At 64.8% G+C, this 115,343-nt stretch carries 111 protein-coding genes and 2 pseudogenes (1 of these 113 running past the window's edge); 61 read left to right on the forward strand and 52 right to left on the reverse strand.

The window, feature by feature from the left end; genetic code table 11:
• Positions 1-440 precede the first annotated feature (440 nt).
• The 3 genes from AWC17_RS08610 to AWC17_RS08620 all read right to left on the reverse strand — a co-directional run bounded on the left by AWC17_RS08610 (position 441) and on the right by AWC17_RS08620 (position 5,126).
• Positions 441-2,090, reverse strand: a complete 1,650-nt coding sequence (locus AWC17_RS08610) for an FAD-dependent oxidoreductase (RefSeq protein ID WP_046181694.1) — start codon at positions 2,088-2,090, stop codon at positions 441-443.
• 116 nt (positions 2,091-2,206) lie between these two features.
• Positions 2,207-3,658, reverse strand: a complete 1,452-nt coding sequence (locus AWC17_RS08615; RefSeq protein ID WP_141224556.1) for an aldehyde dehydrogenase family protein — start codon at positions 3,656-3,658, stop codon at positions 2,207-2,209.
• A gap of 28 nt (positions 3,659-3,686) precedes the next feature.
• Positions 3,687-5,126 carry an aldehyde dehydrogenase family protein gene (locus tag AWC17_RS08620; RefSeq protein ID WP_046181695.1) on the reverse strand — a complete coding sequence of 480 codons (1,440 nt, stop codon included), beginning with the start codon at positions 5,124-5,126 and terminating at the stop codon, positions 3,687-3,689.
• A gap of 531 nt (positions 5,127-5,657) precedes the next feature.
• On the opposite strand from AWC17_RS08620, the gene AWC17_RS08625 reads away from it, so the two are divergent.
• From AWC17_RS08625 to AWC17_RS08685, 13 genes are read left to right on the forward strand one after another with little or no spacing between them, the layout of a single operon-like run.
• Positions 5,658-6,395, forward strand: a complete 738-nt coding sequence (locus AWC17_RS08625; RefSeq protein ID WP_167385558.1) for an alpha/beta fold hydrolase — start codon at positions 5,658-5,660, stop codon at positions 6,393-6,395.
• 1 nt (position 6,396) lies between these two features.
• Positions 6,397-7,575 carry an LLM class flavin-dependent oxidoreductase gene (locus AWC17_RS08630; RefSeq protein WP_046181696.1) on the forward strand — a complete coding sequence of 393 codons (1,179 nt, stop codon included), beginning with the start codon at positions 6,397-6,399 and terminating at the stop codon, positions 7,573-7,575.
• Positions 7,576-7,579: 4 nt separating this feature from the next.
• Positions 7,580-8,386, forward strand: a complete 807-nt coding sequence (locus tag AWC17_RS08635; RefSeq protein ID WP_052742675.1) for an MBL fold metallo-hydrolase — start codon at positions 7,580-7,582, stop codon at positions 8,384-8,386.
• On the forward strand, positions 8,383-10,077 hold the full coding sequence (locus tag AWC17_RS08640) for an AMP-binding protein (protein ID WP_082122794.1): 1,695 nt from the start codon (positions 8,383-8,385) through the stop codon (positions 10,075-10,077). Before AWC17_RS08635 ends, AWC17_RS08640 begins: the two co-directional genes overlap by 4 nt.
• A 1-nt stretch (position 10,078) precedes the next feature.
• Complete coding sequence (locus AWC17_RS08645) at positions 10,079-10,663, forward strand: VOC family protein (protein ID WP_052742676.1); 585 nt, start codon at positions 10,079-10,081, stop codon at positions 10,661-10,663.
• Complete coding sequence (locus AWC17_RS08650; RefSeq protein WP_046181698.1) at positions 10,656-10,910, forward strand: hypothetical protein; 255 nt, start codon at positions 10,656-10,658, stop codon at positions 10,908-10,910. Before AWC17_RS08645 ends, AWC17_RS08650 begins: the two co-directional genes overlap by 8 nt.
• The gene (locus AWC17_RS08655) at positions 10,907-12,148 is read left to right on the forward strand and encodes a hypothetical protein (RefSeq protein WP_046181699.1); all 1,242 of its coding nucleotides are present in this window, start codon (positions 10,907-10,909) and stop codon (positions 12,146-12,148) included. The genes AWC17_RS08650 and AWC17_RS08655 overlap by 4 nt, the downstream gene beginning before the upstream one ends.
• 8 nt (positions 12,149-12,156) lie before the next feature.
• Complete coding sequence (locus tag AWC17_RS08660; protein ID WP_052742677.1) at positions 12,157-13,401, forward strand: acetyl-CoA hydrolase/transferase family protein; 1,245 nt, start codon at positions 12,157-12,159, stop codon at positions 13,399-13,401.
• An 18-nt stretch (positions 13,402-13,419) separates the two neighbouring features.
• The gene (locus AWC17_RS08665; protein ID WP_052742678.1) at positions 13,420-14,328 is read left to right on the forward strand and encodes a VOC family protein; all 909 of its coding nucleotides are present in this window, start codon (positions 13,420-13,422) and stop codon (positions 14,326-14,328) included.
• Positions 14,325-15,710, forward strand: coding sequence for an OB-fold domain-containing protein (locus tag AWC17_RS08670; RefSeq protein ID WP_046181700.1), 1,386 nt, complete (start codon positions 14,325-14,327; stop codon positions 15,708-15,710). Before AWC17_RS08665 ends, AWC17_RS08670 begins: the two co-directional genes overlap by 4 nt.
• A complete protein-coding gene (locus tag AWC17_RS08675) occupies positions 15,707-16,885 on the forward strand; it encodes a thiolase domain-containing protein (protein WP_046181701.1) in 1,179 nt (392 codons plus the stop codon). Before AWC17_RS08670 ends, AWC17_RS08675 begins: the two co-directional genes overlap by 4 nt.
• Before the next feature lie 28 nt (positions 16,886-16,913).
• On the forward strand, positions 16,914-17,261 hold the full coding sequence (locus AWC17_RS08680) for a limonene-1,2-epoxide hydrolase family protein (protein WP_046181702.1): 348 nt from the start codon (positions 16,914-16,916) through the stop codon (positions 17,259-17,261).
• A 45-nt stretch (positions 17,262-17,306) separates the two neighbouring features.
• Positions 17,307-18,446 (forward strand): thiolase family protein, encoded by a 1,140-nt coding sequence (locus AWC17_RS08685; RefSeq protein ID WP_046181703.1) that lies wholly within the window; start codon positions 17,307-17,309, stop codon positions 18,444-18,446.
• A 35-nt stretch (positions 18,447-18,481) separates the two neighbouring features.
• Here the strand turns inward: AWC17_RS08685 and AWC17_RS08690 are convergent, their stop codons facing one another.
• A complete protein-coding gene (locus tag AWC17_RS08690; RefSeq protein WP_046181704.1) occupies positions 18,482-19,162 on the reverse strand; it encodes a TetR/AcrR family transcriptional regulator in 681 nt (226 codons plus the stop codon).
• Positions 19,163-19,344: 182 nt separating this feature from the next.
• Between AWC17_RS08690 and AWC17_RS08695 the strand changes: the two genes are divergently transcribed.
• From AWC17_RS08695 to AWC17_RS08725, 7 genes are read left to right on the forward strand one after another with little or no spacing between them, the layout of a single operon-like run.
• Positions 19,345-20,502 (forward strand): FAD-dependent monooxygenase, encoded by a 1,158-nt coding sequence (locus AWC17_RS08695; RefSeq protein WP_052742680.1) that lies wholly within the window; start codon positions 19,345-19,347, stop codon positions 20,500-20,502.
• 30 nt (positions 20,503-20,532) lie between these two features.
• Positions 20,533-21,510, forward strand: a complete 978-nt coding sequence (locus tag AWC17_RS08700; RefSeq protein ID WP_046181707.1) for a dihydrodipicolinate synthase family protein — start codon at positions 20,533-20,535, stop codon at positions 21,508-21,510.
• Positions 21,507-21,962, forward strand: a complete 456-nt coding sequence (locus AWC17_RS08705) for a cupin domain-containing protein (protein ID WP_046181708.1) — start codon at positions 21,507-21,509, stop codon at positions 21,960-21,962. The genes AWC17_RS08700 and AWC17_RS08705 overlap by 4 nt, the downstream gene beginning before the upstream one ends.
• Entirely contained in the window at positions 21,959-23,092 is a 1,134-nt protein-coding gene (locus AWC17_RS08710; protein WP_046181709.1) for an FAS1-like dehydratase domain-containing protein, read from the forward strand. Before AWC17_RS08705 ends, AWC17_RS08710 begins: the two co-directional genes overlap by 4 nt.
• An 11-nt stretch (positions 23,093-23,103) precedes the next feature.
• Positions 23,104-24,738, forward strand: a complete 1,635-nt coding sequence (locus tag AWC17_RS08715) for a class I adenylate-forming enzyme family protein (protein ID WP_082122798.1) — start codon at positions 23,104-23,106, stop codon at positions 24,736-24,738.
• Between the two features lie 16 nt (positions 24,739-24,754).
• On the forward strand, positions 24,755-25,861 hold the full coding sequence (locus AWC17_RS08720; protein WP_046181710.1) for an acyl-CoA dehydrogenase family protein: 1,107 nt from the start codon (positions 24,755-24,757) through the stop codon (positions 25,859-25,861).
• A gap of 11 nt (positions 25,862-25,872) precedes the next feature.
• Positions 25,873-27,120 carry an acyl-CoA dehydrogenase family protein gene (locus tag AWC17_RS08725; protein ID WP_046181711.1) on the forward strand — a complete coding sequence of 416 codons (1,248 nt, stop codon included), beginning with the start codon at positions 25,873-25,875 and terminating at the stop codon, positions 27,118-27,120.
• Between the two features lie 53 nt (positions 27,121-27,173).
• Here the strand turns inward: AWC17_RS08725 and AWC17_RS08730 are convergent, their stop codons facing one another.
• Positions 27,174-27,962, reverse strand: a complete 789-nt coding sequence (locus tag AWC17_RS08730; RefSeq protein WP_052742682.1) for an enoyl-CoA hydratase/isomerase family protein — start codon at positions 27,960-27,962, stop codon at positions 27,174-27,176.
• A gap of 188 nt (positions 27,963-28,150) precedes the next feature.
• On the opposite strand from AWC17_RS08730, the gene AWC17_RS08735 reads away from it, so the two are divergent.
• From AWC17_RS08735 to AWC17_RS08750, 4 genes are read left to right on the forward strand one after another with little or no spacing between them, the layout of a single operon-like run.
• A complete protein-coding gene (locus AWC17_RS08735) occupies positions 28,151-29,341 on the forward strand; it encodes a thiolase family protein (RefSeq protein WP_046181712.1) in 1,191 nt (396 codons plus the stop codon).
• A 4-nt stretch (positions 29,342-29,345) separates the two neighbouring features.
• The gene (locus AWC17_RS08740) at positions 29,346-29,795 is read left to right on the forward strand and encodes a Zn-ribbon domain-containing OB-fold protein (protein WP_046181713.1); all 450 of its coding nucleotides are present in this window, start codon (positions 29,346-29,348) and stop codon (positions 29,793-29,795) included.
• 58 nt (positions 29,796-29,853) lie between these two features.
• Positions 29,854-31,251 carry an NAD-dependent succinate-semialdehyde dehydrogenase gene (locus AWC17_RS08745; RefSeq protein WP_231588291.1) on the forward strand — a complete coding sequence of 466 codons (1,398 nt, stop codon included), beginning with the start codon at positions 29,854-29,856 and terminating at the stop codon, positions 31,249-31,251.
• On the forward strand, positions 31,251-33,347 hold the full coding sequence (locus AWC17_RS08750; protein WP_046181715.1) for an acetate--CoA ligase family protein: 2,097 nt from the start codon (positions 31,251-31,253) through the stop codon (positions 33,345-33,347). Before AWC17_RS08745 ends, AWC17_RS08750 begins: the two co-directional genes overlap by 1 nt.
• Before the next feature lie 47 nt (positions 33,348-33,394).
• On the opposite strand, the gene AWC17_RS08755 is transcribed toward AWC17_RS08750, so the two are convergent.
• The gene (locus AWC17_RS08755; RefSeq protein ID WP_046181716.1) at positions 33,395-35,056 is read right to left on the reverse strand and encodes a GMC family oxidoreductase; all 1,662 of its coding nucleotides are present in this window, start codon (positions 35,054-35,056) and stop codon (positions 33,395-33,397) included.
• Between the two features lie 145 nt (positions 35,057-35,201).
• Between AWC17_RS08755 and AWC17_RS08760 the strand changes: the two genes are divergently transcribed.
• The 3 genes from AWC17_RS08760 (at position 35,202) to AWC17_RS08770 (ending at position 37,531) form a co-directional block, all read left to right on the forward strand.
• Positions 35,202-35,960 (forward strand): maleate cis-trans isomerase family protein, encoded by a 759-nt coding sequence (locus tag AWC17_RS08760; RefSeq protein WP_046181717.1) that lies wholly within the window; start codon positions 35,202-35,204, stop codon positions 35,958-35,960.
• A 102-nt stretch (positions 35,961-36,062) separates the two neighbouring features.
• Positions 36,063-37,343, forward strand: coding sequence for a cytochrome P450 (locus tag AWC17_RS08765; RefSeq protein ID WP_046181718.1), 1,281 nt, complete (start codon positions 36,063-36,065; stop codon positions 37,341-37,343).
• Positions 37,340-37,531, forward strand: coding sequence for a ferredoxin (locus tag AWC17_RS08770; RefSeq protein ID WP_046181719.1), 192 nt, complete (start codon positions 37,340-37,342; stop codon positions 37,529-37,531). The genes AWC17_RS08765 and AWC17_RS08770 overlap by 4 nt, the downstream gene beginning before the upstream one ends.
• 3 nt (positions 37,532-37,534) lie before the next feature.
• Here AWC17_RS08770 and AWC17_RS08775 read toward each other — a convergent pair whose 3' ends face one another.
• Entirely contained in the window at positions 37,535-38,170 is a 636-nt protein-coding gene (locus tag AWC17_RS08775) for a TetR/AcrR family transcriptional regulator (RefSeq protein WP_046181720.1), read from the reverse strand.
• A gap of 222 nt (positions 38,171-38,392) precedes the next feature.
• On the opposite strand from AWC17_RS08775, the gene AWC17_RS08780 reads away from it, so the two are divergent.
• The 7 genes and pseudogenes from AWC17_RS08780 to AWC17_RS08810 all read left to right on the forward strand — a co-directional run bounded on the left by AWC17_RS08780 (position 38,393) and on the right by AWC17_RS08810 (position 43,315).
• Positions 38,393-38,851 (forward strand): hypothetical protein, encoded by a 459-nt coding sequence (locus tag AWC17_RS08780; protein ID WP_052742683.1) that lies wholly within the window; start codon positions 38,393-38,395, stop codon positions 38,849-38,851.
• Between the two features lie 69 nt (positions 38,852-38,920).
• A complete protein-coding gene (locus AWC17_RS08785; protein ID WP_046181721.1) occupies positions 38,921-40,288 on the forward strand; it encodes an aromatic ring-hydroxylating oxygenase subunit alpha in 1,368 nt (455 codons plus the stop codon).
• A gap of 2 nt (positions 40,289-40,290) precedes the next feature.
• Positions 40,291-40,815 carry a hypothetical protein gene (locus AWC17_RS08790; protein ID WP_046181788.1) on the forward strand — a complete coding sequence of 175 codons (525 nt, stop codon included), beginning with the start codon at positions 40,291-40,293 and terminating at the stop codon, positions 40,813-40,815.
• A 16-nt stretch (positions 40,816-40,831) separates the two neighbouring features.
• A complete protein-coding gene (locus AWC17_RS08795) occupies positions 40,832-41,299 on the forward strand; it encodes a hypothetical protein (protein ID WP_372517394.1) in 468 nt (155 codons plus the stop codon).
• Complete coding sequence (locus AWC17_RS08800) at positions 41,296-42,567, forward strand: cytochrome P450 (RefSeq protein ID WP_046181722.1); 1,272 nt, start codon at positions 41,296-41,298, stop codon at positions 42,565-42,567. Before AWC17_RS08795 ends, AWC17_RS08800 begins: the two co-directional genes overlap by 4 nt.
• Positions 42,568-42,596: 29 nt before the next feature.
• Positions 42,597-42,728: pseudogene (locus AWC17_RS08805) on the forward strand (SDR family oxidoreductase); the annotation flags it as partial.
• A complete protein-coding gene (locus tag AWC17_RS08810; protein WP_046181723.1) occupies positions 42,725-43,315 on the forward strand; it encodes a carboxymuconolactone decarboxylase family protein in 591 nt (196 codons plus the stop codon). The pseudogene AWC17_RS08805 and the gene AWC17_RS08810, both read left to right, overlap by 4 nt.
• Here AWC17_RS08810 and AWC17_RS08815 read toward each other — a convergent pair.
• Entirely contained in the window at positions 43,305-44,363 is a 1,059-nt protein-coding gene (locus tag AWC17_RS08815) for an LLM class flavin-dependent oxidoreductase (protein WP_046181724.1), read from the reverse strand. The two genes, AWC17_RS08810 and AWC17_RS08815, sit on opposite strands and share 11 nt — an antisense overlap.
• A gap of 200 nt (positions 44,364-44,563) precedes the next feature.
• Here AWC17_RS08815 and AWC17_RS08820 point away from each other — a divergent pair, with 200 nt between their 5' ends.
• A complete protein-coding gene (locus AWC17_RS08820) occupies positions 44,564-45,445 on the forward strand; it encodes an SDR family NAD(P)-dependent oxidoreductase (protein ID WP_046181725.1) in 882 nt (293 codons plus the stop codon).
• A 115-nt stretch (positions 45,446-45,560) separates the two neighbouring features.
• Positions 45,561-46,757 (forward strand): cytochrome P450, encoded by a 1,197-nt coding sequence (locus AWC17_RS08825; protein WP_046181726.1) that lies wholly within the window; start codon positions 45,561-45,563, stop codon positions 46,755-46,757.
• An 11-nt stretch (positions 46,758-46,768) separates the two neighbouring features.
• Here the strand turns inward: AWC17_RS08825 and AWC17_RS08830 are convergent, their stop codons facing one another.
• The 3 genes from AWC17_RS08830 to AWC17_RS08840 are packed head-to-tail and all read right to left on the reverse strand — an operon-like array spanning position 46,769 to position 49,657.
• Positions 46,769-47,809 carry an LLM class flavin-dependent oxidoreductase gene (locus tag AWC17_RS08830; protein WP_052742684.1) on the reverse strand — a complete coding sequence of 347 codons (1,041 nt, stop codon included), beginning with the start codon at positions 47,807-47,809 and terminating at the stop codon, positions 46,769-46,771.
• On the reverse strand, positions 47,806-48,417 hold the full coding sequence (locus AWC17_RS08835; RefSeq protein ID WP_046181791.1) for a TetR/AcrR family transcriptional regulator: 612 nt from the start codon (positions 48,415-48,417) through the stop codon (positions 47,806-47,808). Before AWC17_RS08835 ends, AWC17_RS08830 begins: the two co-directional genes overlap by 4 nt.
• 40 nt (positions 48,418-48,457) lie before the next feature.
• Positions 48,458-49,657 carry an acyl-CoA dehydrogenase family protein gene (locus AWC17_RS08840; RefSeq protein ID WP_046181727.1) on the reverse strand — a complete coding sequence of 400 codons (1,200 nt, stop codon included), beginning with the start codon at positions 49,655-49,657 and terminating at the stop codon, positions 48,458-48,460.
• Between the two features lie 242 nt (positions 49,658-49,899).
• Between AWC17_RS08840 and AWC17_RS08845 the strand changes: the two genes are divergently transcribed.
• Both AWC17_RS08845 and AWC17_RS08850 read left to right on the forward strand, forming a co-directional pair.
• Positions 49,900-50,670: an SDR family NAD(P)-dependent oxidoreductase gene (locus tag AWC17_RS08845; protein ID WP_046181728.1), complete on the forward strand. Its 771-nt coding sequence runs from the start codon at positions 49,900-49,902 to the stop codon at positions 50,668-50,670.
• 43 nt (positions 50,671-50,713) lie between these two features.
• Positions 50,714-51,607: a mycofactocin-coupled SDR family oxidoreductase gene (locus AWC17_RS08850; RefSeq protein ID WP_046181729.1), complete on the forward strand. Its 894-nt coding sequence runs from the start codon at positions 50,714-50,716 to the stop codon at positions 51,605-51,607.
• Between the two features lie 125 nt (positions 51,608-51,732).
• Here the strand turns inward: AWC17_RS08850 and AWC17_RS08855 are convergent, their stop codons facing one another.
• The 12 genes from AWC17_RS08855 to AWC17_RS08910 are packed head-to-tail and all read right to left on the reverse strand — an operon-like array spanning position 51,733 to position 63,950.
• On the reverse strand, positions 51,733-53,016 hold the full coding sequence (locus AWC17_RS08855; RefSeq protein ID WP_046181730.1) for an amidohydrolase family protein: 1,284 nt from the start codon (positions 53,014-53,016) through the stop codon (positions 51,733-51,735).
• A 24-nt stretch (positions 53,017-53,040) separates the two neighbouring features.
• Entirely contained in the window at positions 53,041-53,823 is a 783-nt protein-coding gene (locus tag AWC17_RS08860) for an enoyl-CoA hydratase (RefSeq protein ID WP_046181731.1), read from the reverse strand.
• A gap of 37 nt (positions 53,824-53,860) precedes the next feature.
• The gene (locus AWC17_RS08865; RefSeq protein WP_046181732.1) at positions 53,861-54,700 is read right to left on the reverse strand and encodes a mycofactocin-coupled SDR family oxidoreductase; all 840 of its coding nucleotides are present in this window, start codon (positions 54,698-54,700) and stop codon (positions 53,861-53,863) included.
• The gene (locus tag AWC17_RS08870) at positions 54,700-56,001 is read right to left on the reverse strand and encodes an acyl-CoA dehydrogenase family protein (protein ID WP_046181733.1); all 1,302 of its coding nucleotides are present in this window, start codon (positions 55,999-56,001) and stop codon (positions 54,700-54,702) included. Before AWC17_RS08870 ends, AWC17_RS08865 begins: the two co-directional genes overlap by 1 nt.
• A gap of 37 nt (positions 56,002-56,038) precedes the next feature.
• Positions 56,039-57,070: a phosphotransferase family protein gene (locus AWC17_RS08875; protein ID WP_141224557.1), complete on the reverse strand. Its 1,032-nt coding sequence runs from the start codon at positions 57,068-57,070 to the stop codon at positions 56,039-56,041.
• The gene (locus AWC17_RS08880; RefSeq protein ID WP_046181735.1) at positions 57,067-57,420 is read right to left on the reverse strand and encodes a malto-oligosyltrehalose synthase; all 354 of its coding nucleotides are present in this window, start codon (positions 57,418-57,420) and stop codon (positions 57,067-57,069) included. Before AWC17_RS08880 ends, AWC17_RS08875 begins: the two co-directional genes overlap by 4 nt.
• A 29-nt stretch (positions 57,421-57,449) precedes the next feature.
• The gene (locus AWC17_RS08885; RefSeq protein WP_082122800.1) at positions 57,450-58,658 is read right to left on the reverse strand and encodes a cytochrome P450; all 1,209 of its coding nucleotides are present in this window, start codon (positions 58,656-58,658) and stop codon (positions 57,450-57,452) included.
• Positions 58,659-58,716: 58 nt separating this feature from the next.
• Positions 58,717-59,481: an SDR family NAD(P)-dependent oxidoreductase gene (locus AWC17_RS08890; RefSeq protein WP_046181736.1), complete on the reverse strand. Its 765-nt coding sequence runs from the start codon at positions 59,479-59,481 to the stop codon at positions 58,717-58,719.
• Positions 59,481-60,737: an amidohydrolase family protein gene (locus AWC17_RS08895; protein ID WP_046181737.1), complete on the reverse strand. Its 1,257-nt coding sequence runs from the start codon at positions 60,735-60,737 to the stop codon at positions 59,481-59,483. The genes AWC17_RS08890 and AWC17_RS08895 overlap by 1 nt, the downstream gene beginning before the upstream one ends.
• 47 nt (positions 60,738-60,784) lie before the next feature.
• Positions 60,785-62,353: a FadR/GntR family transcriptional regulator gene (locus AWC17_RS08900; RefSeq protein ID WP_052742685.1), complete on the reverse strand. Its 1,569-nt coding sequence runs from the start codon at positions 62,351-62,353 to the stop codon at positions 60,785-60,787.
• Entirely contained in the window at positions 62,350-63,507 is a 1,158-nt protein-coding gene (locus AWC17_RS08905) for a thiolase C-terminal domain-containing protein (RefSeq protein ID WP_046181738.1), read from the reverse strand. Before AWC17_RS08905 ends, AWC17_RS08900 begins: the two co-directional genes overlap by 4 nt.
• Entirely contained in the window at positions 63,504-63,950 is a 447-nt protein-coding gene (locus AWC17_RS08910; RefSeq protein ID WP_082122801.1) for a Zn-ribbon domain-containing OB-fold protein, read from the reverse strand. Before AWC17_RS08910 ends, AWC17_RS08905 begins: the two co-directional genes overlap by 4 nt.
• Before the next feature lie 162 nt (positions 63,951-64,112).
• Between AWC17_RS08910 and AWC17_RS08915 the strand changes: the two genes are divergently transcribed.
• On the forward strand, positions 64,113-64,532 hold the full coding sequence (locus tag AWC17_RS08915; RefSeq protein ID WP_167385559.1) for a nuclear transport factor 2 family protein: 420 nt from the start codon (positions 64,113-64,115) through the stop codon (positions 64,530-64,532).
• A 7-nt stretch (positions 64,533-64,539) separates the two neighbouring features.
• Here AWC17_RS08915 and AWC17_RS08920 read toward each other — a convergent pair whose 3' ends face one another.
• From AWC17_RS08920 to AWC17_RS08935, 4 genes and pseudogenes are all read right to left on the reverse strand, one after another.
• On the reverse strand, positions 64,540-65,727 hold the full coding sequence (locus tag AWC17_RS08920; protein ID WP_046181740.1) for an acyl-CoA dehydrogenase family protein: 1,188 nt from the start codon (positions 65,725-65,727) through the stop codon (positions 64,540-64,542).
• Positions 65,711-66,709 carry an acyl-CoA dehydrogenase family protein gene (locus AWC17_RS08925; protein WP_046181741.1) on the reverse strand — a complete coding sequence of 333 codons (999 nt, stop codon included), beginning with the start codon at positions 66,707-66,709 and terminating at the stop codon, positions 65,711-65,713. Before AWC17_RS08925 ends, AWC17_RS08920 begins: the two co-directional genes overlap by 17 nt.
• An 11-nt stretch (positions 66,710-66,720) precedes the next feature.
• Entirely contained in the window at positions 66,721-68,076 is a 1,356-nt protein-coding gene (locus AWC17_RS08930; protein ID WP_046181742.1) for a cytochrome P450, read from the reverse strand.
• A gap of 56 nt (positions 68,077-68,132) precedes the next feature.
• Positions 68,133-68,324, reverse strand: a pseudogene (locus AWC17_RS08935) (ferredoxin); the annotation flags it as partial.
• A gap of 229 nt (positions 68,325-68,553) precedes the next feature.
• On the opposite strand from AWC17_RS08935, the gene AWC17_RS08940 reads away from it, so the two are divergent.
• The 3 genes from AWC17_RS08940 (at position 68,554) to AWC17_RS08950 (ending at position 73,022) form a co-directional block, all read left to right on the forward strand.
• Complete coding sequence (locus AWC17_RS08940) at positions 68,554-70,041, forward strand: aldehyde dehydrogenase family protein (RefSeq protein ID WP_046181795.1); 1,488 nt, start codon at positions 68,554-68,556, stop codon at positions 70,039-70,041.
• The gene (locus AWC17_RS08945; RefSeq protein WP_046181744.1) at positions 70,038-71,243 is read left to right on the forward strand and encodes a CaiB/BaiF CoA transferase family protein; all 1,206 of its coding nucleotides are present in this window, start codon (positions 70,038-70,040) and stop codon (positions 71,241-71,243) included. Before AWC17_RS08940 ends, AWC17_RS08945 begins: the two co-directional genes overlap by 4 nt.
• Before the next feature lie 600 nt (positions 71,244-71,843).
• Complete coding sequence (locus AWC17_RS08950) at positions 71,844-73,022, forward strand: amidohydrolase family protein (protein WP_046181745.1); 1,179 nt, start codon at positions 71,844-71,846, stop codon at positions 73,020-73,022.
• Positions 73,023-73,076: 54 nt separating this feature from the next.
• On the opposite strand, the gene AWC17_RS08955 is transcribed toward AWC17_RS08950, so the two are convergent.
• Positions 73,077-74,342, reverse strand: a complete 1,266-nt coding sequence (locus AWC17_RS08955) for a cytochrome P450 (protein ID WP_046181746.1) — start codon at positions 74,340-74,342, stop codon at positions 73,077-73,079.
• A gap of 235 nt (positions 74,343-74,577) precedes the next feature.
• Here AWC17_RS08955 and AWC17_RS08960 point away from each other — a divergent pair, with 235 nt between their 5' ends.
• On the forward strand, positions 74,578-76,116 hold the full coding sequence (locus AWC17_RS08960) for an acyl-CoA synthetase (protein WP_046181796.1): 1,539 nt from the start codon (positions 74,578-74,580) through the stop codon (positions 76,114-76,116).
• Positions 76,117-76,140: 24 nt separating this feature from the next.
• Here the strand turns inward: AWC17_RS08960 and AWC17_RS08965 are convergent, their stop codons facing one another.
• From AWC17_RS08965 to AWC17_RS08985, 5 genes are all read right to left on the reverse strand, one after another.
• On the reverse strand, positions 76,141-77,004 hold the full coding sequence (locus tag AWC17_RS08965) for an NAD(P)-dependent oxidoreductase (protein WP_082122802.1): 864 nt from the start codon (positions 77,002-77,004) through the stop codon (positions 76,141-76,143).
• Entirely contained in the window at positions 77,001-77,816 is an 816-nt protein-coding gene (locus AWC17_RS08970) for an NAD(P)-dependent oxidoreductase (RefSeq protein WP_046181748.1), read from the reverse strand. The genes AWC17_RS08965 and AWC17_RS08970 overlap by 4 nt, the downstream gene beginning before the upstream one ends.
• The gene (locus tag AWC17_RS08975) at positions 77,813-78,712 is read right to left on the reverse strand and encodes an alpha/beta hydrolase (RefSeq protein ID WP_046181749.1); all 900 of its coding nucleotides are present in this window, start codon (positions 78,710-78,712) and stop codon (positions 77,813-77,815) included. Before AWC17_RS08975 ends, AWC17_RS08970 begins: the two co-directional genes overlap by 4 nt.
• Positions 78,709-80,364, reverse strand: coding sequence for a thiolase C-terminal domain-containing protein (locus tag AWC17_RS08980; RefSeq protein ID WP_046181750.1), 1,656 nt, complete (start codon positions 80,362-80,364; stop codon positions 78,709-78,711). Before AWC17_RS08980 ends, AWC17_RS08975 begins: the two co-directional genes overlap by 4 nt.
• A 156-nt stretch (positions 80,365-80,520) precedes the next feature.
• The gene (locus AWC17_RS08985) at positions 80,521-80,841 is read right to left on the reverse strand and encodes a hypothetical protein (RefSeq protein WP_046181751.1); all 321 of its coding nucleotides are present in this window, start codon (positions 80,839-80,841) and stop codon (positions 80,521-80,523) included.
• A 147-nt stretch (positions 80,842-80,988) separates the two neighbouring features.
• On the opposite strand from AWC17_RS08985, the gene AWC17_RS08990 reads away from it, so the two are divergent.
• The 3 genes from AWC17_RS08990 to AWC17_RS09000 are packed head-to-tail and all read left to right on the forward strand — an operon-like array spanning position 80,989 to position 83,633.
• Positions 80,989-81,909, forward strand: coding sequence for an NAD-dependent epimerase/dehydratase family protein (locus AWC17_RS08990; RefSeq protein WP_046181752.1), 921 nt, complete (start codon positions 80,989-80,991; stop codon positions 81,907-81,909).
• Positions 81,910-81,920: 11 nt separating this feature from the next.
• Positions 81,921-82,664, forward strand: coding sequence for a hypothetical protein (locus AWC17_RS08995; RefSeq protein ID WP_046181753.1), 744 nt, complete (start codon positions 81,921-81,923; stop codon positions 82,662-82,664).
• A 12-nt stretch (positions 82,665-82,676) separates the two neighbouring features.
• Positions 82,677-83,633, forward strand: coding sequence for an LLM class F420-dependent oxidoreductase (locus AWC17_RS09000; protein ID WP_046181797.1), 957 nt, complete (start codon positions 82,677-82,679; stop codon positions 83,631-83,633).
• Here AWC17_RS09000 and AWC17_RS09005 read toward each other — a convergent pair whose 3' ends face one another.
• Positions 83,634-83,930, reverse strand: a complete 297-nt coding sequence (locus tag AWC17_RS09005; RefSeq protein WP_046181754.1) for a ferredoxin — start codon at positions 83,928-83,930, stop codon at positions 83,634-83,636.
• Complete coding sequence (locus AWC17_RS09010; RefSeq protein ID WP_046181755.1) at positions 83,927-85,234, reverse strand: NADH-ubiquinone oxidoreductase-F iron-sulfur binding region domain-containing protein; 1,308 nt, start codon at positions 85,232-85,234, stop codon at positions 83,927-83,929. Before AWC17_RS09010 ends, AWC17_RS09005 begins: the two co-directional genes overlap by 4 nt.
• A 36-nt stretch (positions 85,235-85,270) precedes the next feature.
• Between AWC17_RS09010 and AWC17_RS09015 the strand changes: the two genes are divergently transcribed.
• Complete coding sequence (locus AWC17_RS09015) at positions 85,271-85,744, forward strand: hypothetical protein (protein WP_046181756.1); 474 nt, start codon at positions 85,271-85,273, stop codon at positions 85,742-85,744.
• A gap of 5 nt (positions 85,745-85,749) precedes the next feature.
• Here the strand turns inward: AWC17_RS09015 and AWC17_RS09020 are convergent, their stop codons facing one another.
• The 6 genes from AWC17_RS09020 to AWC17_RS09045 form a co-directional block, all read right to left on the reverse strand.
• The gene (locus AWC17_RS09020; protein WP_046181757.1) at positions 85,750-86,616 is read right to left on the reverse strand and encodes an alpha/beta fold hydrolase; all 867 of its coding nucleotides are present in this window, start codon (positions 86,614-86,616) and stop codon (positions 85,750-85,752) included.
• A gap of 15 nt (positions 86,617-86,631) precedes the next feature.
• Positions 86,632-87,030, reverse strand: a complete 399-nt coding sequence (locus tag AWC17_RS09025) for a Rieske (2Fe-2S) protein (RefSeq protein WP_046181758.1) — start codon at positions 87,028-87,030, stop codon at positions 86,632-86,634.
• 1 nt (position 87,031) lies between these two features.
• Entirely contained in the window at positions 87,032-88,177 is a 1,146-nt protein-coding gene (locus AWC17_RS09030; RefSeq protein ID WP_046181759.1) for an amidohydrolase family protein, read from the reverse strand.
• A gap of 29 nt (positions 88,178-88,206) precedes the next feature.
• Positions 88,207-89,298 carry an amidohydrolase family protein gene (locus AWC17_RS09035; RefSeq protein ID WP_046181798.1) on the reverse strand — a complete coding sequence of 364 codons (1,092 nt, stop codon included), beginning with the start codon at positions 89,296-89,298 and terminating at the stop codon, positions 88,207-88,209.
• 240 nt (positions 89,299-89,538) lie between these two features.
• Positions 89,539-90,432 carry an NAD(P)-dependent oxidoreductase gene (locus tag AWC17_RS09040; RefSeq protein WP_046181760.1) on the reverse strand — a complete coding sequence of 298 codons (894 nt, stop codon included), beginning with the start codon at positions 90,430-90,432 and terminating at the stop codon, positions 89,539-89,541.
• A 9-nt stretch (positions 90,433-90,441) separates the two neighbouring features.
• Positions 90,442-90,822, reverse strand: a complete 381-nt coding sequence (locus AWC17_RS09045) for a carboxymuconolactone decarboxylase family protein (RefSeq protein WP_046181799.1) — start codon at positions 90,820-90,822, stop codon at positions 90,442-90,444.
• A 193-nt stretch (positions 90,823-91,015) separates the two neighbouring features.
• On the opposite strand from AWC17_RS09045, the gene AWC17_RS09050 reads away from it, so the two are divergent.
• From AWC17_RS09050 to AWC17_RS09060, 3 genes are all read left to right on the forward strand, one after another.
• Positions 91,016-91,666, forward strand: a complete 651-nt coding sequence (locus AWC17_RS09050; protein ID WP_085164527.1) for a nitroreductase family protein — start codon at positions 91,016-91,018, stop codon at positions 91,664-91,666.
• A 118-nt stretch (positions 91,667-91,784) separates the two neighbouring features.
• The gene (locus AWC17_RS09055) at positions 91,785-92,783 is read left to right on the forward strand and encodes an acyl-CoA dehydrogenase family protein (protein ID WP_046181762.1); all 999 of its coding nucleotides are present in this window, start codon (positions 91,785-91,787) and stop codon (positions 92,781-92,783) included.
• Positions 92,767-93,954 carry an acyl-CoA dehydrogenase family protein gene (locus AWC17_RS09060; RefSeq protein WP_046181763.1) on the forward strand — a complete coding sequence of 396 codons (1,188 nt, stop codon included), beginning with the start codon at positions 92,767-92,769 and terminating at the stop codon, positions 93,952-93,954. The genes AWC17_RS09055 and AWC17_RS09060 overlap by 17 nt, the downstream gene beginning before the upstream one ends.
• Positions 93,955-94,044: 90 nt before the next feature.
• On the opposite strand, the gene AWC17_RS09065 is transcribed toward AWC17_RS09060, so the two are convergent.
• The 7 genes from AWC17_RS09065 to AWC17_RS09095 all read right to left on the reverse strand — a co-directional run bounded on the left by AWC17_RS09065 (position 94,045) and on the right by AWC17_RS09095 (position 99,335).
• Complete coding sequence (locus AWC17_RS09065; protein ID WP_046181764.1) at positions 94,045-94,599, reverse strand: hypothetical protein; 555 nt, start codon at positions 94,597-94,599, stop codon at positions 94,045-94,047.
• A complete protein-coding gene (locus tag AWC17_RS09070) occupies positions 94,596-95,468 on the reverse strand; it encodes a hypothetical protein (RefSeq protein WP_046181765.1) in 873 nt (290 codons plus the stop codon). Before AWC17_RS09070 ends, AWC17_RS09065 begins: the two co-directional genes overlap by 4 nt.
• A gap of 55 nt (positions 95,469-95,523) precedes the next feature.
• Complete coding sequence (locus AWC17_RS09075) at positions 95,524-95,970, reverse strand: hypothetical protein (protein WP_046181766.1); 447 nt, start codon at positions 95,968-95,970, stop codon at positions 95,524-95,526.
• Positions 95,971-96,114: 144 nt separating this feature from the next.
• Positions 96,115-97,479 carry a cytochrome P450 gene (locus AWC17_RS09080; RefSeq protein WP_046181767.1) on the reverse strand — a complete coding sequence of 455 codons (1,365 nt, stop codon included), beginning with the start codon at positions 97,477-97,479 and terminating at the stop codon, positions 96,115-96,117.
• Positions 97,480-97,500: 21 nt separating this feature from the next.
• Positions 97,501-97,695 carry a ferredoxin gene (locus tag AWC17_RS09085; protein ID WP_046181768.1) on the reverse strand — a complete coding sequence of 65 codons (195 nt, stop codon included), beginning with the start codon at positions 97,693-97,695 and terminating at the stop codon, positions 97,501-97,503.
• Between the two features lie 28 nt (positions 97,696-97,723).
• Entirely contained in the window at positions 97,724-98,599 is an 876-nt protein-coding gene (locus tag AWC17_RS09090; protein WP_046181769.1) for a mycofactocin-coupled SDR family oxidoreductase, read from the reverse strand.
• 34 nt (positions 98,600-98,633) lie between these two features.
• Entirely contained in the window at positions 98,634-99,335 is a 702-nt protein-coding gene (locus AWC17_RS09095; RefSeq protein WP_046181770.1) for an SDR family NAD(P)-dependent oxidoreductase, read from the reverse strand.
• A gap of 280 nt (positions 99,336-99,615) precedes the next feature.
• Here AWC17_RS09095 and AWC17_RS09100 point away from each other — a divergent pair, with 280 nt between their 5' ends.
• The 10 genes from AWC17_RS09100 to AWC17_RS09150 all read left to right on the forward strand — a co-directional run bounded on the left by AWC17_RS09100 (position 99,616) and on the right by AWC17_RS09150 (position 112,232).
• A complete protein-coding gene (locus AWC17_RS09100) occupies positions 99,616-101,133 on the forward strand; it encodes an aldehyde dehydrogenase family protein (protein WP_047321826.1) in 1,518 nt (505 codons plus the stop codon).
• The gene (locus tag AWC17_RS09105) at positions 101,130-102,335 is read left to right on the forward strand and encodes a CaiB/BaiF CoA transferase family protein (RefSeq protein ID WP_046181772.1); all 1,206 of its coding nucleotides are present in this window, start codon (positions 101,130-101,132) and stop codon (positions 102,333-102,335) included. Before AWC17_RS09100 ends, AWC17_RS09105 begins: the two co-directional genes overlap by 4 nt.
• A gap of 384 nt (positions 102,336-102,719) precedes the next feature.
• Positions 102,720-103,538: an MlaE family ABC transporter permease gene (locus AWC17_RS09115; RefSeq protein WP_046181773.1), complete on the forward strand. Its 819-nt coding sequence runs from the start codon at positions 102,720-102,722 to the stop codon at positions 103,536-103,538.
• A 9-nt stretch (positions 103,539-103,547) separates the two neighbouring features.
• Entirely contained in the window at positions 103,548-104,393 is an 846-nt protein-coding gene (locus tag AWC17_RS09120; protein ID WP_046181774.1) for an ABC transporter permease, read from the forward strand.
• Positions 104,394-104,412: 19 nt separating this feature from the next.
• Positions 104,413-105,675, forward strand: coding sequence for an MCE family protein (locus tag AWC17_RS09125; protein WP_046181775.1), 1,263 nt, complete (start codon positions 104,413-104,415; stop codon positions 105,673-105,675).
• On the forward strand, positions 105,672-106,694 hold the full coding sequence (locus tag AWC17_RS09130; protein WP_046181776.1) for an MCE family protein: 1,023 nt from the start codon (positions 105,672-105,674) through the stop codon (positions 106,692-106,694). Before AWC17_RS09125 ends, AWC17_RS09130 begins: the two co-directional genes overlap by 4 nt.
• Complete coding sequence (locus tag AWC17_RS09135) at positions 106,694-107,812, forward strand: MCE family protein (protein WP_046181800.1); 1,119 nt, start codon at positions 106,694-106,696, stop codon at positions 107,810-107,812. Before AWC17_RS09130 ends, AWC17_RS09135 begins: the two co-directional genes overlap by 1 nt.
• The gene (locus tag AWC17_RS09140; RefSeq protein ID WP_082147480.1) at positions 107,809-109,221 is read left to right on the forward strand and encodes an MCE family protein; all 1,413 of its coding nucleotides are present in this window, start codon (positions 107,809-107,811) and stop codon (positions 109,219-109,221) included. The genes AWC17_RS09135 and AWC17_RS09140 overlap by 4 nt, the downstream gene beginning before the upstream one ends.
• Positions 109,218-110,486, forward strand: coding sequence for an MCE family protein (locus AWC17_RS09145; protein ID WP_046186527.1), 1,269 nt, complete (start codon positions 109,218-109,220; stop codon positions 110,484-110,486). The genes AWC17_RS09140 and AWC17_RS09145 overlap by 4 nt, the downstream gene beginning before the upstream one ends.
• Positions 110,487-112,232 (forward strand): MCE family protein, encoded by a 1,746-nt coding sequence (locus AWC17_RS09150; protein WP_046186526.1) that lies wholly within the window; start codon positions 110,487-110,489, stop codon positions 112,230-112,232.
• 73 nt (positions 112,233-112,305) lie between these two features.
• Here AWC17_RS09150 and AWC17_RS09155 read toward each other — a convergent pair whose 3' ends face one another.
• The 3 genes from AWC17_RS09155 to AWC17_RS09165 all read right to left on the reverse strand — a co-directional run bounded on the left by AWC17_RS09155 (position 112,306) and on the right by AWC17_RS09165 (position 114,358).
• On the reverse strand, positions 112,306-112,827 hold the full coding sequence (locus AWC17_RS09155) for an Rv2253/PknI dimerization domain-containing protein (protein ID WP_046186525.1): 522 nt from the start codon (positions 112,825-112,827) through the stop codon (positions 112,306-112,308).
• 134 nt (positions 112,828-112,961) lie between these two features.
• The gene (locus tag AWC17_RS09160; protein WP_046186524.1) at positions 112,962-113,579 is read right to left on the reverse strand and encodes a hypothetical protein; all 618 of its coding nucleotides are present in this window, start codon (positions 113,577-113,579) and stop codon (positions 112,962-112,964) included.
• Positions 113,576-114,358, reverse strand: coding sequence for a hypothetical protein (locus tag AWC17_RS09165; protein ID WP_047321828.1), 783 nt, complete (start codon positions 114,356-114,358; stop codon positions 113,576-113,578). The genes AWC17_RS09160 and AWC17_RS09165 overlap by 4 nt, the downstream gene beginning before the upstream one ends.
• Positions 114,359-114,539: 181 nt before the next feature.
• On the opposite strand from AWC17_RS09165, the gene AWC17_RS09170 reads away from it, so the two are divergent.
• A complete protein-coding gene (locus AWC17_RS09170; protein WP_197083388.1) occupies positions 114,540-114,959 on the forward strand; it encodes a hypothetical protein in 420 nt (139 codons plus the stop codon).
• Between the two features lie 11 nt (positions 114,960-114,970).
• Here AWC17_RS09170 and AWC17_RS09175 read toward each other — a convergent pair whose 3' ends face one another.
• Positions 114,971-115,343, reverse strand: the 3' portion of a protein-coding gene (locus AWC17_RS09175) for a TetR/AcrR family transcriptional regulator (protein WP_046183475.1). Its footprint extends 230 nt past the window's final position; the window shows 373 of its 603 coding nt (coding positions 231-603); the start codon falls outside the window, past its right edge; it ends in the stop codon at positions 114,971-114,973.

The following is a 115,343-nucleotide window of genomic DNA, read 5'->3' on the forward strand; positions in this document are numbered from 1 at the left end:
TTTCCGGCCGGCAACACACGAAGCCAAAGGTCAACGCACTGGGCCATCACCGACTCCCGAAAATGTCCTAAGTCGGGGCAGAGTTCGATCGTGGTTTGGTAGCACGACAGCTCCATAGGGAGAAATGGGTCATGAGCATGCGACCAGCGTTGGAAGCGAAGTGCTCACCGACCAAGATTTGGATGAACCCGCTCCTGCTGAAGTTCCTGCGCCTGGGAATTGGGCAGGTGATGATTGTCCGCAGGCGGCGCCAAGTGCCTTCACAGGCAACGGATCTCATCGTGCACCGGTTGCTGTCGCTCGCTGCGAACCGCAGACGGGCCACTACCTCGCTCCCGATGGGCGCTGGTATCAACTGTCCGACTTGGTGACCGGCATGAAGCCCAAGTCATGGAAGGACGTGATGCTGCCCTCTTAGGACACGGTAGGCCAGTTGGCGTTCACACGCGTGATCGCGACTTGGCCGCATGTTCGGCGGCGATGAAGGCGAAAGTCATTGCGGGTCCAAGCGTGACACCGGGGCCGGGATAAGACTTGCCCATGATGGAGGCCGTCACGTTGCCTGAGGCGTAAAGCCCCTCCATCGGCTGGCCATCGTGGCTGAGAACTTGTCCATTGGCGTTGGTGACAAACCCGCCCTTGGTGCCGAGGTCGCCCGCGTGCACCTGCGCGGCATAGAAGGGCGCGCGCTCAATCGCCCCCAGGTTTGGGTTGGGCCGCTGCGCGGGATCACCCCAGTGACGGTCGTACTTCGATTCGCCGCGATGGAAGTCCTCGTCGACTCCGGTTATGGCAAAGGCGTTGAAGCGTCGCACCGTGGCTAACAGACCGGTTTCGTCGATACCGCATTTGCGCGCCAACTCCCCAAGGCTTGAGGCGGTCTTGAGGAACCCGCTCTTGGTCATCCAACGAGGTGTGACGCCCGGCGGGCTGCCCAGGAATGGATATCTTCTGCGGTGCCGTGATTCGAAGATGAGCCATACCGGCTCGCCGCCGCGCCGCACCATGGCGCGCGCGAAATGGTAGTAGTCCCATGACTCGTTGACGAAGCGCTTGCCGTCCGAACCGACGCAGATACCGAACGGCACTGAGCGTTCGAAATGCGACGGCGACGGGGACCCGTCCGGCATCACGTACGTGGTGGCCCACCATGCGTCGTCGGACAGCTCCATCATCGCGCCAATACGCTCGGCCATCTTGATGACGTCGCCGGTGTCTTCAGGGCAGGCGCTCGACAGGGACCCGGTGATGTGATGCTGCTGACGGCGCAGGTCATCGTCGTGGGCGAAGCCGCCCGCGCACAGGATGACCCCGGCCGTTGCGGCCACGCGGCGCAGTCGTCCATTGGAGCGGATCAGCACACCCAGCGCCTTGCCCTCGTCGACCACGACATCCGCCAGACTCGTCTCGAGCCATACCGGAACCTGATACCGCTGCAGGATGACCATCAACTGGGCGACAAGGCTGTTGCCTGCCCCCAGTGGGGCCTGACCGAGAAGCTTGCGACCGTAGTGTCGGAGCGCAACATAGCCCAGCCTGCGCAAGTTCCCCTTCCCCATCAGTGGCAGGTCCGCGAGCTGAACGGCGTAGGGAAAAGCGCTGGGTCGCAATGTCTTGAGCCATGGACCAAGCTTCTTCCCGTTGAAGACGCGCTCGTCCAGACACCGTCCGACCGCGGCGTGCGGATCTTCCGACAGGTAGTCGGGGTGCCCGGTTTCGGCATCCCATCGCATGCCCGCTCCGATCAGCTCATCGACCATCCGGGGTGCGTTCTGGACGAAAGCAACCTGCCGGTCCGATGCGGTCGCAAGACCGTCAGCGGGAACTACGTTGCGCAGGAATTGGATCGCGTTCTCCGCGGAATCTTGGCAACCGGCCTTGAGCATCAGCGGGTTCGCCGGGACCCAGACGCCGCCGAGGGATAAGGCCGAAGTGCCTCCCCACACTGACGCCTTCTCGACGATGAGGGGCTTAAGGCCCCGCCGCGCGGCGATGATACCTGCCGTCAGCCCGGCGGCACCGCTGCCGACGATGACGACGTCGTAGGCGTCGTCCCAGTCATTCGATGGGGAAGCAAGCCGATCGCCCACTTGTCATCACTCCCTAATAGGGTTTCGCCCTGCGCATTTCATCGCAGAGTCATCCAAGGTCGCCTGACGTCTTGGGAGCCACCAGAGCTCCGCTCGGTGAACCGTCCGGCAACGGATCAGACCCCGTGGTAGCTGTCGCTGATCGTCTTGTACTGCGTGTATTGCCACAGCCCAGTTTCGCGGCCGAAGTCTTGGCCGATGCCGCTTTCCTTGTATCCGCCGAACGGTCCGTCGACGTCGGAACTTGCCAAATTGTGGCTGTTGACCCATGTGGTGCCGGCCTCAAGCCGAGAGCCGATGGCAAAGGCCTTGTCGATGTCTCGTGACCACACTGAGCTCGCCAGGCCATAGGGGCTGTCGTTGGCACGGCGCACGACTTCGTCGATGTCCGCGAACTTCATGACCGGCAGGATGGGACCCATCTGCTCGCAAGCCACCACCGCCGCGTGGTCAACCGGATTCAGCACCAGGTGCGGCAGCATGAAGTAGCCGCCGGTGGCGTCGGTGCCCTCGGCGTAGGAGCCGAGTTGGACGACATCGAGGCGGGCGGCTTTTGTTTCCGCGAGCAGCGCCGTGACCTTCTTGAACTGGCGCTCGTTGTTCAGCGGGCCCATCGTCACCCCGGGCCGGGATCCATCGCCCACGATGATCCGGTCGACGGCGGCCCGTAATTTGGTGACCAGCTCGTCGTAGCGCGTCTCATGAACATAGAGCCGCTTGATGGCGAAGCAGATCTGGCCGGCGTCGGCGAAGGCGCCGTTGACGATGCGGCCGATGGCCTGCTCGTCGAGTTCGGCGTCATCGAGGATGAGCGCGGCGTCGTTGCCGCCCAGTTCCAGCGTGACACTCGCCAGATGCGATGCGGCATCGGCCATTACCGCCTTACCGGTCTCGGTACTGCCGACAAACGCCACCTTGCGCACACGTCGGTCTGTGACGAGTGCCGAGCCCACCTCCGGACCGAATCCGGACACGATGTTCAGCACACCGGGAGGGAAGACCGCGGCTACGGCCGCGAGGCATTCCAGGGTGGCCAGCGGGGCGAACTCGGGGACTTTGACGACCATGGTGTTGCCGGCCATCAGTGCCGGACCGATCTTCGCGCATGCCAGCCCGACGGGAAAATTCCACGGGACGATCGCCGCGCACACACCGATGGGCTGTTTCTGCACCCGCAGGCGCCGGGTTTCGTTGTCGAGGACCTTGTCTTCGAGCCACTCGGCGTGCGGCGCGTAATAGCCGAGCGTCATTGCCCCCATTTGGAAGTCGATGAAAGACTCCATGAGCGTCTTGCCGTTCTCGGCGGTCAACATCGGTATCAAATCCGTGCTGCGCTCGTTGACGGCGCCGGCGGCCTTCATGAGCAGCGCACCCCGTTGCGCCGCCGGGGTGTCCCGCCAGGCCGAAAGTGCCTCAGCGGCAGCCTCAACCGCACTGCCGGCGTGAGCCGCCGAACCGTTGGGATAACGGCCGACGACCACGCTGAGATCCGCGGGGTTACGAACCTCGATCCAGTCGTCACTGGTGGCCGGTTTGCCAGCGATAGTCATCGTCGGTTCGATGGGCACGTGGCCGCCTTTCTTCGGATGCACCCGTTCAGATGTGGGTGTTGGTGATCGACTGGAGTTGCGTGTAGCTGTCGAGCGCTTCCTCGGTGATCTCGTAGCCGTGGCCGCTCTGCTTGGCCCCGCCGCACGGTCCGTCCGGGTGCAACGCGAATATGCTGTGCGCGTTGATGAACGTCATGCCGGCTTCCAGCCGGTCGGCCAATGCGAAGGCGCGCTCCTGGTCTGCGGACCACACCGACGACGCCAACCCGTACTCGGTGCCGTTGGCACGTGTGACGGCTTCATCATCGGAGGAGAACTTCATGATAGGCAGGATGGGCGACATCTGTTCATTCGCAACGACATCCATGTCGTCCGCGGGATCAAGCACCAGGTGCGGCAGCATGAAGTACCCGTCGGCCACGTCGGTGCCCTCGGCATAGCGGCCGAGCTGCACCCAATCGGCGGCGGCTTTCGTCTCCGCGAGCAGCTTGGTGACCTTCTCGTATTGGCGTGAGTTGTTGATGGGTCCCATGGTCACGTCGGGCCGGGTGCCGTCGCCGACCACGATCTGGTCGACGGCAGCGCTCAGCTTCTCTACCAGCTCGGCATAACGGCTGTCGTGCACGTAGAGCCGCTTGATATCGATGCAGATCTGTCCGGTATGCATGAAGGCACCGGTGACCAGTCGCTCGATCGCCTGTTCGGAGAGGTCGACGTCGTCGAGCAGGATCGCCGCGTCGTTCCCGCCGAGCTCGAGCGATAGCCGAGCCAGGTGCCCGGCGGCATCCGCCATGACCTGCCGGCCCGTTTCCGTGCTGCCGGTGAATGAGACCTTGCGCACCCCGGGATGGGTAACGAGTGCCCGGCCGATCTCCGGACCAGACCCGGACACGATATTCAGGACGCCCGGGGGAAGTAGCGAGGCCATCTCGCCGAGAGCCTGCAGCGTGGCCAACGGGCCAAATTCCGGGGCCTTGATGATCAAGGTATTGCCCGCGAGTAAGGCGGGGCCGATCTTGAGGCTCGCGATGATAAGCGGAAAGTTCCACGGGACGATCCCGACGCAGACGCCCAGTGGCTGCCTGCGGACGACGAGCCGGCCGCGGGCGTCGTCGATGATGCGGCTCTCTAGCCATTCCGGATGGGACGCGTAGGTGGCGATGTTCTGTCCGGCCACCGCGAAGTCGATCGCCGATTCACTTAGTAACTTGCCGTTTTCGGCTGTCAAGAGACTCACCCAGTCGCCGGGCGGTTCGGCCAGCACGGCGCTGGCCCTCGTGAGCAGCGCCCCTCGCTCTTCCACTGGTGTCGCACGCCAGTCCGGAAACGCGGCCGCGGCGGCCTCGACGGCCATGCCTGCGTGGGCGGCGCTTCCGCTGGGAAACCGGCCGACTACCGAACTCAGGTGAGCGGGGTTGGGAACGGTGACCCAGTCGTCGGCGGTGACCGGCTTGCCGCCGATCGTCATGTGCCCTTCGAAGCTCATCTGCGGCGACTTCCTTTCTCGAGTACAACGCTCGGTACTGGGCTTGGGCGCGTGCCGCTTGGCTCAGCTACCGCCGTATGCGTCGGATTCCAATCAACTAACCGGAGATAGACGACCGAGTCAACTATTTAGTGTAACGTCGCACCGCAGGGGCTCGAGCGGGTTGATTGAGTGGACTTCATTGATGAGCGTTTCGGACCGGGTCGATGTCGACGTGTTCCTTGCTCATGGTCGTTTTTTGCCCTCGGTGGCGTCCTTGCAGTCGGAGCAGAGCCACCCCCAGAACGGCGTTTGCGTCAGGGGCTTGACCCGAGCGCAAATCCTGCACTTCTCGACTTTCACGTGTCCTGCACCTCCCGGGCCACCGACGTGGTCCGCATCTGACATGTCAATCGGGGCAGCGATTTCCAGGCGCCACCGGCTGGGCGACGGCATGGGGCAATGCTCCGGTCGTCGCGTAAGCATAGCTTGTTTTGTCGACACTGGCGTTGTAATGTCGTCATCAATGTCGAGAGATCGAGAGGAAGCCCCGTGACGACTGCAGCCGCACCCGGAGTGCTCGAATTGCGTGCCGAGGGGGTGGGGCCGGACGTTGTCGTGCTGCCGAGTTTCGTTGGCCCGTACTGGACACCGGCGTTGGATCGACTCACATCGTCGTTTCGTGTGCACCTGCTCCAACTCCCTGGCTTCGGCGACTTCGCCGTCCCGCGCGAAGCGCGTCGGGTGCTCGACCTGGCGGCGGTCCTGAAAGTCGCGTTGGCCGACGCCGGTCTGCTCGGAGCGTCGGTGATCGGCCACTCGTTCGGGGGCTGGCTGGCACTTGAGCTGGCGCTGCTGGCGCCCCCACCAAAACTCGTGCTCGTCGACACCCTCGGCTTCCGCATCAAAGGCGAAGCGCGCCCGGACATCTTCGACCGGCCACGCGAGACGGTGCTCGACCTGGTTTATGCCGATCGGTCGGCGGCACCAACCGATTGGGAGGCGGTCGAAGACCGGCGCAATGTGGCCTCGCTGGCGAGGTACGGGTGGAACCCGTACCTATGCGATCTGTCGCTGGCTACTCGCGCCGCCGCAATCTCGTCCCCGACCCTGGTGGTGTGGGGGGAGAAGGATCGGGTGGTTCCGGCCACTCACGCCCAATTGATTGCCGATGCCATTCCGGGTGCGCGTGTAGAGATTTTGCCCGGCGCGGGCCACGACCCGTTCAGCGACGTCCCGTTGGATATCGCCGCCACGATAGGTCGATTCTTGAGCAGCGAGGAGCGCTGACGTGAAGTTCTACGCATTCCATTTCATGCCCTACCCGCATCTGGAGGAGGGCTTCAAGGACAAGTACCAGTCGGACTGGGTGACCTATCCGAACAGCAATTACGACCCGGTGGTGGGTCACCAGCTGTATACGACCTATCTCGACCAGCTGGCCTATGCGGCCGAGTTGGGCTTCGACGGCGTGTGCGTCAACGAGCACCATCAGACGTCATACGGGTTGATGCCCTCCCCCAACATCATCGCCGCGATGCTGGTGCAGCGGACGATGGGAATGCCCACCAAGATAGGGATTTTGGGCAACGCGCTGCCGTTGCGGCAGAACCCGCTGCGCGTGGCCGAGGAGCTGGCCATGCTCGACGTGATCAGTGGTGGGCGGATGATCAGCGGGTTCGTGCGGGGTATCGGGGCGGAGTACCACAGCTTCGGCATCAACCCAGCCGAGTCGCGGGACCGGTTCCGGGAGGCACATGACGTCATCGTCAAGGCATGGTCGCAGGCTGGACCGTTCTCGTTCGAAGGTGAGTTCTTCAACTATCGCTATGTGAACACCTGGCCGCGGCCTTTTCAGCGGCCGCACCCGGAGATCTGGTCGCCGTCGACGGGCAGCGGCGAGACGGTGGTCTGGGCCGCCGAGCGAGGTTATACCTACGTTCAGGTGTTCTCGCCGATTGAAAGCGTCAAAAAGATCTTCGACGAGTACCGCGAAGCCGCAGAGGGATTCGGAATTCCGGGTGCATCCACCCGCCTGGGCTGGGCGCCGGCTGTTTATGTCGCCGAGAGCGACGCGCAGGCCGAAGACGAATTCTGGCCTCAGGCAGATATGTACTTCAACAACCTGTTCCCCAATCCGATGCACCGCCTCTTCCCGCCGAACTACATGGAGGAGAAGACGCTCGAACGGGTGCTGTCGCTGCGGGGTGATCTGGACAAGAAGACGGACTTCAACACGTTGAAGTCGAACTACACGGCCATCGTCGGTAGCCCGGAGACGGTGATCGGCATGCTCGAGGAGGCCCATGACCTACTCGGGTTCGAGCACCTCGTGATGTACGTCCACATGGGTGGTCTCAGTGATCAGCTGACCCGCAACAATATTCGCCGCATCGCCACTGAGATCATCCCGAAGGTGCGTGACCACCAGAGCAAGCGAGATGAAACTGTCGGCGCGATTAAAGCGTGAAAGGGTGACCAGCGTCGACATCGGAGCAATCTCCGTCACCCCGGTTGTCGACAGCGTGGTTCGCGTCGTACCAACACAGGCCTACGAGAAGACTTCGCCGGTCGATTGGTCGCGCCATAATGCGCTGCTCGATGATGACGGCCTGCTCCGGCTGACGCTCGGCGGCTACGTCGTGCGCTCGGCCGACCGCGTCATCCTCGTCGATGCGGGTGTCGGTCCAGACGACCGGCCGGGCAAGAACGCGACCATGCCCGGGGGCAAGATGCTGCACAACCTGCAAGCGTCGGGTATCGCCGCCGAGGATGTCACCGACGTGATCTTCACCCACTTGCACATCGATCACGTGGGTTGGGGAGCGGTCGGCGAACAAGTCATCTTTCCGAACGCGACTTACCGTTGCCACCAAGCCGATTGGGACTATTTCACGAACGGTGGCGCGATGGGGGCCCCGGAGAAGATGGCGGTGATGGCGCCGGTCATGGAGTGCTGGAGCTCCTCAACGACATTGGCGCCGGGCCTGGACGTGGTTGGCGCCCCAGGGCATACACCGGGGTCGTCGATCGTGGTCCTCTCCGACGGCGATAAGCGTTGCGTGCTGCTCGGCGATGTCGTGCACTGCCCGGCCGAACTGGCCGAGGACGAGTGGGAGACCATCGGCGACGTCGACCCGGCGCTCGCACGACGGACTGCGACACAGCTCGCCAAGGAGTACGAGGGCAGTGATATCCCCATCGGGGCCGCACATTTCAGCGATCTACGGTTTGGGCGGCTACTGGTGGGCGAGCGGCGGCGAAGGTGGGTTTTCGCATGACGGGGCCGAAGTTACGAGCGGACTCCGAGCGTGTGGTCAGTGCGTATGGCGCCGAGGTCGAACGCTATCGCGCCGCTGGGGAGTGGGGTGACCAAACGATCGTCGAGGTGTTCCGTGGTCACGTTGCACGCCGTCCGGCCGCCCTGGCGGTCGTCACCGTCGAGGGTGCGCTGACCTACGGTGAGCTCGACCGGCGTTCGGACGCTTTGGCGCTCGGCCTGACCGAGGCCGGCCTACGCCCAGGTGACCCCGTCATCTTCCAGATGGGCAATGAACTGGAAACGGTGATCGCTTTCTACGGTGTGTTGAAGGCGGGGCTCGTGCCGGTGTGCAGCATTCCGAATCATCGACTTCACGAGGTCACCCACATTGCGGCGGCGACCGGCGCGCGGGCCCACATTTTCCAGGCCGATTACCGCACGTACGATCTTGCCGGCTTGAGCTCCGAGCTGGTCGATCAGTGCCCGGGTATCGCGGTGCGGATCGGGGTCCGTGGCCGGTGTTCCGGCGGGGCAACGTCGCTCGACGAGCTCATCGCAGACAAGAACCCCGCCCGCGCACGGGCGGTGGTCGACGAGATTCAGCGGGAGCTGTCACCGGAGGACGTGGCGATTTTTCAGCTTTCGGGCGGCACGACTGGCGTGCCGAAGGTGATCCCGCACACGCACGCCGCGTACTTGTCGATCGCTTCGCGATGGTCGCAGAACTTCGGGTGGGACGAGCAGACCGTAACCCTGCACTTCTTGCCGGTGATGCATCATGCCGGGCTGGGAACCGTTTTGGTGCCAACGCATTTCGTCGGCGGCACGGTTGTTCTGGGTCGTTCGGTCGACGCCGAATTGCTGGTCGGCCTGATCGAGCGCTACCGGGTGACGTGGATGCACTTCAACATGGCGGCGTTTCGGCCTTTGATGGACTACAGCGCGCAAGTCGATTGCGACTTCAGCTCGATCAAACATTTCATGTGGGTCTTTGTCCGCCCGGAGCTGTCCGCGCAGGCCGAGAAGATGCTCGGCGCGACCGCGATCGGCAGCTTCGGGGCGGGCGAGGGCGTGCATTTGTCTGCGCGGCCGGATGATCCGGCCGAAATACGGCGCTACAGCGCGGGTTCGACGATCGGTGCGCACGACGAAGTCGTCATCCGGGATCCGGACAGCGAGGAGCCCGTCGGCGAGGGCGAGGTAGGTGAGCTGACCTTCCGCGGTCCCAGCGTGATTCGATCGTATTTGTCCGAGGAGCATTCGGCGAAGGCGTTCACTTCAGACGGCTTCTATCGCAGCGGCGACCTGGGCCATGTGGAGATGATCGCCGGCCGGCGCTGCTACGTGGTGGACGGGCGACTCAAGGATCAGATCAGCCGGGGCGGTGAGAAAGTGATGGCCCCCGAACTGGAGTTGCTGCTGCACGATCACCCTGAGGTGCGGGAGGTGGCCGCGATCGGCATGCCGGATCCGGCTCTGGGTGAGCGGATTTGCGTCGTTGTAGTGCCCGAGGTCGCGGTCGCTGATCCCGAGGCATTGCGGATGCGGCTTGTCGAGCACCTGGACAAGCGCCACGTGGCCAAGTTCAAGTGGCCCGAACGGGTGGTGCTGATCGATGAGTTGCCCAAAACGGGAGTGGGCAAGGTCCGCAAGGATGTTCTGCGCAGCTGGGTCGAATCCGGCGGTGCGCCAGAGAAAGTGAGGAACTGACATGGTGACAAAGCTTGCGGGCGGGATGCGAGGTGTCGATCACGTCGCCTACCCGACGTGGAAGCTGGCAGAGACCGTTCACTTCTACCGCGACGTACTCGGTTTTCCACTCAAGCACTGCATTCTGGCGCCGGGTTGGGGTAACGACCCGCATCCTGACTTTGCGCATTTCTTCTTCGACATCGGCGCTAACGGAACCATCGCGTTCTTCTACTACTTCAACACTCCGGAGTATCGCGACCCGAACATTCCTGACCGCATCAACCGGGCACGCCATCTCGCGCTGGCCGTCGACACCCTTGAAGAACTCGACTACTACCAGAAGCGCATCGAAGACGGCGGCTACCAATTGCGGTTCCGCATCATGCACGAGCTCATCGAGTCGATCTACGTGTGGGACCCCAACGGTTACGGCATCGAGATCTCCCGTCCACTGCGGGCCCTGCAGGAGGCCGACACCGTCGACACCGAGCTGTCCATCCAGGCGCTCGTCGATGTCACGCAGGGTCCGGAGCCGACGCTGGCCAAGGTATGGGAGCGCAAGGCCGAACTCATCGCAGAGAAGCTGGGGGTCAGCCATGTCTAGTGTCTTTTTCGCAGACATCCCCGAGACCGAGCCGATCTGGAACCGCGCGGTCGCCGACAGTGAAGTTGAGGTCCGACACGTCGGCCCGTACGTCGAATTGCGTTTCCGCGACGGGATTACGATCGACCGGCGCAGCACCGGTACTCGGCACGCCGTCTGGTACAGCTGCCTGGGTGCACTAGAGAATGCCCGGGTGGTGCAGTTCGACAAGGACGCCCTGCGCATCGTGGCCGATAGCAGATCGTGACCGCACCGACCAAGCGACTGGGACATCGGCCGCGGATGGAGCCGCCGCCGATGCCCGATGGCGTGACGGCTTCCGTCACCGCTGTCAAGACGGCCGACGATGCGTCGGCGCCGGGCATCCTCTACACCGTTGAGGGCGCGACCACGGCGGTCACGTTGATGCATCCTCGTCAGGACCTGGCGCGGCATCACCTGATCCCGGCCCTGCTGGAGGCGGGCTTCGCGGTATGGGCTCAAGGCTCGCGAACCGTCAATAACGACCTGACGCTCATTCACGAGGAGGCCGTCCTGGATGCCGCCGCGGGTTTCGCGCAATTGCGCGACCGCGGTTTCGAGCACATCGTCGCCTGCGGCCCCTCGGGTGGCGCTGCGCTGTATGCCTTCTATGTCCAGCAGGCCAGTCGAGCGCCCGACGATCGCATCCGGATGACGCCCGGGGGCAAGCCGATTCCCCTTGACAAGGCGATCATGCCCGTCCCCGATGCCGTGATCTTTCTGGCCGCGCACCCCGGGCAGGGCGAGTTGTTGCTGGGCTGCATCGACGGCGCCGTTGCCGATGAATCCGACCCACTGTCGACGGTGGCCGAGCTGGATATCTTCGACGAAGCCAACGGTTTTCGCGAGCCACCCGCCAGCTCGCAGTACCCGCCGGAGTTCCTGGCTCGCTACCGCGAGGCGCAACGATCGAGGGTGGAGCGGATCGATGCGCACGCCCGTTACCTGATCGACGAGCGGATGGAAGCGAAGGAGCGGTTCAAGACGAGTAAGCGGGCCGTTGACCGTCGGGCCGGTGTCATGTCGAAGGTCATCACGGTATACCGCACCGACGCCGACCCGCGAACGCTGGACCTTTCCCTCGACCCGTCGGAGAGGCCCTATGGGTCGATCCACGGCCGTCGCCCTGACCTCATCAACTTCGGGGTCACGGGCTTTGGCCGGCTCACCACCGCTGACGCGTGGCTGTCCACCTGGTCGGGGCTGTCCTCGAACGCCGGATTCGTCGCATGCGCACCCGAGGTCACCATCCCGAGTCTGTTCATCGAATACACCGGTGACCAAGCGACTTTCCCCTCGGTGGCACGGGAGATGTTCGATGCGATCGGCGCGACCGACAAGGCCCACGAGCGCATCGTCGGCACCCATTTCGGCGGATCGCCGACACCGGACGGACCGCCGGGAGGGGCCCTGTCGGGTAATTCCATTGTGAGCTGGTTGCGCCAGCGCGTCCCTAGCGCTTGAGTCACACAGTGACTTCAGTTGTCGATGCCCTCGACCGAATCCCGTCAGGCGGGCGCATCATCGCCGGCGCCTACTGCGGCGGACCGACCTCGTTGCTCCGCGTTCTCGCCGAGCGCAGTTCCGGTCGAGGGTGGAGGCTGCGCACCGGTCTGCTACTCGACGACGGAGGCGCGTACGAGGCCGCAAGCTCCGGCGACCTTCAAATCGCGACGTGGCACATCACCGGGCCGGGCCGAGAGTTGGTCGAGCGCGGTCTGATTGACTACCTGCCGGTGCGAGCGTCTCAGCTCGAAAAGTGCATTGAAACATGGGATCTCGATGCCGCGCTGATCCGCGTCACGCCACCCGACTCGCACGGCTGGTGCAGCCTTGGGCCCTCCGCCGGCTATGCCCTCACCGCCATCAAGGCCGCCAAGCTGTGCATCGCCGAAGTCGACGAAGCGCTTCCTCGCACTTTCGGCCGGTCCGGCGTGCACGTGTCGGCGCTGGACGTCCTGGTGCCGTCAACGACGGCGACCCCGACGTATCGCTCGTCGCAACCCGACGCCGTCGGCCGGGCAATCGCCCGGCGCGTGCTCACCTTGTTGCCGGACCGTCCGGTGCTGCAGGTGGGCATCGGCGGCGTGACCGAGGCGATCGTGACGGCGCTGGCCGACGAGGGGGTCGACCGATTGCGGTTCGTGGGCATGGGTACCGACGCTATGGTCGGCCTCTCCGAGCGCGGCCTCCTCGACGAAGGGCAGCCCGCGATTCAGTCACCCGATCTCTTTGGGACAGAACGGCTGCTGCGCTTCGCTCACGAGAACCCGGTCGTCGGTGTCTTTCCGTCCAGCGTGGCGCACTCGCCGCGGTGGCTCGCCACGCACCAGCGGCTGGTCTCGGTGAACAGCGCGGTGGAAGTCGATTTGGCGGGGCAGGTGAACAGCGAAGTCGTTGCTGCTCACCAGATCGCCGGCATCGGTGGATCGATCGACTTCGTCGAGGCCGCTACCCACTCGGCCGGAGGTCGGCGGATCATCGCGCTTCCGTCGACGACCCGCGATGGGCGTCGTTCGCGAATCGTGCCACGCCTCGACGCGCACGCGACGGTCACGATTCCTCGCGGAATGGTCGACTTCGTGGTCACCGAACACGGCATCGCGCAACTCGAGGGCAAGACGCTGCGGCACCGGGCCGAGGCGCTCATCAACGTCGCTGCCCCGCAACACAGAATGGCCCTCGGCGAGGCCCTACGGCAGCCGGTAGCGATATGAAATGCAAGGAGCAGCAGTATGCACAAGGTCGATGAGCTCGCCTACATCGGGATCGCCGCGAACGACCTCGACGCGTGGTCGACGTATGCGCGGGACGTGCTCGGGCACGAGGTCAGCCCTGACAGCGACAGCCACAACCTTTACCTGCGTATGGACGAACGCCACCACAGGTTCATCGTTCATCCGGCCGACAACGAGCCCGAGGACGTCTCCTATGTCGGGTGGCAGGTCCGCGATGCCGCAGAAATGGATGCCGTCGCCGCACAGCTCGTGACCTCCGGGGTCAACGTCGTCGACGGCAAGCCGGAGGAAGCGGCAGCCAGGCGAGTGCTTGGCTTCGTGCATTTCACCGATCCGCACTCGGGCGTGCGAATGGAGCTGGCGTACGGACCGGAGGTGTCCTTCCAGCCCGCATATCGGCCGTCTCGGCCTATCTCGGGATATGTCACCGGCGCTCAGGGCCTGGGTCATTTCGTCACGTACGTACCGGATGTCGAGGCGGCGGAGGCGTTCTACAACCAGACCTTGGGCTTTTGCACGTCCGACTCACCGAGCGTGCCGGGTGTGGGAAAGATCGCGTCGTTCATGTACTGCAACCCGAGGCACCATTCGCTGGCATTCTTCGGCAACCCGCAGCCACGCCGCCGCACCTATCACGTGATGCTCGAGCACACCAGCATCGACGATGTCGGGTCGGCCTTCGATATCTGCCAGGCGCAGGGCAAGGTGAAAGTCCAACTCGGGCGGCACAACAACGACCGGATGTTCTCGTTCTACGCGAAGAATCCGTCGGGCTGGCTGTTCGAATTCGGCTGGGGTGCCCGCACTATCGACCCGGAAACGTTCGCCGTCGAGCACTACAGCATGACCGGCGGAAGCGGCCTGGGTGAGTGGGGCCACGCCGGCCTGATGGAGTCCCATTCATGACGAGCAGCGCTTTCATCTGCGCCATCGGCGCGGCCGCGCCGTCGCTGCGGCTGCGGGCAGGCGACGTCGCCGCCGCGTGGGGTTCACGGGGCGGCAAGGGTCAGGCCGCGGTGTGCGCGGCCGACGAGGATGCGCTGACGTTGTCGTGGTTGGCAGTCGTGCGCGCACTGGCCAATGCGGGCCGATCGCCCGAGGAGATCGACGGGTTGTGGTGGGGCACCAGCCGGCCTCCGTTCGCGGAGGGGCCAAGCCTGGCCATGCTCGGGTCGGCGCTGCGGCTGCGCACCGACGTAGCGGGCGCACTGACGAGCGGATCGGCGCACGCGGGCATGGATGCCCTTGTCGCCGCTTGGGATTCCGTGGCGGCCGGGCACGTTCGCACCGCAGTTGTGGTCGCCGCTGATGCGGTGGTGCCCGGCCCCGGTACGCCGTGGGAGTCGCGCGTCGGTGCGGGGGCGGTGGCCTTGGTGCTCACCGCTGGTGCGGGTCCCGCCGCGCTAGTCGAACGGACCCAGCGCAGCTGGCCGGTGCTGGATCGCTACCGCGGCGATGGTGAAGCGTCGACCCGAGATTTCTACGACCCCCGCCTGTTCCGGGAGGAAGTGTTTCTCCCGCTGCTCACCGAAGTCGCCGGCAAGATGGGCGACGCCGACGCCTGGTCACTGCCCGATCCGGACGGCAGGCTCGGCTCCGCGCTTGCCCGCAAGCTCGGAGCGGACGCCTCGGCATCCGCGACGATCTATGCCGAGCTTGGTGACACCGGTGCTGCCGCAGCGCTGTTGGGCCTGCGCGGCGCACTGCGCGCGCCGGGGCGTGCCGCGGTGCTCGGGTACGGCGGTGGGCGGGCTACCGGTGTGGCCGTCGAGGTTGACGACGCCCTCCCCGGTTCGGCCGACGATCTCGAGGCCGGGGCGGTCGTCGGCTACCCCGAGGTGCTGCGTGCGCGAGGGCAGTTGGTCGCCTCGGGTGAGTCGGTCCCGATGGGGGTGCCGCCTGGCAGCGCCGCCTTCGTGCGCGGGGGCATGGAAATACTTGCATTGCAAGGCGGCCGCTGTGTCGAATGCGGCACGCTCAACGTGCCTCCCTCCGTGCACCCCGCCTGCATCGGTTGCGGCGGTGAGAAGTTCGAGGTGTGCGACCTCGAACGGGCCGGTACTGTCCACACCTTCAGCGTGAACCACTCGATGCCCGCGCCGTTCGTGGCGCCGCTTCCGCTCCTCATCGTCGACCTCGACGACGGAGCCCGGGTTCAATTCCAGGGCTTGCCCGAAGATGCGCCGGTTCTCGCGATCGGCGACCGGGTCGAATTGGTGTTGCGGCGCTATGCGGTCGAGCGTGGCGTCCCGGTATACGGCTACAAAGCGCGGAGGGCCACGTCATGAGCTGGAATCGCGTTGCGGTGGTTGGCGCCGGTCTGATCAAATTCGGCGAGTTGCACCAGCAGAGCTTCGAGCGGATGGCAGCGGGCGCGCTGGATGCGGCCCTGGCCGCGGTCGACAAGGGGATGGCGCGTGCCGCAATCGATTTTGCGGTGGTAGCCACCCAGCGAACGACGCTGTGGGGCCACGAGAGCATCTCGGGTAACACCCTGCCGTCTGTGTTGGGATTGAACGGCATAGCGTGCACGCGGATCGAAAACGCCTGTCCCACAGGTAGTGATGCGTTTCGGATCGGCGCCATGGCGGTTGCCAGCGGTGTTTACGACTGCGTGCTGGTCATCGGTGTGGAGAAGATGCGTGACAAGTCTCCCGATGAGGGACTGCTGTCCCGCGCCGCAACGGGGCATCCGATCTATCAGCGGGGTGAGTCGGCTCCAGCGTTGTTCGCACCGTTTGCCACGCGGCACATGCACGAGTTCGGCACCACTCGCGAGATGTTGGCCAGCGTCGCGGTCAAGAACCACCACAACGGCGCGCTTGACCCGTATGCGCATTTTCAGAACGAAGTGACCGCCGAGCAGGTGTTAAGCGGCCCACCCGTGTGCCATCCGCTGCACCTGCTGGACTGCTGCCCGCAGACCGATGGTGCGGCGGCGGCGATCCTGGTATCGGCCGAGCGCGCCCACGAATTCACTGACAAGCCGGTGTATGTCGCCGGGTTCGCGATGGCCTCCGACCACCCGTGGATGCACGAGAAGTCCTCTTACCTCGGGTTCAAGGCCACCACCCTGGCCGCCGAGCGCGCCTACCGGATGGCCGGGCTCGGCCCGAGCGACATCGACATGGCCGAGGTGCACGACTGCTTCACGATCACCGAGATCCTCGACATCGAGGACCTCGGCTTCGTCGAGAAGGGCAAGGGCGGCATCGCCTCGATCGAGGGCGAAACCGCCATCGAAGGGCGGATCCCGATCAACACCAGCGGCGGGCTGCTCGCCAAGGGACATCCCATCGGAGCCACCGGTGTCGCACAGCTCACCGAGTGCTGGTGGCAGCTGCGCGGCGAAGCCGACGAGCGCCAAGTCGACATCCGACACGGCAACGTCCTGCAGCACAACGTCGGCGGGCGCGGATCCGGCGTAGCGGTCGTCAACATTCTCACCACCAACGTCGGATGATCTGACTGAAGCCGAACCTGGAGGAAAAGTGAGCCCAGAGGAAGTCGTGCGTGCGGAATTGAACGCGTGGGGCCATCGTGATGTCGACGAGATCGTGAGCCACTTCAGCACCGACGCGGTGTGGGAAAACGTCCCGCTCGGCATTGCCAACGGGCATGGCGAGATCCGCTACATGGCCAAGCAATACATCGATCGCATTTCGCACTTCGAGTGCGAGATTCGGAATCTGGCCGCCGCGGGCGGCGTCGTCCTCACCGAACGCGTCGATCGTTTTGTCTTCGACGGCACGCCGGTCGATGCGCGGTGCATGGGAGCGTTCGAGATAACCGGGGACAAGATCAGCGCCTGGCGCGACTACTTCGACAGCCATCACTAGCCGTTTCCCGCCAGTCATCGCCACTAGCCAAACAGGAGATCAACCATGCCCGAAGCTGTCATCGTGTCGGCCTTGCGCACGCCGGTCGGCACCGCGTTCAAGGGAACGTTGCGCGACACCACTGCCTACGATTTGGCGCATCATGTTGTCAGTAACGCAGCGGCGGAATTGGATTCGGTACCCATCGATGACGTCATCCTCGCCGAGGGTATGCACGGTGGGGGCGTGATCGCGCGTCACGCCGCGCTCACGGCGGGGTTGACCGCGGTGCCGGGGCTGGCCGTCAACCGGCACTGCGCCGCCGGAATGGCGGCGGTGCAGGGCGCGGCGGCCAGTGTGGGCGCGGGCATGGATCAACTGATTCTCGCCGGGGGCGTCAATTCGACGTCCACGGCGCCCAAGTCGCAGATGCGGAATGGACAGGAGTGGTGCGACTGGTTCCCGCCCACCCATCCCGACCGGCCTGACGCACCCAACATGGACATGTCGATCACGGTGGGATGGAACGCCGCGGTCAAGGCCGGCGTGAGCCGGGAGGAGATGGATGCCTGGGCGTTGCGCTCGCACCGCAACGCCATCGCCGCCATCGATGAGGGAAGGTTCAAGGAGGAGATCGTCCCGATCGAGACGCTGCATGGACTGTTCTCCGTCGACGAGCATCCGCGCCGCGACACCAGCATGGAGAAGCTGGCAGCACTCAAACCGGTGCACCCCGAGATCGAGGGTTTCTCCATCACCGCCGGTAATGCCAGCGGCGGCAATGACGCCGCGGCGGTGCTGGGGATCGCCAGTGAGCGGCTTGGCCTGCCGGCGCTGGCCACCGTGCGCGCGTGGGCTTCCGTCGGGGTTGACCCCGCGGACACCGGGCTGGCGCCCGTCGACGCGATCCCGAAAGCCCTTGCGCGCGCCGGTGTTTCACTTGACGAAGTCGACCTCTTCGAGATCAACGAAGCATTCGCGTCGATGTGCGTGGCCACCATCAAGTTGCTCGACATCGACCCCGATCTGGTCAATGTCAATGGCAGCGGCTGCTCGCTGGGGCATCCGATCGCGGCGACCGGCGCGCGCATGTTGGTCACCCTGGTTCACGAACTGCGGCGTCGCGGCGGCGGCATCGGCGTCGCGGCCATGTGCGTCGGAGGTGGCATGGGTTCGGCCACCGTCATCGACGTCCCCGCACCCTGACGGATGGTCGGGTGCCCGATATGACCGCCGACGGCTCACCTTTCGAGGGTGGCCCGCTGAATAAGCTCGGTGCCTTCCCGGATCAGTTCGAGCCCGCGTTCCACCGGGGTGCCCCGGCGACGCGAGGGGTCCACGACCCCGTGCAGTATGACGTCGACGGCGAGCCGCGTCGCCTCCTCGGGAGACGTGTCGGCGGTCGCGGCATAGTGGCCCTGCAGCCCGCTCAGCGCGGAGATGATCGTCAGCGCGGTGGCGCGCTCGTCGTGCGCGCGGAGGTCGCCCAGTTCCGTTCCCTCCGTGAGGGTCTGGACGAGCAACTCCAGAAATGCCAGCCGAGATTCGTGGTCCCGGACGCGGACATCCTCGGGCAGCGCGGCCTCGTCGCGCAGCAAGATTCGCACCCAGACGGGATGGGCGCTGATGAGGGTAGCGAGGCCCAACATGAGTGCGGTGAGCCGCTGCACCGGATCGCCGTCGAGCTCACGCAGTTCCTCGATGATGACGTCACGTTGCTTGGTCAACATGTCGACGCCGGCGGCAAGGATCTGCTCTCGGTTGTTGAAGTAGTGGTACAGCGACGGCCGCGCCATCCCAATCGCGTCGGCGATGTCCTGCAGGGTGGTCTGGTTGAAACCTTTCCGGTCGAACAACTCACCGGCCGCTTCCAGGATCGCCTGTTCCATTTTTCCAAAGCTCACGCCGCGCGGCTTCGTCATTGCCCTCTCCACGCCACTCGTCGGACCGCCACCACTCATACAACCAGGAGAAGGCAGCGCCACCACATCTTGACACTCGACACTAGTGTAGTAATCTCGTCACTGGCGTTGATACCGGTGAGTCGGTCGGTCCGGCGAAGGGATGTGGGCGCGCGGCGTGACGGCCCAGGGAAGGACCGGCAGTGCACGACCACGGATGCGATGTCGCGGTGATTGGCGGAGGGTTGGCCGGGTCGGCCGCAGCCCTCGCGTTTGCCGCACGCGGATGCACGGTGCGGCTGTTCGAACGGCGCGACCTCGCGCGAGATCCCAACCGCGGAGACATCTTGCACGCGCCCACCGTCGAGGTGCTGCGGCAACTAGGTGTTCTGGACTTTCTCGAGGATCGAGGCGCGGCCAGGTGGCATGGCCTCGAGTTCGTGGACTCTGCGGGAACCTTTTCGGTCGGCTCGGAGATTCGCGAGTCCTGGCTGCTCAATCATGCCGATATGGAAGCGGTTTTTCTGGAGGCCGCACAATCGGCCGGCACCGTCGTGCAACCGGACCGGGTACGCGCGCTCGAGCGCGACGCCGGCGGCTGGGCGCTGGCCACCGACCACGGAACAACAAACGCTCGCTTGATAGTCGGTGCGGACGGTGCCGAGTCGCTCACCCGTACGGCGCTGGGGATCCCGCTCGCGGATGTGCACGAGTACGACAACTGGATCGTCGTGCTGCACAGCCCGACTCCGTCCTGGCTGAAGCCCGACTACGGCTGGACTCTGCTGCATCCTGAAGGAACGGTATGGCTTCTTCCCACCACGCCGGTGGGCCGTCACCGGGTGGTGCTCACGGTGCGGCGCGGCCAAGCCCGAGAGTGGATGGCATTGAGCGAGGCTGAAATTCGCGAGAAGTTGACAGAACGCCATCCGGGGCTCGGTGAGCTCGAGTTGAACAAGCGCGGCGGATCGCACATCTATCGCATCAAGCGCCAGCATGCGGCCAGCTACTCGGGGCCACGGGCAGCGCTCACCGGTGATGCTGCGCACACGATCCACCCCGTTGGGGGCCAGGGCCTGAACATCGCCATCCAGGACTCGGCGAAGCTTGCCGAGTTGCTGGCTACCGTGCTGCTCGACCCGCAAGCAACCGAGCGGGCGTTCACCGACTCGTTGGCCGAATATGAGGCGATCCGGCGACCGATCAACACGGCCACGATCGAGCTGGCCCACGCGGGCTCATTGATCGCCGGGCCCGGCCGCGAGCCCTATGAGAAGGCGGTCGAGTTCTACAGCAAGGCGGCGTCGGACCCAGGCTGGGTGCGGCAATATCAGGCCAATTTCGGCGGTCGGGTGAATTAACTTGGAGCACAAGCGGATCGAGGAGCGCCGATGCTGAGCGCACAGGACTTCAAGGGTGTCTATGGGATCTTGCCGACACCCGCTACGGACGGCGCCGACCGCTGGGACGCGACCGACACGGTCGACCTCGACGAAACCGCGCGGCTGACAGAGAAACTCATCGCCGACGGTTGCAGCGGATTGCTTGCTCTCGGTACGACGGGAGAGTGCGCGACGCTCACCGGTGACGAATTCGAGGCCTTCGCCGATTGCCTGCTGTCCACCGTTGGCAAACGGGTGCCCGTCTTGGTCGGAGCCACGACTCTGGGCACCCATGAAACGGTACGGCGGCTGAGATTCTTGCGGGATCGCGGCGCGGACGGGACGATGCTGGGCCTTCCGATGTGGCAGCCGTGCAGTGAGCAGCAGGCGGTCAAGTTTTACGCATCGATCTCAGAGGCGTTCCCCGACATGGCGATCATGGTGTACGCCAATCCGCACGCCTTCCGCTTCTCCTTCCCCGTCTCGTTCTGGGGCGCAGTCGCGGAGGCGGCGCCGACGGTTACCAGCGCGAAGTTCGCCAATCCCGCCAGCTACCTCGAATGCCTGGCGGCGTCGAGGAGCAAGATCAACTTTCTGCCCATCGACTCGATGGCGCTCGCGTTCGCTCAGCAGTCGCCGGACGCCATGACCGCATCATGGGCCACCGCCGCATGCATGGGGCCGCAGCCGTGCGTTGCGCTGATGAAGGCGATAGACGCGAAAGATTTTGATCTGGCCCGCGATATCACCAAGGACATCGCCTGGGCGAACGAGACCTTCATTCCGGGCGGGAACGTAGAGGAGTTCGGCAAATTCAATTTGCAGCTCGAGAAGATCCGATTCCAGGAGTCGGGATATTGCAGGCCCGGGCCAATCCGGCCGCCCTACGACATCGTTCCCGACGAGTACGCCGAGGGTGCCCGTGAATGCGGCCGCCGCTGGTCCGAAATGGTGAAGAAGTACACGTCGACAGGAGTGCGGCAGTGACTACCACGCCCGAGATACCCAAACTTCCCGACGACGAGAAGGTCGTCACTGACTTCATCGGCACGATCGACCCGAATAACCTGTCGAGCCTGGTGTTTCCGCTAGCCAAGTTCCAGCACTTCGACGAAATGATGCCGACCGTGGTGCTCGCATACACCACCGGCCAGATCGGTATGGTCGTGTGGAATCTGGAACCGGGTCAGCAAAACGACTATCACGTACACCCGACCACCGAACACTTGCACATCTTCATCGAAGGCGAATGCGAGTACACGCTCGGCGATTTGCCTCCGGTCATTACCCGCGTGGGCGATGCCGTCATGGTCCCCGCCGGGATCGCGCATGGGATCCGCAACATCAGCGACAAACGGGCGTCGTACGTCGCCGTCGCCAGTCCCGGCCCCTACGAAAAGAATCGGGTCGAGCGACCCGCAGAGAGGACTCAGGCATGACACAAACTGTGGAGTCGGGGCAGCGGTTCCCGCTGATCACCCAGGAGGCGCTTGATGCGCTCCGGTCACGAATCGGCGAGCCGTTCAGCAGACCGACGCCGCACGTCACCGAGGCGACGGCCGACTCGATTCGGCACTGGGTCTACGGAATCGGTGACACCAACCCGATGTGGCTCGATCCCGAATACGCGCGCAACACGCGGCAGGGTGGCATCACCGCGCCGGGGACGTTTCTGTATGCCTTCGATCGGGTGGTCAGTGGCTACGTGGGCGGTCTGCCCGGCATCCACGCGATGTTCGCCGGCACCGACTGGCAGTGGCATGCTCCGATTCGCCTCGGTGACCGGATCGAAGCCAAACCCGTTCTGAAAGACCTCCTCGAGCTGCAGAGCAGCTTCTCTGGACGCTCGGTGAAGCAGACGTACCGGGTCACCTTCCACAACCAGAACGGCGAGCTGGTCTGCGAGGCGGACTCCTGGTGCATCCGGACCCAGCGCGACGTTGCCCGCGAGCGCGCCACCCGCGAGTCCGTGCAGCCCAAAGTCTGGTGCCCGGAAGAGATCGCCGAAATCGATGGCCACTATGCGCACTACCAGCGGCGGGGCGCTACCCCGCGGTACTGGGAGGACGTGCGCGAAGGCGAAACATTGCCGACGATGCTCAAGGGGCCGAGCACGGTGACCAGCTTCGTCTGCTTCACGCAGGGCTGGGGGAGCCTCTACGTGAAGGCGCACGGGCCCGCGTTCGAGATGTTCCGCGAACACCCGGCGCTGGGCATCCCCAACGATCTGGGGGTCCCCGAGCCGCCCGAACGGGTGCACTGGGACTCCGAATTGGCGCGCGCGGTCGGCGTGCCCGCAGCCTACGACTATGGGCCGGAACGCATTTCGTGGCTCGGTCATCTGATGACCGACTGGATCGGTGACGACGGCTTCCTCAACCGGCTCAACGTGCAGGTCCGCAAACACAACATCATCGGCGACCTGACCGCGTGCAATGGGACCGTTACCCGCAAGTGGGCGGCCGACGGCAAGCACTTCGTGGAGGTTCGGGTGATAGCCGAGAACCAGCGCGGAGAGCACACGGCGATCGGCACGGCGGTCGCCACCCTCCCGTCGAAGGGCGAATAGGTCGATAGACCATGCCTTTTGGTCGATGGAGCGATCGCGTCGTGCGGGGCGAGGTCAACGGCCACCCCTGCCTGCTGTACGCCGATCGGGCTTTCTCACTGGGTGAGGTGCTGGAGCAATCGCGGCGCTGGGCCGACCGGGTGTACCTGGTCCAGGGCGACCGCCGTGTCACGTTCGCCGAGCACAAGCATGCCGTCGACCGCGCGGCGCACGGTCTGTGGAACGCCGGTGTCCGCCCGGGCGACCGCGTGGGCTTGTTCGCGGCCAACAGCCCGGACTGGGTGGCGGTGTTCCACGCCGCCCTGAAGCTGGGCGCCATCGTCGCGCCGTTCAACGGCTGGTGGTCGGCGGACGACGCAGCACGGGCCTGCGAGATGGTTTCGCCCGCGGTCGTGGTGGCCGATGACCGTCGGGCGGGCAAGCTACCGCGGTCCGCGCGGGTGACCGATTTCGCCGGCATCACTTCACCGCCGACCGGAGTTGCGGAGGTTCTGCCGGCCGTGACGGACGAGAACGCCCCGGCCATCATCCTTTTCACCGCCGGCACCACCGGCTATCCGAAGGGCGCGGTGCTGTCCCACCGCGCCCTGATCGCCAACCTGCAGACGCTGCTCGTCGTCTCGCGGAAGCTGCCCGATCAGATCACCGATGACATCGAGCCGAGCGTGACGTTGGTCGGGCTGCCGCTATTTCATATCGGTGCGATCCAGCTGCTTCTCGTGCCGCTGATGACGGGAAGCAAGGTGGTCTTCCTGGAAGGCAGGTTCGAGCCCGGCGCTTTCCTGAGGCTGGTCGAGTCCGAGGGCGTGACGATGTTCTCGGGTGTCCCGACGATGATGGAGCGCATCCTTGCTCACCCCGATCCGGCCCGTTACGACCTCTCGTCGTTGCGCACGGTCGTCCTCGGAGGATCCCCGGTCAGCCGCGCACTCCTCGAGCGAATAGGCGCGGCGCTCCCGAACACCCGGCGACGGGTTGGTCAGACTTACGGGCTTACCGAGGCGGGCGGTGTCGTCAGCACCGGCGTCGGTGCCGACATCGAGTCGCGCCCCGGCTGCTCGGGCCGACTGGCGCCCGTTGTCGAGGCCCGGGTGATCGAGCCCGATCAAGATGGCAGCGGCGAATTGTTGGTGCGCTCACCGGCGGCAATGGACGGTTACTGGGGCCTGCCAGGCGACCCGGCGCTGAGCGCCGACGGTTGGATCCGCACCGGTGACATCGGCCGGGTCGACGAGAACGGATATCTCTACGTCACCGGGCGGTCCAAGGAGATCATCATTCGGGGCGGAGAGAACGTCTCGGCCGCCGCCGTCGAGGCCGCGCTGGCGCGGCACCCGGCGATTGCCGAAGCCGCCGTCGTCGGCCTGCCCGATCCCGATCTCGGTGAAGTCGTCGCGGCGGCAATCACTCTCGCGGATAGAGGGGCACCGTCCGTCGCCGACCTCGACCAGTGGGCACGAAATAATCTGGCCCATTTCGCCGTCCCCGCCCGCTGGTGGATCCGCTCATCTCTGCCGACCAACGACGCCGGCAAGGTTCTCAAGCGCGAGTTGATCGCGTCCTGGCCGCACCACACACTGCCCCAGACAAACCAGACCGTTGGCTCGTCTTCGTCCGATTCGATACCTTCACACCTATCGGTGTGACTGCGGGAGGTGGTAATTGACAACCGAACTCGAGGTTGAGCAACGACCGCTGCGCGACGCTGCGCGGAAGTTCCTCGACCATCATGCTTCGTCGGCGCAGGTGCATGAAATCGCGTCGGCGACGCCTGCGCTGGACCGCTCTTACTGGACGGCGGCCACCGACTTGGGTTGGACGTCGCTGCTGGTGCCCGAAGGGGCGGGAGGCGGCAGCATCAGCGGCCATCCGTTCGCCGACCTCGGCGTGCTGGCCGAGGAGTCCGGTCGGCACGTCGCACCGGGGCCACTCATACCATGCAACGTCGTGGCTTGGGTTCTGTCGCACGCCAACACGCCTGTGAACGGCGATGCCCTGTCGGCGATCCTCGACGGAAGCGCGGTGGCGGCCTGGGCTCTCGCGGAGGGGAACCGCTGGGGCCCGGATACGATTGCCGCCCGTGCCGAACGCACCGCAGACGGATATGTCATACGTGGGGTCAAGCACGTCGTCGAAGCGGCTCCCGACGCGGACCTGTTTCTTGTCACCGCCCGCGTCGCGGATGGCATTGGACACTTCCTGGTCGACAGCTCCCAGCCGGGCCTCACCGTGCGACCGCAACGCGGCCTCGATCCGACGCGCACATTCGGCACCGTGGAGTTCGCGGCGGTCCATGTTCCAGAGACGGCCCGCTGCACAGGGGATCTCACCGAACTGGCCTACTGCGCGGCGATTGCCATCCAAGCCGCTGAGACGACCGCATCGATGCGGCACGTCTTCGACATGACGATCGCCTGGGTCACCAACCGATATGCTTTCGGGCGTGTGATCGGCTCCTACCAAGCCATCAAGCACCGGCTTGCGGAGGATTTGTTGGCGGTGGAAGCTGCGGCGGGGGTCACCGCCGGCCTCGCCGCAGCGTTGGACGCGGGCTCACCGGACGCATCGCAGCTTGCCAGCGCCGCAAAAGTCCACATCGGTGATGCCGCTGTCACGCTGGTACAGGACGCCATTCAGATCCATGGCGGGATCGGCATGACCTGGGAACACGACCTGCATCTTCACCTGCGTCGCGCGTCGACCAATCGCGTCGTCTACGGCAGCCCCGCCGAGCACCGCGAGCGGTTGTGTCAGTTGGCTGGAGTCTGAGGGAGACCGAAATGCACACCGAGACAGACCTTGCCGACGACCGGCCAACTGTACCAACGGATCTGGACGCGTTCCGAGCACATATTCGGCGCTGGTTGCCGGGCAACCTGCCGAAGATCGGCGAGCAGTCTCATCCCGGCGAGCCGGTTGAAGAGCAGGCCCCGCGACACCGCATCCTGCAACGACGGCTGTGGGACGCACATCTGGCCGGCATCTGCTATCCGCGCGAGTACGGTGGGCTCGGTTTGAGCCGCGAGCACCAAGCCGCATTCCTTGACGAGACAGCCGGATTCGAGTTGCCGACTATCATGGCGGTGACCCATGCGGTGATCTTGCCGACGCTGCTGGACTTCGGTTCACGCGAGCAGTGCGTCAGGCATGTGCCGGCAGGGTTGCGCGGCGACGAGATCGCCGTGCAGTTGCTTTCCGAGCCCAGTGGCGGCTCGGACATGGCGGCTGCGCTCACCCGTGCCATCAAGGACGACGACATCTTCGTCGTCAACGGTGCGAAGATCTGGAGCACGGGAGCTCATGTCGCCGATTACGGGCTCCTGCTCGCGCGTACCGATCCCGAGTTTCCCAAACACCGTGGTCTGTCGATGTTCATCGTGCCGCTCGATGCCGAAGGGGTGACGGTCAATCCGATCCGTCTGGGGACGGGGGCGAGCGAATTCTGTGAGGAATTCTTTGACGACGTCAAGATTCCGGTGACCAATCTGGTCGGCCGGTTCAATGACGGCTGGACCGTGGCGTCGCGCGTGCTCTTCCACGAGCGCAACATGGTGGGCGACAGCGGCCTGAATGACTCGCGGTATACCCCCGCAGGGGACGAACGCGACGACCCACTGGTGGCCCTCGTGCAGCGAATGGGCGTCGCGTCGGATCCCGAGGTTCGCCAATTGCTCGGGGAGGCAATGGCCCTCGCCCACTTGAGGCGGCCCGCCGTCGAGCACATCAGCCAGGGGCTTGCCTCCGGCCGGTTTCCGGGCCCAGGCGCCAGCCTGCTCAAGCTGCTGAGCTCCCACATCGGTTATCGCCGCCTGGAGATCGCCATGCAGATTGCCGGCAACAGCGGCATCGTCTGGGACGGCGTCGACGAAGAGTCACCCGGCATCCAGTGGCTGGGCGCACGCGCCCACACCCTCGCCGGGGGCACCACCGAGATGCAACTCAACCAAATCAGCGAGCGGGTGCTGGGTCTCCCGCGCGACCCGTCGACCGACCGGGAATTGCCCTTCGCCCAGCTGCCGCACAACTGAACAACAGGTCAGCGAAGCAGTGTGGAAGGGCACTACGCGCGGATGTCGCCGTATCAGTCGAACGCGCTCGGCCAGGCTTGCCGAAATTTCGGCTCACGCTTCTCGGCGAAGGCTCGAGGCCCTTCATGCACGTCGCCGGACAACATCACCCGATGAACGACCGCCTCGTAGTAGCGCTGCTGCTCGGCGATCAACGCGTCGCGCCAAAACTTCAGTAGCTGCTTGGTGCCCCACACCGCCGCCTGGGAGTTCTTCGCGATTGTCTCGGCCCTCTCGAGTGCCGTGTCGATCAGCTTCTCCTGCGGGACAACTCGTTGCACCAGCCCGAGCCGAAAGGCTTCGTCGGCGGAAAGCCGGTCACCGGTGAGCATGATCTCCATAACGGCGCCGATCGGCATCAGCCGGGGCAGCACGTTGACCGCCACCCCCGCGATGATTCCGCGTTTCACCTCAGGCAGCGAGAACCAGGCATGCTCGGCTGCGATCCGAATGTCACAGGAGATCGCGAGTTCCGTCCCGGTACCGGCGGCCAGACCGTTGATCGCAGCGATGGTCACCTTCTCGCATGCGGCGATACCTGCGATGTCGGGCGCGGGGGAGATCGGCAACCGGCCGCCACCGTCCACGTCGTTCGCCATCGCCTTCAGGTCCGCACCGGCGCAGAACGCCCGGTCGCCCGCCGCCGTGATGATGGCGACGTACTGGTTGGGGTCGGCTTGAAACTCGGCAAGCCCCGCCTCGAGCTGGGCCGCGTCGGCCAGCCCGATGGCGTTCATGCGGTCGGGCTTGTTGATCGTGAAGATCGTCGTGTGCCCCCGCTTGTCCATCACGATGTTCGGCACGGTGTCCTCTCAGCCGTCGATACTGCGGCGTACATCGCATACGTGCTTTTGCACCAAGGGGATTCGAACCTTTCGCGACGGTCTGAGCTGTGCTGTTGACAGCATGCGCATTGTTGGATAGACATCAAACAGAAAAATAACTGAGTGAGTCGTCTGATTGTAGCAGCGACCGCAGCGAGGATGACTGGATGGTGCGTAAACTTCGCGAAGCGGCTATCGCGGGGGTTTACCAGACGAAGCAGGGCGATCTGTCCGACCGCGCACAGGCCGACGTCTGGTTCGAGTGCGCCAAGGGCGCGTGCCAAGACGCGGGCATCACCCTGGGCGACATCGACGGCCTGATCATGGACGGCCCCGAGGGGGTGGGCATCCGATCGATGCTGCCCGCAGCTGCCCTTGGTTACGATCTACTGGGCAAGCCGATGCGGTTTCATGCATCGAGCTCGATCGGTGCATCCGCCGCCGCTGCCGGGGTCAACCTGGCGGTGTACGCGGTATCAACGGGGCTGGCCGATGCCGTGGTCATCGTCAACGCGATCGCCGGTCGCCCCCAGGGCTTTTCGAGCACCAACCGTGACGAGGCCATCGCGGCGATGGCCAAGCTGGGCGGCCCGTACGAATATGTCTATGGGGCCACCCGGGTTTCGGATTACGCGGTGCTGGCGCGCCGGCACATGTACGAGTACGGCACGACGTCCGAGCAACTTGCCGAAGTCGCCGTCGCACAACGATACGGGGCCACGCTACATCCGCTGTCCTGCAACGGGCATCGCGGCGAGATCACCGTCGACGATGTCGTCGGTTCACGCCTGATCGCCGACCCATTGCGCCTACTGGATTGCTGTGGCATCAACCAGGGCGGCGGCGCGATCGTGGTCACCTCGGCCACCAGCGTGCGAGAAAACAAGAAACACAAGCCCATCGGGCTGCTCGGCTACGGCGAAGGGCACAGCCACATCGACCCGAACTCGGCGCCGTCACTGGCGTTCTTCGACGCGGCCCAGCTTGCCGCCGACACCGCCTTCGCGCACTCCGGCGTCTCACGCGACGACATCGACGTCGCCGGACTCGGTGACCACTTCACGATCAACGTACTCTTCGGCATCGAGGCGGCCGGATTCTGCAAACCGGGTGAAAGCGGTTCCTTCGTCGAGAACGGAGCGCTGAAGGTCGATGGCCGCCTGCCCACCAACACCGCCGGGGGCTTCCTCTCCTTCAGCCACGCCGGCGCATGCGGGATCTTCACGTTGATCGAAGTCGTCGAGCAACTCCGCGGGAACGCCGGTGCACGCCAGGTGGCCAACGCCAAGTGCGGCTACCTGAGCGGTTCCGGCGGTGCCATGCAGAACAACTACTCGGCCGTCCTGGGAGAGGTCTGAGCTGATGACCAGCGACGAGAAGTTCCTTCCGGAGGATGTGCCGGAGTGGCAACAGCCCTTCTGGGACTCGCTGCGGGACCGCGACATCAGGATCCAGCGTTGCACATCGTGTGGAGCATTCCGGCATGTGCCGAAAGAGATCTGCGCCAAGTGCCATTCCCCCTCGTTCTCCTGGGCACCTATATCGGGGCACGGCGTCGTCTACACCTACACGATCGTGCACCGCGCGCCGACGCCCGCCTACCAGGCCGCCGCGCCGTACGCGATCGTGCATGCGGCCATGGACGAGGGTTTCCGGATGATCGGAACGATGGCGGGGGACGACCCCGCAGCGGTCGAAATCGGCGCTCCGGTACGCATCGTCTACACCGACCTGGACCCCGCATGGACCATCGTGGAATTCGAAACGGTGATCGATACAAACGAATTGGTGGACAATGCCGCAGACAATTGAGAACAAACCGGAACCGGTGATCCCCTCACTCTACATAGACGGCCAGTGGCGCCACGCTGTGACCGAATCGACCTTCCCCGTGACGAATCCGGCCACCGGCGAGCTGCTGGCCGAGGTCTCCGACGGATCGGTCGACGATGTCCGGGCCGCTGTCGCGGCAGCTGACGCGGCCTTACCGGCGTGGTCGAAGCGCACGGCATATGAGCGAGCCGAGGTGCTCTTCGAGGCGCACCGTCGCATGCTCGAGCGCTCGGAACAGCTGGCCAAGCTGATGACCGAGGAGCAGGGCAAGCCGATTCGCGCCGCGGGGATAGAGGTCAAATATGCCGCCGACTTCCTGATCTGGTTCGCCGAGGAGGCGAAACGGGTTTACGGACAGACGATCCCGTCCGCGCGGGCCGACCAGCGCTTCATGGTGTTGCACCAGCCGGTCGGCGTGGTAGGTGCCATCACCCCCTGGAACTATCCGGTATCGATGATCACGCGCAAGGTCGCGCCGGCACTGGCGGCCGGCTGCACCGTGGTGCTCAAGGCCGCCGAACAGACTCCACTGTGCGCGATCGAGGTGTTCCGGATCCTTGAGGAGTCCGGCGTCCCGCCCGGCGTCGTCAATCTGGTGACGACATCGGACCCTGCCCCCGTCGGCGCTGAATTCGTCAGCAACCCGGCGGTCGCGAAGCTCACCTTCACGGGCTCAACATCGGTCGGCAAGCTGCTTGCCCGCGGCGCGGGCGGGCACATGAAGCGGTTCTCCATGGAGTTGGGTGGGCACGCACCCTTCATCGTCTTCGACGACGCCGACCCGGGGCACGCCGCCAAGGGCGCCGCGATGGTCAAGGTCCTCAACACCGGGCAAGCCTGCATTTCCCCGAATCGTCTCTACGTGCACCGCTCGATCAAGGACGCCTTTCTGAAAGTGCTCGTCGAGCGGGTGGCGAAGATGAGGGCCGGCAGCGGTTTGACCGAGGGTGTCAGCATCGGCCCCCTCATCGACTCCGATGCGCTAGAGCGGATGCAGCGCCAAGTCGATGACGCGGTGGGCAAAGGCGCGGTCGTCGAGACCGGTGGCAACCGGCTGATCGACGAGGGGCTGGAACGCGGATTCTTCTTTGCACCAACGGTTCTCAGCGGTGTGACCGATGCTATGGACATCTACCGGGAAGAGACGTTTGGCCCCATTGCACCGGTGATCATCTTCGATGACGAAGACGAGGTCATCGCCATGGCCAACGACACCAAGTATGGGCTGGCGTCATACGTTTACACGCAGAACCTCGCTCGCGCGTGGCGGGTGGCCGAGCAATTGCGGTTCGGCATGGTCGGAGTCAACGACATCAACCCCACCTCGGCAGCTGCTCCGTTCGGCGGAGTCAAGCAAAGCGGGCAAGGCCGGGAAGGGGCGCACGAAGGGATTCTGGAGTACCTCGACACGAAATTGGTGGGCTTCAGCATCTGATGGCCACGCAACAAACCCGGCCGGCGTTGGACCGGCTGATGAATCCGAGAACCGTCGCGTTCGTGGGGATCACCGAGGAATCGCGCTGGGCGCATGCGGTGACATACTCGCTGGACAGCGATGCGGAGTCCTTCTTCGTCCATCACAAGGCACAGCAGGTCTTCGGCCATCAGGCGTATCCCGATTTGCGCGCGATCGGGCGACCGGTCGATGTGGTGTTTCTTGCGCTGGGCGCCGAGCGCACGGTCGACGCGGTGGAACAGGCCGCCGAGATCGGTGCCGGGGGAGTGATCACCTGCGCCGCCGGCTTCGCCGAACTCGGTGAGGAGGGTATTCGCCTGCAGCAACGCATGGTTCAGGGCGCACGGGCGGGCAACATGCCCGTGGTCGGCCCCAATGGTGTGGGTCTGATGAATGTGCCCCGCAAACTGCACCTGAGCATGCTGCCGATCTTTCGACGGCGTGTTGGCGGGCTGTCGGCCGCGACGCACAGCGGCGCGATGATCGAGGCGATGGCCGCTGCGGCCTCCCGCGCGGGCGGCGTCGGGTTCAACCTGCTGGTGTCGGCGGGCAATGAGGCTGTCACCGATGTCGCCGACTACCTGGACTACTTTGCGCGCGACGAGGCCACCCGGATCGTGGCACTGGCGATCGAGAAGATCCGGCGCCCGGACGCCTTTTTCGACGCGGCCAGACGCTGCTTGGAGGCCGGCAAGCCGATCGTCGCGATCAAGCTTGGCCGCAGTGAGCGGACGCAGCGTATGGCCGCGTCACACACCGGAACACTGACCGGCGACGCGTGGGTCTACGACGTCGCTTTCAAGCAGGCGGGCATCCTGCCCGCCACCGACATCGACGATCTGGTCGACCGAGTGCAGTTCCTTGAACAGCTTCCTCGCAAGCGCTGGACGGAAGTGCGCGGCCTGGCCGTCCTCACCGCCACAGGCGGATTCGCTCAACTGGCCAGCGACCTTGCGGATGCCGAGGGGGTGGAGGTGCCCGAGGTGGAGCGGCTGCGCCCCTTCGTCGCCGAGACCATCCCCGGTGGCGCGGTGACGAACCCCTTGGACATCACGGGTTTCGCCGGCGTCATCGACGGGCTGTGGCGAAAGGTGCTGACCGAGTACGAGGCCGCGCCCGAGTTCGATGCTCTGCTATACAGCAGCCAGCACGCCGACTGGAACGAGCCCCTCTTCGCCGACATCGAGTTCGCCGAATTCGGAGCTGTGAGCGACAAGCCGTTCGTCATCGCGCCACTGGCCGGCCAAGGCGGGCAGTGGCTGGAGAACTATCGCGACGACGGGATCGCGGTGGGCAATGGGTTGCGCGGCTGTCTGCGCGGACTGCGCACCATGGGTGCCTTCATGCGGCTGCGTCCGGGGTCTCGCGTGCAACCGTCCACCAAGGTTCCATTGGTGCCTCGGCCCCAGGCGGGCCCGATCGCCGTGCCGGAAGGCTCCATGCTCCCGTTCGGAGCCACAATGGATGTCCTTGCCGGCGCTGGAATCCCGATTGCGCCATACCATTTGATTGCGCCCGGTGCCGCTGCCTTGGCGCCGGAGTTCGCCGGCCCGTATGTCGTGAAGCTGGCCGATGTCGCCCACCGAACCGAACACAACGCTGTACGGCTGGGTGTGGAGGCCGCTGGGTTGGGCGCGGCAGTCGATGAGCTGCGAGCCGTCGCCGACTCGAACGGGCTGCCGTCGATCATCGCGGTCCAACCCATGATCACGGGCCAGGGCGAGGCGTTCATCGGGATCAAGGGCGACAGCGAATTGGGGCCGCTCGTGGCGTTCGGCCTGGGCGGCGTATTCGTCGAGGTGATGCGCAAGATCGGTGGCCGCATGGCGCCGATGAGTGGTGAGGACGCCGCGGAGCTGATCGACGAGTTCAGTGACACCGGCGTGCTCGACGGCTTCCGCGGGGCGGCGCCTTGGGATCGCTGCGCACTGGCTTCGGCACTGACCAAGGCTTCGCTGCTTGCCGCCGGTGGGCGGGCATGGATCGAATCGATTGACATCAACCCGTTGATCGTTACCGCGGATGGACCCGTCGCGGTCGACGGGTTATGCCTGTTGCGGCCGCTGGCTCAGTAGCGCTGGCGCACCGGTCGGGGCCGCCAATTCGATAGCTGCTCAATGGATTACGGTTCATCGCGGCGCAGAATCAGGTCAGCGGCGCGTTCGGCCACCATGATGACCGGCGCGTTGGTGTTACCGCTGGTGATGGTGGGGAACACCGACGCGTCAACGACACGCAGGCCGTCGATACCACGCAGCCGCAGCTGCGGATCCACCACCGCATCATCGTCGGATCCCATTCGGCATGTACCGACCGGATGAAATGGGCGGAACGACTGCTGGCGCAGGTACGTTGTCCACTGCTCGTCGGTCTGCACATCGTCGCCGGGCATCTCCTCGACGACCTGTTTGGACTGCATCACCGGAGTCTGGAATATCTCCCGCGCCTGACGGCATGCGGCGATCAGCTCTGGCATGTCCTCGTCGCCGACCAGCGAGTGCTCGATCACCGGCGCGGCGGACGGATCGCTGGAGCCCAGCCGAACGGTACCGCGGCCCTTGGGGTGTACGCAGCTGGGATACACCATCATTCGTTTCGGAACGATCTTCACGTTGTAGAGCCCGTGGGCGCCCTCTTCGGCGCCGGCGTTGTCGTCCCTCGTGAATTCCATACCGACAGGCATCAGGATGATTTCGGTTTCAGTCGGCCGCGTCCCGGTCAGCGGCGCGAACACGACGGCGGCGCCACCGCCGAGGGTGAGGGCGCCTTGGCCCCGAAGCAGGAAGTCGACGCCGTGGCGGATGGCGCGATGCGGCCGCAATTCCTCGGCGAGGGTATCGGCCGTAGTCCGGTAGCGCATCAGACCGTAGGCATGCTCCTGCAGGTTCGCGCCCACGGCGGGGCGATCTATGCGCACATCGATGCCGTGGGCCCGCAAATGATCGGCGGGCCCAATCCCGGAGAGCATCAGCAGTTTCGGCGACGACAGCGCCCCTGCGCTGAGGATCACCTCGGCGGAGGCTCGTGCTGTCAGGCGTCGGCCGCGGTGCCGGTATTCCACACCCGTCGCGCGGGTACCCTCGAGCAACACCCGGGCCACCAACGATTGGGTGCGGATCGTGAGGTTGGGGCGCCTGCGGATCGGGGCCAGATAGGCGCGGGCGGTGCTGCTGCGAAACCCGCGTCGCTGGGACAGCTGTGCGCGCGAGACACCTTGCTGGCGTTCGCCGTTGTAGTCGGGATTCAGGTCGTGGCCGGCCGCCACCGCCGCGCGCAGGAAGTCGTCGACGACTTCGAGTGGCATGGCGACCTTACTGACCCCGACCGGCCCGCTGGTGCCGCGGCGCGGGGCGGGCCCGTCGGCATAGGTCTCGGAGCGCTCGAAGTAGGGCAGGATATCGTCGTAACCCCAGCCAGGGCAACCGTGTTCATCGCGCCAGTCGTCAAAATCGGAGCGTTCCCCACGCACCCAGAACATCATGTTCACGGAGCTTCCCCCGCCGAGCACCTTTCCGGCGGCCCAGTTATCGAGCATTCCATTCCGCGACGCGTCGGGCGTTCCGGCGTAGTGCCAGTCGAACTTTTCGGGTAGCCGCGCGACACCCGCCGGGATCCGGATAAGGGGGTGGCGATCCCAGCCGCCGGCCTCCAGTAGCAGCACAGTCGTGGAGGGATCGACCGACAATCGGTTGGCCAGCACACAGCCCGCCGACCCGCCACCGATGACGATGTAGTCCCATTCCGCGCGTTCGCCGTTGCGTGCGTGCCGACCGTTGATGCTCATACGCGGTTGTCTCCCTCGCAGGGTAAAAGGCGGGTACTCATCGGACACTATAGAAAATAGTTGACTCGGTCGTCGATCTAATGTTGGCTTGCCTCAGATGGTCGCTGTCTCGCGTCCGCGTAGCGCTGAGGAATTGGGATTGACGATGGTGCCGACCCGGCTGGGTTTGATCGTGCCGAGCTCCAACACGACGATGGAGACCGAGCTGCCGGAGATGTTCGCGCGGCGGCAGCGGCTGTTTCCCGAGGAGCGGTTCACGTTTCATTCCAGCCGAATGCGGATGCTCGAGGTGACGGCCGAGGCCCTGCTGCAGATGGATCGGGACAGCAACAGGTGTGCGGTGGAGCTCGCGGATGCCCAGTGCGACGCGATGGCCTACGCGTGCTTGGTCGCGATCATGTCCCAAGGTCCAAATGTGCATGTGGGCGCTGAGGCGCGGCTGGCCGACGCGGCCCGTGCGGAGGGCTGTGATGCGCCGGTGGTATCCAGCGCGGGAGCCTTGGTGCGGGGGTTGGCGGCGCTCGGTGCACGACGCATCGCGATGATCACGCCGTATGTCCCCGAACTCACGCAGAAGGTATGCGACTACCTGCTGGACGCCGAGATCGAGGTGGTGGACGTGATCAGCCGCGGCGTTGCGGACAACTGTGCGGTGGGGCGTTTGGAGCCGCAAGATCTGTTGCCGCTCGCAGGGCGGCTGAACAGCAGCGGTTGTGACGCCGTGGTGGTGTCGGCGTGCGTCCAGATGCCGTCGCTCGCCGCGATCCCGGAGGTGGAGTCACGGCTCGATCTGCCGGTGCTGTCCGCGGCGACCGCGACCACCTATGAGCTATTGAGCGCATTGGGCCGTGCGACCGTGGTGCCCGACGCGGGATACCTGTTGAGCAAGGAGTTCGCGTGTTGATGTCCGCTTATCCCGCCAGCGCAAAGCAAATAGTTGACCCGCTCACCTACATGACGTGGCCGTACGTGCGTCATCGCCACGCTTAACCATAGGAGATTGCGAATGAGCATTGCTACACAGCGTGAGCACGACGCAATCGACTTGTCGGCGGAAACCCTCTGGTCGGGTCCGTCCGACGAAAGAGATCGACTCTTCGCCGAATTGCGCCGGGATCGGCCGGTTACGTGGCAGCGGCCCATCGTCACCCCGATGATGGCGTTGCTGGGTCAGGAGCCCCCGCCTGGCTACTGGGCAGTTGTCCGGCTGGATGACATTGTCACGGTGAGCCGAAACGCCGATGTGTTCTCAAACGCGAGCGGCGTGATGTTCGAAGACCTGCCCGAGGAGGTCCGCAAAACATCGTTTCTCCTCGCCATGGACGAACCCCAGCACGGCAACTACCGCCGGATCGTCAGCTCCGTGTTCACCCCCAAGCGCTTGGCGCTCATCCGCGACCAGATCGAGAGCCAGGCGCGCCAAATCGTCGACGGCATCGCGCACTGCGCGGAGGACGTCGAGTTCGTCGGTCATGTCTCCGCGCGGCTGCCTATCTGGACGATCTCGGAAATGGTTGGCGTGCCGCAGGAATGGCATGACGAGATCCGCGACGCGGCCACTGGTCTGGTCGGCTGGAATGATGACGAAATCCTCGGTGATCTGGATCCGCCGACCCTGATGGCCAACGCGGTGACCACTCTGCGCACCAGGTGTCAGCAGATCATCGAGGCCCGCCGCAGCAAACCCGAGGATGACCTCATCAGCGCATTGGTGCAGGCCGAGGTCGACGGGGAGCGGTTGACCGACGACGACATCTCGTATTTCTTCACCCTGCTGTGCGTCGCGGGCAGCGACGCGCCCATGCACACCACCACCCACACGTTGCGGGCATTGACCGCGCACCCCGACCAACGTGCCTACCTGCTGGATGATCTAGAAGGGCGGATCGATGTCGCGGTCGAGGAATTCGTCCGGTGGGCCACGCCCGCCATGACGTTTCGCCGGACCGCGCTGCAGAGGTTCGAGTTGTCCGGCGTCACGATCGAGCCCGGGGACCGGGTGATCATCTTTCTGACCTCAGGCAACCGCGATGAGAGACACTTTGTTGACCCGTACCGTTTCGATGTCACTCGTAAACCCAATCCGCACATCGGGTTTGGTGGCCGGGGTCCGCACTATTGTCTGGGCAGTCATGTCGCGAAGATGCAGATCAAGGCGATCATCACCGAACTGTTCCGGCGGCTGCCCGACATCCACACCGTCGGCGAACCCGAATATCTGGCGGGTACTTTCATCAACGGAATCAAGCGCCAATCCGTGCGATTCACCCCGGAGTCGCCGCGGTGAAGGTCGACATCGATCTGACGAAGTGCAGCGGGATGGGACTGTGCGAGGTAGCCGCGCCGTCGATCTTCGAGGTGGGTGAAGACGGGCAGGCGCACCTGATAGCCGAACCCGTTTCCGACGACGACGTCGCCGCTGTGGAGGAGGCGGGACGTAACTGCCCCACCATGGCTCTGTCGCTGCGGCGCTAACCTTTACCGCAGGGAATGATCTTGGTGGGTCGCATCTTTCGCCGGCTCGATGCTGGAAATGATCATCTCGAGCCACGCGCGGTAAAGATCCTCCCCGTCGATCTGGCTGGCCAACGTGATGCCCTCGTTCGTAGCCAGCAACACTCGGGCCATCGTTGTTGCCGGTATGCGTAGCGCGCCACCAAGACGTTCCACGCCCTCGGTGAGGTACTCACTGAGCCAACGGACCGTCTCGAGTCGTTGCGCAGCCAGGCGTTCGCGGGCGTCGGGGCTGCGCACCAAAAACAGGGTGAATTCGTGGCCGAGCGCTGCCTGGTCGGCCCCGGTCTTGCTCATCAAGTCCCGCCAGCGACTCGCCAACTCGTCGAGGTTGAGCTCGTCGAGTCGGTGCGACGACAAGATGACGTCGGCGAATCCGTCTAAGAACCGTTGGCGATGGCGCTCGATGACCGCCAGAAACAGCTCCTCCTTGCTGCCGAAGTGGGCGTATATGGCACCGCGGGTGTATCCGGCCGCGTCGGCGATCTCCTCCAGAGAGGCGCCACTGAAGCCCTTGCGCGCGAACAGTTCCTCGGCTGCGTCCAGCAGCAGCGTACGGGTGTGTTCGAGGCGTTTCTCCCTGGTCCAGCGTTGCGCCATCCGGCCATTCTCCCAGATCGGCCCGGCGGGACCGCGATCGACAGGCGGCGTGGCATACAGGCCTGTATTGCTTATACGGACATGTATATGATGACGCGCATCACAATGAGAAAGGCAAACGCGACGGTGAATAGCGTCCTGGAAACCCCGTCCTGTTCGTGCCTTTTGACGGCGCCAACCCGGTATCGATGTGACGTCATTGCCGGGGGCGCGCTGGATTTGGTGACCGGCATGGGTGGCCGGCTCGTCGACTTGGCGATGGCGGGCTGGGAGGTCAGCGCCGCGCTGGCGGACGGCTCTGATGCCCGACCGCTGCGGATCCTCGGCATCGCCGCCGTCGATCTGGACTGCCTCCTGACCGACGCCGAGCGACTTCGCATTCCGCAGGTGTTGGCGGTGGCTGGCGACGTCTGGGCCAAGGATGAGCGGGTACGCCGTGAGGTGCGCAGCGCCGCCGAGGAATTGCGCACCGAGGTCGCCGTCTGGGGTGGCAGCGGCGCGATCGAACTCGGTGCCGCGCTCGATCAACCGTTGTCGCCCACGCGCCACCGCATCAGCGCCGCGGGCCGCGCGTTCAAGGCCAGCGCGCTCGCCGCTGTGGGGTGCCCACCCGTGTTCGAGCCGGCGGAGTGCTACTGGACCACGGGCCCGGCGCCAAGATATATACATACTTGTATCTGACATACGGCTGCGTACTATAGTGATGCGCACCACAAGCCACGTGGGCATATCGGGTAGGAGGACTGAGCAATGTCAACGGACTTCGTCGAAACAGCACGGCCCGGCGAATGGGTGGACACCGTCGGTGCACTGCCCGACGACCACGACCTCTACCCAATGCGGATCCCCACCGATCGCTACACGTCGGTCGAATTTCAGCAGCGTGAGCGCGAAGCGATCTGGATGCGGGTGTGGCAGATCGTGGGTCGAATCGACGAGCTGCCCAAGGTCGGGGACTGGAAGGTGTACCAGATCTTCGACCAGTCCTTCATCATCGTGCGGGGCAAGGACGAGCAGTTACGCGGCTTCGTCAATGCCTGCCGCCATCGTGGCAACATGCTGTGCCAGGGCACCGGGAATGCCAAACGGGGATTCGTCTGCCAATACCACCTGTGGTCCTACGACCTCGAAGGAAAGATGCGGGGGGCCCTTCGGGAGCGGGAGAACGTGATCACCCGCGAAGACAAGAACGAAAACGGGTTGTTGCAGGTGTCCGTCGACACCTTCGGCGGCTTCATCTTCCTGAATCCCGATCCCAACGCGGCGCCGCTCGCCGAGTTCCTTGGTCCCGAAGTGGCCGAGCTGTTGGCGCCCTACCGCCTCGACCAATTCACCATCGTCATGGACGTTCGCGAAGCCATCGACTGCAATTGGAAGGTCGTCATGGACGCCTTCAACGAGGGCTACCACATCTCCGGCATTCACCCGCAACTGCTTCGCGTCATCGAGATCGATCCGAGCAAAAGTCGCTACCGCTTCTTCGAGACTCACAGCGTGGCCGTCGCGCCCTTCGAGGTCCAAGGCGCCAGCGCGCAGGCGCAGGTCGACGGCATCATGGATCTGCCCGAGACCTTCCCATCGACGGTCGCGGTGCTGCCGCGCTTCGAGGAACTCGTCAACGAATACCGCGCCGCGGACGGGTCAGTGGACTTCCCGGACGGCGTCAATGCCCGCCAGCTGCTACAGCAGGCCACCCGGGACACTCTCACGGGCATGGGCCTGGATGTCAGCGGGTTGACCGACGCTCAGATGAGCGACAACCAGGGCTGGGTGCTGTTCCCGAACTTCTTCATGACGGTTCGTGCCGGCGAGTGCCACGTCATCATGGCCATGCCCCACCCGGACGGCGATCCCAACCGATGCATCTGGCACGTAGCCAGCTATATGTACCTTCCCGACGAACACCGGGAAGCATTCCGCGCCAGCCCGATTGAAGTCGATGAGCCGGGCAGCTACAAGTATTTCGAGGCGCTGCAACAGGATTACGACCAAATGCCGCGCCAGCAGATCGGCCTGCGCAACGGCATGCTCGACCACATGTCCTTGGTGAAGGAGGAAGTCGTCATTGCTTACTACCACTCGGTCCTCGACCGCTACCTGGCAGGTGACGTGAAATGACCTTGACTCTCGACGAGCGCATCGCGCTGCACCGCCGCATGGCGGAGGCCTACCGCAATGCCTATCTGCGCCAGGGCATCCAAGAGGGCGAGGCCTTCGTCGATGCCTGGAAATTCGCCTCCGACGCGGTGTATGCGTCGCCGTATTTCACGGGTGACCAGGGTTTCCTGCTGAGCGAGTTCCCCGAAGAGTCGGCGAGGGCATCCACCATGGAGGCCAAGGCGTACTCGCTGACCTTCCCGGACTGGAAGCCTGCCGATTTCAAGTACTGGCCGGCCGACAACGGGTTCGTCATGAAGACCCGTTGGGAAGGGCACACCAAGGACGGCACCAAGATGGGCTTCTACTCCTACAGCTTCGTCGAGACCAACGACGACGGCGAAGTCGCGCGCTGGGAGACCCATGTCAACGACGAGTACAGCACCTTCCTCGATGTCGCGATCGGCGTGCACGGCCCCTTCCACGGCACCTCCGAATACGTCGAGGCGCTCGAGCGGTGCCTCGCGGCGGCCGGCGTATCGGTCTGAGGAAGAAGCGATCACAGTGCAAAGAGACATCCGCGACGTCATCGACGACTATGTCGGCCGTTCCCGCACGGTGCTGGAATACGGGCTGGTCACCAAACGCCTTGTGGACGAGGCAAAAAAGCCCGGATTCTCCGTCGACAGCTGGGCACCGTTGGCCGAGTTGGTTGAGACGGACGAGTTCGAGCGAGTCGGCGCATTCAAGGAGGTGATGGACTGGTCGGCGTACGTCGACTTCCTGACGAACTGGGCGACGTCTTCGGAGTGGGAATGTTCGCTGCGGCGCGTCACCGAGACACCCGGCGCGGTCTTCCTCGAGCTCGAGGAGCGCAGCCGCATCGGCGAATTCAGTAATGTGGTCAACTCGCTGTCGGTCTACGAGTTCAGCGACGCCGGCACGATACGGCACATCGACCTGTATTTGCAGATGGAACTTCCGCCGGCCGAGATGCTGAAAAGCTTTGAAGGAGTAGAGATCTCGGAATGACCGATATAGATTCCGTCGATTTCTTCGCCGACAACCAGCTGCTGGCCGATCCGTACGACTATCTGGCCGCCCTGCGCGACGAATGCCCGCTGCGGCGCGAGAAGCACCACGACGTGGTGATGGTCACCGGCTACGACGAGGGCATGGCGATCTACAACGACACCGAGCGGTTCTCGTCGTGCATCTCGGTGACCGGGCCGTTCCCCGGCTTCCCGGTGCCGCTGGACGGCTTTGCGGAAGGGGACATATCCGGACTGATCGCGGCGCACCGCGACGAGATTCCGTTCTACGACCAGCTGCCCACGTTCGATCCGCCGGTGCATACCGCGCACCGGGCGCTGCTGTCCCGGATGATCACACCCAAACGTCTCAAGGAGAACGAGGAGTTCATCTGGCGGCTTGCCGACCGGCAATACGACGCCGCGCTGGCCGCGGGTCGCTGCGAATTCATCGGGGAGTTCGCGAATCCGTTCGCGATGTTGGTGATCGCCGACCTGCTGGGTGTGCCCGAGTCCGACCATGCCGAATTCCGCGAGGCGTTGCTGACCGAGGTCGGCACGATCGGGAGCAGCGAAGGTGAGACGATGCAGCACTCGCCGCTGGAATACCTTTACGGCAAGTTCGCCGAGTACATCTCCGACCGCCGCGCCAACCCGCGTGACGACGTGCTGACCGGCGTCGCCGCGGCCACGTTTCCGGATGGCAGCACACCGGAGGTGATGGACGCGGTTCGCGTGGCGAGCAACTTGTTCGCCGCCGGGCAAGAGACCACGGTCCGCCTGCTGTCCACGGCGGTGATGATGATCGCCGAGGACGCCGGTCTGCAGGCCAAGCTGCGCGCCAACCCCGACATGATTCCGAGATTCGTGGAGGAGGCGCTGCGCTACGAAAGTCCGGTGCGTGGCGATTTCCGCCTCGCCAAGGTGCCGGTCACGGTCGGAGGTGTCGATCTTCCCGCGGGCACCACGGTGATGTTGGTCAACGCCGCGATGAATCGCGACCCGCGCAAGTTTCCCGATCCGGACGCCTTCGACGTCGAGCGCGGGAACGCGCGCCAGCACGTCGCGTTCGGGCGTGGGCCGCACAGCTGTCCGGGTGCCCCCCTCGCCCGCGCCGAGGCCAAGATCAGCCTGCAGCGCCTACTCGAACGAACCTCCAGCATCTGGATCGACGAGGACAAGCACGGTCCGCAGGCCGCGCGCCGGTATAACTACCTGCCGACATTCATTCTGCGTGGGCTCACCCGACTGCACGTCTGCTTCGAATAGGCTGCATTTCCGTGCCTTTCGAGGGAACCACCGCGATTACGCCGGTGCGCCGGGCCGGCCGCCCCGAGGATGTCGCCAACGCTGTGACCTTCCTGCGCGCCGACGAATCCTCGTACATCACTGGACAAGTCATCGACGTCAATGGAGGTCGTAGGACATGAGTGAACAGCGACTGCCGCCGCTACCGGCCGAGGCGTGGGGTGACGAGGAGTACGCCGCGTTTGGGACCTTGCTGGGGATCTCCGGTGACAAGGTGCCCCGGGCCGGCTCGGGGGACGCCTACGATCCGGCCCGGTTCGACATCATCGGTCTGTTGGTGCGCCACCCCAAGATGGCCCGCGCATTTCTGAATTTCAACGGGTTCTTGCTCCAGCGCGGAGAATTGCCGGCGCGGTTGCGCGAATTGACGATCCTGCGGGTGGCGCAGACTCGCCGGTCGGCCTACGAATGGGGCCAGCACGTCAGAATGGCGGCGCGCAACGACATTTCCGAAGACGACATCGCGCGGCTGGCTCGCGGTACCGACGAGTTCGAGGGTGCCGACCGGCTCGTGCTGGATGCGACCGACGAGTTGCTCGCCGAGGGCCACGCGCGCTGGGAGACCTGGCAGGCGTTGACCAAGACGCTGGGCGAGCGACCCGCGATGGAGTTCATCTTCATTGTCGGTGTCTACGTGCTGTCGGCGATGGCGTTCGAGACCTGGCGGCTGCCGCCGGCGGCGGGTACCGCACCGCTGCCTAGCCCTTGAGATCCGGCATGACCTTGTCGGCGAATAGCTTCAGCTGTTCGTAGACGAGCTCGTACGGCAGCCCACCGAAGCTGAAGTTCGCCAGCATTTCGTAGTCGCCCACCATCTCTTTGCGGATGTGATGGTGTTCCACCAGCGCCTCAGGTGTGCCAATCATGTTGCCCGCGACGTAATCCCGATATGCTTTATCGGGGCCGCCGGCGGCTGCGGCGGCCGCGCCCATGTTCGCATAGGTCGAGTAGGACGGCAGTTCCTTGAAGTGGTCGCTCATGAATTCGTAGTGGTTGGCGACGGTGGCGAACATTTTGGCGAAGTACGTGTCGCAGTAGTCGGTGACGCGTTGCTTGTCATCGAAGCAGAGCACGAAGTCCGAGATGATGAACGGAGGTGCAGTGGTGCCGTGCAGCTTCTCAAAGGTTTCGCGGTAGTGGTTGATTTCGGGGATGGCGTTTCGCCAGTCGCCTTGCGAGAAGCGCAATGTCCTGAGACCGTAGTTGGCCGCGACCTCCACCGAGGACGGCGACATGCTGACCATGACGGTGCGGTCCTTGAACGATTTGAACGGCCGCGGGCGGACCTCGGTGCGGGGGATTTGGTACCACTTGGTGTCGGCCTCGACGATGCCGGTCTCGATGCCGGCCATGACGATCAAAGCGGCCTCGTCGAACATCTCGCGCGAGTCGGCCAATTCCACGCCGAATGACCGGAACTCCCGGCGGGCCGCACCCCGTCCCATTCCGAGTATCAGTCGGCCTTGCGACAGGACGTCGAGCTCGAGGGTCTGTTCCACGACGCGCAGTGGGTTGTTCCAGGGCAGGATGACCGCGGCGGTGATGAGATCGATCGTGCTGGTCTTGGCCGCGATGTAGGCCAGCACCTGAAAGGGGTCCGGACACGCCGCGTAGTCGGTGAAGTGGTGTTCGACGGGTCCGACGTAGTCGAAGCCCATGGCCTCGGCTTCGACGGCGAGATTCGTTTCCTGCATGAAGGTCTGAACGTCGGGCAATCCGTGCAGGTTCTGGTACCCCAAATGCAGTCCTACTCGCATGTACGCCTCCAAGTCCGCTTGAGGGCGTCCGCGCCGAAGCATCCGACTGCCCTGGTCGTTAGTCGACTGACTAAAATGAACCATACGACGTCGCCGCGGCCGGGGCAAGTATATAGTTGACCAACTCGGCTAGTTCGAAGGATGCGGCACACTTACACATTGGGTGTCCGGCGGGGCATCCGGGAAGGCCGGAATTCCAAATGGCAATGCTGACGGGCAAAGTCGCGGTGGTGACTGGAGCGAGCCGGGGGATCGGTAAAGGCATCGCCCTTGCGCTGGGCGCTGAGGGTGCCACCGTCTACGTCACCGGCCGCACGCTGTCGACGGGTGGCCACTCGTTGCCCGGCACGGTGGGCGACACGGCGGCAGAGGTCGATCGACGCGGTGGAACAGGGGTCGCCGTGCGGGTCGATCATTCCCAAGATGAGCAGGTCGCGGCCCTCTTCGATCGGGTTCGGCGCGAGCGCGGGAGGCTCGACATCCTGGTCAACAATGCGTTCGCGATCCCGGAGGACCTGACCGACCCGAAACCGTTCTGGGAGAAGCCACTCAGCAACTGGGACATGGTCGATGTCGGCGTCCGCTCCAACTTCGTCGCCGCCTGGCACGCCGCACCGATCATGGCCGCTCAGCGGTCCGGGTTGATAGTCGCCATCTCGGGGTACGTCGGTGTCACGTACACCTACGGTGTCGTCTTCGGGATGTGCAAGGCGGCGGTCGATCGGATGGCGCGTGACATGGCGATCGAACTGCAACCGCATAACGTCGCTTCAATCTCGCTCTGGCAAGGCTTGACGCTAACCGAACGGGCGCAAGCCAACCTCGCACGTAATCCCGAGATGTCGAAGGCGACGGTGACGAACCCCGCCATCGGGTGTTCACCCGAGTTCCCCGGTCTGGTGATCGCCGCACTGGCCAGTGACCCGCAGCTGATGCGACGCTCCGGAGGCACGTTCATCACCGCAGAACTTGCTGCCGAATACGGCATTACCGACGTTGATGGCAGGGCCATCCCCTCGTTGCGCGCGCAGCGTGGCGCCCCGATCTGGCAACCGATCGCGGACGGCGGAGGGCTGGCTTAGTCATCCGCATAATTCAGGCTTGTCTGAGAAATGCGGCCACCGTATGGTGCGTGTTAGGCAACCGACTAACGGCCCGTGAAGAGCTTTCCAGACCTGCGGCCAGAGGAGATCGAGCGTGGCGGTGAAGAGTCCCAGCGACGTGTACTACGACCCGTTCAATCCGGAGATCGACGCCGACCCTTACCCGGTGTATCGACGGATGCGCGAGGAGGCTCCGCTCTACTACAACGAGCAGCACGACTTCTACGCCGTCAGCCGGGCCGACGACGTGGAACGCGTCCTCGTCGACAACGAGACTTTCATCTCCGGTCGCGGCGGGATCATGGAGTTCATTCGCGCCAACATCACGATGCCGCCAGGGATGTTCGTCTACGAGGACCCGCCCATCCACACGAGGCACAGGCGGGTACTCGCCGGGGTGTTCACTCCGCGCAGGATCGCGGAGCTGGAACCCAAGATCCGTGCGTTTTGCGCCCGTAGCCTGGACTCTGTTGTCGGTGCCGGCCGGTTCGACTTCATCTCCGATCTCGGCGCTCAGGTGCCGATGCGGACGATGGGGATGCTGCTGGGCATTCCCGAGGCCGACCAGGAGTCCCATCGCCAGGCGACGGACAAGAGCCTGCGCACCGAGGCGGGCAAGCCGATGGCCCCGCAGGAGGGATTTGCCAGCGGTGAGTCGTTCGCGGAGTACATCGACTGGCGCGCGGCGCACCCGTCCGACGACCTGATGACCGACCTGATCAACGCCGAGGTCACCGAAGAAGACGGCAGCACAAGGCGCTTGACGCGCGAGGAGGTGCTCACCTACACGACGCTTCTCGCCAGTGCCGGCGCCGAGACGACCGGCCACCTGATCGCGTGGACGGGCAAGGTACTGGCCGATCATCCCGATCAGCGGCGCGAACTCGTCGAGAATCCCTCGCTGATTCCGCAGGCCATCGAGGAGGTGCTGCGCTTCGAACCACCCGGACATCAGTTCGCCCGCTACGTCACGGCCGACGTGGACTTCTACAGCCAAACCGTGCCGGAGGGCAGCGTCATGTTGTTTCTCATGGGCTCGGCCAACCGCGACCACCGCCGATTTGTCGACGGTGACCGCTTCGACATCCATCGTGAGCCCGTCAAGCACCTGAGCTTCGGCATCGGTGCGCACTACTGCCTCGGCGCCGCCCTGGCTCGGCTCGAGGGCCGAATTGCCTTGGAGGAAATGCTGAAACGCTTCCCCGAGTGGCATATCGACATCGACAACGCCCGCATGGCCTCGTCGTCGGCGTTGCGTGGATGGGACGGACTTCCCGCGGTGGTCCCGTAGGACGACGAACTCTACGGACCGCGAAAGTGCGGGATAACCTCTCGCGCAAATAATTCCATTCCGGCCCGGATGAGGTCGGGCGGCATGCCCGGTAGCGCCATGCCGCACACAAGATCGGTCAGCCGGGAGTGTGCGCGGTACTCCGAGACTTGACCGATGACGTCGTCCGGCGTGCCCACCAGCGCAGGCTCGGCGAAGAAGTCGAACGACTGGTCGCGGATGATCTCCTCGACCGAGGGCAGCGCGATGGCCTGACTGGGCGCGCCCGATGCAACTTCGGCCTCGGCGGTCCACTGCATATAGCCGGCAGCCATGTAGCGCAACGGTTTTGCCGCCAATTCCCAGGCCTGTTCGCGAGTGGGCGCAACGAAAGTCGGCCGCATAGCGGCGATGCGGAAATCGTCCGGATCATTACCATGGGCGCGCAGTGCGTCGTCGTAGAGGTTCGCCGATCCCGGGCCGCCGGTGAGGAAGTGCAGGCCCATTCGCGCCGCCCGCTCGATAGCCTTCGGCGCCGTTCCACCGACCCAGATCGGTGGGTGTGGCCGCTGCAGCGCGGGCGGGGAGATGCGAATGTTGTGCAGCCTGGTGTAGCGTCCGTCGACCGTGACGGACTCGCCCGACAGCAGTCGGCGCACGACCGTCAGGTTCTCCTGCATGCGTCCCGCGCGTTCCCGGGCGGGGATGCCCTGATCGTCGAACTCGCCTTTGCGGTATCCCAGCCCGACCCCGAGGTCGAATCGTCCGCTGGAGATCAGGTCCAGTGTGGCGGTGTCCTCCGCGACGCGGACCGGGTTGTGCAGCGGCAGCAGTAGCAGGAACGTCCCGATGCGAATCCGTTGTGTCCGTGCCGCAATGGCGGCGCCGATCGGTAAGAGCGAAGGGGAATAGCCGTCGTCGATGAAGTGATGTTCGGTAAGCCACGCCTCGTCGAAGCCCATTCGTTCCGACTCGACGATGAGGTCGAGGTGTGAGCGGTAGAGGGCGTCCCACTCGACGCGGGCCCACTCGGGATTGCGGAACGGCCAGAGCAGCCCAAACCGCAATGTCATTTACCCTTGCGGCGCTTGCGTGCGCGCCGCTTTCCCTCCAGTTGGCTGATCAGCCTTTCGACCACCGTGACCGTTTGTGAGTGACCGAGGCTGAGGCCGTAGGAACGCTCTTCGCCCATGAACCGCGCCGCCGCGTCCATCAACAACATCACCGCCTCCGCCGGCCATTGGGTGGTGTCGACCCCGTACTTCGTCAGAATCGTTGATAGTCCTTCGAACTGCAGGCGGCGGAACCGTACCGAGAATTCCTTCATTTCCGCCATGACCGCCTTGCGGTGGTTGCCCAGGGCCAGGAACTCGACGTTGAGGGCGGTGTTGGTTTGGTCACGGATCATGTCCCACAGGGCCCACAGCGGCTGCTCTGCGGCCAGCGCCTCGGCTTGGCGGTCCAAGCTGCGCGCCGCGCTGCGACGGAACACCTCCAAGAAGAGCTCGTCCATCGGGCCGAAGTAGTAGTAGACGAGGCCCGGGTTCACCCCCGCCTCGGCGGCCACCCGGCGCGACGTCACGGCCGCATATCCCTCGCTGAGCATGAGCCGTTCGGTGGCGTCGAGCAGGGCCGTCCGGGCGTCGGGTTCCTGCACGCCATCCGGGGTGATCGACGCCATGACTGCAACCTCCGGGTAGCCCACCTGTGCCACCCGCAGACTACGTCATCCGTGCGCCGGGATCGCCTGGCGCGAGGCCCATCCCGAGCAGCCACCTGGCGTGCCGGTCCATCATGACGTCGTACTCCCCGTGCACGGCATGCGTCGAGAGCATCGCGATGTCCGACGACATGCGGCGCAGCTGGTTGTCCGACCGATAGCCGCTGGATCCGTTGCCGTCGACCAGATCCCGTAGCGTGTCGCGCACCGTATGGAGAATGGTGGCTCCCTGCAGTCCGGCGCGTGCCTCCTCCTCGAGCGTCTGCGGCGTGCCACGACGGGCGATCTGCAGTACGTCCTCGGTCGCGGCGTCGCGCACGAGGCGCATGATGTGCGCCGTCTGGTAGGCGTTGAGCCACCGCAGCCGCGCGGCGGGGCGCTCGATGCGGGGCGGGCTGTTCACACCCGATGCGCTGTTCAGGCGCTCCCGGGTGATCTCCACAGCGGCGTCGAGCGCCCCTACGCACAGCGACGACAACCCATACCGCAATGCGGAGAACGGAAGATGTACCACCTCGTCCTCGTGAAACGTGCCCGGGTGATCGTTGGCCGACATCGCCGCACCGAACGGGATTGCCCAGCTATCCGGGACGATGGCGTCGACCGCGGTGATGGTGACGCTGCCGGTGGCAGCCATCGACGCGACGTCCCAGTCGTCGGCGATGTCGAGCTGTTCTCGCGGCACGATCACCCACCGCAGCTCTTTGTCGCCGTCGATGGTCACCGGCACGAGCGCATGCGAGGCGTGCAACATCCCCGTCGCGTAGCCCCAGCTGCCGTTGACACGCAGCTGTCCGCCCGATCGTCCGGCGGTGCCGGGCTGCGACAGGATGGCCGCAGTGCGCACCGACGGCCCGCCGGCGAACAGCTCCTGCTGAACGTCTAGCGGGTAGCGGCACAAGAACCAGCTGTGCAGGTTGTAGAACACGGTGACCCACGCGGTCGACACGTCCCCCGCGGCGATGATCTCGGCCACCTGGTTGAGTTCGTGCGGGCCCAGACCGGCTCCGCCCCATCGCTTCGGCACGATCACGGAGAACAAGCCCGCGGTGTCCATGTCTTCGACGAGTTCGTCGTCCAGTCGACGGGCCAACTCCATCTGCCGCGCCAGTGCGCGGATCCTGGGCACGAAGCCGCGGGCGGCATCGGCAAGGGACGCCCCAGGTGCGTTGGCACTCGAGACTTGATCGACGAGCGTCACATCTTCTCCCGGAATTAGTCGGTTGCCTAAGATGCAACATACCGATGTTGCCACTCGGGAGGCAAGCGATCTGGAATAGGCTGCTTGCTTGCCGGCGCCAATCTATAAAACAGTTGACTAGGTCGATGGTATGGTGAGCCGGACGCGCGAAGATCCGTGCGGTATGCCAGTGGCCGAGCTCGAAGTGGAGAACCTGTGACCGCAATGGATGCCACCACAACGATTGTCGCCCCGGGTGAGCGATGAAGGCTCCGGCTGAGCTGCTGGACCTGTCCGGCAAGGTCGCCGTCGTCACCGGAGGTAGTCGGGGCATCGGCCGCGCCGTGGCCGAAGGTTTTGCGCTGGCGGGCGCCGATGTCGTCATCGCGAGCCGCAAGCTGGAGAACTGCAAGGCGGCCGCCTCGGAAATCGAGGTTGCCACCGGGCGTCGCGCATTGCCTGTTGGTTGCCATGTCGGCCGCTGGGACGACGCCGAGGTGTTGCTCGACGCCGTCTACGACGCCTTCGGGCGCTGCGATGTGCTGGTGAACAACGCGGGCATGTCACCCGTCTACGACGACCTTCCATCGGTCACCCAGGAGCTATACGACAAGGTGCACGCCGTCAACGCGCGTGGGCCGTTCCGGCTCAGCGCATTGTTTGGGACGCGGATGGCCGAGGGCGACGGCGGCTCCATCATCAACGTCACTACGGCCGGCACGCTGCGCCCCGACGCCACCGACCTGCCGTACGCAATGGCCAAGGCGGGGCTGAACGCGCTCACGCTGGCGCTGGCCGGGGCGTGGGCACCCAAGGTCCGGGCCAACTTGGTGATGCCCGGGGCCTTTGACACCGACATCTCCAAGGCATGGGGACCGGAGAACCAGGCCATCGCGGCCGCGGCGAACCCGATGAAGCGCATCGGTGTACCCGAGGACATGGCCGGGCTGTGTGTGTTTCTGGCCAGCGAGGCGGCCAGCTACATCAACGGTGCCCAGATTCTGGTCGACGGCGGGCTCTTCCGCACGCTCTGAGGCGCGAAACATCAATCACCAGTAAGGAACTCAAGGAGGAGTGATGGCAGGAAGGATGGCGGGCAAGGTCTCGTTCGTCACGGGTGCGGGGCGTGGCCAGGGCCGCGCGCACGCGGTGCTGCAGGCGCGCGAGGGCGCGGACATCATCGGCATAGACATCTGTGAGGACATCAAGTCCAACCCGTACCCGATGGCCAGTTGGGACGACCTCATGGAGACCAAGAATCTCGTCGAGAAGGAGGGCCGGCGCTGCGTGGCCGTCAAGGCCGACGTCCGTAACCGCGAGCAGCTCGCCGACGCCCTGAACGAGGGTGTGGCCGAACTGGGTCAACTGACCACGGTCATGGCCAACGCCGGCATCATGCCGCTGGCCATGGGCGACCCCGAGCCGATGGACTTCCAGGATGCCGTCGACGTCGACCTCATCGGCGTGATGAACACCGTGGCGGTGGCCGTCCCGCACCTGATCGGAGCCGGCAACGGCGCGTCGATCATCATCACCGGGTCCACCGCTGCGTTGATCCCCAACACCATGTCCGCCAACGTTGACCCCCGGACGATCATGGGTCCCGGCGGTGACGGTTACCACTGGTCGAAAGAGGCGCTGGTGGGATACACGCAGCAAATGGCTCTGCACCTGGCGCCCTTGGGAATTCGGGTCAATGTCGTGCACCCGACCAACTGCAATACCCACTTGATGAATTGCGACGGGATCTATCAGATCTTCCGTCCCGACATCGAAGGCCCGGTCACCAAAGAGGACTTCCGGCCGGCGTCGGAGTTCTACCACGCCTTGCCCACGCCGTGGCTGGAGCCCGAGGACGTCGCCGAGCTGGTCCTCTTCCTGGCCTCCGACGCCTCGAAGTACATGACCGGCACCAGCATCCCGATCGACGCCGGGTGCATGGTCAAGTGGCCCAACGGTCCCGGTCAGTAAACCGGCGATGGAGTGAACCGAACTCATCAGAGGCGACCCACGGCACGCCGTCATGACGGCGGCACCGGGGTCGTCTTTGGCGGGTGAGATGTGAGTTGCCAACTGAGACTTAGCGACTCAGCTCACTAGTCGCTGCCCTCCACCTGTTTGGCGAAGGCGGTGAAGCTTGCGATGGCTTCTTTCTTGTGGTGGGACAGCGCCCGGATGGATACATCGTGGCCTTCGGCGGCCTTTCGCAACGCCCCAACGGTGGCCTGCTCACGGGCGATGTGCGTGAACGGATTCCACGAATACCACTTCAAGGCGTTCTGGTAAGTCATCTTGTCGATCTCGTCGTCCGGCACGGCGTGCTTGGTCAGGACTTCGTGCAGCTGCTCGGGCGCACCCGGCCACATCGAATCAGAGTGCGGGTAGTCGGCTTCCCAGCAGATGTTGTCGATGCCGATCTCGTTGCGCAACGCCACTCCGACACGATCGGAGATGAAACACGTCAAGAAGTGCTCGCGGAACACCTCGCTCGGCTTCTTACCGCCGAAATCCTGACCCGTCCACGTCGAATGCATCTCGTAGGTGCGATCCGCGCGCTCGAGAAAATACGGAATCCACCCGGTGCCGCCCTCACTCAGGGCGATCTTGAGGTCCGGATACTTCTTGATCGGTGCCGACCACAATAGATCCGCGGCGGCCTGCACGATATTCATCGGCTGCAGCGTGATCATCACGTCCGGGGGAGCGTCCGGTGACGTGATCGCCAGCTTCCCCGAGGAGCCGATGTGCACGTTCATTACCGTGTCGGTGTCCACCAGCGCTTTCCACAACGGCGTCCAGTAGTCGTCGTGGAAGCTTGGGAATCCCATCACTGCCGGATTCTCGGTGAACGTCAGCGCGTGCACGCCCTTCTTGGAGACCCGTCGCACCTCCGCCGCGCACGCCTCGGCATCCCAGATCACCGGCAGTGCCATCGGAATGAACCGCGCCGGATATGCCCCGCACCATTCGTCAATGTGCCAATCGTTGTAGGCCTGGACCAGGGCCAATGAGAACTCGTGATCTTCGGTGGCGAACAGGCGGCCCGCGAACCCGGGGAACGACGGGAAGCAGATCGACCCCAGGATGCCGCCGGCATTCATGTCCTTGACCCGATCGTCGACGTTGTAGCACCCCGGCCGGATCTCGTCGAGGCCCTGAGGCTCCAGCCCGTACTCCTCCTTCGGTCGGCCGGCCACCGCATTCAAGGCCACATTCGGGATCACGATGTCGCGGAACTGCCAGGAATCGGACCCATCCGGGTTGTGCACCAGCCGCGGCGCCTCATCCACGTACTTCTTGGCCAGATGGTTCTTGAACATGTCCGGCGGCTCGACGATGTGGTCGTCGACGCTGATCAGGATCATGTCATCTCGGTTCATGGCAGTTCCTCTCGTTGCTGGCTCTTACTTGATCGTTGCCTTCATGTCGTCGAGGCTCACCAACACGGGATAACCGCTGACGCTCAACGCGTTTCCGTGGCCGGTTTGATGAATGTCGAACACCGACTGAATCGCTGCGTAGAAGCCCTGAATGTCCAGGGTCTGATTGACCGCCCGCTTGGCCTGGCGCAGCGCGAACGGCGGCATCTTGGCGATCTGCTCGGCCAGCGTCCTGGTTTCGGTGTCCAGTTCGTCGCGCGGCACCACGCGGTTCACCATGCCGGTGCGCTCGGCTTCGTCGGCGGTCAGCGGCCGGCCGGTGAACAAGATCTCCTTGGCCTTACGAGCTCCGAGTTCCCATGTGTGTCCGTGGTATTCGACGCCGCCGATGCCCATCAGCACCACCGGATCGGAGAAGAGCGCGTTGTCGGCCGCCACGATCAGGTCGCACGGCCAACACAGGAGCAGCCCGCCGGCGATGCAGCGGCCCTGGACGGCGGCGATCGAGGGCTTGGGCACGTTTCGCCAGCGCAGGCTGTATTCCAAATACCGGCGACTCTCGTGCTGATACATCAGTTCCAGCGTGATCTTATCGGGAACGGGATCGTCGACGTTGAGGTCGTGCCCGGCGGAGAAGTGCTTGCCGTTGGCGCGCAACAGGATCACGGTGACGTCAGGATCGTCCGCGGCCCGCGTCCAGGCGGCATCCAGCTCGTCGAGCAGCGCGGTGTTCTGAGCGTTGGCGGCCTCGGGCCGGTTGAGTGTGATGTTGGCGATGGCATCGGCAACGTCGTAGTCGATGTACATGTGTTGAGCTCCTTGGGATCCGGGATCGCGATGCGGACTACTTCAGCATGCTGCCGCCGTCGACTGGCAGCGTGACTCCGGTGATGTAGCGGGACTCGTCCGACGCGAGGAACAGCACGGCGTTGCTGACGTCTTCGGGCTCGACCCAGGGAATAGGCAGCGTGTGGAACATCTGGCAGATGCCGGCGATGTCGTCCTGTCCGGGATTGTCCAGATCGGGGCGGAATTGGCGGTAGGTGATCTCGTTCATCACCATCGGAGTGTTCGTGTGGGAGGGGTGTACGGAGTTGACCCGGATCATGTGCTGGCCGAGTTCGACGGCGAAGGCGCGCATCAGACCCACCACGCCGTGCTTGGTGGTGGCGTAGTGACCCATGTTGGGGTAGGCCTTGAGCCCCGCCACCGAGCTGGTCAGGATGACCGAACCGCCGCGGCCCCCCGCCACCAGGTGGGGGACGCAGGCTTTCACGGTCTTCCAGGTCCCACCCAGGTTGACGTCCAGGGTGGCCTGCCAGACCTCCTCCGTGGTTTGGTCCAGCGAGCTGCCGCCGCCATTTGCGATGCCAGCATTGGCCACGACCACGTCCAGCCTGCCCAGCTGCTCGACACCACTGTCCACGACGGCCTTCAGGCCGGAATAGTCGCGCACATCGACTTCGGCGGTGACGACGCGGCGGTTCAATGCCTTGACCAGATCGGCGGTCTCGGCGAGGTCCTCGGGTGTGGCCGGCGGGGCCGACGACCCGAAGATCGGCGTGCAGATATCGACAGCGATGATGTCGGCACCCTCTTGTGCCAACCGCACCGTATGACTTCGGCCCTGACCCCGCGCCGCGCCGGTGACGAGCGCGACCTTGCCCGCGACGCGGCCTGGCATCAAAGGTTGCCCACTTCCAGCTCGAGAAACTCGGCGTACTTGGCGCGGGCGGCTTCGCGCTTCTTCGGGAGCCATTGGCTGGGCCACAGGTCGTCACTGGGCGAGTAGTCCCGCAGCACCTGCCGGGCCACCGTGGTCTTGTGCACCTCGGTAGGCCCGTCGACCAGCCCCATCGCTGCAGCGCCGTGGATCATCTTGAACAGCGGCATCTCGTTGCTGACGCCGAGGGCGCCATGCACTTGCATGGCGCGCCAGGCGATGTCGTGCAGCACGGTCGGCATCGTCGCCTTGACCGCGGCGATGTCCTTGCGCACCTTCTTGTAGTCGTTGTACTTGTCGATCTCCCAGGCGGTGTAGAGCACGAAGAGCCGGAACTGCTGCAGCTGGGCATACGAATCGGCGATGAAGCCCTGCACGAACTGCTTGTCCGACAGCCGGCTTCCCGCGGTCTCGCGGCTCAACGCGCGTTCGCACATCATGTCCAGCGCCTGCTTGGCGAAGCCGATGGTGCGCATGGCGTGGTGGATGCGCCCACCGCCCAGCCGGGTCTGCGCGATGACGAACGCCTGCCCCTCGCCGCCGAGCAGCGCCTCGGCCGGAACCCGCACATTGTCGTAGTGGATCAGCGCATGGAATCCCTCGTTGTCGGGCTCGCCGTACAGCCCGACATTGCGCACGATGTCCACGCCCGGGGTGTCGGTGGGTACCAGGAACATCGACATGCCTTGGTAGGGGCCAGCCTCGGGGTTCGTCACCACCATCACGATCAAGAACGAGGCGGTCTTGGCGTTGGAGGAAAAGAACTTCCATCCGTTGATGATCCAGTCATCGCCGTCACGCACCGCCCGGGTCTCGAATCGCGTGGGGTCGGCACCGGCCTGCGGCTCGGTCATCGAGTAGCTGGAGAACAGCTCGCCATCGAGCAGCGGCTGCAGATAGCGTTCCTTTTGTTCCGGCGTGCCGTAGTGCGCGATGATCTCGGCGTTGCCGGTGTCGGGGGCCTGGCAGCCGAACACGATGGGTGCCCACATGGACCTGCCCAAAATCTCGTTGAGTAGCGCGAGTTTGAGCTGTCCATGACCCTGGCCGCCGAGTTCGGGGCCGAGGTGGGTGGCCCACATACCCTTGCTACGTACCTGGTCCTTGAGCGGGTCGATCGCCTTGCGACGAATGTCGTTGAGCGGGACGAACTCCTGGCCGGGCCACACCAGATCCAGCGGCTCGACTTCATCGCGGACGAAGGCGTCCGCCCAGTCCAGCAACGCCTGATATTCGGCGTCGGTCTCGAAGTCCCAGGCCATGTGATCTCCTCTATTGTCTGAACAAGCCCTGGATCGCTCAACGCACCTTGGGCAGTGATCGTGCGAGTTCGGCGGCCCTGGCAATCGACTGCAGCACCATCGGGCCGAAGGCCGCGACGACGCGTGGGTCCCCCTTGCCGCTCTTCACCGCGGTGGCGTATGTCCTCTCCAGGACGATGCCTATCTTGAAATTGGCCAGTACCAGGTAGTAATCGATGTTGTCCGTCGGCAGGCCGCTGATCTTTTCGTAGTGCGCGAGAAGCTCGCTGCGCTTTGGCATCCCGGCCACGTCGAGATAGAAGTCGGTCTGTGGCTCCTCGCCGTCGTAGCCCAGCAGTGCCCACGCCAGGTCCAGCAGGGGGTCCCCGATCGTGGTCATCTCCCAGTCGACCAGCGCAGCCAGTCGTGCCGGTGCGCCGTGGGCGTACATGACGTTCGCGTATTGGTAGTCACCGTGCATGATGCCCGGTGTGAAGTCACTGGGCGCGTTGGCGCGCAGCCAATCGGCGGCGATGTCCACGCCGGGCAGCTCCCGGACCTGGAATGACTGCAGGAAAGACAGCCAGCGATCCGGCTGACGCTGATGGAAGCCGTCGGGCCGCCCGAATCCCTCGAGACCCTGGGCGCGCCAGTCGACGCGGCCCAGTTTCGCTGCGCCCTCGATCAATTGGAATGCCAGGCCGCGGCGCGCATCCAGATCCGTGTCGAACGGTGGTTGCCACCCGTTGTTATCCATCGGGCTCCACCCGTCGATCTCGGCCATGATGTAGAACGGCTTGCCCAGCAGATCGCCTGACTCGTCGGCCGCGATCAGTTCGGCGTGCGGCACGTCGGTGCCCTTGAGCGCCCGCACCAGCCGGATCTCACGCAGCAGTTCGTTGAGCCGCTTGTCGTCGGCGCGCTCCCCGGGCATCCGCAGGACCATGCGGTGATCGCCGCGCGTGATGCGCAGCAACGTGTTCTGCGACCCACCCGAAATGGTGTCTATCTCGGGCAGCTCGCCGTGCCCGGGGGCATCCTGCTGGTCGAGCCATTTTCCTAGCTGCTGGGCCTCGATGCCGGCGGTCACTGCGCTTCGGCCTTCGGACCGCGCGGGGTCCAGAACGCCAGCCGCCAGCTGTTCATGTCGAGGCTGTCGTGCATCTGGATCTGGCCGGCGGCGACGCCTTCCTGGATCTTCTGCATGATCGAGTCGACGTCGCCCTCCATTTCGTAGATGATCGCGTAGCGGTGCTCGGGGACGAACCCACCCGGGACGCGGTACATCTCGGAATCACGCAGGGTGTATCGCTGAGCGGACAGCATGCCGGGGACCGCGAGAAGTTGAGGGATATGGACGTTGTCGTACCACTCGTTGAACTCGTCGTCCCGGCCCTCGATCGGGTTGGAGTAAACGATCTGGATGAACTTTTCGGCCATGTCGTCGGTCCTATTTCTGGGTGAAGGGTTTACGCGGATTCGCCGAGAACCATCGGGAAAGAGTCCACCGAGCGGACCCCAATGGTGTAAATGAGTTCGGTGCCCGGCTTTACTCGGTAGTGCGGGATGCGGCTGTGCCAGACACGAAGTGCCGTCCGCAATTCGAGCCGGGCCAGGTTCGACCCCAGGCAGCGATGTACTCCAGCTCCGAATGCGATGTGGCGGTTAGCCTTTCGGCCCCATCGGATGATATCAGCCTCGGGGAACTCGGATTCGTCGGTGTTGGCCGAGCCGATGAACGGATGGACCTTGTCGCCGGCGTGAATCGGACAGCCGCCGAGCTCGGTATCCTGAGTCGCGATGCGCGACACCAGCATCACCGGTGATTCCCAACGCAGCAGCTCCTCCACGACCGCGGGGCTGATCGCAGGATCGGCGACCAGCGCTGCCCGCTTGTCCGGATGTTCGGCGAGGTAGCGGAAGAAGCAGTCCAGCGACGCCGACACCGTGTCCAGACCGGCGATCAACAACAGAAAGCAGATGTCGAGGGTTTCCTCGCGGGTCAGCTTCTCGCCCTCGACCTCGGCCACCAGAAGGTGGCTGAGCAAGTCGTCCCTGGGCTCGGCCTCCCGCTGGTCGAGCACCTCGTTGAAGTAGTCGTAGATCGACGCCGCGCTCGTTGCCCTGAGTTCCTGGGTGCGGGGATCGTTGAGCGCAGTGCCCAACACATGGAACGGGCGGATGATGCCGTCCTTCATCGCCAGGAACCGCGGCAGGTCTTGCATGGACAGCCCGAACATGGTGAGGAACACCTGCGAGGGGAACGGCACCGAAAAGCGCTGGGCGAAGTCGATTTCCGGCTCGTCGATGAAGGTGTCGATCAGATCGTTCACCAGTGTCTCGATCGGCCCCGCGAGGTGCTCGAGATGCTTGGGAGTGAACAGCGGGTCGAGGATCTTGCGGAACTTGCGCTGGTCGGGTGGGTCCACCTCGATGGGGATCAGCGGTCGCGCATTGCCGAAGTGCCCGGCCGGCATCGCAGACGAGTAGATCTCGGGGTGGCGGAACACCTCGGTCATCGCCGCTCGTGTAGTCACCACGACGCCTGACCCCTCGACCCGCATCGCTGGAGCGACGGACCGCATTTGCGCGAAGGCGTCCTGCGGTCGGCGTGTCAGCACATCCCCGGTCCCGCTGAAAATCGTGCCACCGTAGGCGTCGACCTGCTCGTCTGCCATCGCCTCTCCCTCTAATCGGGCGTTGATCTCCAAGACCAGCCGAATATATCAGACTGAGTCAGCTATTTATGAGGACGGTCATGTCGTTGACCCACCGTTCGTAGTCGGCGGCCTTGCCGGTCAGGGAATCGAGCCCCATCGGGGAGTCCACTATGAGGAACTGCTCGGTCTCGATCGCGCCGACCAGGCGTTCGGCGACCTCCTCCGGCGTAGCGACGTTCTGCAAGGCCGGGTGATCGGCGGGTATGCCGTCGGACATCAGCATTGGGGTGAGCATCGGGCCGGGGCAGAAGCACGAAACCTTGATCCCTTTGGGCCGGTAGGTCATCGCCAGCCATTCCGAAAAGGCCAGGGCGGCATGCTTGGTCACGGCGTACGCGGCTTTGTCGGGATGGGTGGTCAGTGCGACGACCGATGCCGTTTGCAGCAGGTAGCCATCGCCGCGTTCGAGCATTGACGGCAGCACTTGGCGTGCCGCGTACACATGAGACATCACGTGCAGCCGCCAGCTGAGGTCCCACAGGCCGTCATCGGCGATGTCGCCGGCCCGGCGTGGGCCAGCATAACCAGCGTTGCTGAACCAGATATCGATTTCACCGTAGGTGGCTCGGGCCAACTCGGCGACTGCACGCACCGTATCCTCAGCGGTGATGTCGCCGGCCAAGCCAACGGTGCCGATCGAATCCGAGACCCGCTTAACCCCTTCCGGATTGATGTCGGTGACAACGACTTTGGCGCCTTCGGTGGCGAAACGCCGGGCGCATGCTTCGCCGATTCCGCCGCCCGATCCCGTGATGACCACGACCTTGTCGCGCAGCTCCATCAGAACGCCCTTGCCGTGCTGGCCGTTTCCGGCCGGAGGTGCTTCACCGACTTGATGCTGATGTCCCAGCCGGCGGCTTGCTCGCGCAGGGCCGACACCGTCGCTCGCTCCCGCGGGATGTGAGCGAACGGGTCGTACGAGAAGTGCCGCATCGCGTTGAGGTGGGTGACCTTGTTGATTTCGACGTCCGGCACCCCGGTCAGCGACATCATCAGCGTCTCGGGCGCGACCGGCCAGGTGGTGTCCGAGTGCGGGTAGTCGCATTCCCAAGTGATGTTGTCGATGTTGAGGTGGTGGCGGTTCTCGATCCCCACCGCGTCGTCGATGAAGCACAGGATCACGTGTTCGGAGAAGATCTGCGAGGGCAGGCGGTCACCGAGATCCATGCCGCTCCAGTGTTTGGTGTGGCGGTAGATGTAGTCGACACGCTCCAAGAAGTAGGGCAACCAGCCGATGCCACCCTCGGACAGCGCCACGCGCAGCGCTGGGAACTTCCGGAAGATCGGGCTCCACAACAGATCTCCCGCCGTAGCCATCAGGCTGATCGGTGACAACGTGTAGACAAGCTCGATGGGCGCGTCCGGGGACGTCGTCGGCGGACGTGAATTCGACCCGAGGTGCATACACACGACCGTGCCCTCCTCGGCGCACGCTGCCCAGAACGGGTCCCAATGATCAGAGTAGAAGGTGGGCAGGCCGAGATCGTAAGGGCTGGAAGAGAATGTCACCGCATGACAACCCTGCTTCGCCACCCGGCGCACCTCCGCCGCCGTGGCCACCGGATCCCACATCATCGGCAGCGCAAGGGGGATGATCCGGCCAGGGTAGGTGCCCGCCCATTCCTCGATGTGCCAGTCGTTGTAGGCACGGACCATTGCTGCGGCCTGATCCGTGTCGGCGGTGTCCGCGAACAACTGCCCGCAGAACCGGGGGAAAGAGGGGAAGCACATCGACCCCAAGACGCCGTTGGCGTTCATGTCCTTGACCCGGCCGTGGATGTCGTAGCAGCCGGCCCGGATCTCTTCGATGCAGGTGGGTTCCATCCCGAACTCCGATGGAGGACGTCCGGCGACCGCGTTGAGCGCCGTGTTCAGGATCTCCTGGCCTTCGTAGCGCCAGGCCATCGTCCCGTCGTCGCGACGAACGAACCGTGGGGCGGCGTCCTCGTACTTCTTCGGAACACGACCCTCGAACATGTGAGCCGGTTCGATGACATGGTCATCTACGCTCACCAGGATCATGTCGTCGACGTCCATCGGTCCTCCTCATTCGAGTGTGGCGCTCAATCGGCAAGGCGCCCAAGTCAATCCATCAACTCCAGCACGAGCCGACGACCAAGTTCGGACTCTTCGATCCACGGTATGAAGGCCTTCAGGCATTCGGCCCAGATCCCCGTGGCACTGACGGAGTCGTGGTCGGCGGCGGCGGCAACGTACTTCGCGAAAAGGGCCTGGGCATTGCGGTTGGTCGCACGCACCCCCGGCATGCTCTTCGCGTCGGCGGTGACCGCGGGCTCCACCCCGACACGAACCCATTGCAGGATCTCGGCGGCGACGGTCAGGGCAGGGTTCTTGACGGCGGACACCGCGCTCATCTCGGCGTTGAACCACGTCATGACGAACTGCGCGGTGTCGTCGATGTTGGCGGCCAACTCGGCCTCGTAGTTCTTGAGCGCCTTGAGCTGTTTGGGTCCGATCCGGGACGCGACGAGGCCCATGATCGCGGGCACGACCGGCCGCACCGCCCGGACGTAATCCGCCAGGGTGGTTCGGCGTGCCTCGAGCACGATGCCGGCAAGCTGTGCCGCGACCCGGGTGGAGGGCGTGCGAATGGTGGCCCCGCCCCGGTCACCGGTTCGCAGGTCGAGCAGGAACTCCATCTCCAGGATTCGCAGCGCTTCGCGCAGCGTCGGCCGGGAGATACCGAACTCGTCGGCGAGCTCGGCCAGCGGCGGCAGCCGGTCACCCTCGCGCAGACCGCCTTCGGCGATACGTGCGCGTATCTCGGCGGCTACCACCACAGCGCGCCGCGGCGTCGGCTCGGCACCGGCCTGCCCGGCCTGTGCCCGCCATAGCGGGGCCATGTCGATGGGCTGTCGTCTGACGTCGCGGCTCACCAGCATTCGGCTGGTAGTGAATAGGTAGTCGCCCCACGTCTTTTGGGCCAGCGACGCGTCGCGGCGACGGGCGGCATCGAGAAACGCGCTGTGGCTGACCACCACCCGCCGGGCGATGCGCTCGGCCGACACCGCGTTGTCGCTGCCGATCGCCGAGTAGACCTGCCCGGCGTAGATGTCGCGGAACACACCGGCGATGACGCCCAGGGTCCGGTTACCCGACAACTCGGTGACCGCCTGGTCGAAGGCAGACATCGCGCTGACAAACGCCAGCGGATCACCCTCCGCGGCGCGCTCGGCATCATGCAGTCTGACGAGGTTGTCGAGATCGTCGTAACCGGCCCGGATCGCAACTTGTTCCGCCGCCGGCGGCTCGATCACCGACCGGGCCTCTTCGAGGTGCGCCAGCGTCGTCTTACGCAGTTGCAGCAGTAGCGCCACATAGCGTCCCACCGACTCCAGGCCCGGGCGTCGCACGACCGCGCCGCCGCCGCGACCACGGCGGATCTCAACGAGCTGCTGTGACTCAAGGATTCTCAGCGCCTCGCGCAGCGTCTCCCGAGAGATCCGCAACCGCGCGGTGAGTTCGGCTTCGGACGGCAGCTGCTCGTCGGCGGCGAGTTGCCCGTTGAGGATCTGGTGGCGCAGGTCGGCGGCCAGCAGGTGGGAGACCTTTTGGGTGTTGCGCCGCGGCATGGCACGCCACATGGCGTCGTCGGCGCGACGCTTGTGATTGGTTTGAGGTGACTCGGTCATGCCCCAGTCAATACCATTGCACCGCATTGCGGGTATACCCCGCTTGTCACGACGGCCACTTGCGCGTCCGGAACCTGCCGGTCCCCGCACTGCCCTCGAAGCTGCAGCACCGCCTCGTTGAGGAACCCGATGCCATGCAGGCGCCCTTCGGCGAGTTGTCCGCCCGCCGTGTTCAGCGGGAAATCCCCGCCGGGGCCGAGGCGGCTCCCGTCGCCGACCCAGTCACCGAATTCGCCTTTCCCACAGGCGCCGAGCGCTTCGATCCAGGAGACGGTCACCGGGGTGAAGCCGTCGTAGACCTGGGCGACGTCAATGTCGGCCACCGAGACAGACGATCGTTGCCACAGCCGGTTGGCGCAGTCGATCGCTCCGCCGTACAGGAAATCGCAGTCGAAAATCCAGTCTGCGCCCCTTCCGGTGGCGTAGGCCATCGCGTCGACGAGTACCGGGCGCTGACGCAGATCGGCTGCCCGCTCCGCTGTGGTGATGAGGGTGGCCACGGCCCCGTTGACCGGGTAGTCGCAGTCGAGGACGCGCAGCGGATCGGCGACCATCCGCGACGACAGGTAGTCGTCCATCGTCAGCTCGTCACGCATCACCGCGCGGGGGTTGAGCGCGGACCATCGGCGCGCGTTCACGGCGATGCGGCCGAAATCGTCCTCGGGACGTCCGTATTCGGCCATCCACCGCTGTTTCTTCAAGCCCAGCAACACCAGGATGCCGCCGAGATACCCGTACGGGGTGAGGAACTGATCGCGTCCGCTCACCGTCTCCGGGCCACTGGCCACGCCACCCTGATGTCCCGCGGCGCGGGTCAGGCACCTGAAGACCAGCGCGGTTTCGCAGGCGCCCGACGCCACTGCCATCACCCCGGCCAGCGCGCCCGCCACACCCGACGGGCCGCTGGGGAAGATGTCCGCGAAGGCGGCAAGATCGGGAACCCCGAGCAGGCGCGCCATGTCCTGGGCGCCAGGAGACTCCGGACCGAACTTGTACTCGAAAATTCCGTCGACATCCGCGCTCGTCAGTCCGGCGTCCGACAGGGCGTCCTTGGCGGCGGCCAGGGCCAGCGCGTTGGGATTGGGCTCGCCCGTTCGGCTCAGCTCCGAATAGCCGACGCCCACGATCGCGACCTCGCGCGCCAGCGTGCTCACGTGGTGGTCCGCAGCAACCGAAACTGTGGCAATGTCACCGAGCCGCGCTCCTCGAAAACGACTTCGACCGGCAATCCGCAGAACAACTCCGTGCCCGCCGGCACGTCGACGAGGTTGGAGAGGATGCGAAGCCCAGGCTGGTCGTCCAGCTCAACGAGAACCACCACATAGGGGAGGGCATCGATGAAGCCCGCGTGCAGCGGCCGGTCCACCACCGAATAGGAATAGATCACGCCGCGGCCGGTGGTCTCGACTGCGTCGAAGTCCTCGGCCTGGCAATGCACGCAGCAGATCTCGGGCGGGTACTGCATTTCACGGCACGCCTGGCAGCGCTGCAGAACCAATCGATGTCCGGCGGCGGCCTCCCAGAAGAAGCGGGTGACATCGTCGGGCGCGGGCACCGGACGCGGGTCGGCCTGGGCCCGCACGACTGTCTGCGTCACGACAACTTCCTTACCGGTTAGCAATCCTATTTATCGAGCTAACCGTAGACAGCCTACCTAGTCAACTATATTGACGTCTCAGTGAGTCCCGACTCATTACCAGATCAACAACACAGAGGGGTGAAGGACATGCCGATGCCGTTTCGGCGCAAGGTTGACATCGTGACCGATTACTTGGACAGGATCGGCTCGCTCGATTTCGACGGTGCAGGGCAGCACCTGGCCGACGACGCGGTGATGATGGTGCCGTTTACGCCGTCCATCGAGGAGGTCCCGCCATTGGTGGGCAAGGAGGCAATCCTCGAACAGATGCGCGGCGTTATGCAGGAGGCATTTGTGCGCATGGACTTCACGGTCGACGAGTGGTACGACGTCAGCGATTCCGATGCGCTCATCGCCGAGTACCACAGCGTGTGCCCGCTGAAGGGCTTGAAAGGCCCGCAGGGGCGGGCCGGTGAATACCGGAATTCCTACGTCGGGGTGTTTCGCTTCCAAGGCGACAAGATCGCGCTGCACAAGGAGTACTTCAACCCGACCAAGCTGACCGCGCTCGCGGAGACCGGCGGTCACGACCGGGCCTAGGCACCCCCTAGCGTTGCGGCAGCCCGAGCACGCGCTGGGCGATGATGTTGCGCTGGATATCGGAGGTACCGCCGGCAATGGTGGCCGAGAAACTGCGTGTGTGGCGGTCGAACCAGCTGGCGAAATAGTTGTCGGGATTCATGTGCGCGTATGGGCCCGTCGTCGAAGGATGCATCAGCCCGTCGAGGCCGGCGGACGCAAGGGCGTGTTCGGTCGCACGCGTTTCGGCTTCCGAGCCGAGCAACTTGAGCACCGACAAGGCGGGAACGTCCTGTTCGTCGCGTGCGGCGCGGGCCAGTGCCGCCGAGCCGAGCAGCCGCAGCGCCTGATCGTCCATCACCAGCGTGGCGTAATGGTCCCGCTCGAGCGCGGTGTTCGGGTGAAAATCGGCGATGACGTTTTCCAGTCGCTCGGCTTGGGCCAGCCACATCATCGTGCGTTCGTGCCCGAGCGACCCATTGGCCACTCGCCAGCCCTGATTGAGTTCGCCAACGAGGTTTTCTGCTGGGACCCGCACGTCGGTGAAGAACACCTCGTTGAAGTCCAGATCGTCCATCCCGCAGATGTGTGGGAATGGCCGCCGCACTACGCCCGGTGTATCGGTCGGGATGACCAATGCGCTGATGCCCTTGTGTTTTGGCGCATCCGGGTCGGTGCGCACGAATGTCAGCAGAACATCGGCATGGTGGGCGCCCGACGTCCACACTTTCTGGCCGTTGACCACGAAATGGTCGCCGCGTGAATCGGAACCGTGCACCGCGCGGGTGCGCAGCGAGGCGAGATCGGAGCCTGCGCTCGGTTCGCTCATGCCCAGCGAGGCGGTCATCTCCGCCCGCAGGATCGGGACCGCCCAGCGTTGCTTCTGCTCATCGGTACCGAACGAAAGCAGCGACGCCGCAACGATATCCACGCCCTGCGGGTTGTGGCTGTGGTAGACGCGTCGGTGCGACAGTTCGTCGAGGTAGACGAATTGCTGCAGGATCGTGGCGTTGCGGCCGCCGAACTCCGGCGGCTGGGCCGGCAACAGCCAGCCGTTGTCGAACAGCAGCCGCTGCCAGCGACGCGCCCAACCTGGCATGTGCGACACCGACTGCGGCCGTTCCTGCGTCTCGGCTTCGCCAGGCAGATGCTCGTCGAGAAACGCCGCGAACTCGGCGCGGAATGCCTCGACGTCGGGATCAAACGTGAGGCGCATGCCACTCCTCGGCAATCATGGCTCGGTGCTCTGCCGCATCGCCGAGCATCAACTCGCCGGCCTTCGCACGCTTCAGCGCGAATTGCACGTCGTTCTCCCATGTGAAGCCCATCGCGCCGAACGACTGCAGGCCATGACGAAAGACCAGGGATTGGCACTCGCCGGCCGAGGCCTTGGCCATTGCCGCCGCCAACCGTCGCCGCGGGTCGTCGGCCGCGATCGTCAACGCGGCGAAGTACGACAGGGCGCGGGCCCGCTCGATGCCCACGTGCAGGTCGGCCATCTTGTGCTGGACCGCCTGGAACGAACCGATCGGCACGCCGAACTGATGACGATCGCGGACATGCAACAGCGCTAGGTCCAGCACACGCTGGCACGCCCCGACCATCGTTATCGCCATGCCGGTCAGCGCCAGGTGACGGCAGTCTGCCGCGTCGATGGGCAGCCGATCGGCATCCGCCGCGTGCACGTTCTCAAAGGTCACATCGGCCAGGTGCAACACCGGATCGAAGACGGAAGTCCTTCGGGCGACGGCTTCGTCGGCGGCGACCAGAAACACACCGGCGGCGGTGACAATCGCCAACCGCTGCGCCCGGTCGCCGTCGAGGACGTAGCGCGCCGTTCCGTTCAGCACCCAGCCGCCGCCGTCCCGGTGGGCGGTCACCCCGTCATAGACCGCCGCGCCCGGCTGCTGCGGGTCGTGGCGGTCGCCGACCAGCGGGGCGAACTGGGTCATCGTGGCCAGGTACGGCGTGGGATCCGTCGCGCGACCGAGTTCCTCTAGCACGATGGCAAGCTCGACCGCGTTGGCCGGGTCGGTCAACTCCGTCCAGCCGGCTTCGACGTAGACCTTCCAGAGCGGCATCGGATCGAGGCCCTGTTCGGCGACAGCGCGCACCAGCGTCGGAGGGCACTGCTTGGCCACGGCATCGCGCACCGTGTCGCGCCACAGCCGCTGGTCGGCATCGAACTCCAGTAGCATCCTGTTGCGCTCTAGTCGATCCGCGCGGATTCTTTGCGTTCGGTGATGGGTCGGGCCAGTTCCTGTTCGTTGCAGATCTTTTGGAGCTTGTCGAGGGTCTCGTCCAGTCCCGGACCGCGGGGACGGCCGGGGGTGAAGGTCGCGGGCAGGTGCCGCATGCCCTGGATGACGCCGATGGTCTCGTAGTGCACGGTGCCCTCGGGATCGCACCGATAGTCCGGAATGCGCTCCAGCACCGCGCTGAGCATCGACTTGAACACTGTGCGACCCAGGTTGGACCCGATACACCGATGGATGCCGAGACCGAAGCCGAAGTGGCGGTTGCCTTTTCGGTCGAGGATGATCTTGTTGGGTTCGGCGAACACGGCGGGATCGCGGTTGGCCATGGCCCATGAGATATAGAGCCGTTCGCCCTCCTTGAACCGGGTGCCGTTGATCTCGACGTCTTCGGCGAACGTGCGCCCGTCGCCGGGGGCGGGGGTGTAGAAGCGCAAGAACTCCTCGGTGGCCAGGTCCAGCAGGGTGTCGCGCTCGTCAATCAGGCGCTGACGCTGATCGGGGTTCTGCCCCAACCATTCCAACGAGTGCGCGGTCAACGCCGTCGTGGTGTCGAACCCGCCACCGATGAGCAGCGTGAGCATGCCCAGGATCTCCATGTCGGGAGCGGGCTCACCGTCGATGCGCAATTCGACCAAGGCGTTGATCAGCCCGGGACGGGGTGCCTGGCGAATATCGGCGACATTCGCCAGCAGGTCCATCGCCATCTGCTGGTTTTGCTCGATGACCTTCGGGGCTTCCGGCGAATCCTCGGGGGTGTAGACCAGGGCATGGGCGGGCTCGCTGTACATCGACCACTTGTTCAGCGGGATGCCCAGCATGGCCAGGGTGATCACCGCCGGGGCGATGTTGGCCAGATCGTCGACGAAGTCGATGCGCCCACTTTCGATTTTCTCGTCGATGGAAGCGCGCACGATCTCGTCGATGAACGGCTCCCAGCGCTTCACGGCCGCCGGGGACAAATACGGATTGAGGACGCTGCGGTAGATGCGATGCTCGGGCGGATCCATTTCCAGGATGCCCGCGCGCAGCGGGATCGGCTTGGCCGGGATGGTGATGCCCTGATACCCCCGACGTTCGTTGTTGATGTCGTGATCGTTGGAGATGTGCGGGCAGCGGGCCAGTTCGAATACCGCCTCACTGCTGCTGGCCACCCAATGCCCGCCGTAGGTGTCCGACCACGCTACCGGGCATTTTTCGTGCAGTTCCTGGGTGATCTCCTCGAAGTGGAACCGATAGTCGGGAGTGTGGCGATCATAGTGGTAGCTGTTCTCCTTACGATCGCTGTCGGTCACGATCCCTTCACTCACGCGCTTACCTCCGTGGTCTTCACATGGTTTGGGCTGACGGCCGAACCGTTCTGCGACTCCTCGATGCAGATGGCCTGCTCGGGGCAGGAGTGGGCCGCCTCACGCACCAGGTCCTCCTGATCGGGCGGGACTAACTCGCAGACGGCCGAGGAACTGCCGTCGAGATCACTGAGCACGAACATCTCCGGGGCGATCATCGCGCACAACGTATGCCCCTGGCAGCGTTGCGGGTCAACCCGAACCTTCACGGTTTCTCACCTTCCTTGCGGGGGTTCGCCTAAGGCGTCTGAGTCGCTGGCCCCGGCCTGTACGACAGCAATCGTCGCGCCGAACAGGAGCTTTCGCGATCAGCTAACCGCAGATAGACGACCGAGTCAACTATTTCCTGTGCTACTGTCGGGCCCACCAGATTCGGCGGGGTGAGAGGCCCTTTTTATCTCGGGAGGCGCAATGCCAGCGCAAGATACGACTGCCGCGATGCTAAGCGATGAGCATGCGACGGGTGGCGGTTCCGGGCGGGATGTTGACCGGCGGATGCTGATCGACGGGCAGTTGGTTGCCGCGGAGCGAGGAGCGAGTTTTCCGTCGTTGAACCCCGCGAACGGCAACGTCATCGGTTATGCGCCCGACGGGACGGTGACCGATGCCCAAGCCGCGATCGCGGCAGCGCGGCGTGCGTTCGACACCACCAGCTGGTCGACCGATGTCGACTTTCGCAGCAGATGTCTCGACCAGCTGCACAAGGCGCTGCTGGAGCACAGCGAGGAACTGCGAGAGCTGACCATCGCCGAAGTCGGGGCCACCCGCTCGCTGACGGAAGGGCCACACCTTGACGGGCCGATCAGCATCGCCCGCTACTACGCCGACTTGTTGAAGACCTACCCGATGACCGAGGACCTCGGCGATATCGAGTACATGGGCCAGCGGAATAACCGCTGGGTGGAGAAAGAGGCCGCCGGGGTTGTCGGGGCGATCATCGCCTACAACTACCCGAACCAGCTGGCGCTGGCCAAGCTGGTTCCGGCACTGGCCGCCGGCTGCACTGTGGTGCTTAAAGGCGCCCCCGACACGTCATTGATCACCCTGGCCCTCGGCGAGGTGATCGCCAAGCACACCGACATCCCGCCGGGCGTGGTCAACGTGCTCAGCTCACAGGATCCGGCGGTCGGTGCGGCGCTGACCACCAGCCCCGACGTCGACCTGGTGACCTTCACCGGCTCCACCGCGACCGGTCGCGCCATCATGGCCGCGGCCAGCGACACGGTCAAGCGGGTCTTCCTGGAGCTGGGCGGCAAGTCGGCGCTGATCGTGCTGGACGACGCGGACTTCCCCACCGCCGCGATGATGGCCGCCTTCATGATCACATCGCATGCGGGCCAAGGCTGTTCGCTTCCCACGCGGATGCTGGTGCCGCGCGCGCATCACGACGAGCTGGTCGAGCTGGTCAAGGGCAACTTCGCGATGATCGCCTATGGCGACCCGGCCGATCCCGGCACCTACATGGGACCTCTGATCAGTGAGCGCCAGCGCGACAAAGTCGACGGCATGGTGCAGCGCGCCGTCGCCGCGGGGGCCACGCTGATCACCGGTGGCAACAAGGTGGACCCCGGCTACTTCTATGAGCCGACCCTGCTCACCAACGTCGACCCGGACAGCGAGATCGCGCAGGACGAGGTGTTCGGTCCGGTTCTGGTCGTCATTGCCTACGACGATGACGACGACGCCGTGCGCATCGCCAACAACTCGATCTTCGGTCTGTCCGGTGCGGTGATCGGCGGCCATGACCGCGCCGTCGCAGTTGGGCGCCGCATCCGCACCGGCACACTATCGATCAACGGCGGCAACTACTCAGCACCGGACAGTCCGTTCGGCGGCTACAAGCAGTCCGGTATCGGCAGGGAGATGGGTATCGCCGGGCTCGAGGAATTCTTGGAGCGCAAGACCTTCGCCGCGGTGGTCGGATGACACCCCTGTCGGGAGTGCGCGTTCTCGAGGTCGCGATGTACGGCTTCGTCCCGTCCGCGGGGGCGGTTCTCGCCGAGTGGGGGGCCGACGTCATCAAGGTGGAGCATGCCGTCACCGGCGACCCGCAGCGCGGGTTACGGCAGACGGGCACGTTGGTGGTCAAGGGCGATCCCAATCCCAACGTGGACAACGCCAATCGCGGTAAGCGCAGCTTAGGCCTGGACATGTCGGTGCCCCAGGGTCGCGAGCTACTCGATGATTTGGTCCGGCGCTCGGACGTATTCCTGACCAGTTTCCTTCCGGCGCAACGCAAGAAGTTCCGCATCGACGTCGACGACATCCGGGCGGTCAACCCCGACATCATCTACGCGCGCGGCAGTGCGTTCGGCCCCCGCGGCGCGGAGGCCGACAAGGGCGGCTACGACATGACCGCCTTCTGGTGCCGGGCAGGCGCCGCGGCCTCCATCACCCCGCCGTCCTTGAAGGGCATGATCTCGCTGCCGGGACCGGCGTATGGGGACACCATTTCGGGCACCAACCTGGCCGGTGGGATCGTCGCCGCCCTTTACCAACGGGAGCGCACCGGAAAACCGTCCGTTGTGGATGTATCGCTGCTGGGCAGCGGGGTGTGGGCGATGGGTCACACGGTGGCGTTGACCAACCACCTCGGCGAGCGGCTGGTGGCACCCGAACCCGGCGTGCACGGTTCCCCAAACAATCCGCTGGTCGGCGTGTACGCGACGGCCGACGATCGCTATATCTCCTTCGTGATGCTGCAGCCCGCGAAGTTCTGGGCCGACGTCTGCCGGCACGTCGACCTGCCAGAACTGGCCGACGATCCGCGCTTCGACAGCGCCGAGCAGATCGCCGTCAACACGGCCGAGGCCGTCGAGCTGCTGGGGAAGGCGATCGCCGCGCGCACCCTCGCGGAATGGTCGGCACGCTTCGCGACGCTGTCCGGGCCGTGGGCGCCGGTACAGGACAGCCTCCAGGTGGCGCGGGACGCACAGGTCCGGGCCAACGAGTACATCGTGCAGGCCGGCGAGCTGGAGCTGGTCGCCAACCCGGTGCAGTTCGACGTCACCGCCCCACATGCCGGGCGGGCGCCAAGCTTCGCCGAGCAGACTGACCAGATCCTCGAAGAGCTTGGATTCGACTGGGACAAGATCATCGAGCTCAAGACGGCGGGTGCTGTCACCTAGATCGCGTGCGCGGGGGGACAACCGAGACCGCCGGTGACACAGCCGGCGAAACAGCGGCACCAGGGCGGTCGGCTGAATCTTCTGGAAACAAACCACGTTGGTGTATGGGCACACGGCGGCGATCACGCGGTGTGGCTGCGCTGGGTGCGCTGCACCGCCCGCCGAATAAAATAGTTGACTAGGTCGCCTGTCTAGGGTTAGCTAGCGAGTGAGATTGAGGCGGCTGTCCGGTGGGCAGGGTTGCGACGCAAACGGCAAAGACGGGCGTCGTCCCATCGGTTGGTCGTGAAGGCCCGAGGATGCCACCGGCCTGTCGAGGCAGCGGAGGGTCGGCACCCGAGTCATGGAAGGACCTCCTACCCACCCAAAACCTGCTCCGGGCGATCATTATCCGCTTGACGGAATTGGCAGGCGGAAAGCGCCGCCTCGCTCGGAAACAACTAAATGCCCTTGGAATGTGCACAGGAATATCGCGAGCGCCTTTACCATCGCCGACATTCCCCATATTCGGCATGCAAAACTCCATAAATCACGGTAATAAATACGCCATCGCTCGCAGCATCGACAAGATTGATCTCACAAATAGAGAGGGCCATTTTCGTGACCTTTAAAGCTCTGCCGTACCCGGTGTTCGATGCCGACAATCACCTCTACGAGACCGAGGAATCGCTGACCAAATACCTGCCCAAGCGGTATAAGGATGCGGTCCAGTATGTGCAGGTGAACGGTCGGACCAAGATCGCGGTCCGCGGGCACATCAGCGACTTCATCCCCAACCCGACCTTCGAGGTCGTCGCCCGGCCAGGCGCGATGGAGGAGTACTTCAAGCACGGCAACCCCGAGGGCAAGAGCCGCCGGGAGATCTTCGGGGAGCCGATGCGCTCGATCCCTGCGTTCCGCGAGCCCGGCCCTCGACTCGAGCTGATGAACGAGCTGGGCGTGGACCGTTCGCTGATGTTCCCGACCTTGGCGAGCCTGATCGAGGAGCGCATGCGTGACGACCCCAAGCTCATCCACGTGGTGGTCCACGCCCTCAACCAGTGGCTGGACGATGTGTGGGGCTTCAACTACCAAAACCGGATCTACACCGTGCCGGTGATCAGCTTGCCGATCGTCGAGAAGGCGATCGAGGAGCTCGATTGGGTGGTCAAGCGTGGTGCGCGGGCGATTCTGGTGCGTCCGGCACCGGTCCCGGGCTTCAGCGGGCCGCGCTCGTTCGCGGTGCCCGAGTTCGACCCGTTCTGGCAGCGCTGCGTCGAGCACGACGTGCTGGTCGCCATGCATGTCTCTGACAGCGGCTATTCCCGTTACAACGCCGAATGGGATGGCACAGACCGTGAGATGCTGCCGTTCCAGACCAACTCCTTCTACATGGTCAGCGAGTGGCGGCCGATCGAAGACGCGGTGGCTTCCTGGGTCTGCCACGGCGCCTTATTCCGCAACCCGCAGCTGAAGGTCGCGGTCGTCGAAACCGGGGCGAGGTGGTTGCCGCCGCTGCTGGCACGCATCGCCGACACCTATAAGAAGGCACCGGAAACGTTCCTGGGCAATCCAGTGGAGGAGATCAAGAACCGCATCCACGTCAGCCCGTTCCCTGAGGAGGGTGTTAACGACGTGATCGACCTCATGGGGGTGGATCGGGTGCTGTTCGGGTCGGATTACCCGCATCCAGAGGGCCTGTCGCAACCCACGCAGTACGCGAACGTGCTCGGACATCTCAACCAGGACGACCAGGCCAAGATCATGGGCGGCAACCTCGCCCGGCTCATGTCGGTCTGACACAGACGGATCCATCGGCCGGCGCACACGTGGCGTCGGCCGATGGTGACGTCCTTATGTGATGGGCGTGAACTCGATGTGCAGTTCGGTGAGCCCGCGCATCATGAACGAGGGGTCGTAGCCGTAGCGCCGCGCATCGGCCGGCCCGTGGTGGGCCTCGGAGATCTTGATGTCGGCCATCCGCGCCAGAATGCGCTCGAGACTGATCAGGCCTTCGGCCCGGGACAAGGGGGCGCCGGGGCAGGTGTGGATACCACGCCCGAAGGCGATCTGCTCCCGGACGTTGGAACGGTCGACGCGAAACTCGTCCGGGTTCTCGAAGCGGGCCGGGTCACGATTGAACGCGCCGGGGAACAGCATGATCGTGGTCCCCGCCTGGGTGGGTACACCGCCGATGGTCGTGGTCTTGCTCGCCAGGCGGAAGTGGCTCTTGATCGGGCTTTCCATCCGCAGCGTCTCCTCGATGAAGTTGGGGATGAGGCTGGGATCCTCGCGCAGCCGCTGCTGCAGGTCAGGCCGCTCGCCGAGTACCTGCACCGCGAACGTCAGCATCTTGCTGGTGGTTTCCTGTCCGGCGGCGAACAGGAAGGCGGCCAGCCGGACGACGTCGATGACCTCAGGTGTGGATTCGTCGGGATACTTGGCCAGGGCCAGCGAGGTCAGCACATCGCTTCGGGGCTCGCGGCGGCGGTCCTCGATGTAGGTGGCGAACTTCTGCTCGAGAAACTCCAGGGGATTGTGCGGGACCGTCTGGGTCTCGCCCATGTCGTTGTGCTGGGCCGCGAGCGCGGACAGGAAGTCCTCGTGATCCTCGGCGGGGACGCCCAGCAGGTCGGCGATGACCAGCAGAGACAGCGGCTGGGCGTACTGCCGGAAGAACTCACAGTGGCCCGCCTCGACGAACGTGTCGAGGGTGCGGTCGACCAACGTCCACATGAACGACTCGTTCTCCTTGAGACGCCGCGGCGTCATCAGCTTGCTGAGCAGCGCGCGAACCCGGGTGTGGTCCGGTGGGTCGAGGGTGCCCAAGAAGTCGCTGAACGGCATCTCGCTGCGGTGCTGGACGATTTGCTCGGTGATGTCGTCGCCGGAGGGCTGGAAGGGAAGCCCCGCGAACGGGCCGATGACCGCGTTGCACGCGGAGAAGCTCTCCGCGTCACGGTAGACCTCCACGGCCGCGTCGTATCCGGTGACCGCCAAGATGCCCTGCTGCTGGTCGAACCGCGCCGGGCACTGAGCCCGCTGCTCGGCGTAGTAGGGATAGGGGTCGGTGACGAGCGACTCATCGGAAAAAAATTGGTTCGAATCGAAGTCACTCACCGGACGGCCTCCTCAGCCTTACTGACCACACGCAAGCGGGTATTGGATCGCGGAAATTGCGTTCTCGCCCCGAGACTACAGAATGCCGCGAACGAACATAATGGGTTCGGGGCACCAAATTCGGGGCATGCCCAGCCTCAAACGGTTAAACGCATGACCGGCTCAATCAAGGGGCACCGGATGTGTAGCATCATTTTCCGTGCCCGAGCAAAACCAGTCCCCGCAGGCTGCTTCGATGGCACCGAGCTGGCATGCCGCGTCCGCGCCTCACCGCCCCGCCATCGTGATGGGATCTGATGGCGTCAGCGTGACGTACGCCGAGCTGGAAGAGCGGTCACGACGTCTCGCTGCCGCGCTTCGTTCACGCGGGCTGAAAGTGGGCGATCATCTCGCGATCCTGATGGGCAACGACCACACGTTCCTTGAGGTGGCGTGGGCCGCGCAGCGTGCGGGTCTGTACTACACCCCGATCAACAATCACCTGCGCCCCGGTGAGGTCCAATACGTGCTTGACGACTGCGGGGCGTCCGCGTTGGTGTCGAGCCAGGCGCTCGCAGACGCCGTCGCCAAGCTGGACACCGTGCGCGTGCCCGTTCGCATTTCGGCCGACGGCGAGCTCCCCGGCTTCGAAAACTACGACGACGTCCTGTCCGCCGCGTCGGCGGCCACCCTCGACGAGGAGTGTGAGGGACGCGAGATGCTGTACTCCTCGGGAACGACGGGGCGGCCCAAAGGTGTGCGTAAGCCGTTGCCCGGCACACGATTCGGTGATCCATCATCCGTTCTCGCCGATATCGCCCGTGGGCTCACTGCCGGGGGCGGCGGGGATGCGGTGTATCTGTGCCCGGCGCCGTTGTATCACTCGGCGCCGTTGGTCGGCTCGATGTCCTGGCAGCGGGTGGGTGGGACCGTCGTACTGATGGAGAAGTTCGATGCACGCGAATGTCTCAGCCTGATCGAGCGGTATCGAATCACCGACGCGCAGTTCGTCCCGACGATGTTTGTCCGCCTGCTCCGGCTGCCCTACGAAGAGCGTGAGCGCTACGACCTGTCGAGCCTGCGTACTGTCCTGCATACGGCCGCCCCGTGCCCGGTCGCCGTGAAGCGAGAGATGATCGAGTGGTGGGGTCCGATCATTCACGAATACTATTCGGGTACAGAAGATCTTGGTGCCACATACATTTCGGCGCAGGAGTGGCTGGCTCATCCCGGTTCGGTGGGAAGGCCCATCGACGAATGCCACATCGTCGGCCCGGACGGCAACGAGTTGCCGACAGGACAGGTGGGAGTGGTCTACTTCGCGGGCGGCCGCCGCTTCGAATACCACGGCGATCCAGACAAAACCGCATCGGTCACCCACGACAAGGGGTGGCGCAGCCTCGGGGACATGGGCTACCTGGATGCCGACGGTTACTTGTATCTCACCGACCGTGTCGCACATATGATCATCTCCGGCGGGGTGAACATCTACCCGCAAGAGATTGAGAACGTGCTCATCGCGCACCCGATGGTGGCCGACGTGGCTGTGATCGGCGTCCCAGACGACGAGATGGGGGAGGCGGTCAAAGCCGTTGTGCAACTGGCGGATTGCGTGGCTCCGGACGTCGACCTCGCTGCGGATCTGATCGGCTACTGCCGGCGTGAGTTGGCCACATACAAGTGTCCCCGCACCGTCGACTTCGTCGATGAGTTGCCACGTGATCCCAACGGCAAACTGTACAAGCGGCTGCTGCGCGACCGCTACTGGGCGGGTCATCAATCACGGGTCATTTGACCCGGCTGCCGTTCCCTTCGGCGCTCAACGCGTGGACCCCGACACGGCGTTGTGCTGTGGACTCGGCCGCGAGCTCGCCGCCGGTGTCGCCAGGTGACCGGCGACCTCGATGGCTTCGATGACATCGTCCAGCACACCAAGATCGGTGCCGAGTTGTTCCGCGATGCTGCGGATGACGGCCACGTCCTTAGCCACGAACTCACCCGTCATCTCGACGAACGAATCGACGGAACCCCTTGCCGCGACCAGGTTTAGCACGCGGCTGGTCGCGCTGCCGTGAGAGAGGGCATCCAGCAGCGTCGACTCGGGCACGCCAAGCCGCAAACCAAGCCGGATTGACTCCGCGAGCAGCCCGATATGACCCGCGAACAAGGCGTTGTTGACCAGCTTCACTTTCTGGCCGGAGCCACGCGGTCCGACGTGCAAGACGGGATCGCTGTAGCAGCTCAGCACCGGCTGCATCCGCTTCACCGCGTCGTCGGCGCCGCCCACAAACAGCGTGAGCCGGCCGGCCGCAATGTCGTGCGGGCCTCCGCTGACGGCGGCATCGATGACGTCGACGTCTTTGGCGCGAGCGGCGACGGCGTCGATGGTCTTCGGGCTGGCGGTGGTGTGCACAACCAGCACCGAGCCGGGCGGCATGGCGGCCAGCAGTCCGCCGTCCAGGCATACCTCCCGCACCTGTTGATCGGTGAACACGCAGAGCACCACGAGCTCGGCCCGCTTACTAGCCTCGGCCGGGTCGCGGACCGCATTCGCGCCGAGTTGCTGGAGATCGCTTCGCTTTTCGGCGGTCCGTCCCACGGCCCGGACGTCGTGCCCGGCTGCCACCAGACGGGCCACCATGGGGCGGCCCATCCGCCCCGCACCGATGAATCCGACTCTCACCTTGGATGGCCCATGAGGGCCAGCGCGGCGTCGGCCGTGTCCAACACGGCGCCACCGCTCGCCCCGGCTCGGTCGGCCAGGTCGACCACCAGGCGGACATCCTTTTGCAGCAGCGTCCCGGCCACCCCGGCAAGCCGCTCCAACCCGCCGATGCCGCCAAGTGCGTTGAGCGCGAAGCTGTTCCCACTGCTGCGCGATACGACTTGAGTCAGACGGTCCGGATCGACCCCGAGGGCACCGGCCAGCGACAGGGTGGTGGCCGCGGTGGCCAGGTTGGCGGTGAACAGCAGGTTGTTGAGCAGTTTGGTGGTTTGCCCGGAGCCCAGCTCACCGAGGTGGACGATCGGGTCGGCATACGTTGCGAAGACCGGGCGGCAACGCTCGACGACGTCGGCGTCGCCGCCGACCATCACCAGCAGGTGCCCTTCGGACGCGGCCAGCCCGCCGCCGCTCACCGGCGCGTCGATGACCGAAATGCCCTTGGCGGCGGCCTTGTTCGCCAGCTCCCGGCAGGTGTTGGGGTGCACGGTGCTGTGCACTGCGATGACACCGCCCGGCTTCATCGCCGTTAGTAGCCCGCGCTCGCCGCCGGCGATCTCGTCGACGTCGGCGTCGCCCACGACGCAAAGGCAGACCAGATCACTGGCCGCGGCGAGCTCGGCCGGTGACTCGGCGATCTTCGCCTTCGTGTCGGCGAACGGCTCGAGGGTTGCCGGTTTGCGCGCCCACAGCGTCGTCTCGTAGCCGCCCTCGACGATTCGCCGTGCCATTGGGCCGCCCTGACTGCCCAGACCGATGAATCCCACTCTCATCCGGCCTCCAGGTCGCCCTCTGTGTCAACGGGATTCACGCGGGCGGCCACACAGTCGTCGGCGAAGGCGAAAACTTTCGCGTGATACGCCGCCGCTGTGTGACCGAGGCTCATGTTGTGTCCCGCGTCGGGCTGCCGATGCACGGTGAACCGCGGTGAGCCGGAGAACAGCTTCTCGATCTCGGCCATCGCGGAACTATCGTTCTGCCAAACCTTTTCGTGTTCCGCGATGCTGAACTGCACCGGGACACGCACCGCGGGGGCGAGCGCCGGAAAATCCTGGCGGGCCCAGTTGGACACCATCTGGTCCTCGTACGACGGCGCCGTCGGAGAGACCGTCGCCCCGCTGAGAACCTCGGGCGGATACAGATCCTCCGGATGCCACAACAGCTCACGCAGGCCGGCCGGGCGCCGTTCGCGCGTCGCGGTTTTCAGGATGTCCCGGGCCGCCGGGTGATACCGCCGGCCGGTGCCGGCCAGTTCGATGCCCAGCAGATCGGCGCCGCGCTCGTCGGCGCCCATCCGCATCACGAGTTCGCACCCGCCGGAATGGCCCATGAGGAACAACCCCGCGCCGCGCGGTCGATCCCCGAGGATGCGATCCACCGCTCCGTAGGCGAGGTTGACCCGCTGCTCGGGCAAGGCCATCGCCTCCGGATAGGGCGCGGAGCTGCCGTAGCCGGGCCGGTCGAGCGCCACCACGGTGAAACCCTCTGCCGCACCGGTCCGTAGCAGGGACAACGATGGGTGGCCCGGGCAGTCGAAATACATTGCGGTGGTACCGCCGCCGTGAATGGCCACGATCACGGCCTTGGGGTCGGGGGCTTCGGCGACCAGTGCCGACATCGGCACGCCGTCGACGATCACCAACCTGGGGCGTGGCGCGGGTTGGCTCATGAGTCGGCCCGCAGCAGCAGCACACCGCTGGGCGTGAGGCCGCCGCTGCTGACCACGCCGACACGGGCGTCCGCGACCTGGCGATCGCCGGCCTCCCCGCGCAGCTGGCTGACGGCCTCGTGGACGAGGCCCATGCCGTGGGTTCGGCCGTGCGAAAGTTGGCCGCCGTGCGTGTTGAGCGGCAGCTGGCCGTCGCGGGCGATGTTTTTGCCGCCATCGAGGAAGTCTTTGGCCTCGCCGATCCCGCAGAATCCCAGCGCCTCGATCCAGGACAGGCAGTTCATGGTGAAGCCGTCATAGAGTTCGGCGACGTCGACGTCGGTAGGCCGCAGCGAGGTGCGGGTCCACACGTGCGCGGCCTGGCCCAGCACCTGCGGCTCGTGGGTCAAAGTGCTTTGGTCCCAGTCGATTCGCTCGATGATCTGCGTGCCCACCGCCTCGACCAGCACGGGTGGCTTGGCGAGGTCACGGGCGGCGTCGACGGCGGAGACGATGACTGCTATCGCGCCGTCGCACGGCACGTCGCAGTCATAGAGACCGAAGGGCGTGGTGATCGGCCGCGCGTTCAGGTAGTCGTCCATCGTCATCGGGCTTCGATAGACCGCGGTGGGGTTGAGCTCGGCATTGGCCCGCTGGTTCAGCGCGATCCAGCCCAGCGTCTCCTTCGTGGTGCCGTAACGGTGAAAGTGTCGCTGCGCGTTCATGGCCAGCGTGTGCGCGGCCGACGTGGCGCCGAACGGCATAAGCCAGCCGGCACTTCGCCCCATCGACGGGGTGATCTTGCCCTGCTTCATCATTTCGTTGAAGGTGGCTTCCCACAGGGTCCGGAAACACAACACGTGACGCGCCAGGCCGCCGGCGACCGCAAGCATCGCGGCGATCAGCGACCCGCCCGGGCCGAACGTCTCGATCCCGCCGTTGTGCCAGACGGGCCGGATACCCAGGGCGGCCTCGAGCGCGGTGACGCCGCCCTCGCCGAACCCCCCGAGGTTGCCCCCGCCGGGATACGTTGACAGCCCGTCGATGTCGGCGAATGTCAGCCCGGCATCGGCGATCGCGGCCTCGCACGCTTGCACGGTCAGTGCCAGCGGTGGCTGCATCAACCGGCGTCCGATGGGCGACATTCCGATTCCGGTCAGCGCGACCTTGTCCTCGAACTTCTCCGTGGTCAGCATTGGCCGGACGTATTCGCCGAAACGCTCGGGCGCGATCTCGTCGTCCGGCAGGGGAGCGTGCGCGGAGCCCGCGGTCGGCCTAAACAACGGCAACCAGACGTCTTCGGCCTGCTCGAAAACGACCTCCACCTCTTGGCCCAGTTCGAGCTGATCGGGATCGCAGTCCACGATGTTGGTGGTCAGCCGAACCCGCGGGTCCTCGGCGATGGCGACCTGGGCGATGACGTACGGCGCCGGCATGCCGGGCAGGCTGAACCGGTGGTTCACCGTGAAGCCGGCCAGCGTCGCCTTGCCCGAGACCGCCCGCACGCCCATGTCACGGGAACGGCAGTACCGGCACACCGGCGCGGGCGGATGGATCAGCGATTCGCAGCTATTGCATTCCTGCAGTCGCAGCGTGCCGTCGGTGCCCGAAGTCCAGAAGAATTCGTTGTCTTGCGTGACCAGGGGCAACGGTCGTCCCGGCGCTGCTGACACGTCACCTCCGAAAGTCGCACGGTCCCTGGGTGCAAGTTGGTAGGCCCGTTATACGAATCGGAGAATTACGTTATCACTCCCCAGCAGGCGCGATCCAGATGGCATTGGCAGGGGTCGTCCCGCACATCATGTGGGGGTGGGGGCACGCCAGCCCCGTCAGAGCGGCACCCAGGTGCCGCCCACGTAGACGCCCCAGTGCTGAAAGCGGGTGCTCCAAATCGGGGCATTCGGCGACCACGACGGCCATGGCGGCGGGGGTGGCACATCCTGCCCCGCAAACGACGGCGCGTATGGCGGCGGGGGCGTGTACCAAGCCGGTGGCGGCGGTGGCGGTTTGCACTCGAAGGTCGCCGGATTAAACGACATGGTGTGATCGCATTGCGCCGAGCTGATTCCCGGCGTCGCGATCACCGAGACTGCCATCGCCACGAAGGCGACCGCTATGACGGCGGTCAGACCACGAATGAACCACCTCATGGTGAGCCTCCCATTAATGCCATCCCTGCCCTGGCTTGTTTGAGCTTATTCCGTTGAGACCGCCACGACCATGCCAAAGATTCGCGGGAGACTCGCCGGGCGTTATGCTGCCAACGGCATATCAAGTACTTCACATTCGGAGGCCCGTTGCTCGACGCGGAGAAGATCCTGATCACCGGGGCGACGGGCAAGATCGCGTTTCCCATCGCGCGGGCTCTGGCAGCATCAAACGAGGTATGGGGCGCCGCGCGCCTCAAAGACCCCGCCGACCGGGAAAGGCTCGCCGGCGCCGGCATCAAACCCGTCGCGCTGGACATCGGTGCGGGCGACTTCTCCGATCTCCCAGAAGATTTCACCTACGTCTTCCACGCGGCGGTGGACGCCGGCGCAGACGACTGGAACCGCTGCGTCGAAACAAACGCGCAAATGTCCGGCGAACTGCTCCACCACTGCCGTGGCGCCAAGGGTTTCGTGTTCTGTTCAACCGGCTCGATCTACGCGTATCAGGGGCAGCGACCGTTGACCGAGACGGATCCACCGGGCGTGCCGCTGCGCGCGAACTACAGCTTCTCCAAGGTCGCGGCGGAGGCGGTTTGCACCTGGATCGCCCGGCATTACCAAATCCCGCTGACCATCATCCGGATCTGCTCGACCTATGGGCCGGAGGGCGGTGCGCCCGCCGATCGCCTCGATGCGATGTTGGCGGGCAAGCCTATTCGGCTGCATCCGGACAAGCCGAACAACTACAACCCGATCTACGAGGACGACTACGTGGAACTCGGCATCCGCGCCATGGAAATCGCCGCGATTCCGCCGGTCGTGGTGAACTGGGCCGGAAGCGAAACGGTCAGCGTCGAGGATTACTGCACCTTCATGGGTCAGTTGATCGGTGTCGAGCCAACTTTCGAATACACCCCCGCGGCACACACGCCGTTATGGCCAGATGTCACCCGGATGCACGAGGTGCTCGGCCGCACGAAAGTGCCCTGGCGTGAGGGCTTCCGGCGCATGATCGAGGCCCGGCACCCCGAAATCGCGCTGTCCGAATACGATTCGACGAGATCTTGAGGACGCCCGCAATGCAGCTTCCCGGCACGCCGTCGGACGAGGTCGCCGAGGTCCTCGCCGCCGGGCGTGGAGAGATCACCACGCTGTTCGTGTCCATGGCGACTCGCCATCCCGACGGACGGGACGCCGAGTACCTGTGCTGGCATACCCTCGACCACCGACCGGAGCAACACCGGTTGGCCGCGGTCCGCGCCTCCTTGCGGCTGGTGTCGACGCCGGCCTGCCGCTCCGCGCGGGCGCTCCGCGGTGGACCGTTGGACGCGGTCGACCACGTGATGACGTACTTCTTCACCGACCGGGCCGGGCTGCGCGGGTTCAACGAACTGTCCACGGCACTTGGGAACGCCGGTCGCAAACTCCCTCTGCTGCCACCTGTGGAGCGCGGCGTATACGAGGTGCAGACCAAGGCGGCCGCGCCTCGGGTCAAGGTGGGGTCGGACGTCCTACCCTGGCTGCCCGTGCGGGGCGCGTTCCTGTTGGTCGAGCGGGGATCGGCACCGCCGGACCCACTGGTGGAAGTGGCTGGCGTCGCTGGCGTCTGGTCCGCATTATCGCGGCAGGTAGACGCGCATCTGGCGAGCGCTCAAGGGGGTCAGTCGATCACGTATTGCTTTCTCGATGGCGATCCGGTCGACACCGCGGAACGGCTGCGGCCGGTGCTGTCGGCACGCTGGGACGCTTCGGGTGTCGAACCGCTATTCGCCGCACCGTTTTTCGCGGTGGTGCCGTTCGAGTGGGACCGGTATGTGCCGTAGGTGTTGGGCCCCGTGCGCGTCGGCATGATGGTTGGCTCTGACAAGGAGCGCTCGCGGGCTGACCGGCTGGCCGGGGTGATCGCCGACGCCGTCGCGGCCGAAAGCGCGGGTTTCACCACGTTTTGGATGCCCCAGGTCCCCGGCTACCTCGACGCGATGACCGTCGCAACGTTGATCGGACAGGCCACCGACCGCATCGAAATCGGGACGGCAGTCGTTCCGATTCAGACCCGCCACCCGATGATCATGGCGCAACAGGCGCTGACCACCCAGATCGCGTGCGGCGGGCGGTTCACGCTCGGCATCGGGCCATCGCATCATTGGATCATCAACGGCCAACTCGGATTGCCCTACGATCACCCGGCACGCGTGATGGGCGACTATCTCGATGTGCTCGACGCGTCGTTCGCGGGACCGGGGACTGTAGATGTCGACAATGGCACTTACCGCGTCCACGCGCCGGTGGATGTCACTGACGCGTACGGAGTTCCGGTCCTGTTGGCCGCGCTCGGGCCGACGATGCTGCGACTCGCGGGCGAGCGGGCGGGCGGCACCATCCTCTGGATGGCGGATGAGCGGGCGATCAGCGACCACGTCGTGCCACGCATCACCGCGGCCTCTGGCCGGGCCGCGCGGCCCGCGCCACGGATCGTCGCCGGGGTTCCCGTCGCGCTCTGCTCGAGCGATGAGACAGACGACGCCCGCGCCTACGCCAGCGAGGTGCTCGGGCATGCGGATTTGTCCCCGAACTATGTGCGACTGCTCGAGCACGGTGACGCCGAGGACGTCGGCGACACCATGGCGGCGGGTGACGAGTCGGCCATCCTCGCGCGGTTGCGCCGGTACCGCGATGCGGGTGCTACGGATCTCGCGGCGCGAATCGTCCCGTTGGGTGAGGACGCAACGGAACGCGCCGCATCGCGACTGCGAACCCAGGAGTTCCTGTCGTCGCTCTGCCCGGCTTTGTGATCAGCGGGTGAATCCCCACTCCGCCTCGTTCTCTTCGGTTTTGAGGCGCTCCGCCGGGTCTTCCGCATCGGTGAGCGGCGTGTGGGGTGTTGGGTATGTGCGCTCACCGATCTCAGCGATGGCGTGCACCGGGCAGTCCATCAGGGCGCGCATGACCGCGTCGCGATCCTGCTCCGCCACGGTGCCATCGCCGATGAGAGACGCGTAGCCCCAGTCGTCCAGCGAGAAGTATCCGGGCGCGTACTTTGCACAGATACCGAAGCCGTCGCAAACAGTGCGGTCCAAGCGGATTTTCATGCGAGCCTCACAGCTTCCGCCTCGTAGGGACGGTCGGCGCTGAACGCGCCGCGGGCGCAGTCCTGGCACGTGCCGTCGAGATGTGCGGCGACTTCGCCCGGGAACTGGCTGAGCAGGCTGGCGGCCACGTTGGTGGCGGCGTCCAGCGTCGCGCACGCGCCGCGTCCGCGCAGCAGCACCGACCAGCGGCGCAACCGTTCGACGTCTTCTGTCGTCGCGACCCGGTCGCGCAGCGCGCCGGCGACGGCGGCCATCGCGGCCGTCCCGTTGAAGCACGAGCCGCATTGGCCGGCGTTTTCGCGGTCGAAGTAGGCCAGCACCGACGCCGCGACCGCGACGGGGCAGTCGTCGGTGATCACCGAGATCGCGCCGCAACCCAGACCGCTGCCGAGTCGCCGCATCGTCTCGTGGTCCAACGTTGTCTCGAGCACGGTGCGGTTGAGCAGACCGGCAAAGTAGCCACCCATCAACGCCCCGCGCACCTGGTCCGGCGAAACACCATGCAGACCAAGAAGTTCGGTGAACGGCATGCCATGCGGAAGTTCGTAGAGCACGGGCGGGCGGCCGGCCCCGGTGATGGTGGCCAGGAAGGTGCCCGGGGACAGCGATGTGCCCTGCGAGCGGAAGGCCGTGGAGCCGTGGCACTGCAGGTAAGGCAGGTTGGCCAGCGTCTCGACATTGCTCACCAACGTCGGTCGATCATCGACGCCGACTTCGAATGGGCGTGGCGGCTTGTCCGTCGGCTTGGCCGGGCCACCGTTGAGGGCGCGCACGGCGGCGGTTTCCTCGCCGGCCACGTATCCGGGCTGCACGGTCATCATGCCGACCGCAACGCCGCCGAGCGCGTCGGGATCGAGCTCGCCGAGTGCCGTTTCGACGCTGTGCGCCGATTCCGGGTCGGACACGTAGACGTAAGCGCGGTCGGCGCCGACGATCGTCGCGGCCAACCGGAGTCCGTCCAGGATCAGGTGGGGGCGGTTGCGCAGCAGCCATCGGTCCTTGACCGAAGCCGGTTCGCCCTCTTCCCCATTCGCGACGACCACGGTGCCACCGGCCCCGGCAATCAAGCGCCCGTTGTCGCGTACCGTTCGCAACTTCACCGCCAGCGGGAAGGCCGCGCCGCCACGGCCGACCAGCCCGCTGGCCTCGACTTCGCTCAGGAATCCATCGGTGTCGGCAAGCGGCCGGTATCCCCCCAGCTTTCGATACGCCGCGAGGTCTTCGGGCCCGTGGCCCAGCTCGCCCAGCAGCCGGGGTTCACAGCCGGGCACGGTGGTGATGGTCGTGGATTGAGTGGTGTTCACAGCTGGCCTGCCATCGTCTTAGTTAGGCTTGCGCACATGCGAACTGCGGTGGTGCGCGTCAACGTCGACCCGGAGAGCGTCTGCACGACCGCGCAGCTACGAGACGGCATGGCAGCGCTCCTTGAGCTTGCGCGTGCGGCGGGTGCCGACATGGTCGAGAACGACCTTGCCGCGATGCCCGTGGCCCGCCGCGAAATCGAATTGCTGATCACGGCCGAAGACGGCGACGCGGCCAGAAACGCCGCAATTGAGTTGTGCGCCAGGGTGTTCAGTGCCAAGCCGGTCCCTGGAGTGGTCACCTTCATCAGCCGGGGGACCGATGATGACGCGCACGGTGTGTTGTCCGGCTTCGGGCTCTCCGGCGACATCGAGCGTACCCCGGGCGACGATGGTTTCGACATCGTGCACGTGACGCTGCGGGAGAAGGACCTCGAACGCATTCCGGAGAGCCGCGTTCACACGGCTCTGGAGGCGTCGCTCAACTGCGAGGTTCACATTCGCACCGTGTAGAGCCATTACGAGCCCAGGAACTCAAGAATCGCGGGCGCCGCCTGCACCCACGTGTCGAACATGTTGAAGTGCTGCACCCGGCCCGCCGCGCGGTCCTCGGACGCACGCTCCCAGGCATCCTCCGGCCACGGCGGATCGATGAGCTTCGACCCCTTGATCAGGCAACTGACCTCGAGCGACGTACGCTTCGGGTGATCCATGTCGTTCTCGCCGCCGCGAATGATCAAGGTGGGGACCTTGATCCGGTCGAACATTTCGTCCTCGACGCCCGGGATCGTCTGTCCCGGCTTGGAAACGAACGCGTTGAGCCAGCGCAGCATCACCTTGAGGAACTCGTCCTTGTCGAAGTCGAGGAAGCGCTGCTTGTTGTTCGGGTTTTCCTCGATGCGATCGCGCCACTCCTGCACCTTCACCACGCCGTCCATCCCGGTGCCGCGCACCGCGAGAATGCTGGGGACGATGTAGAAGGAGCCGAGCACGAAGGTGCCGTAGATGCCGCCGACGATGTTCCACACCACGAGCTTGGTGACCATTTCGGGGTAGAGCATCGTGGTCAGCATGGAATCCCTTGCGCCGCCGGAGCCGCCGGCGAGAATGCAGCGCTCGAAGCCCAGCCCGGTCACCAACTTATGCAGCGTCTCGGCGCGCATGTGCGACTCACTCTGACCGTAAAACTGCACATCGGAAGCGCCGCAGTTCGGCCGGTCCCACAGCAACACGCGATAGCCGCCCGCGGCGAGCGCGTCAGCAAGCGGACGCAAGCCCTCGATCTCCTTGCTGAACCGGCCGCCCGGCGTCAGGGCGATGAGATCGCCGGAGTCACCGAGGATTTCGTAGACGACGTTTCCGCCGTTGATCTCGACTGAAGGCACCCGATTCTCCTGTGGTTAGGCCTGCACCAGAACGTCGTTGCCGACGACGCGCACCGGATAGGTACGGATACTCCATTCGGGCTTGACCGCGGTGGTACCGGTCGCCAGCTCGAAACCCCATTGGTGCCAAGGACAATAGATGTACTCCAGGTCGCGCACCATGACCGAGTCACCCGGAGCGGTCTCGTCGACGATCGTGCGCCCCCTTGCGCGGCCCGAACAGAGCGGACCGCCTTGGTGCGGACAATAATTCGCGATGGCATAGAAGCTGCCGTTGACGTTGTAGACACCGACACCGTGCCGCCCGATGGGCACCAGTTTGTGCTTTCCGGGAGGTATCTCATCCACGGTTGCAACGACATGCTCGCGGCCCTGGGCGAGACGGGGCTCGGGCCGTTTGGTTTCTTCCGTCAACTCAGAGCACCCGGGTCTGACCCTCGAGGACCGGAACGGTCTCGGGCAAGTGGTAGGTCGCGATGCCGTTCTTGTACATCACCGCGTCCCGAGCGTGCTTGGGCAGGTGCTTGACCAACCAGCGCGGGTCGTCGAACGTCCAGTGCGGGTAGTCCGAGGAGAACAGCAGGATCTTCTCGCACTCCATCCATTCCAGCGCGCGGGTCAGCTCGGTCTTGTCCTCGGGGTAGTCCAGCGGCTGGGTGGTGAACTTGATGTGGTCCTTGACGTACTCCGACGGCTTGCGCTTGATATCCACCCACGACTTGCGCGCTTCGTAGATCGCGTCCATTCGCCACATCAGCGGCAGGATCCAGGTGAACGCGTGCTCGACGAAGACGATCCGCAGCGTCGGGAACCGGTCGAAGACGCCGTCGAAGATCAGGCTCATCACCTGATTGGCGGCCAGCAGCGAGTAGGTGACCATGAAGTCGTGGTTGTAGCTGGGGTAGCCCACCGGCGGTACCGGCAGCTCCTCGAAATGGCTGCGTGACAGGTGGCAGCTGACGGTGATGTCGTGCTTGGTGGCTGCCGCCCAGATCGGGTCGTATTTCGGGTGGCCCCAGGACGGGCGCGGCTCGGCCTTGATCAGGATCTGCGCCATAAAGGGGTGTCCGGCCCAGCGCTCGATCTCGCGCACGGACTCTTCCGGCTCCTCGATGGCGGCACAAATCGAACCGCGCCACCGCTCGTGCCAGTTGTTGTGACTGTCCAGCCAGTGATTGGCCTGCCAGTCGTTCAGCGCGGCCGCCATCGCGTGCTGCGCTTCGGGTAGCCGGGCCGGGTAGGCGGCGGGCTCCAGGATCGCAATATCGGAGCCCGCCTCCATGATCAGCTGGCGAAACGCCATGTCCGGGTCGCTGCAGGGGAACTCGCCGTTGGCGGGGAAGGTGTCCACCCGCATCGCGTAGGAGTGCGCATAGTCCGGGGCGTCGTAGTAGATCTGCTCGCCCACACTGCGCGTGAGGAAATACTTGCTGCGCCAGGGCTCGGGGATGTACGGGAGGAGCTCACCGCGCTTGGGCGCCGGGTGGACATCCGAATCGACGCATCGGACAGCTATGCGTTCGGCAGGGGCAACCCGCTCCTGCGAATGGGTCAACGTCATCTGAATCTCCTCAGTCTGCCGTGTTACTTCTACTGTGCGCCCACCCCGGCGGGGATGTCTATGCCGTAGAGCTGCGCCGCGTTGCGCCAGCACACCTTCTCGCGCTGTTCGGCCGAGAGTGCGCTCGGCAGCTTCTTGATATCGCCGCATTGCCAGTGCGGATAGCTCGAGCCGAACATGACCATGTCGTCCTTGCCGGTGAAACCGAACCATTCGCCGGCGAACTCCACGTCACCGGGACCGTCGAGGCTGCCCTGAACGAAATACACATGACCGGGTAGATAGTCGCTCGGGATCCGCGGCGCCCACGGCGTCTGCTCGAGGTGCGGCCGGCCGAACGTGTCCATCCGCCAGATGAACGGCGTCACGAAGTCCGCGGCGCCGTCGCCCCAGACGAACTTGAGACCGTCGAAGCGCTCGAACACTCCCTCGGCGATCATGTTCATCAGGTGGTACACGTAGTTCAGCGCCATGAAGCCGACGTACTGCTCGTAGGTGCGGGTGTTCCCGGACGGCGTCGGCGGCGACGCGATGCCCGAGCCGACTTCGATATGTGCAGCGACGGGAAGGCCCGCGTCCACCGCGGCCTCCCACAACGGCCAGAACTGCGGTTTGCCATAGAGCTCGCGCGATTGCAGCGGGACGCCGATCTGGACCACGCGCGGGTGCGATCGCCATTTCTCGATCTCCCGCAGCGCGCCGGCGATGTCGTCCGGGTTCACCCGGATGGTGCCGCGGAACCGCTCGCCGAACTCGCTGGCCTCCAGCCAGTCCGACACCATCATCTCGTTGTGCGCGGCGTGCAGCGCGCTGCCCAGGTGCCGGTCCGGCATGATCCCGCGCGCCATCGGATGCAGGACGGCCACATCGACCCCGCGCTTCGAAAAGAGTTCGTGGGCAACGAATTCCGGGTCGGAACCGGGATACTGCCCGTCCGGGCCCTCGGTGTTGGACGCGTATTCACCGCCCGGGGCGCCGTACCAGTCCATCTCGTAATCGGGGAAACCGCGGCTCTTGAACGGCTCGCGCAGGACGCTTCGCAATGCTTTGTTGGACGGAAAGAAGATGTGCACGCTGGCGTCGATCAACGGCGTGCGGGTTCCGTCGGCGTGTTCGATCACAAAAGCCATCCTTCGGCTCGGGCAGCCAGAATGAGCCCGGGAGAGCCATATGATAGATAATCTAACATTTTCATCTGGCGTCAATCAACGGGTTTCCGGTAATCGCTTCGGTTAATCATCTGCCCTGGTAGTCGGGATATGGCGGGCCGCTGCGCCAGTATCGTTCTTAAATCTGAATAATACCATTCTCCGGTCTGTGGATAAGTGCCATCCGCCTCTATCTGGGAGGGAAGCGACGGGCTAGGCGGAGGGCTGGCCCACGGTCACGCCGGCGGCCTTCTCGAGCGGTTTGATCACCGTCGTGAAGTCCGAATCGAGTCCCTGGTCCTCCGCCGCGGCCTCCCAGAGTCGGCCGATGGTTGCGGCGACGTCCGTCGGCACGCCGAGCGCTTCCGCTTCGTCGAGGTACAGGTGCACGTCTTTGACCATCAGGCCGGTGGCGAACCCGTAATCGAAAGTCCGCGGGAGGATCGCGCGGGGGAATTTGTCCCGGCTCGCGCTCGTCGCCCCCGAGCCTGCGTTGAGCACCTCGATCATCACGCCCGGGTCGAGACCGGCCTTGACGCCCATCACGACGACCTCCGCGGTGGCGGCCAGGACATTGGCCGCCAGGATGTTGTTGGCGAGCTTCATCGTCTGCGCCGATCCGGGTTTGTCTCCGACATAGAACGGCCGGCCGATCGCCTCGAGTGCGGTTCGGACCACGTCGAATTCATCACGCGGACCGGACACCATGACCGCGAGTGCGCCCTTCTCGGCTCCGCCGACGCCGCCGCTGACCGGGCTGTCGATCGCCACGATGTTCCGCTCGGCGAGTCGGTCATGGATCTGCACCGCCGTCCGGCTGCCGACGGTGGACAGGTCGACATAGCGCTTGATCCGTGCGCCCTGGATCACGCCCGCCGCACCGGTCGCCACCTCAAGCGAGGCGCTCGGCGTCGGGAGGCTGGCCATGACCGTCTCGGTGCGGTCGGCGACCTCTTTCGGCGATGACGCGGGGCGCGCCCCCAGGGCGACGATGCGATCGAGCGCCACGCCGCGCGTGTCGAACGCGACGACATCGTGGCTTTCCTGAATCAGGCGGCGCGCCATGGGAAAGCCCATGTTTCCCAGCCCGATGAATCCGACCTCCACGGCGCGTCCCTAGTCCCGTTCCGCTTCGGCGAACGCCTCACTCGCGATGCGGAAGCTGTCGACCGCGGCCGGCACGCCCGCGTAAATGGCCACCTGCAGGAAGATCTCCCGAATCTCGTCGCGAGTGACGCCGTTGGTCAGCGCCGCCTTGACGTGCGTGCGCAATTCGTTCGGCCGATTGAGCACCGAAATCATCGCCAGGTTGAGCATGCTGCGGGTCTTTCGGGACAGCCCCTCGCGACCCCACAGCGCGCCCCAGCAGTATTCGGTGACGAGGTCCTGCAGAGGCTTGGTGAAGTCGTCCGCGTCGGCGAGCGCGCGGTTGACGTACTCCTCGCCGAGCACGCTAGAGCGGATGTCCAGCCCCCGCTGGTAGGTTTCGCGGTCCAATGTCTTCTCCTTCGTCCCGGGGGCGCCGGTGCACTCGCCCTGAGCGCAGTCTCGCATCGCAACCGATCCGCGCGGTCTACAGTCGACACTCGGTGAACGATCTCAAGATTGTTCGCGGGCGCACCTGGACGCCGACCAGACTTCGCCAGGACCGAGTCGGCTTGGACTGCAACGCAATTGCAAAGGAGAAGTCATGACCGGAGCAAGCAGCAACGTCTGGGAAGTGATGTCGACGGCTCGGACGATCCGGCGGTTCACCGACAAGCCGGTCGACGACGCGACCCTGGCGCGATGCCTCGAAGCGGCGAGGTGGGCTCCGTCGGGCGCCAACGCGCAGGGCTGGCGCTTCGTCGTGCTGCGGTCACCCGAGCAGCGCGCGGTGGTGGCCAAGGCGGCGGCCCACGCCCTGGAAGTGATCGAACCCGTCTACGGAATGAGCCGCCCCGCCGACGACGACAACAGCCGCCGTGCCCGCACCTACCGAGCGACCTACGAACTGCATGACCGGGCGGGAGAGTTCACCTCCGTCTTGTTCGCCCAGCAGCACTACCCCACAGCGTCGGAACTCCTGCTCGGCGGATCGGTCTTTCCCGCCATGCAGAACTTCCTGCTGGCCGCCCGCGCCCAAGGGCTGGGGGCATGCCTGACCAGCTGGGCGTCCTACGGCGGCGAGCGGCTGCTGCGCGATGCGATCGGCGTGCCGGACGACTGGCTGGTGGCCGGCCGCGTCGTGGTCGGTTGGCCCAAGGGCAAGCATGGGCCGCTCCGCCGTCGCCCGCTCATCGATTTCGTGGCCCTCGACCGCTGGGATCAGCCGGCCGACGACCTGGTGGCCGCCGTCTAACCGGCTCCGGGAACCCGCTTGTCCTCTTCGGTCACCCCATAGCCAGTTTTCGAGATTATTACTTCCGCGCGCGAGAATGATATTCTCGCAGCGGCGGTGATGACAGGAGGCGGCCTTCATGCTGTTGGAGTTCGATGCCGATCAGCGGCTGTGGCAGAAGACCGTTCGCGACGCCGTCGCCAAGCACTGCCCGCCCTCGCTGGTGCGCAGCGTGGCCGAGGATGGCGTCGACCCCAGCCCCCTGTGGAAGTCGTACGTCGATCAAGGCTGGACCGAGCTGAACGACCCCGCCAGCGCCGTCGAGTTGGCCATCGTGCTCGAAGAGCTGGGGCGTGCGACCGACCCCACCCCGTTCCTGGCGACGATGAGCCAGTTCGCTCCGTTGGCGGCCGAGCACTTCGACCCGCATGAGTCGGGTACCGCCGTGTACACCGGGGTAGCGGCACATCGGGACGCCGAGGGTTGGGTGTTGGACGGCACGGCCCGCCATGTGCTCGACGGTGATCGCGCCGACCGCCTGGCGGTGGTGACCGACGCAGGGGTGTTCCTCACCGCGTCCAACCAGGTGTCGGCCCGGCGCACCGCGGTCTTCGACCCCGTCCTGCACGTCGCCGACTTGTCGTTCAATGAAGTCCGGGTGCCCGACAGCGCCCGGCTCACCGTCGACCGGGAACGGGCGCACCACATGGCGCTGACGGGCATGGCGATCACCATGGTCGGTGCCTGCCAACGCATTCTCGATCTGGTGCTAGAACATGTCAGCAGCCGTCAGCAATTCGGGGTGCCGATCGGCTCGTTCCAGGCTGTCCAGCACAAGGCCGCAGACATGCACGTCGCGGTGGAACGGGCGCGGGCCCTGGCGTACTTTGCGGCGCTGACGATCGCCGCCGACGATCCCCGCCGCCGGCTTGCGGCGGCGATGGCCAAGGCGTCGGCGGGCGAGTGCCAGTCGCTGGTATTCCGGCACGGGTTACAGCTCCATGGCGCAATGGGATTCACGTGGGAGAACGATCTGCAGTTCGCCCTGAAGCGCGCCAAGGCGGGTGAGCTGATGCTCGGCGGCGCCGCCGAGCACCGGGCGCGGATCGCGGAGGAATACCGTGCAGCTGACTTTTGATTCCGACGTCGAGGAGTTCCGGGCGGAGTTCGCGGCGTTCCTCGACGAGAATCTGCCTCCCGCAAGCGAAACGCTCGAGCGACCTCGGTCGGTCTCACACATGCCGCAGTGGGCGCGCGACTGGCAGCGGCTGCTGTTCGACAACGGCTGGCTGCTTCCGAGCCAGCCACCGGAATTCGGTGGTCGCAACGCGACCGTCATTCAGCAGTTCGTCTACCTCGAGGAACTCAGCCGCCGCCGGATCTACCACAGCTTCAACCCGCAGGGCGTGAATATCGTTGGCGCTTCGCTGTTGTCGTTCGGCAGCGACGAGCAGAAGCGACGGTGGGCGGTGCCGATCCTGCGGGCCGAGATCACCGCGTCGCTCGGGATGAGCGAGCCGAGTGCCGGTTCCGACCTGGCGTCGCTGCGGACCCGGGCGGTACGCACATCTGATTCACAAGGCGACTGCTTCGTGGTCAATGGGCAGAAGGTGTGGACATCGGGCGCCCACGATGCCGACGTCTTGCTGACATTTGTGCGTACGAATCCAGATGCGCCGAAGCACAAGGGAATCAGCGCGCTGATCATCCCCACCGACACCCCGGGCGTCGTGCGCCGGCCGTTCCCGTCGATCTGCGGTGCCGAGGACCTGGATTTCAATGAGGTGTTCTTCACCGACGTCCGGGTACCAGCGGAGAATCTGGTCGGCGAGCTCGACCAGGGATGGCGGGTTGCCAACGGATCGCTGGGGCACGAACGCACGATGATGTGGCTGGGATTCGCCGATCGACTCGACAACATGATCGACGACTTCCATCCCAGCACCGAGGTTGAGCGCGACCGGTACGCCAGCACAATCATGGACAAGCAGGCGCTGCGCCTGCTCGGTTCGGTGGCCTTGGCCCGCGCCTCGCGCGGCGAAGATGACGTTGCCGCGATCTCAGTGCTAAAGCTGCTCGGGTCGGAGGCCGAGCTGCGTGGCATGGAGCTGGCACTGACGTCGGCGGGATCCGACGGGCTCGTGCATCCGGCCTTGACGGGGCCGTATGCGCACATGAACCTTGACCACTATTTCGCCAGTTGGTTCGAGCGCTACGCCCGCAGCTTCTCCGGGACGATCGCCGGAGGCACCTCGGAAATCCAGCGCAACATCATCGCCCAACGGGTGCTCGGCCTACCGCGCGGCTAGCGCTTCACACGACCACAGCGCCGACGTTTCGCGCACCGTCGGCGTCGAATCACCGCTTATTGCAGCGACCTTCAAGGCTGCGACGCTCTGCTAGACCGGATCGAACTTAGTGATCAGCCACTTGCCGTTGACTCGGGTCAAGCTCACCAGCACGCTGCTGGAAGCCATCGCGGGGTCGGGGTTGTCCTTGCTCGTGGTGCTCTGGTCGACCAGCACGAGCACGACGGCCGAATCTGGGTGCAATTCCGACACCGCGGCCCCCAACACCCGAGCGGAGGTTTTCAGTGACTTCTGTTTGGCTGCCGGAGCCACGATCTGTTCGGTGAACTGGTTGTAGTACGACAAGAAGTCCCCGGACAGGTGCGACTTGGCGGCGGCGAAGTCTTTGTCGAGTGAGTCGGGCGAGTAGGACAGCAACGCGACTGTTCCGTCGGACGCCGAATTGATGACTGCGCTCGCGACGCTGGCGTCGGTTTGTTGAATAGGCCGGTACTCCTTGAAGTACAGCCAGGTCGCCGCGCCACCGGAAATCAGCAGGAGCACAACCAGAATCACCGGAACGGGCTTCACCCAGCGGCGTCCACTGCGCTCGTTTTGTCTGGAAGAGTCGTCGGCGGCATCGATGCTGCGGTTGTCCTCGCTCATGGAACGAACTCCAGTTTGGACATCTTGTATTGACCGCCGTCGTCTGTGACGGTCACTTTCAGCCGCCAATTGCGTGGTTCGTCTTTGGCGCCCGCGGCGTTGGTGATCCGCGATGACGCCGCAACGAGTACCAACGCGGAATTGCCGTCGATGGATTGCACGGCCGCTGCGTTCACGGTTCCCTGAGTGACCACTTTGGACTGCTCGACGACGGTCGTGAAATCTTTTGCGCGCTGCTGGAAATCGTCCCTGAACTGGCCGGTCGAGCTGTCGATCACCCGCTGGACGTCCTCCTTGGCCCTATTGAAGTCCAACGAAAACATGTTGACGACACCTTGTTTGGCGCCCGCGAGGAAGCTCGCGACGCGCTGGTTGCGCTCGGTGGTCTCATGACGCTGCCACATCATGTATCCGCTGGCCCCGATGAAGGCGCAAATGAGGATGATGGCGGCCGCTTTCCACGTCACGGACAACGATGGCAACCGCAGGCGTCGCCACGAGCGGGCCGGCTTGGATTCCGACTCCGCGTCTTCGGGGGTTTCGTCGGAGACTTCTTCTTCGGTCTCCGCTTTATCGTCTGCTTCGACGGTGTCGGAGACGCCGTCGTCGGTCTTCGCCTCGTCGGTGTCGGTAGCGTCCTCGTCGACGGCCGGGGCCTTAGCGGCCTCAGCCTCGGCGGCCTCAGTCTCGGCGGTCTTTGGCTCGGCGGCCTGCGCTTCCCGCCGGAGTCGGGCGGCACGGGCGCGGGCACGCGCCGCGGCGGCCAGCGCTTCGGCTTCGGCTGCCTCGGCCTCGGCCTCCTCGAGCAACGCCATCGCGTCGGCTTTCGAGGTGGCCGAATCTTGCGGCGGTTCCTTCGCCTCAGCCATCGTGCATACTGCCCGTCGCCCTCATGATCGACTGATTCCTGTACCTCTCACGCGGCTACCATCGCACGAGCGAGAACGGGTACGTGTTGGTGCCCCCTGGTCCGCCACCGCAGCCGGTGTCGAATGTTGAGTCGAGCTGACCTGCCAGCGTCACCGCATCCCACGAGTAAACGTCATGCGAGGGAAAGAACTGGACCACGCAGCGCACACCGTCGGGAACATCAATGGCCATGGTGTAGCGGCCATTGGACAGGTGTGCGTTTGCCTTCCAGGGCGCCGCTTGCCCGTTGGGCTGCGGAATCGCTTGGACGGTTAGGCATTCCGGTCCTTGGTCATATCTGCACGGTCGAATCGCCCAAATCCAGCTGTGGCCAGGATCCCGGTTGGTGTCCAGCCTGTAATTGCCGACCTGCATGTCCGCGTGAGCGGTCGGCGTAAGAGTCAGCGCGGCCGTGGCAAGCGCAAAGCTCACTGCGAAAGTCTTCACCGATGCGTCTCCCATCTCTGCACACGCGCTTGGCCTGAATATAAGGCGCTGTCACGCTGAACAGGCCTACTCGGAAAAATTGTGCCAGTCAACGGCCTGCTTTCAGGTGTAGCGTGTCCGCCGCAAACGGGCGGTGCCCCCAGTTGGGCGGTGAGCGGCTCAGTCGATGACGGCGGCTTCCTTGCGTTCGGTGATCGGTCGGGCGAGTTCCTGCTCGTCGCAAATGCGTTGCAGCTTCTCTAGCGTCTCATCCAGGCCGGCACCGACCTTGCGGCCAGGGGTGAAGGTGGCCGGCAACTTACGCATGCCCTGGATGACGCCGATGGTCTCGTAGTGGATGGTGCCCTCTGGATCACAGCGGTAGTCGGGCATCCGGTCGAGGACCGCCGTCAGCATCGACTTGAACACGGTGCGTGCCACGTTGGAGCCGATGCAACGGTGGACACCGAGGCCGAAGCTGAAGTGGCGATTGCCTTTACGGTCGAGGACAACTTCGTCCGGGTCCTTGAACACCGACGGGTCGCGGTTGGCCATGGCCCACGAAATCCAAAGCCGTTCGCCTTCTTTGAACTGGGTGCCGTCGAGCTCCACATCGTCGGAGAAGGTCCGGCCATCACCGGGCGCCGGGGTGAAGTAACGCAGGAACTCTTCGGTCGCGGGGTCAAGCAGGGTATCGCGCTGCTTGCTGAGCAACTCGCGTTGATCAGGGTGCTCAGAAAGCCATTCCAGCGAATGGGCTGTCAATGCCGTCGTGGTGTCGAAGCCGCCGCCGATGACCAGTCCGAGGTTGCCGAGGATCTCCAGATCCGGCGCGGGTTCACCGTCGATCCGCATCTCGAGCAAAGCGTTCACGATTCCGGGTCGCGGGTTCTGGCGAATCTCGATCATGTTGTTGACCAGATCGAGACCCATCTGGCGGTGCATCTCGGTTACCCGTTGGATGTCCGGCGAGTGCTCGGGCGTGTACACGGCCGCATGCGTGGGCTCGCTGTACATCTGCCAATTCTTCAGCGGGATGCCCAGCATCGCCAGCGTCAGAACGGCCGGCACGACGTTGGCCAGATCATCGACGAAGTCGATCTGTCCTCCCTCGATCTTCTCGTCGAGGCAGGCGCGCGTCACGTCATCGATGAACGGCTTCCAGCGCTTGACCGCGGCGGGAGAGAGGTAGGGGTTGAGCACGTTGCGATAGATGCGGTGCTCGGGTTCGTCCATCTCCAGGATGCCGCCCCGCACGCCGTTGATCCGGCTGGCCGTCGGAATCGAAATGCCTTTATAGCCGCGGCGTTCGTTGTTGACATCGTGATCGTTGGAGACTGCGGGACAGCGAGCGAGTTCGAACACCTCGTGGCTTCCGGCCGCCACCCAGTGGCCACCGTAGGTGTCGCTCCATGCCATCGGGCACTTTGCTTGCATCTCTTCGGTGATGGCCTTGAATCGCGACCGGTATTCAGCGGAATGCCGCTCGAACTGATACCGGTTCTTCTTCCGGTCGCTATCGCTGACGACGTCGTCGACACTCAAAGTACCGTCTCCCTTTACGTGTCATTCGGTGATGATGATGGCCTGTTCTGGACAAGACTGCGCGGCCTCGCGAACCTGGGCCTCCCGGTCGGGTGGCACCACTTCATCGATCGCCGATGAACTGCCGTCGATGTCGCTGAGCTCGAACGAATCCGGCGCGATCATCGAGCACAGGGTGTGGCCCTGGCAGCGTTCTGGATCGACCCAAACCTTCACGGTGTCTCCTTGCGAGATTCTCTGGCGCTCAGTTGCGATAGTCATACCACTTGAGGTAGCCGCCGGCGTCGACCCGCAGCTGCATGCCGGTGACATACCTGGCCTCATCGGAGGCCAACCACAGCACGGCGTTGCTGATGTCTTCCGGTTCGACGTAGGGGATCTTCATCGCTTGCTGCACGCCGAAAACCGGCTCGGCGTCCGCCCGGGTCGGACGTTCGAGGTCCGGCCGGAACGAGCGGTACATCGGCTCGCTCTGCAGCATCGGGGTGTTCGTGTTGGTCGGATGGATGACATTGGCGCGGATCCCCAACGGGGCGAGCTCGGTTGCCAAGTCGTGGACGTAGTGCGACAACGCCCGCTTGGAGTGGATGTAGGCCATGCCTCCGGGGTCGGCGCCCGGGTTGTCTTTCTTGGCGGTGTCCATCAGCGCCGCTGTGGATCCGGTGGCGATGATCGAGGCGCCGGTAGCCAGGTGGGGCAACGCGACCTGAATGGCGTTGATGGTGCCGATCAGGTTGGTATTGATTACGTCGCACCACGCCTGCAGCGGGGGCCGGCCCTTCATGCCGGCGACTCCGGCCTGCGCGACCACGATGTCGAGCTTGCCGAACTCGGCGAGCCCGTTTTCCAGCGCGGCTTGCAGTTGTGCGGCGTCGCGCACATCGGCCTGGGCCGTCACCACCGCTTGGCCGGTTTTCTCGACGAGCCGGGCGGTTTCGTCGAGATCCTCGGGCGCGGCCATCGAGTAGCCGATGGTGTCGATGTCGCAGCACAGGTCGATGGCGATGATGTCGGCGCCTTCCTCGGCCAATCGCACCGCATGACTGCGACCCTGGCCGCGCGCCGCGCCGGTGACGAAGGCGACCTTTCCTCTGACGCGCCCTGCTGCGCCGTCTCCCACCGCATCTCCTTCTATTCGGGTGCCGAGCGGATTCTTAGGTGTTGCGACCGCCATTGACACCCAGGATCTGACCGGTGATGTAGCCGGCTTCTTCGGATACAAGGAAGGCGCAGGCCGCCGCGATGTCTTCCGGCCTACCCATGCGGCGCACCGGGGTCCGCGCGATGGTTTCCTCGATGCTGCCAAGGAAGCCGTTCTTCTCCGCGGCGCGCAGCATCGGGGTGTCGATGAAACCCGGCGGCACGGCGTTGACCGTGATCCCGCACGGGCCGTACTCGAGTGCCAGGGATTTGGTGAACCCGTTGACCGCGGACTTGGCCGCCACGTAGTGACTCATATAGGGCGCGCCGGAATGCGTGCTCGACGAAGAGATGTTGACGATGCGTCCCCACTTCGCCTCGATCATGTCGGGCAACGCCGCCTGAATGGTGTGGAAGACTCCGTTGAGGTTGACGTCGATCACCCGCTGCCAGTCCTCGAACGTGATGTTGTTGAAGCGCTTGAATCCGTCCAGGCCCGCGGCGTTGACGAGAACGGTGACCGGCCCCAGCTTTGCGCGGATCGTCGCGAAGGCGGCATCGACCTGCGATCGATCGGTGACGTCCGCGGTGAAAGAGTCGTCGCTATCGGACGGCCGGAGGTCGATCGTGGCGACGTCGAGACCGTCAGCGCGCAGCCGTTGCGCGACGGCGAGACCGATGCCGGATCCGCCACCGGTGACCACCGCAGTCTTCACGTTGAGGCCTCTACTCCAAAGGTGACCGTCTCAGTCACAAAGAATCACGCTTGCAATTATGAGAACCTTACTCTCACGGCGAAGCGGGTTGCAACATCCCACGGAAACCCTGTTCGGCCTGCGTCAAACTACGTAGCGCGGCAGCCGACCGACGTTTGCGTCGCTGGTCAGCGGCTCGATGTCAATCCTGAGAGTTTCTTGAATTATCGAGAGTCGAATGTAAGATTCGCCGGGGAAGAGAATGAAATTATCGTGACCGTCACCACTTTAGGGGGTACGGATGACTGCCCAGGACACGGCAGAGCCCATCGCGGACGCCGCGCCTGAGTCACAAGTCGACCGCCGACTGTTGATCGACGGTCGGTTGGTCACCGCCGACAAGACGTTCCCGTCAATCAATCCCGCCACCGGCGCTGTGATCGGGCACGCGCCCGACGCCGGCGTCAACGAGGCCGAAGCCGCGATCGCGGCCGCTCGCCGCGCGTTCGACACCACCGCCTGGTCCACCGATGTCGAGCTGCGGATCCGCTGCCTCGACCAACTGCATCAGGCGCTGATCGACCACGCCGAAGAGTTGCGTGAGCTGACCATCGCCGAAGTCGGCGCCACCCGGGCCCTGACGCAGGGCGCCCAGCTCGACGAGCCGATCGGCATCGTGCGCTTCTACGCCGATCTGCTTCGCGGCTACCAGTTTTCCGAAGACCTCGGCGAGAAAGAATCGCGCGGCATGCTCCATCACCGCTGGGTGGAAAAGGAAGCCGCCGGGGTGGTCGCCGCGATCATCGCCTACAACTACCCGAACCAGCTGGCGTTGGCGAAGCTGGCCCCCGCGCTGGCCGCCGGATGCACCGTGGTCCTCAAGGGCGCGCCGGACACACCGCTCGTGACGCTGGCGCTCGGTGAGCTGATCGCCGATTACACAGACATACCAGCCGGCGTGGTGAACGTGCTCAGCTCCTCAGGTCCCGAGGCGGGCGAGGCGCTGACCACCAGTCCCGACCTCGATGTCGTCACCTTCACCGGATCAACGGCGGTGGGGCGCAAGATCATGGCGGCCGCGAGCGGGACGGTCAAGCGCGTCTTCCTGGAATTGGGTGGCAAGTCGGCGGCCATCATGCTCGACGATGCCGACTTCGCCGGCGCGGCGGTGTTCGCGGCGTTCAGCATGGTGACCCACGCGGGGCAGGGGTGCGCGTTGACGTCGCGGCTGCTGGTGCCCAGGTCGCACCACGACGAGATTGTTGAGCTGATCGCGCAGAACTTCGCCAAAGTCCGCCACGGTAACCCGGCGGATCCGAACACGTATATGGGTCCACTGATCAACCAGCGCCAGCGGGACAAGGTCGACGGCATGGTCCAGCGGGCCGTCGCGGCGGGGGCGACCCTGGTTACTGGCGGCAAGCGGTTAGATCCGGGCTACTTCTATGCGCCGACGCTGCTCACCAACGTCGATCCCGACAGCGAGATCGCGCAGGAGGAGATCTTCGGGCCCGTGCTCGTCGTCATCGCGTTCGACGATGACGACGATGCGGTGCGCATCGCCAACAACTCGATCTACGGACTGGCGGGCGCGGTCTTCAGCCGCGACCAGGACCGGGCGCTCGCGGTGGCGCGCCGGATCCGAACCGGTTCCTTCTCGATCAACGGCGGCAACTACTTCGGCGCGGACAGCCCGTTCGGGGGCTTCAAGCAGTCGGGGGTTGGCCGCGAGATGGGTGTGGCCGGGCTGGAGGAGTTCTTGGAACGCAAGACTTATGCAGTCCCAGCGGTGCCGGCCTCGGCAGGGGCCCCGGCGTGAGGCCGCTCGAGGGCATCCGCGTCCTGGAAGTCGCCATGTACGGGTTCGTCCCATCGGCGGGCGCCGTGCTCGCCGAGTGGGGCGCCGACGTCGTCAAGGTCGAGCACGCGGTGACCGGCGACCCGCAACGCGGTCTCCGACAGACCGGCATGCTGCGCGTCGAAGGCGACCCCAACCCGAACATCGAACACGCGAACCGCGGCAAGCGCAGCATCGGACTGGACATGTCGGTGCCGGAGGGCAAGGAAGTGCTCTACGAGCTGGCCCGTCGGTCGGATGTGTTCCTGACCAGCTTCCTGCCCGGTGCCCGCCAGAAGTTCGGGATCGACGTCGACGACATCCGCGCGGTGAACCCGAAGATCATCTATGCGCGTGGGAGCGCGCTCGGCCCGCGCGGCGAGGAGGCCACCAAAGGCGGCTACGACATGACCGCGTTCTGGTGCCGCGCCGGAACCGCCGCGACCATCACCCCGGCGGGGATGCCCGGGATGATCGCGCCACCCGGCCCCGCCTATGGCGACACCATTTCCGGCACCAACCTTGCCGGGGGCATCGCGGCGGCCTTGCTCAAACGGGAACGCACCGGCGAACCGTCCACCGTCGACGTGTCGCTGCTGGGCAGTGGGCTGTGGTCGATGGGACACACGGTCGCGCTGACAAAGCATTTGGGCCAGCGAATGGAAGCGCCGCCACCGGGCGTGCACGGCGCCCCGAATAATCCGTTGGTGGGCCTGTACACCACGTCCGACGGACGCTACATCTCCTTCGTGATGATGCAGCCCACCAAGTTCTGGGCCGACGTGTGCAGGCATGTAGACCTGCCGGAGTTGGCCGACGATCCGCGATTCACCACCGTGGAAAAGATCGCCGCCAACACGGCGGATGCGGTGGAGCTCTTGACCAAAGCCATCGCAACCCGCACGCTCGCCGAGTGGAGCGAACGCTTCGCTACGCTGGCGGGGCCCTGGGCCCCCGTGCAGGACACCCTCCAAGCAGCCGAGGACGCACAGGTTAGGGCGAACGAGTACATGGTGCGCGCGGGTGAGCTGGAACTGGTTGCCAACCCGGTCCAGTTCGATGTCGCGGCACCGCAGACGGGCCCGGCGCCCGGGTTCGCCGAGCAGACTGACGAGATCTTGATGGAACTCGGACTCGACTGGGACCGCATCATCGAACTGAAGACGGCCGGTGCCGTCACCTAGGACCGGAGGTGTCCTCAATGTTTGAGCCGACCGTCGCGCCTTTTGCGACGCAGTCGCCCCGCCTACGCGGGGTGCCGATCCGGTGTCCGATAACGGTTATGCATTTTCCGTTCCGCCCGGACTCGGCATGAGTCATAATCGCCGGACGCTTCAAGACATGGGGCCCCACGTTTTGAAGCGCCTACTCACGCAACAGAACGGAGGTCCTGGCGTGAGGATGGGAAGCGCTGTCACGCCTGAAGCGGATGCCGAATTTTGGCTGCCGACTAGGCGTTTCGTGGTCGGCGGCATCCACCCGGGATCGTTGGTTGAGCTGAATTTACCTCAGCCCGTGCGCAACAACAAGACTATCGGTCTCGTAACTCAGGAAAGGGTCTGAGGTTGATGGCAACTAAGGGAGCTGACCACTGGTCAGCGGGATTGCCTCAGCTCAAACTGAAATGGGACATCTCGGGGCCCATGCAGGCGGTCGGAGCGTTGTTCGCGATGTCGGCCGACGCGGTCAAGTTCGCGTTCCGCCGGCCGTTCCAGTGGCGAGAGTTCTTGGAGCAGTCCTGGTTTGTCGCGCGGGTGTCGCTGGCTCCCACCTTGTTGGTAGCGATCCCGTTTACCGTCCTCGTCAGCTTCACGCTCAACATCCTCTTGCGCGAACTGGGCGCGGCGGATCTATCCGGTGCGGGTGCCGCCTTCGGGGCGGTCACCCAGCTCGGCCCGCTGGTCACGGTCTTGATCGTGGCGGGCGCGGGTGCCACGGCAATGTGTGCGGACCTGGGATCGCGAACAATTCGCGAAGAAATCGACGCGATGGAGGTGCTGGGCATCAACCCGGTCCAGCGGTTGGTGACTCCGCGAATGCTGGCTTCCGGGTTGGTGGCCTTTTTGCTCAACAGCCTCGTCGTCATCATCGGCGTCCTTGGCGGCTACGTCTTTTCGGTATTTGTGCAAGACGTAAACCCCGGCGCGTTCGCCGCGGGTATCACCTTGCTCACCGGTGTGCCCGAGGTGGTCATTTCGTGCGTCAAGGCAGCGCTTTTCGGCCTTATCGCCGGCTTGGTCGCCTGCTATCGGGGCCTGTCGATCACCGGCGGGGGCGCTAAAGCCGTTGGCAACGCGGTGAATGAAACCGTGGTTTACGCCTTCATGTCCCTGTTCGTCGTCAACGTGGTCGTCACCGCGATCGGCATCAAGATGACGGCGAAGTAGGGGCTGCCAATGGCGCTGAGGGCCGCATATCCGCGATTGATCCGCCAATTCGAGAGGCCGGTCGCCTCGTTGGGCCGGATCGGCGATCACACCCTGTTTTACGGTAAAGCGCTTGCCGGGGTGCCCTTCGCAGCTACCCATTACACGCGCGAAGTTGTTCGACTGGTTGCCGAGATCAGCATGGGCGCGGGCACTTTGGCGATGATTGGCGGAACCGTCGTGATCGTCGGCTTCCTGACGCTGGCGGCGGGCGGCACACTGGCCATTCAGGGCTACACGTCGCTGGGCAATATCGGCATCGAGGCGCTGACGGGCTTCTTGTCCGCCTTCATCAATGTGCGTATCGCGGCACCGGTGGTCGCCGGGATCGGTCTGGCGGCCACCTTCGGCGCCGGGGTGACTGCTCAGCTGGGTGCCATGCGGATCAACGAAGAAGTCGATGCGTTGGAGAGCATGGCCATTCGGCCGGTTTCCTACTTGGTGAGTACCAGGATCCTGGCGGGAATGCTGGCTATCACGCCGTTGTACGCCATCGCCGTCATCCTGTCGTTCGTGGCCAGCCAGTTCACCACGACGTTCTTGCTCGGACAGTCGCAGGGTTTGTACCAGCACTACTTCAACACGTTCCTGAACCCGATCGACTTGTTGTGGTCGTTCCTTCAGGCCATCCTGATGGCGCTCACCATCCTGCTGATCCACACCTACTACGGCTATTTCGCTTCGGGGGGGCCTGCCGGTGTGGGCAATGCGACCGGTAACGCGGTGCGCACCTCGCTCATCGTCGTGGTGTCGGTAACGCTGTTGGTCTCGCTGTCTATTTACGGTGCAAACGGCAACTTCAACCTGTCCGGGTAGCAGAGGAGGTGGAACGGCAGTGACGCAGAATGTGCCAGCAGGTCGCGGCGCGCCCGCCGGTCGACCCGCGCGCGTCGGCCATGCCCGGCCGCCGGCCGGACGGAACTACCTGCCACCCCTGCTCGGACTGATCACCATCGTCATCATCGGCTTGATTTTCGCCCTGGCGGTCGGTCTGTTTCAGGGCTCCTTCACTGAAACCGTTCCGGTGACCGTGATCTCGCAACGCGCCGGCCTGGTCATGAACCCGGACGCCAAGGTCAAGATGCGCGGCGTGCAGGTGGGCAAGGTCGCCTCGATCGAATCGCTGCCCAACGGCCAAGCGGCCATTCACCTGGCGATGGATCCGTCGCAGTTGCGCTTCATTCCGGGCAACGTGCTCGTCGACATAGCGTCATCGACGGTGTTCGGCGCGAAGTCCGTCCAGTTGGTAGAACCTGACCAACCCTCGGCGCAGCGGCTACACGGTGGGCAGACGCTGCAGGGCCAGCACGTCATGATCGAAATCAACACGGTGTTCCAGCAACTGGTGTCGGTTCTGGCGGCCATCGACCCGCCGAAGCTCAACGAGTCACTTGGTGCGCTGGCACAAGCGTTCAGTGGGCGCGGCCCACAGCTTGGCCAGTCGCTGAGCGACTTGGATTCGTTTCTGGCCAGGCTGCAGCCGAGCCTTCCCGCATTCAGCCATGACCTCGAGGTCTTACCGGTAGTGTCCAACGCTTATGCCGACGCGGCACCGAACCTGGTGAGGACCGCGGCCAACGCGACGCGTATCAGCAAGACGATTGTCGATGAGCAGCACAACCTGGATGCATTGCTGATCAGCGCGATCGGCTTGGCCGACATCGGCAACGACGTCTTGTCGACGAACCGGCAACCGCTGACGAATGTGTTGCATCTGCTGGTGCCGACCACCGATCTGACCAACGAGTACCACGAGGTGTTCACCTGCGGTTTCGGGGGGCTGATAAACATAGCGCACGGTCCGCCGTTGTCGGAACCGAGCATCAACATATCGGCGAGCCTCACGTGGGGCGGTGAACGTTATCGGTATCCGACGAACCTGCCCAAGGTTGCGGCGACGGGCGGCCCGCAGTGCATGGGTCTGCCGAACCTGCCGTTCAACTCGCATCCGAAGCAATTCATCACCGATATCGGCGCCGACCCGGTGATGTACGGAAACCCACAGCTGCTGATCAACTCCGATCTCCTCAAACAGCTGCTGTACGGGCCGATCGCCGGCCCGCCACGCAACTCCGCTCAGGTCGGACAACCAGGATGAGAACACGCGCCACGCTGATCAAGTTCGCGATCTTTGCGGTCGTGATGGCGATGCTGACCGCCTTCCTGTTCTTCATCTTCGGCCAGTACCGGACGGGTGCGACGACCGGGTATTCGGCGGTGTTCACCGACGTGTCGCGTCTCAAGCCGGGGCAGTCGGTCCGGGTCGCCGGGATCCGGGTCGGCACTGTCGATAGCGTTTCGCTGCAGCCGGACAAAAAAGTTGTGGTGAAGTTCGACGCCGACCGCAGCGTCGTCCTCACCGAGGGCACCAGGGCTGCGGTCCGCTACCTGAACTTGGTGGGCGATCGCTACCTCGAACTCGTCGATGGTCCGGGCTCGACCAAGCACCTGCCGGCCGGCGGTCAGATTCCCGTCAACCGCACGGCGCCGGCGCTTGACCTCGATCTGCTGCTCGGTGGACTGAAACCCGTTACCCAGGGCCTGAATGCGCGTGATGTCAACGCGCTGACCTCAGGGTTGTTGCAGGTCTTCCAGGGACAAGGCGGGACTCTCGATTCGCTGTTCGCCAAGACGACGTCGTTTTCAAACGCCTTGGCCGACAACGATCAAACCGTGCAGCAACTGATCGACAACCTCAACATCGTGATCGGCACGATCTCCAAGGACGGCACCCAGTTCTCCGGCGCAATCGATCGCCTCGAGCGGCTTGTCAGCGGGCTGTCGGACGACCGCAACACCATCGGCTCCGCCATCGACGCCCTGGACAGGGGAACCGCCTCGCTGGCGGATCTGCTGAGCAGCGCGCGGCCGTCGCTGTCCGGCACCATAGATCAGTTGAATCGGCTGGCGCCGATCCTCGATGGCGACAAGGACCGCCTCGACGCCGCCATCGGGAAGGCGCCAAAGAACTACCGCAAGCTGGTCCGGCTCGGGGCGGACGGCGCCACAATCCCGTACTACCTCTGCCAGTTGGAGCTCCGCGGCACGGATCTTCAGGGCAGGACGGTGAAAGCTCCCATATTTAGGTCAGACGCTGGAAGGTGCACGGAACCCTGATGCTCAAGTATCACGGAGCTGGGCTTGTCAAGGCCGGACTCATCGGCGTCGTTCTGGCGGTGATGGTCATCCTCGTTGGCCTGTCACCCGACCGGTTCATCTCGTGGGCGACGATGGTCAGATACCAGGCGCTGTTTACGGAAGCCGGTGGCCTTGCGACGGGCAACCCCGTGATCGTGTCGGGCGTGAAGGTCGGCACGGTGTCGGATGTGAAGCTGCGTCACGGCGATGCCCTGGTGACGTTCGCGATGAAGGGCAACATCCTGCTGGGGTCGGAGACTTCCGCGCACATTCGTACCGGCACGCTGTTGGGCGAGCGGATGCTGACGTTGGAGTCCGCCGGCAGCGGCACGATGCATCCGATGGCTCTCATTCCGGTCTCGCGCACGTCTTCGCCTTACTCACTGACGGAAGCGGTCAGCGACCTGACAACCGACACTGCCGGAACCAACACCACGGCGCTGAACCAGTCGTTGGACACGCTGGCGGCAACGCTCGACCAGATCGCGCCCCAAATGGGGCCGGCCTTCGACGCACTCACCCGGTTATCACGCACCCTCAACAGCCGCAACAAGAACCTGGGCGAGCTATTCAAGAGCGCCGGCGACGTCACCGGGGTCCTCTCCCAACGCAGCCAGCAGGTCAACAAACTCATCCTCAACTCCGACTCCCTGCTGCAAGTGCTGGTGGCGCGTCGACAAGAGATCGTGGACCTGCTGGCCAACACGTCGGCGGTGGCCAGACAGCTGACGGCATTGGTGCACGAAAACGAAAGCAAATTGGCACCGACGCTGGAGAGGCTGAATTCGGTGACCGCGATGCTGCAAAAGAACCGCGACAATATCAGCCAAGCGCTGACGGGCCTCAAGAAATTCCAGATCACGGTCGGTGAGGGCATCTCCAGCATGTACGCCTATCAGGCGTTCGTCCCGAACTTCCTTGCCCCGCAACTCTTCCAACCGATCATCGACTACCTCTGGGGATTCCGCACCTTCGACACCACCCGCGGTCCCGGCTATCCGTCCCCGGTGCCTCGGTCGCTGACTCCCTGGCCGTACAACGGTATTCCGGTATGCCCTGGCTGCACGTTGGGCGGCCGGGTCGGAGGGTCGCAATGATCCCCCGCGCCAGGCTGGCGGCCGTGGCGGCGGTTGCCCTGGTCGTGCTCATCGTTGCCGGCGCTGCCGTTCTTGTCCGTAATACATTCTTCGGCCAACAGACGATTACCGCCTACTTCACCACCGCCACCGCGATCTATCCCAACGACGAGGTGCGGGTATCGGGTGTCAAAGTCGGCAACATCAAATCCATTCAGCCGCAGGGCACACAGGCCAAGATGACCCTCAAGGTCGACCACGGCGTGCCCATTCCGGCGGATGCGAAGGCGGTTATCGTCGCCTCGAATCTGGTGTCTGCCCGCTACGTCCAGCTCTCGCCGGCCTATCGAGACAGTGGGCCGGTCATGCGCGACGGGGGAGTCATACCGGTCGAACGGACCGCAGTGCCGGTCGAATGGGACGAGGTCAAAGCCCAATTGATGCGGCTGGCAACGGATTTGGGACCCAAGAGTGGTGTATCGGGCACGTCGGTGGGCCGGTTCATCGACAGCGCCGCCAATGCGCTGGACGGCAACGGCGACAAGCTGCGGCAAACACTCGGTCAACTGTCAGGGGTAGGCCGCATCCTCGCCAACGGTAGCGGCAACATCGTCGACATCATCAAAAACCTGCAGACCTTCGTTGGCGCGCTGCGCGACAGCAACGTCGAGATCGTGCAGTTCAATGACCGCCTGGCCACGCTCACCAGCGTGGTCAATGACAGCAAATCCGAGCTGGACGCGGCGCTGACCGATCTGTCGACCGCGGTCGGCGAGGTGCAGCGCTTCATCGCCGGGACGCGCAACCAGACCAGCGAGCAGATTGCCCGGTTGGCCGATGTCACGCAGGTCCTGGTCGATAAGCACATGGATCTGGAAAACATCCTGCACGCAGCGCCGAACGCGCTCGGCAACTTCTTCAACGACTACAACGCCGACACCGGAACCATCGTGGGAGGGTTCGGGATCATGAACTTCGCGAACCCCACCTTTTCGGGTTTGATGGTTCCGGTGCCCGTGCCCGGGTGCACGGCACTCGGTGCGATCGAGAACGTCACCGCGGTTGAATCGGGCAAGCTGTGCTCGATGTTCCTGGGTCCCGGGTTGCGGGTGCTCAACTTCAACAACCTGCCGATCCCCATCAACATATTCCTGCAGAAGTCGGTGGACCCTTCCAACATCCTCTACAGCGAACCGCGCCTGGCCCCCGGCGGCGAGGGCCCGAAACCCGGACCGCCCGAGATCCCGCCCGCGGTGTCGGCCTACACCGGCTTGCCCGGTGATCCGGTTGGACCGCCGGGGGCGGTGCCGCCGGCGCCGATACCGGGCGCGGCGATGCCGCTGCCGCCCCCGCCGACCACACCGATGCCACCACCACCGGCGCCGAGCCTTTCAGGCATGCTGCTGCCCGCAGAAGGGCCACAACAATGATCGCCCGGGTTGCGGCTCGGCGGGTGTTCGCCATCGGCTGCTGCGTGGTGCTGACGGCAACGGGATGCGCATTCCACGGCCTGAATTCACTGCCACTGCCAGGCGCGGTCGGACGTGGGCCGGGCGCCAACATCTACCACGTCGAGCTCCCGAATGTCGGTACGATGGAGTCGAATTCGCCGGTGATGATCGACGACGTCGTCGTCGGCAGTGTCGGCACGATGAAGGTGAAAGGCTGGCACGCCGACGTCGAGATCTCAGTAAAGCGCGATGTCGTCGTCCCGGCCAACGTGGTAGCCACCGTCGGTCAGACCAGCCTGCTGGGGTCGATGCATGTGGAGCTCAATACGCCGCCCGGCCAGCAGGGAAGCGGACGGCTACAGCCGGGCGCCACCATCCCGCTCAGTCGAGCATCGGCCTACCCGTCGACAGAGCAGACGCTGTCGTCGCTGGGAGCGGTCGTCAATGGCGGGGGGCTGGGACAGATCGGGGAGATCATCCACAATTTCTCCAGCGCCCTGTCCGGGCGTGAGGGCGCGGTACGTGATCTGATCACTCGCCTCGACACGTTCGTCGGAACACTGGACGATCAGCGGAACAACATCGTCGACTCGATCCAGGCGCTGAACCGGCTTGCCGGCACATTCGCCGACCAACGCGACGTTCTCACCCAGGCGCTACAGAAGATACCGCCCGCTCTCGATGTGCTGATCAAGGAGCGGCCACGGCTAACTGCCGCCCTGGACAAACTTCGCGTCTTCAGCAACACCGCCACCCGGTTGGTCAACGATTCCCAGGCCGACCTAGTCAAGAATCTCAAGAACTTGGAGCCGACCATCCGCGCGCTCGCCGACGTCGGACCGGAGTTGGGCATAGCGGTCGCGGCCGCGTTCGTGTTCCCGTTCACGCAGAACTTCGTCGATCGAGCCGTCCGGGGCGACTACTTCAACCTGCACGTCGATTTGGACCTGTCGATTCCACGGCTCAAGCGAGGACTGATGCTGGGGACCCACTGGGGGCAGCTGGACCAGCCGTTGGTACCGGCGCCCGGGGACCCGTATTACCTGCAATACACGCACGATCCGATGCATGACCCGCTGAGGCCGCCGTGGGTGGACCCGGCGAGCCTCCCTCCGCTGCCCGGGCCTCGGCCGGGTGCGGCCCCGCTGCCCGGACCCCCGCCGGCTGCGGCACCGCCGCCTGACGCTGGTCTTGGTCAAACGGCGCCGCCCGCGGAGGCGCCTCCGACGGGAGCGGGTGGATAGATGCTGACGCGCTTTGTTCGGATCCAGCTGGCGATTTTCGCGGTCGCCGGGACCATTGGCGTGATCGCGATGGTCCTGTTCTACATCCAAGCGCCGACCCTGCTGGGCATCGGTCGGATGACGGTGACGCTGGAGCTGCCGTCCACCGGCGGCCTGTACCGGTTTTCCAACGTGACCTACCGTGGGGTTCAGCTCGGTAAGGTCACCTCGGTGGGCTTGACGCCCACTGGCGCGAAAGCGACGCTGTCGCTTAGCACTTCACCGAAGGTCCCCGCGGACCTGACAGCGGAGGTGCTCAGTGTCTCTGCGGTGGGTGAACAGTACGTGGACTTGCGGCCCAAAACCGATTCGCCGCCCTACCTGCACGACGGTTCGGTCATCTCCGTGCGCGACACGACGATTCCGCAGCCGGTCGGGCCGATGCTCGACCAGGTCAATGCCTTGGTTCAAAGCATCCCGAAGACAAAACTCGGCCAATTGCTCGACGAGTCCTTCCAGGGCTTCAACGGTTCCGGTTACGACCTGGGGTCATTGATCGATTCCTCACAGACAATTTCCCGCGACGCCAACGGCGTCGTCGATCGCACCCGAGCCCTCACCGAAGACACCGGGCCGCTTCTGGATACCCAAGCACGCACCACCGATTCGATCAGGACGTGGGCACGTAGTCTCGCCGGTATCTCGGATGTGTTGGTGAACAACGATTCCCACTTCCGCACCATCCTGCAAAACGGCCCTGAGGCTGCGAACGAAGCGTCCCGGCTGTTCGAACAAATCAAACCGACGCTGCCGGTGTTGCTGGCCAACCTGACTACCATCGGGCAGATCGGCGTCACCTACCACCCCTCGCTGGAGCAGCTGCTGGTGTTGCTGCCGTCGGCGGTTGCTATCGAGCAGGCCGCCGCGGCACCAAACCATCCCGAGGGCACGGCCCAAGGCGACTTCGCGCTCACGATCGACGATCCGCCAATTTGCACGGTCGGTTTCATGCCACCCAACACATGGCGATCCCCGGACGACCTCACCGACATCGACACACCGGACGGGTTGTACTGCAAACTCCCGCAGGATTCACCGATCGGGGTTCGCGGTGCCCGCAACTATCCCTGCATGGGTCACCCGGGCAAGCGCGCGCCCACCGTCGAAATCTGCAACAGCGACAAGCCGTACATGCCGCTGGCGATGAAGCAGCACGTCCTCGGTCCCTACCCACTGGACCCCAACCTGCTCGCCCAGGGCGTCCCGCCCGATGACAGGGTTACCGCCAACGACAGAATGTTCGGCCCGGTCGAGGGAACGCCGCTGCCGCCGGGGGCGGTGCCGCGCGGCACACCGGCGGGGCCGCGGGGAGAAAGTCCACCACCGGGCACGGTTGGAGCAGCTGTTCCGCCGGTGCCGTCGTCGGGACCACCTCCGCTGGCGCCCATGTCGAGAATGTCGGCTGACCTTCCGCCCATAGCGCCACTCGACGTCCCTGCACAGGGGGAACTTCCCCCGCCACCCGCGGCGCCCGCACCCCCCGGTCCTCCCGATGCCGCACCAGCCGACCCGGCCGGCGGCGGAGGGCCGCTGGCTGCGCCAAGCTCATTCGGAGCCAACGCATCTAAGCCCGCGCCGTCGGTCGTGGTGGCAAAGTACGATCCGCGTACTGGTCGTTATGTCGGTCCGGATGGGAAGTTGTACCAGCAGTCGGATCTCGTGGCCCCGAAGGCGCCCAAGACGTGGAAGGACATGCTTCCCACCTGAAGCCGCCCCTGACACGATGCAGGCCGCGAAGCGGTCTGAGAAGGAGCGGGGCAATACAGCTACGAACGCCCGGTCAGGACAACTTGTCCAGGCGTAGCGGCATCGCGATATCAAGCCACTGATTTTGCCCGCAGGCGCCGCTCGGGCCGACCGTTTTGTCTTTTCCGGCAAAGGTCGACGACCCGAGTTGATATCCGCCGTATTCATTCACCGGATAGAAATAGAAGGTCTGCTGTCCGGTGAACGCGGTACCGTCCTCGCACCGCTCCCAGTCCGGCACCTCGCGTTTGACCTTCCACATCTCCCCGTCATTCATATATAGGGGCGCGCTCCATCCCTGGTCGCTGGTCACCGTGCCGTGGCATTCCTGAAATGTGACGCACGACGAGCTGATGGTCCATGTCTGGACGACCGTCGGCTCGCCGAAGTACTGATCATTCCTCTGCGCCCAATCGCCGATGGACGTGGCGCGGAAGGTCCCGTTAACGGCCACTTCTTCCTTGGTTGTCGCCCGGGCGATGGATGCCGTGCCCAAACCGCCGAATACAGTGGCGGCGACCAGCGTTGCGGTGGTGAGTGTTCGAACTGATCGCATCAGGTGCTCCTCGACCCGCCATAATTAACCGACATTATTAATGCGGTATCGACATTGCTTGCGGTCTTTCGTGCAATGAGATTAACACCGCTTCGGCTCCGACAAAATGGCGATTGAACCAGGAATGGCAAGCGTCACGACAGCGGATCCAACTTCGAGATCAGCCAGGAACCCTTGACTTTCGTCAACGTCACCCGGGCGGTGCTCGCAGTTGTCTGCGGTTGTGGCTTCTCCTTGCTTGTGGCGGTCTGGTTGATGAATACCAGCACGACGGCTGAATCCGGGTGCAACTCTGAGACGGCGGCGCGAACCACCTGCGCTGTCTCCGTGACGTGCTTCTGCTGTGCCAGCGCCGCGATCTGTTCTGTGAACTTGGTGTAGTAGGCGAGAAAATTACCGGTGAGATATGACTTCGCCTTGGCGAAATCACGGTCCAGGTTGTCGGGAGCGTACGACAGCACCGCGACGGCACCGTCTGACGCCGCCTGGACCGCCCGGTGCGCCGCCGCGTCGCCGACCTCCTGATCCGGCCGGTACAGAATGAAGTACAGACCGGCAGCGACGGCGACCGCGGTAACGACCAACACCGTCGCGACTATGGAACGCCACCTCGCCAAAAACCGGTGGGTCCAGCGCTTGATCGTGGCCAGTCCGTTGGTGCGAGCCGGTTCGGGGGAAGCGGGCGGCGACCCCATCTCGTCGGACGGGGTCGTTTTCATGCCGTCCAGCGACGAGCCATGCTCGACAGTCATTGCAGGAAATCGACTTTCGACATCTTGAGCTGGCCGCCGTCCCGCGTGAGGTCAACGCTGATCCGCCACATGACAGGTGGCCGATGTGTGTTGTCTGCATTGGTGACATCGGATTTCGCCGCGACAAGCACGACCGCCGAGTTGTCGCTCATCGACTCGACGGCGACGGCTTCGACGGTGGCCTTGCTGCTTACCTTCGATTCCTCCGTCTGCTTGGCCATAAAGGCTGACAGCGCTGACATTTGGCTCTTGAAGTCGCCCGTTGAGTAGTCGATGATGCGCTGGTAGTCCTCCTTGGCATGGCTGGGGTCAATCGACATCAGCGCCGTGACCCCTTTCCGGGCTGCTGCAGTGAACTCGGCCGCGAGCTGTTGTTTGTGCACGGTGGTGCGGTGCTGCCACACCATGTAACCGCTCGCTGCGAGGGAAGCCGAGGCGAGCCCAACGCCGACGCCGGCGGCTATTGTTTTCCGCCCCGGGCGTCGAAGCCAACCAGGCCGCCCGGGCCGCGGCAGTCGTAGCCGTGCCCGGGGTGACTTTGCGCGGCGCTGCTCGACATCTTGGGAAGCGGCGTCCTCGTGGGCGTCCCCGGTTTCGGCGGCCCGGCGCAGCTTCAAGAGGCGCGCGCGAGCCGCCTCGGCGCGCGCTTCAGCCTCAGCAATTTCTGCGTCCAATTCCGAGGCGGGGGTTATGGCGCCGGCGGTCGACTGCGGTTCGTCGGGATCGGTCACGTTGGCCGGGTCGCGATGGTCGGCGTCAGGTCCCTCCGGATTGTGCACGGAGAATGAGCTTATCACTTCGGTCCGGCCTCAACGGCGTCGTCGTGCGGCTGCAATTGTGGCCCTCACATGCGGAAATGCTCGCCTCGCTGGTAACGAGGCGGAGTGCGTTGGGGTAGCCCAGCGCCGACGGCTGTCGGCTTCAGGTGATCTTCTCCAACCAGGAGAATTTTCTTTTCAGATGTGGCACAGTAATCGGGTGCGATTCCTCGTGGCAATGGCTGCCGCGTTGCTCGGCGCCGGAGTGCTGGCGGCGCCGCCGTCCTCGGCCGGCCCGACCGTCTGCGACTACCCCGCGTGCACCCCGGGCATCATGCCCCATCAGGTACTCGGCGCGCCGTGTGACAACACCACCTACTACGCCTTCGGTGTCGACGACAGTAACGTTTTCCCCGCCTCGCAGCCCGGACGGCTGATGTTCTGCGGGTCGCCGAGGAGATACCAGCCGCGATGGTTCCGGTCACCCCCAATGGCGGGAGTCAAGGACGAAGGCGCCAGCTGCCAGAATTACCAGAACTACGTCGCGCAGGCGCCCGATGGCTTGTTCCTCATCTGTTATGCCCACGACGGCATCATGAGCTGGATCCGCGCCGACACATAGCAGCACCGTCGTCAGTCGTGGGCGTCCCGAGGCAGACCGAGCAGGCGCCGGCTTAAATCGGTCACCCGTTCGAGCAATGTGTCGTCGTCGATGTCGGCAACCAACGGATGCATGACCGCGGTGCTCAGCGCGCCGGAGAACATGGCGGCCTCGATCCGCCCGTCCAGACCCGCATCGCTCAGCAGCACCTGGTACAGCCGGTCCATGAACAGTTGAAACGGCTTGTGCTCGGCCAGCAATCGGACGACGACGGGGTCGAACTGCAGCGTGCGCACCAACCGGCGGTCGCGAACCGCCATCTCAATCACACGCACCAGCAGGGCATCTCGTGCTTGAGGCCCGTCCTCGTATGCTTCGGCTTCCTCGAGCGCCGGCTCGAGCCGG

This window comes from Mycobacterium nebraskense, from assembly GCF_002102255.1.
GTDB classification, from domain to species: Bacteria; Actinomycetota; Actinomycetes; order Mycobacteriales; family Mycobacteriaceae; genus Mycobacterium; species Mycobacterium nebraskense.

Excerpts from the sequence above, each read along its gene's own strand:
- AWC17_RS08760 (WP_046181717.1), top strand. The coding sequence starts at position 35,202 with ATGGTGCCGACCCGGCTGGGTTTGATCGTGCCGAGCTCCAACACGACG.
- AWC17_RS08810 (WP_046181723.1), top strand. The coding sequence starts at position 42,725 with ATGAGTGAACAGCGACTGCCGCCGCTACCGGCCGAGGCGTGGGGTGAC.
- AWC17_RS08900 (WP_052742685.1), bottom strand. The coding sequence starts at position 62,353 with ATGACCGAGTCACCTCAAACCAATCACAAGCGTCGCGCCGACGACGCC.
- AWC17_RS09155 (WP_046186525.1), bottom strand. The coding sequence starts at position 112,827 with ATGCGATCAGTTCGAACACTCACCACCGCAACGCTGGTCGCCGCCACT.
- AWC17_RS09065 (WP_046181764.1), bottom strand. The coding sequence starts at position 94,599 with ATGAGCGAGGACAACCGCAGCATCGATGCCGCCGACGACTCTTCCAGA.
- AWC17_RS09075 (WP_046181766.1), bottom strand. The coding sequence starts at position 95,970 with ATGGGAGACGCATCGGTGAAGACTTTCGCAGTGAGCTTTGCGCTTGCC.
- AWC17_RS08735 (WP_046181712.1), top strand. The coding sequence starts at position 28,151 with ATGGTGCGTAAACTTCGCGAAGCGGCTATCGCGGGGGTTTACCAGACG.
- AWC17_RS08970 (WP_046181748.1), bottom strand. The coding sequence starts at position 77,816 with ATGAGAGTGGGATTCATCGGTCTGGGCAGTCAGGGCGGCCCAATGGCA.
- AWC17_RS08785 (WP_046181721.1), top strand. The coding sequence starts at position 38,921 with ATGTCAACGGACTTCGTCGAAACAGCACGGCCCGGCGAATGGGTGGAC.
- AWC17_RS08675 (WP_046181701.1), top strand. The coding sequence starts at position 15,707 with ATGAGCTGGAATCGCGTTGCGGTGGTTGGCGCCGGTCTGATCAAATTC.
- AWC17_RS08670 (WP_046181700.1), top strand. The coding sequence starts at position 14,325 with ATGACGAGCAGCGCTTTCATCTGCGCCATCGGCGCGGCCGCGCCGTCG.
- AWC17_RS08940 (WP_046181795.1), top strand. The coding sequence starts at position 68,554 with ATGCTAAGCGATGAGCATGCGACGGGTGGCGGTTCCGGGCGGGATGTT.
- AWC17_RS08645 (WP_052742676.1), top strand. The coding sequence starts at position 10,079 with ATGGTGACAAAGCTTGCGGGCGGGATGCGAGGTGTCGATCACGTCGCC.
- AWC17_RS09160 (WP_046186524.1), bottom strand. The coding sequence starts at position 113,579 with ATGACTGTCGAGCATGGCTCGTCGCTGGACGGCATGAAAACGACCCCG.
- AWC17_RS08620 (WP_046181695.1), bottom strand. The coding sequence starts at position 5,126 with ATGAGCTTCGAAGGGCACATGACGATCGGCGGCAAGCCGGTCACCGCC.
- AWC17_RS08665 (WP_052742678.1), top strand. The coding sequence starts at position 13,420 with ATGCACAAGGTCGATGAGCTCGCCTACATCGGGATCGCCGCGAACGAC.
- AWC17_RS09115 (WP_046181773.1), top strand. The coding sequence starts at position 102,720 with ATGGCAACTAAGGGAGCTGACCACTGGTCAGCGGGATTGCCTCAGCTC.
- AWC17_RS08860 (WP_046181731.1), bottom strand. The coding sequence starts at position 53,823 with ATGTACATCGACTACGACGTTGCCGATGCCATCGCCAACATCACACTC.
- AWC17_RS08830 (WP_052742684.1), bottom strand. The coding sequence starts at position 47,809 with ATGACATTGCGGTTTGGGCTGCTCTGGCCGTTCCGCAATCCCGAGTGG.
- AWC17_RS08850 (WP_046181729.1), top strand. The coding sequence starts at position 50,714 with ATGGCAGGAAGGATGGCGGGCAAGGTCTCGTTCGTCACGGGTGCGGGG.
- AWC17_RS08710 (WP_046181709.1), top strand. The coding sequence starts at position 21,959 with ATGACACAAACTGTGGAGTCGGGGCAGCGGTTCCCGCTGATCACCCAG.
- AWC17_RS08895 (WP_046181737.1), bottom strand. The coding sequence starts at position 60,737 with ATGGACGTCGACGACATGATCCTGGTGAGCGTAGATGACCATGTCATC.
- AWC17_RS08945 (WP_046181744.1), top strand. The coding sequence starts at position 70,038 with ATGACACCCCTGTCGGGAGTGCGCGTTCTCGAGGTCGCGATGTACGGC.
- AWC17_RS08650 (WP_046181698.1), top strand. The coding sequence starts at position 10,656 with ATGTCTAGTGTCTTTTTCGCAGACATCCCCGAGACCGAGCCGATCTGG.
- AWC17_RS08700 (WP_046181707.1), top strand. The coding sequence starts at position 20,533 with ATGCTGAGCGCACAGGACTTCAAGGGTGTCTATGGGATCTTGCCGACA.
- AWC17_RS09100 (WP_047321826.1), top strand. The coding sequence starts at position 99,616 with ATGACTGCCCAGGACACGGCAGAGCCCATCGCGGACGCCGCGCCTGAG.
- AWC17_RS08920 (WP_046181740.1), bottom strand. The coding sequence starts at position 65,727 with ATGCGCCTCACGTTTGATCCCGACGTCGAGGCATTCCGCGCCGAGTTC.
- AWC17_RS09135 (WP_046181800.1), top strand. The coding sequence starts at position 106,694 with ATGCTCAAGTATCACGGAGCTGGGCTTGTCAAGGCCGGACTCATCGGC.
- AWC17_RS08740 (WP_046181713.1), top strand. The coding sequence starts at position 29,346 with ATGACCAGCGACGAGAAGTTCCTTCCGGAGGATGTGCCGGAGTGGCAA.
- AWC17_RS08975 (WP_046181749.1), bottom strand. The coding sequence starts at position 78,712 with ATGAGCCAACCCGCGCCACGCCCCAGGTTGGTGATCGTCGACGGCGTG.
- AWC17_RS08870 (WP_046181733.1), bottom strand. The coding sequence starts at position 56,001 with ATGGCCTGGGACTTCGAGACCGACGCCGAATATCAGGCGTTGCTGGAC.
- AWC17_RS09120 (WP_046181774.1), top strand. The coding sequence starts at position 103,548 with ATGGCGCTGAGGGCCGCATATCCGCGATTGATCCGCCAATTCGAGAGG.
- AWC17_RS09070 (WP_046181765.1), bottom strand. The coding sequence starts at position 95,468 with ATGGCTGAGGCGAAGGAACCGCCGCAAGATTCGGCCACCTCGAAAGCC.
- AWC17_RS09055 (WP_046181762.1), top strand. The coding sequence starts at position 91,785 with ATGCTGTTGGAGTTCGATGCCGATCAGCGGCTGTGGCAGAAGACCGTT.
- AWC17_RS08985 (WP_046181751.1), bottom strand. The coding sequence starts at position 80,841 with ATGAGGTGGTTCATTCGTGGTCTGACCGCCGTCATAGCGGTCGCCTTC.
- AWC17_RS09145 (WP_046186527.1), top strand. The coding sequence starts at position 109,218 with ATGATCGCCCGGGTTGCGGCTCGGCGGGTGTTCGCCATCGGCTGCTGC.
- AWC17_RS08690 (WP_046181704.1), bottom strand. The coding sequence starts at position 19,162 with ATGACGAAGCCGCGCGGCGTGAGCTTTGGAAAAATGGAACAGGCGATC.
- AWC17_RS08885 (WP_082122800.1), bottom strand. The coding sequence starts at position 58,658 with ATGGCAGACGAGCAGGTCGACGCCTACGGTGGCACGATTTTCAGCGGG.
- AWC17_RS09140 (WP_082147480.1), top strand. The coding sequence starts at position 107,809 with ATGATCCCCCGCGCCAGGCTGGCGGCCGTGGCGGCGGTTGCCCTGGTC.
- AWC17_RS08890 (WP_046181736.1), bottom strand. The coding sequence starts at position 59,481 with ATGGAGCTGCGCGACAAGGTCGTGGTCATCACGGGATCGGGCGGCGGA.
- AWC17_RS08640 (WP_082122794.1), top strand. The coding sequence starts at position 8,383 with ATGACGGGGCCGAAGTTACGAGCGGACTCCGAGCGTGTGGTCAGTGCG.
- AWC17_RS08865 (WP_046181732.1), bottom strand. The coding sequence starts at position 54,700 with ATGCCAGGCCGCGTCGCGGGCAAGGTCGCGCTCGTCACCGGCGCGGCG.
- AWC17_RS08835 (WP_046181791.1), bottom strand. The coding sequence starts at position 48,417 with ATGGCGTCGATCACCCCGGATGGCGTGCAGGAACCCGACGCCCGGACG.
- AWC17_RS08775 (WP_046181720.1), bottom strand. The coding sequence starts at position 38,170 with ATGGCGCAACGCTGGACCAGGGAGAAACGCCTCGAACACACCCGTACG.
- AWC17_RS08925 (WP_046181741.1), bottom strand. The coding sequence starts at position 66,709 with ATGCTACTGGAGTTCGATGCCGACCAGCGGCTGTGGCGCGACACGGTG.
- AWC17_RS08800 (WP_046181722.1), top strand. The coding sequence starts at position 41,296 with ATGACCGATATAGATTCCGTCGATTTCTTCGCCGACAACCAGCTGCTG.
- AWC17_RS08765 (WP_046181718.1), top strand. The coding sequence starts at position 36,063 with ATGAGCATTGCTACACAGCGTGAGCACGACGCAATCGACTTGTCGGCG.
- AWC17_RS08755 (WP_046181716.1), bottom strand. The coding sequence starts at position 35,056 with ATGAGCATCAACGGTCGGCACGCACGCAACGGCGAACGCGCGGAATGG.
- AWC17_RS09005 (WP_046181754.1), bottom strand. The coding sequence starts at position 83,930 with ATGAAAATCCGCTTGGACCGCACTGTTTGCGACGGCTTCGGTATCTGT.
- AWC17_RS08960 (WP_046181796.1), top strand. The coding sequence starts at position 74,578 with ATGGCACCGAGCTGGCATGCCGCGTCCGCGCCTCACCGCCCCGCCATC.
- AWC17_RS09150 (WP_046186526.1), top strand. The coding sequence starts at position 110,487 with ATGCTGACGCGCTTTGTTCGGATCCAGCTGGCGATTTTCGCGGTCGCC.
- AWC17_RS08880 (WP_046181735.1), bottom strand. The coding sequence starts at position 57,420 with ATGGCCGAAAAGTTCATCCAGATCGTTTACTCCAACCCGATCGAGGGC.
- AWC17_RS08995 (WP_046181753.1), top strand. The coding sequence starts at position 81,921 with ATGCAGCTTCCCGGCACGCCGTCGGACGAGGTCGCCGAGGTCCTCGCC.
- AWC17_RS08725 (WP_046181711.1), top strand. The coding sequence starts at position 25,873 with ATGCACACCGAGACAGACCTTGCCGACGACCGGCCAACTGTACCAACG.
- AWC17_RS09015 (WP_046181756.1), top strand. The coding sequence starts at position 85,271 with ATGCGAACTGCGGTGGTGCGCGTCAACGTCGACCCGGAGAGCGTCTGC.
- AWC17_RS09030 (WP_046181759.1), bottom strand. The coding sequence starts at position 88,177 with ATGACGTTGACCCATTCGCAGGAGCGGGTTGCCCCTGCCGAACGCATA.
- AWC17_RS08820 (WP_046181725.1), top strand. The coding sequence starts at position 44,564 with ATGGCAATGCTGACGGGCAAAGTCGCGGTGGTGACTGGAGCGAGCCGG.
- AWC17_RS09170 (WP_197083388.1), top strand. The coding sequence starts at position 114,540 with ATGTGGCACAGTAATCGGGTGCGATTCCTCGTGGCAATGGCTGCCGCG.
- AWC17_RS08715 (WP_082122798.1), top strand. The coding sequence starts at position 23,104 with ATGCCTTTTGGTCGATGGAGCGATCGCGTCGTGCGGGGCGAGGTCAAC.
- AWC17_RS09050 (WP_085164527.1), top strand. The coding sequence starts at position 91,016 with ATGACCGGAGCAAGCAGCAACGTCTGGGAAGTGATGTCGACGGCTCGG.
- AWC17_RS08685 (WP_046181703.1), top strand. The coding sequence starts at position 17,307 with ATGCCCGAAGCTGTCATCGTGTCGGCCTTGCGCACGCCGGTCGGCACC.
- AWC17_RS09130 (WP_046181776.1), top strand. The coding sequence starts at position 105,672 with ATGAGAACACGCGCCACGCTGATCAAGTTCGCGATCTTTGCGGTCGTG.
- AWC17_RS08855 (WP_046181730.1), bottom strand. The coding sequence starts at position 53,016 with ATGAACCGAGATGACATGATCCTGATCAGCGTCGACGACCACATCGTC.
- AWC17_RS08845 (WP_046181728.1), top strand. The coding sequence starts at position 49,900 with ATGAAGGCTCCGGCTGAGCTGCTGGACCTGTCCGGCAAGGTCGCCGTC.
- AWC17_RS08750 (WP_046181715.1), top strand. The coding sequence starts at position 31,251 with ATGGCCACGCAACAAACCCGGCCGGCGTTGGACCGGCTGATGAATCCG.
- AWC17_RS08815 (WP_046181724.1), bottom strand. The coding sequence starts at position 44,363 with ATGCGAGTAGGACTGCATTTGGGGTACCAGAACCTGCACGGATTGCCC.